The sequence below is a fragment of the Herbidospora yilanensis genome, from assembly GCF_001570565.1.
Lineage (GTDB): Bacteria > Actinomycetota > Actinomycetes > Streptosporangiales > Streptosporangiaceae > Herbidospora > Herbidospora yilanensis.
In genome coordinates, this window is record NZ_BBXE01000016.1 from 226,997 (window position 1) to 336,841 (window position 109,845).

117 protein-coding genes, 3 tRNA genes, 2 pseudogenes and 2 riboswitches (2 of these 124 only partly in view) are annotated in these 109,845 nt (G+C 69.2%); of the genes and pseudogenes, 62 read left to right on the top strand and 60 right to left on the bottom strand.

The window, feature by feature from the left end; genetic code table 11:
- Together AW273_RS09135 and AW273_RS09140 are read right to left on the bottom strand one after the other, a co-directional pair.
- Positions 1-562: the 5' portion of an AMP-binding protein gene (locus tag AW273_RS09135; RefSeq protein WP_232327221.1), read on the bottom strand. The gene continues 950 nt to the left of window position 1, outside the view; only the first 562 of its 1,512 coding nucleotides appear in the window; its start codon is at positions 560-562; the stop codon falls past the left edge of the window.
- Between the two features lie 84 nt (positions 563-646).
- On the bottom strand, positions 647-1,420 hold the full coding sequence (locus AW273_RS09140; RefSeq protein ID WP_062347163.1) for an MBL fold metallo-hydrolase: 774 nt from the start codon (positions 1,418-1,420) through the stop codon (positions 647-649).
- Between the two features lie 90 nt (positions 1,421-1,510).
- A riboswitch (cobalamin riboswitch) is annotated at positions 1,511-1,722 on the top strand.
- Positions 1,723-1,801: 79 nt separating this feature from the next.
- On the opposite strand from AW273_RS09140, the gene AW273_RS09145 reads away from it, so the two are divergent.
- The 3 genes from AW273_RS09145 to AW273_RS09155 all read left to right on the top strand — a co-directional run bounded on the left by AW273_RS09145 (position 1,802) and on the right by AW273_RS09155 (position 5,405).
- Positions 1,802-4,081, top strand: coding sequence for a ribonucleoside-diphosphate reductase subunit alpha (locus AW273_RS09145; protein WP_083949623.1), 2,280 nt, complete (start codon positions 1,802-1,804; stop codon positions 4,079-4,081).
- Entirely contained in the window at positions 4,081-5,076 is a 996-nt protein-coding gene (locus AW273_RS09150; protein ID WP_062347167.1) for a ribonucleotide-diphosphate reductase subunit beta, read from the top strand. Before AW273_RS09145 ends, AW273_RS09150 begins: the two co-directional genes overlap by 1 nt.
- Positions 5,077-5,177: 101 nt before the next feature.
- Positions 5,178-5,405, top strand: a complete 228-nt coding sequence (locus tag AW273_RS09155; protein WP_062347169.1) for a hypothetical protein — start codon at positions 5,178-5,180, stop codon at positions 5,403-5,405.
- Here the strand turns inward: AW273_RS09155 and AW273_RS09160 are convergent.
- Complete coding sequence (locus tag AW273_RS09160) at positions 5,399-6,538, bottom strand: acetate--CoA ligase family protein (protein ID WP_157555654.1); 1,140 nt, start codon at positions 6,536-6,538, stop codon at positions 5,399-5,401. The two genes, AW273_RS09155 and AW273_RS09160, sit on opposite strands and share 7 nt — an antisense overlap.
- 95 nt (positions 6,539-6,633) lie before the next feature.
- Here AW273_RS09160 and AW273_RS09165 point away from each other — a divergent pair, with 95 nt between their 5' ends.
- Complete coding sequence (locus tag AW273_RS09165) at positions 6,634-8,175, top strand: GAF domain-containing sensor histidine kinase (protein WP_062347173.1); 1,542 nt, start codon at positions 6,634-6,636, stop codon at positions 8,173-8,175.
- Here AW273_RS09165 and AW273_RS09170 read toward each other — a convergent pair.
- The 4 genes from AW273_RS09170 to AW273_RS09185 all read right to left on the bottom strand — a co-directional run bounded on the left by AW273_RS09170 (position 8,168) and on the right by AW273_RS09185 (position 11,179).
- The gene (locus tag AW273_RS09170; protein ID WP_062347175.1) at positions 8,168-8,572 is read right to left on the bottom strand and encodes a pyridoxamine 5'-phosphate oxidase family protein; all 405 of its coding nucleotides are present in this window, start codon (positions 8,570-8,572) and stop codon (positions 8,168-8,170) included. The genes AW273_RS09165 and AW273_RS09170 overlap by 8 nt on opposite strands.
- Before the next feature lie 51 nt (positions 8,573-8,623).
- Positions 8,624-9,265 carry a response regulator gene (locus AW273_RS09175; protein ID WP_062347177.1) on the bottom strand — a complete coding sequence of 214 codons (642 nt, stop codon included), beginning with the start codon at positions 9,263-9,265 and terminating at the stop codon, positions 8,624-8,626.
- A gap of 77 nt (positions 9,266-9,342) precedes the next feature.
- Complete coding sequence (locus AW273_RS09180) at positions 9,343-9,828, bottom strand: TspO/MBR family protein (RefSeq protein WP_198168065.1); 486 nt, start codon at positions 9,826-9,828, stop codon at positions 9,343-9,345.
- A 55-nt stretch (positions 9,829-9,883) separates the two neighbouring features.
- A complete protein-coding gene (locus AW273_RS09185) occupies positions 9,884-11,179 on the bottom strand; it encodes an extracellular catalytic domain type 1 short-chain-length polyhydroxyalkanoate depolymerase (protein ID WP_062347181.1) in 1,296 nt (431 codons plus the stop codon).
- A gap of 96 nt (positions 11,180-11,275) precedes the next feature.
- Between AW273_RS09185 and AW273_RS09190 the strand changes: the two genes are divergently transcribed.
- Positions 11,276-11,548, top strand: a complete 273-nt coding sequence (locus tag AW273_RS09190) for a methyltransferase domain-containing protein (RefSeq protein WP_062347182.1) — start codon at positions 11,276-11,278, stop codon at positions 11,546-11,548.
- A gap of 4 nt (positions 11,549-11,552) precedes the next feature.
- On the top strand, positions 11,553-12,374 hold the full coding sequence (locus AW273_RS09195; RefSeq protein ID WP_062347184.1) for a DUF72 domain-containing protein: 822 nt from the start codon (positions 11,553-11,555) through the stop codon (positions 12,372-12,374).
- Here AW273_RS09195 and AW273_RS09200 read toward each other — a convergent pair.
- The gene (locus AW273_RS09200) at positions 12,371-13,315 is read right to left on the bottom strand and encodes a GlxA family transcriptional regulator (RefSeq protein WP_062347187.1); all 945 of its coding nucleotides are present in this window, start codon (positions 13,313-13,315) and stop codon (positions 12,371-12,373) included. The genes AW273_RS09195 and AW273_RS09200 overlap by 4 nt on opposite strands.
- Positions 13,316-13,400: 85 nt before the next feature.
- Between AW273_RS09200 and AW273_RS09205 the strand changes: the two genes are divergently transcribed.
- Complete coding sequence (locus AW273_RS09205; RefSeq protein WP_062347393.1) at positions 13,401-13,763, top strand: hypothetical protein; 363 nt, start codon at positions 13,401-13,403, stop codon at positions 13,761-13,763.
- Here AW273_RS09205 and AW273_RS09210 read toward each other — a convergent pair whose 3' ends face one another.
- Entirely contained in the window at positions 13,764-14,936 is a 1,173-nt protein-coding gene (locus AW273_RS09210; RefSeq protein ID WP_232327222.1) for an AI-2E family transporter, read from the bottom strand.
- A gap of 84 nt (positions 14,937-15,020) precedes the next feature.
- On the bottom strand, positions 15,021-15,575 hold the full coding sequence (locus AW273_RS09215) for a hypothetical protein (RefSeq protein ID WP_157555655.1): 555 nt from the start codon (positions 15,573-15,575) through the stop codon (positions 15,021-15,023).
- 144 nt (positions 15,576-15,719) lie between these two features.
- Here AW273_RS09215 and AW273_RS09220 point away from each other — a divergent pair, with 144 nt between their 5' ends.
- Entirely contained in the window at positions 15,720-16,250 is a 531-nt protein-coding gene (locus AW273_RS09220; RefSeq protein ID WP_062347192.1) for a peptidylprolyl isomerase, read from the top strand.
- 107 nt (positions 16,251-16,357) lie between these two features.
- Entirely contained in the window at positions 16,358-17,224 is an 867-nt protein-coding gene (locus AW273_RS09225) for a rhomboid family intramembrane serine protease (RefSeq protein WP_062347194.1), read from the top strand.
- Positions 17,225-17,298: 74 nt separating this feature from the next.
- On the opposite strand, the gene AW273_RS09230 is transcribed toward AW273_RS09225, so the two are convergent.
- A complete protein-coding gene (locus AW273_RS09230) occupies positions 17,299-17,547 on the bottom strand; it encodes a cell division protein CrgA (protein ID WP_062347196.1) in 249 nt (82 codons plus the stop codon).
- Between the two features lie 166 nt (positions 17,548-17,713).
- On the opposite strand from AW273_RS09230, the gene AW273_RS09235 reads away from it, so the two are divergent.
- Both AW273_RS09235 and AW273_RS09245 read left to right on the top strand, forming a co-directional pair.
- Positions 17,714-18,331, top strand: a complete 618-nt coding sequence (locus AW273_RS09235) for a class E sortase (RefSeq protein ID WP_062347198.1) — start codon at positions 17,714-17,716, stop codon at positions 18,329-18,331.
- Between the two features lie 168 nt (positions 18,332-18,499).
- Positions 18,500-19,066, top strand: a complete 567-nt coding sequence (locus tag AW273_RS09245; protein WP_083949624.1) for an anthranilate synthase component II — start codon at positions 18,500-18,502, stop codon at positions 19,064-19,066.
- Positions 19,067-19,142: 76 nt separating this feature from the next.
- Here AW273_RS09245 and pknB read toward each other — a convergent pair whose 3' ends face one another.
- The 7 genes from pknB to AW273_RS09280 form a co-directional block, all read right to left on the bottom strand.
- The gene (pknB, locus tag AW273_RS09250) at positions 19,143-21,044 is read right to left on the bottom strand and encodes a Stk1 family PASTA domain-containing Ser/Thr kinase (protein WP_062347202.1); all 1,902 of its coding nucleotides are present in this window, start codon (positions 21,042-21,044) and stop codon (positions 19,143-19,145) included.
- Positions 21,045-21,108: 64 nt separating this feature from the next.
- Positions 21,109-22,455, bottom strand: a complete 1,347-nt coding sequence (locus tag AW273_RS09255) for a serine/threonine-protein kinase (RefSeq protein ID WP_062347208.1) — start codon at positions 22,453-22,455, stop codon at positions 21,109-21,111.
- A complete protein-coding gene (locus tag AW273_RS09260) occupies positions 22,452-23,915 on the bottom strand; it encodes a peptidoglycan D,D-transpeptidase FtsI family protein (protein ID WP_062347210.1) in 1,464 nt (487 codons plus the stop codon). The genes AW273_RS09255 and AW273_RS09260 overlap by 4 nt, the downstream gene beginning before the upstream one ends.
- On the bottom strand, positions 23,912-25,261 hold the full coding sequence (locus AW273_RS09265; protein WP_062347212.1) for an FtsW/RodA/SpoVE family cell cycle protein: 1,350 nt from the start codon (positions 25,259-25,261) through the stop codon (positions 23,912-23,914). Before AW273_RS09265 ends, AW273_RS09260 begins: the two co-directional genes overlap by 4 nt.
- 35 nt (positions 25,262-25,296) lie before the next feature.
- On the bottom strand, positions 25,297-26,652 hold the full coding sequence (locus tag AW273_RS09270) for a Stp1/IreP family PP2C-type Ser/Thr phosphatase (protein ID WP_083949625.1): 1,356 nt from the start codon (positions 26,650-26,652) through the stop codon (positions 25,297-25,299).
- On the bottom strand, positions 26,649-27,122 hold the full coding sequence (locus AW273_RS09275; protein ID WP_030455205.1) for an FHA domain-containing protein FhaB/FipA: 474 nt from the start codon (positions 27,120-27,122) through the stop codon (positions 26,649-26,651). Before AW273_RS09275 ends, AW273_RS09270 begins: the two co-directional genes overlap by 4 nt.
- 17 nt (positions 27,123-27,139) lie before the next feature.
- Positions 27,140-27,883: an FHA domain-containing protein gene (locus AW273_RS09280; protein WP_030455206.1), complete on the bottom strand. Its 744-nt coding sequence runs from the start codon at positions 27,881-27,883 to the stop codon at positions 27,140-27,142.
- Positions 27,884-27,991: 108 nt separating this feature from the next.
- Between AW273_RS09280 and AW273_RS09285 the strand changes: the two genes are divergently transcribed.
- Positions 27,992-28,074: transfer RNA gene (locus AW273_RS09285), tRNA-Leu, on the top strand.
- Positions 28,075-28,467: 393 nt separating this feature from the next.
- Here the strand turns inward: AW273_RS09285 and AW273_RS09290 are convergent.
- Both AW273_RS09290 and AW273_RS09295 read right to left on the bottom strand, forming a co-directional pair.
- On the bottom strand, positions 28,468-29,466 hold the full coding sequence (locus tag AW273_RS09290; protein ID WP_062347214.1) for a CNNM domain-containing protein: 999 nt from the start codon (positions 29,464-29,466) through the stop codon (positions 28,468-28,470).
- Entirely contained in the window at positions 29,463-30,884 is a 1,422-nt protein-coding gene (locus AW273_RS09295; protein ID WP_062347222.1) for a hemolysin family protein, read from the bottom strand. Before AW273_RS09295 ends, AW273_RS09290 begins: the two co-directional genes overlap by 4 nt.
- A gap of 243 nt (positions 30,885-31,127) precedes the next feature.
- Here AW273_RS09295 and AW273_RS09300 point away from each other — a divergent pair, with 243 nt between their 5' ends.
- Positions 31,128-32,282 (top strand): LCP family protein, encoded by a 1,155-nt coding sequence (locus tag AW273_RS09300; RefSeq protein WP_232327224.1) that lies wholly within the window; start codon positions 31,128-31,130, stop codon positions 32,280-32,282.
- Here AW273_RS09300 and AW273_RS09305 read toward each other — a convergent pair.
- Complete coding sequence (locus AW273_RS09305; RefSeq protein WP_062347224.1) at positions 32,279-32,926, bottom strand: GOLPH3/VPS74 family protein; 648 nt, start codon at positions 32,924-32,926, stop codon at positions 32,279-32,281. The two genes, AW273_RS09300 and AW273_RS09305, sit on opposite strands and share 4 nt — an antisense overlap.
- Positions 32,927-32,952: 26 nt before the next feature.
- Between AW273_RS09305 and AW273_RS09310 the strand changes: the two genes are divergently transcribed.
- Both AW273_RS09310 and AW273_RS09315 read left to right on the top strand, forming a co-directional pair.
- Positions 32,953-33,831, top strand: a complete 879-nt coding sequence (locus AW273_RS09310; protein WP_062347226.1) for an Fpg/Nei family DNA glycosylase — start codon at positions 32,953-32,955, stop codon at positions 33,829-33,831.
- Positions 33,832-33,858: 27 nt separating this feature from the next.
- Positions 33,859-34,182, top strand: coding sequence for a rhodanese-like domain-containing protein (locus AW273_RS09315; protein ID WP_062347228.1), 324 nt, complete (start codon positions 33,859-33,861; stop codon positions 34,180-34,182).
- On the opposite strand, the gene cqsA is transcribed toward AW273_RS09315, so the two are convergent.
- From cqsA to AW273_RS09330, 3 genes are all read right to left on the bottom strand, one after another.
- Complete coding sequence (gene cqsA / locus AW273_RS09320) at positions 34,170-35,375, bottom strand: alpha-hydroxyketone-type quorum-sensing autoinducer synthase (protein WP_062347230.1); 1,206 nt, start codon at positions 35,373-35,375, stop codon at positions 34,170-34,172. The genes AW273_RS09315 and cqsA overlap by 13 nt on opposite strands.
- 1 nt (position 35,376) lies before the next feature.
- Positions 35,377-35,919, bottom strand: coding sequence for an EF-hand domain-containing protein (locus tag AW273_RS09325; protein WP_062347232.1), 543 nt, complete (start codon positions 35,917-35,919; stop codon positions 35,377-35,379).
- A gap of 80 nt (positions 35,920-35,999) precedes the next feature.
- Positions 36,000-36,497: a C40 family peptidase gene (locus AW273_RS09330; RefSeq protein ID WP_062347233.1), complete on the bottom strand. Its 498-nt coding sequence runs from the start codon at positions 36,495-36,497 to the stop codon at positions 36,000-36,002.
- Positions 36,498-36,741: 244 nt separating this feature from the next.
- Between AW273_RS09330 and AW273_RS09335 the strand changes: the two genes are divergently transcribed.
- The 3 genes from AW273_RS09335 (at position 36,742) to AW273_RS09345 (ending at position 41,152) form a co-directional block, all read left to right on the top strand.
- On the top strand, positions 36,742-39,066 hold the full coding sequence (locus AW273_RS09335; RefSeq protein ID WP_198168067.1) for a ThuA domain-containing protein: 2,325 nt from the start codon (positions 36,742-36,744) through the stop codon (positions 39,064-39,066).
- 72 nt (positions 39,067-39,138) lie between these two features.
- Positions 39,139-39,618 carry a hypothetical protein gene (locus AW273_RS09340; RefSeq protein WP_062347236.1) on the top strand — a complete coding sequence of 160 codons (480 nt, stop codon included), beginning with the start codon at positions 39,139-39,141 and terminating at the stop codon, positions 39,616-39,618.
- Between the two features lie 65 nt (positions 39,619-39,683).
- Positions 39,684-39,795: riboswitch (TPP riboswitch) on the top strand.
- Positions 39,785-41,152: a purine-cytosine permease family protein gene (locus AW273_RS09345; RefSeq protein ID WP_062347239.1), complete on the top strand. Its 1,368-nt coding sequence runs from the start codon at positions 39,785-39,787 to the stop codon at positions 41,150-41,152. Its footprint overlaps the riboswitch before it by 11 nt.
- Here AW273_RS09345 and AW273_RS37105 read toward each other — a convergent pair.
- The 3 genes from AW273_RS37105 to AW273_RS09360 all read right to left on the bottom strand — a co-directional run bounded on the left by AW273_RS37105 (position 41,117) and on the right by AW273_RS09360 (position 43,257).
- Positions 41,117-41,782, bottom strand: a complete 666-nt coding sequence (locus AW273_RS37105) for a hypothetical protein (protein ID WP_062347241.1) — start codon at positions 41,780-41,782, stop codon at positions 41,117-41,119. The genes AW273_RS09345 and AW273_RS37105 overlap by 36 nt on opposite strands.
- A complete protein-coding gene (locus AW273_RS09355; RefSeq protein ID WP_062347243.1) occupies positions 41,782-42,549 on the bottom strand; it encodes a bestrophin-like domain in 768 nt (255 codons plus the stop codon). The genes AW273_RS37105 and AW273_RS09355 overlap by 1 nt, the downstream gene beginning before the upstream one ends.
- A 96-nt stretch (positions 42,550-42,645) precedes the next feature.
- A complete protein-coding gene (locus tag AW273_RS09360; protein ID WP_232327226.1) occupies positions 42,646-43,257 on the bottom strand; it encodes a methylated-DNA--[protein]-cysteine S-methyltransferase in 612 nt (203 codons plus the stop codon).
- A 45-nt stretch (positions 43,258-43,302) separates the two neighbouring features.
- Between AW273_RS09360 and AW273_RS09365 the strand changes: the two genes are divergently transcribed.
- Complete coding sequence (locus AW273_RS09365; protein WP_157555656.1) at positions 43,303-45,195, top strand: PAS domain S-box protein; 1,893 nt, start codon at positions 43,303-43,305, stop codon at positions 45,193-45,195.
- Positions 45,196-45,332: 137 nt separating this feature from the next.
- Positions 45,333-45,785: an ATP-binding protein gene (locus AW273_RS09370; RefSeq protein WP_231515593.1), complete on the top strand. Its 453-nt coding sequence runs from the start codon at positions 45,333-45,335 to the stop codon at positions 45,783-45,785.
- On the opposite strand, the gene yidC is transcribed toward AW273_RS09370, so the two are convergent.
- From yidC to AW273_RS37815, 3 genes are all read right to left on the bottom strand, one after another.
- Complete coding sequence (gene yidC / locus AW273_RS09375) at positions 45,782-46,441, bottom strand: membrane protein insertase YidC (protein ID WP_062347247.1); 660 nt, start codon at positions 46,439-46,441, stop codon at positions 45,782-45,784. The two genes, AW273_RS09370 and yidC, sit on opposite strands and share 4 nt — an antisense overlap.
- 62 nt (positions 46,442-46,503) lie before the next feature.
- Positions 46,504-46,737 carry a DUF6412 domain-containing protein gene (locus AW273_RS37110; protein ID WP_157555657.1) on the bottom strand — a complete coding sequence of 78 codons (234 nt, stop codon included), beginning with the start codon at positions 46,735-46,737 and terminating at the stop codon, positions 46,504-46,506.
- Between the two features lie 3 nt (positions 46,738-46,740).
- Entirely contained in the window at positions 46,741-46,902 is a 162-nt protein-coding gene (locus tag AW273_RS37815; RefSeq protein WP_197038838.1) for a hypothetical protein, read from the bottom strand.
- 51 nt (positions 46,903-46,953) lie between these two features.
- On the opposite strand from AW273_RS37815, the gene AW273_RS09380 reads away from it, so the two are divergent.
- Positions 46,954-47,592, top strand: a complete 639-nt coding sequence (locus tag AW273_RS09380) for a winged helix-turn-helix domain-containing protein (RefSeq protein WP_198168068.1) — start codon at positions 46,954-46,956, stop codon at positions 47,590-47,592.
- Here the strand turns inward: AW273_RS09380 and AW273_RS09385 are convergent.
- On the bottom strand, positions 47,574-47,963 hold the full coding sequence (locus tag AW273_RS09385) for a hypothetical protein (protein WP_062347249.1): 390 nt from the start codon (positions 47,961-47,963) through the stop codon (positions 47,574-47,576). The genes AW273_RS09380 and AW273_RS09385 overlap by 19 nt on opposite strands.
- Positions 47,964-48,127: 164 nt before the next feature.
- On the opposite strand from AW273_RS09385, the gene AW273_RS09390 reads away from it, so the two are divergent.
- The 3 genes and pseudogenes from AW273_RS09390 to mptB all read left to right on the top strand — a co-directional run.
- Complete coding sequence (locus AW273_RS09390) at positions 48,128-48,475, top strand: STAS domain-containing protein (RefSeq protein WP_030455225.1); 348 nt, start codon at positions 48,128-48,130, stop codon at positions 48,473-48,475.
- Complete coding sequence (locus tag AW273_RS09395) at positions 48,472-49,221, top strand: glycosyltransferase (RefSeq protein WP_062347251.1); 750 nt, start codon at positions 48,472-48,474, stop codon at positions 49,219-49,221. Before AW273_RS09390 ends, AW273_RS09395 begins: the two co-directional genes overlap by 4 nt.
- A gap of 309 nt (positions 49,222-49,530) precedes the next feature.
- Positions 49,531-50,214 (top strand): annotated as a pseudogene (mptB, locus tag AW273_RS38500) (polyprenol phosphomannose-dependent alpha 1,6 mannosyltransferase MptB); the annotation flags it as partial.
- Between the two features lie 502 nt (positions 50,215-50,716).
- Here mptB and AW273_RS09400 read toward each other — a convergent pair.
- Positions 50,717-52,807 carry a hypothetical protein gene (locus tag AW273_RS09400; RefSeq protein ID WP_232327228.1) on the bottom strand — a complete coding sequence of 697 codons (2,091 nt, stop codon included), beginning with the start codon at positions 52,805-52,807 and terminating at the stop codon, positions 50,717-50,719.
- 101 nt (positions 52,808-52,908) lie between these two features.
- Between AW273_RS09400 and AW273_RS09405 the strand changes: the two genes are divergently transcribed.
- The 4 genes from AW273_RS09405 to serS are packed head-to-tail and all read left to right on the top strand — an operon-like array spanning position 52,909 to position 56,749.
- Entirely contained in the window at positions 52,909-54,018 is a 1,110-nt protein-coding gene (locus AW273_RS09405; RefSeq protein ID WP_232327230.1) for a glycosyltransferase 87 family protein, read from the top strand.
- Positions 54,019-54,040: 22 nt separating this feature from the next.
- Positions 54,041-54,499: a DUF4446 family protein gene (locus AW273_RS09410; protein WP_062341803.1), complete on the top strand. Its 459-nt coding sequence runs from the start codon at positions 54,041-54,043 to the stop codon at positions 54,497-54,499.
- 50 nt (positions 54,500-54,549) lie between these two features.
- Positions 54,550-55,476 (top strand): prephenate dehydratase, encoded by a 927-nt coding sequence (gene pheA / locus AW273_RS09415; protein WP_062347255.1) that lies wholly within the window; start codon positions 54,550-54,552, stop codon positions 55,474-55,476.
- A gap of 10 nt (positions 55,477-55,486) precedes the next feature.
- Positions 55,487-56,749, top strand: coding sequence for a serine--tRNA ligase (gene serS, locus AW273_RS09420; RefSeq protein WP_062347257.1), 1,263 nt, complete (start codon positions 55,487-55,489; stop codon positions 56,747-56,749).
- Between the two features lie 59 nt (positions 56,750-56,808).
- Here serS and AW273_RS09425 read toward each other — a convergent pair whose 3' ends face one another.
- A complete protein-coding gene (locus AW273_RS09425; protein ID WP_030455233.1) occupies positions 56,809-57,012 on the bottom strand; it encodes a cold-shock protein in 204 nt (67 codons plus the stop codon).
- A gap of 239 nt (positions 57,013-57,251) precedes the next feature.
- Here AW273_RS09425 and AW273_RS09430 point away from each other — a divergent pair, with 239 nt between their 5' ends.
- Positions 57,252-58,046 (top strand): HAD family hydrolase, encoded by a 795-nt coding sequence (locus AW273_RS09430; protein ID WP_062347259.1) that lies wholly within the window; start codon positions 57,252-57,254, stop codon positions 58,044-58,046.
- 48 nt (positions 58,047-58,094) lie between these two features.
- On the opposite strand, the gene AW273_RS09435 is transcribed toward AW273_RS09430, so the two are convergent.
- Together AW273_RS09435 and AW273_RS09440 are read right to left on the bottom strand one after the other, a co-directional pair.
- Positions 58,095-58,604, bottom strand: a complete 510-nt coding sequence (locus tag AW273_RS09435; RefSeq protein WP_062347266.1) for a bacterial proteasome activator family protein — start codon at positions 58,602-58,604, stop codon at positions 58,095-58,097.
- Positions 58,605-58,609: 5 nt separating this feature from the next.
- Positions 58,610-59,569: an NAD(P)H-quinone oxidoreductase gene (locus tag AW273_RS09440; RefSeq protein ID WP_062347268.1), complete on the bottom strand. Its 960-nt coding sequence runs from the start codon at positions 59,567-59,569 to the stop codon at positions 58,610-58,612.
- 115 nt (positions 59,570-59,684) lie between these two features.
- Here AW273_RS09440 and AW273_RS09445 point away from each other — a divergent pair, with 115 nt between their 5' ends.
- Both AW273_RS09445 and AW273_RS09450 read left to right on the top strand, forming a co-directional pair.
- Positions 59,685-61,715 carry a MinD/ParA family ATP-binding protein gene (locus AW273_RS09445; RefSeq protein WP_232327232.1) on the top strand — a complete coding sequence of 677 codons (2,031 nt, stop codon included), beginning with the start codon at positions 59,685-59,687 and terminating at the stop codon, positions 61,713-61,715.
- Between the two features lie 78 nt (positions 61,716-61,793).
- A tRNA-Ser gene (locus AW273_RS09450) sits at positions 61,794-61,882 on the top strand.
- A 105-nt stretch (positions 61,883-61,987) separates the two neighbouring features.
- On the opposite strand, the gene AW273_RS09455 is transcribed toward AW273_RS09450, so the two are convergent.
- On the bottom strand, positions 61,988-62,710 hold the full coding sequence (locus AW273_RS09455; protein ID WP_062347270.1) for an SDR family oxidoreductase: 723 nt from the start codon (positions 62,708-62,710) through the stop codon (positions 61,988-61,990).
- An 82-nt stretch (positions 62,711-62,792) separates the two neighbouring features.
- Here AW273_RS09455 and AW273_RS09460 point away from each other — a divergent pair, with 82 nt between their 5' ends.
- Positions 62,793-63,668, top strand: coding sequence for a LysR family transcriptional regulator (locus AW273_RS09460; protein ID WP_232327233.1), 876 nt, complete (start codon positions 62,793-62,795; stop codon positions 63,666-63,668).
- Positions 63,669-63,717: 49 nt separating this feature from the next.
- Here AW273_RS09460 and AW273_RS09465 read toward each other — a convergent pair whose 3' ends face one another.
- The 4 genes from AW273_RS09465 to AW273_RS09480 form a co-directional block, all read right to left on the bottom strand.
- Positions 63,718-65,025 carry a CE1 family esterase gene (locus tag AW273_RS09465; protein ID WP_062347272.1) on the bottom strand — a complete coding sequence of 436 codons (1,308 nt, stop codon included), beginning with the start codon at positions 65,023-65,025 and terminating at the stop codon, positions 63,718-63,720.
- 264 nt (positions 65,026-65,289) lie between these two features.
- Positions 65,290-65,811, bottom strand: a complete 522-nt coding sequence (locus AW273_RS09470; protein ID WP_062347273.1) for a tryptophan-rich sensory protein — start codon at positions 65,809-65,811, stop codon at positions 65,290-65,292.
- A gap of 93 nt (positions 65,812-65,904) precedes the next feature.
- Positions 65,905-66,561 (bottom strand): hypothetical protein, encoded by a 657-nt coding sequence (locus AW273_RS09475; protein ID WP_062347275.1) that lies wholly within the window; start codon positions 66,559-66,561, stop codon positions 65,905-65,907.
- 65 nt (positions 66,562-66,626) lie between these two features.
- Positions 66,627-68,297 carry a purple acid phosphatase family protein gene (locus AW273_RS09480; protein ID WP_062347409.1) on the bottom strand — a complete coding sequence of 557 codons (1,671 nt, stop codon included), beginning with the start codon at positions 68,295-68,297 and terminating at the stop codon, positions 66,627-66,629.
- A gap of 283 nt (positions 68,298-68,580) precedes the next feature.
- On the opposite strand from AW273_RS09480, the gene AW273_RS09485 reads away from it, so the two are divergent.
- The 3 genes from AW273_RS09485 to AW273_RS09490 all read left to right on the top strand — a co-directional run bounded on the left by AW273_RS09485 (position 68,581) and on the right by AW273_RS09490 (position 69,599).
- Positions 68,581-69,075, top strand: a complete 495-nt coding sequence (locus tag AW273_RS09485; RefSeq protein ID WP_062347277.1) for a hypothetical protein — start codon at positions 68,581-68,583, stop codon at positions 69,073-69,075.
- Between the two features lie 48 nt (positions 69,076-69,123).
- On the top strand, positions 69,124-69,282 hold the full coding sequence (locus tag AW273_RS37115) for a hypothetical protein (RefSeq protein ID WP_157555658.1): 159 nt from the start codon (positions 69,124-69,126) through the stop codon (positions 69,280-69,282).
- Positions 69,283-69,359: 77 nt separating this feature from the next.
- Positions 69,360-69,599, top strand: a complete 240-nt coding sequence (locus tag AW273_RS09490) for a DUF2795 domain-containing protein (protein ID WP_063909893.1) — start codon at positions 69,360-69,362, stop codon at positions 69,597-69,599.
- Here AW273_RS09490 and AW273_RS09495 read toward each other — a convergent pair.
- The 3 genes from AW273_RS09495 to AW273_RS09505 form a co-directional block, all read right to left on the bottom strand.
- Positions 69,596-71,050 carry an aminotransferase class I/II-fold pyridoxal phosphate-dependent enzyme gene (locus tag AW273_RS09495; RefSeq protein WP_062347281.1) on the bottom strand — a complete coding sequence of 485 codons (1,455 nt, stop codon included), beginning with the start codon at positions 71,048-71,050 and terminating at the stop codon, positions 69,596-69,598. The genes AW273_RS09490 and AW273_RS09495 overlap by 4 nt on opposite strands.
- A 70-nt stretch (positions 71,051-71,120) precedes the next feature.
- On the bottom strand, positions 71,121-71,783 hold the full coding sequence (locus AW273_RS09500) for a cation efflux transmembrane domain-containing protein (protein ID WP_062347283.1): 663 nt from the start codon (positions 71,781-71,783) through the stop codon (positions 71,121-71,123).
- On the bottom strand, positions 71,780-72,136 hold the full coding sequence (locus AW273_RS09505; protein WP_062347285.1) for an ArsR/SmtB family transcription factor: 357 nt from the start codon (positions 72,134-72,136) through the stop codon (positions 71,780-71,782). Before AW273_RS09505 ends, AW273_RS09500 begins: the two co-directional genes overlap by 4 nt.
- A 64-nt stretch (positions 72,137-72,200) precedes the next feature.
- On the opposite strand from AW273_RS09505, the gene AW273_RS09510 reads away from it, so the two are divergent.
- Positions 72,201-73,439 (top strand): hypothetical protein, encoded by a 1,239-nt coding sequence (locus tag AW273_RS09510; RefSeq protein WP_157555659.1) that lies wholly within the window; start codon positions 72,201-72,203, stop codon positions 73,437-73,439.
- A 7-nt stretch (positions 73,440-73,446) separates the two neighbouring features.
- On the opposite strand, the gene AW273_RS09515 is transcribed toward AW273_RS09510, so the two are convergent.
- Entirely contained in the window at positions 73,447-75,444 is a 1,998-nt protein-coding gene (locus tag AW273_RS09515) for a SpoIIE family protein phosphatase (protein WP_083949631.1), read from the bottom strand.
- Between the two features lie 170 nt (positions 75,445-75,614).
- On the opposite strand from AW273_RS09515, the gene AW273_RS09520 reads away from it, so the two are divergent.
- Positions 75,615-77,843 carry an Orn/Lys/Arg family decarboxylase gene (locus AW273_RS09520; protein ID WP_062347291.1) on the top strand — a complete coding sequence of 743 codons (2,229 nt, stop codon included), beginning with the start codon at positions 75,615-75,617 and terminating at the stop codon, positions 77,841-77,843.
- Here the strand turns inward: AW273_RS09520 and AW273_RS09525 are convergent.
- A complete protein-coding gene (locus tag AW273_RS09525; protein ID WP_062347293.1) occupies positions 77,808-79,457 on the bottom strand; it encodes an alpha-keto acid decarboxylase family protein in 1,650 nt (549 codons plus the stop codon). The genes AW273_RS09520 and AW273_RS09525 overlap by 36 nt on opposite strands.
- Positions 79,458-79,611: 154 nt before the next feature.
- Here AW273_RS09525 and AW273_RS09530 point away from each other — a divergent pair, with 154 nt between their 5' ends.
- The gene (locus AW273_RS09530; protein WP_062347295.1) at positions 79,612-80,442 is read left to right on the top strand and encodes an undecaprenyl-diphosphate phosphatase; all 831 of its coding nucleotides are present in this window, start codon (positions 79,612-79,614) and stop codon (positions 80,440-80,442) included.
- Here the strand turns inward: AW273_RS09530 and AW273_RS37820 are convergent, their stop codons facing one another.
- Complete coding sequence (locus AW273_RS37820) at positions 80,443-80,616, bottom strand: hypothetical protein (RefSeq protein WP_198168070.1); 174 nt, start codon at positions 80,614-80,616, stop codon at positions 80,443-80,445.
- A 134-nt stretch (positions 80,617-80,750) separates the two neighbouring features.
- On the opposite strand from AW273_RS37820, the gene AW273_RS09535 reads away from it, so the two are divergent.
- The 10 genes from AW273_RS09535 to AW273_RS09580 all read left to right on the top strand — a co-directional run bounded on the left by AW273_RS09535 (position 80,751) and on the right by AW273_RS09580 (position 90,377).
- Positions 80,751-81,116, top strand: coding sequence for a MarR family winged helix-turn-helix transcriptional regulator (locus tag AW273_RS09535; RefSeq protein ID WP_439648620.1), 366 nt, complete (start codon positions 80,751-80,753; stop codon positions 81,114-81,116).
- A gap of 13 nt (positions 81,117-81,129) precedes the next feature.
- Positions 81,130-81,861, top strand: a complete 732-nt coding sequence (cobF, locus tag AW273_RS09540) for a precorrin-6A synthase (deacetylating) (protein WP_062347299.1) — start codon at positions 81,130-81,132, stop codon at positions 81,859-81,861.
- A gap of 66 nt (positions 81,862-81,927) precedes the next feature.
- Positions 81,928-83,373, top strand: a complete 1,446-nt coding sequence (gene argG / locus AW273_RS09545; RefSeq protein ID WP_062347300.1) for an argininosuccinate synthase — start codon at positions 81,928-81,930, stop codon at positions 83,371-83,373.
- A 128-nt stretch (positions 83,374-83,501) separates the two neighbouring features.
- Positions 83,502-84,824, top strand: coding sequence for a serine hydrolase (locus tag AW273_RS09550; protein ID WP_157555660.1), 1,323 nt, complete (start codon positions 83,502-83,504; stop codon positions 84,822-84,824).
- A gap of 38 nt (positions 84,825-84,862) precedes the next feature.
- Positions 84,863-85,237: a hypothetical protein gene (locus tag AW273_RS09555; RefSeq protein WP_062347304.1), complete on the top strand. Its 375-nt coding sequence runs from the start codon at positions 84,863-84,865 to the stop codon at positions 85,235-85,237.
- 84 nt (positions 85,238-85,321) lie between these two features.
- Positions 85,322-85,840 carry a hypothetical protein gene (locus AW273_RS09560; RefSeq protein ID WP_062347306.1) on the top strand — a complete coding sequence of 173 codons (519 nt, stop codon included), beginning with the start codon at positions 85,322-85,324 and terminating at the stop codon, positions 85,838-85,840.
- A gap of 68 nt (positions 85,841-85,908) precedes the next feature.
- Complete coding sequence (locus AW273_RS09565) at positions 85,909-87,054, top strand: cytochrome P450 (RefSeq protein WP_232327235.1); 1,146 nt, start codon at positions 85,909-85,911, stop codon at positions 87,052-87,054.
- A 27-nt stretch (positions 87,055-87,081) separates the two neighbouring features.
- On the top strand, positions 87,082-87,678 hold the full coding sequence (locus tag AW273_RS09570) for a copper resistance CopC family protein (protein WP_062347310.1): 597 nt from the start codon (positions 87,082-87,084) through the stop codon (positions 87,676-87,678).
- Positions 87,679-87,772: 94 nt separating this feature from the next.
- Positions 87,773-89,743, top strand: coding sequence for a bifunctional copper resistance protein CopD/cytochrome c oxidase assembly protein (locus tag AW273_RS09575; RefSeq protein ID WP_062347312.1), 1,971 nt, complete (start codon positions 87,773-87,775; stop codon positions 89,741-89,743).
- Between the two features lie 10 nt (positions 89,744-89,753).
- A complete protein-coding gene (locus AW273_RS09580; protein ID WP_062347314.1) occupies positions 89,754-90,377 on the top strand; it encodes a hypothetical protein in 624 nt (207 codons plus the stop codon).
- A gap of 95 nt (positions 90,378-90,472) precedes the next feature.
- Here AW273_RS09580 and AW273_RS09585 read toward each other — a convergent pair whose 3' ends face one another.
- Positions 90,473-90,859 (bottom strand): hypothetical protein, encoded by a 387-nt coding sequence (locus AW273_RS09585; protein WP_062347316.1) that lies wholly within the window; start codon positions 90,857-90,859, stop codon positions 90,473-90,475.
- A 545-nt stretch (positions 90,860-91,404) separates the two neighbouring features.
- On the opposite strand from AW273_RS09585, the gene AW273_RS09595 reads away from it, so the two are divergent.
- The 3 genes from AW273_RS09595 (at position 91,405) to AW273_RS09605 (ending at position 94,033) form a co-directional block, all read left to right on the top strand.
- On the top strand, positions 91,405-92,268 hold the full coding sequence (locus AW273_RS09595) for an NUDIX hydrolase (RefSeq protein WP_062347326.1): 864 nt from the start codon (positions 91,405-91,407) through the stop codon (positions 92,266-92,268).
- 101 nt (positions 92,269-92,369) lie between these two features.
- On the top strand, positions 92,370-93,359 hold the full coding sequence (locus AW273_RS09600) for a permease (protein ID WP_083949633.1): 990 nt from the start codon (positions 92,370-92,372) through the stop codon (positions 93,357-93,359).
- Positions 93,356-94,033 carry a TIGR03943 family putative permease subunit gene (locus AW273_RS09605; RefSeq protein ID WP_062347328.1) on the top strand — a complete coding sequence of 226 codons (678 nt, stop codon included), beginning with the start codon at positions 93,356-93,358 and terminating at the stop codon, positions 94,031-94,033. The genes AW273_RS09600 and AW273_RS09605 overlap by 4 nt, the downstream gene beginning before the upstream one ends.
- A 70-nt stretch (positions 94,034-94,103) precedes the next feature.
- Here AW273_RS09605 and AW273_RS09610 read toward each other — a convergent pair whose 3' ends face one another.
- Positions 94,104-94,907: a CHAP domain-containing protein gene (locus AW273_RS09610; RefSeq protein WP_062347330.1), complete on the bottom strand. Its 804-nt coding sequence runs from the start codon at positions 94,905-94,907 to the stop codon at positions 94,104-94,106.
- Between the two features lie 430 nt (positions 94,908-95,337).
- Between AW273_RS09610 and AW273_RS37825 the strand changes: the two genes are divergently transcribed.
- On the top strand, positions 95,338-95,580 hold the full coding sequence (locus tag AW273_RS37825) for an LD-carboxypeptidase (protein WP_232327237.1): 243 nt from the start codon (positions 95,338-95,340) through the stop codon (positions 95,578-95,580).
- 153 nt (positions 95,581-95,733) lie between these two features.
- A pseudogene (locus tag AW273_RS39300) lies at positions 95,734-96,107 on the top strand (LD-carboxypeptidase); the annotation flags it as partial.
- 79 nt (positions 96,108-96,186) lie between these two features.
- Here AW273_RS39300 and AW273_RS38505 read toward each other — a convergent pair.
- Together AW273_RS38505 and AW273_RS09625 are read right to left on the bottom strand one after the other, a co-directional pair.
- The gene (locus AW273_RS38505) at positions 96,187-96,486 is read right to left on the bottom strand and encodes a hypothetical protein (RefSeq protein WP_232327239.1); all 300 of its coding nucleotides are present in this window, start codon (positions 96,484-96,486) and stop codon (positions 96,187-96,189) included.
- A 32-nt stretch (positions 96,487-96,518) separates the two neighbouring features.
- Positions 96,519-97,253 (bottom strand): M15 family metallopeptidase, encoded by a 735-nt coding sequence (locus tag AW273_RS09625; RefSeq protein ID WP_062347331.1) that lies wholly within the window; start codon positions 97,251-97,253, stop codon positions 96,519-96,521.
- Positions 97,254-97,506: 253 nt separating this feature from the next.
- On the opposite strand from AW273_RS09625, the gene AW273_RS09630 reads away from it, so the two are divergent.
- Positions 97,507-98,688: an ATP-binding protein gene (locus tag AW273_RS09630; protein WP_062347332.1), complete on the top strand. Its 1,182-nt coding sequence runs from the start codon at positions 97,507-97,509 to the stop codon at positions 98,686-98,688.
- Positions 98,689-98,766: 78 nt separating this feature from the next.
- On the opposite strand, the gene AW273_RS09635 is transcribed toward AW273_RS09630, so the two are convergent.
- The 3 genes from AW273_RS09635 to AW273_RS09645 form a co-directional block, all read right to left on the bottom strand.
- Positions 98,767-99,561: a MauE/DoxX family redox-associated membrane protein gene (locus tag AW273_RS09635; protein WP_062347333.1), complete on the bottom strand. Its 795-nt coding sequence runs from the start codon at positions 99,559-99,561 to the stop codon at positions 98,767-98,769.
- Positions 99,562-99,566: 5 nt separating this feature from the next.
- Positions 99,567-100,502 carry a hypothetical protein gene (locus AW273_RS09640; RefSeq protein WP_062347334.1) on the bottom strand — a complete coding sequence of 312 codons (936 nt, stop codon included), beginning with the start codon at positions 100,500-100,502 and terminating at the stop codon, positions 99,567-99,569.
- Between the two features lie 142 nt (positions 100,503-100,644).
- The gene (locus AW273_RS09645) at positions 100,645-101,127 is read right to left on the bottom strand and encodes a MarR family winged helix-turn-helix transcriptional regulator (RefSeq protein WP_062347335.1); all 483 of its coding nucleotides are present in this window, start codon (positions 101,125-101,127) and stop codon (positions 100,645-100,647) included.
- A 108-nt stretch (positions 101,128-101,235) separates the two neighbouring features.
- On the opposite strand from AW273_RS09645, the gene AW273_RS09650 reads away from it, so the two are divergent.
- Positions 101,236-101,799: a YceI family protein gene (locus AW273_RS09650; RefSeq protein WP_062347336.1), complete on the top strand. Its 564-nt coding sequence runs from the start codon at positions 101,236-101,238 to the stop codon at positions 101,797-101,799.
- 124 nt (positions 101,800-101,923) lie between these two features.
- Positions 101,924-102,013, top strand: a tRNA-Ser gene (locus AW273_RS09655).
- On the opposite strand, the gene AW273_RS39305 is transcribed toward AW273_RS09655, so the two are convergent.
- Complete coding sequence (locus tag AW273_RS39305; protein WP_198168072.1) at positions 101,995-102,462, bottom strand: tyrosine-type recombinase/integrase; 468 nt, start codon at positions 102,460-102,462, stop codon at positions 101,995-101,997. The two genes, AW273_RS09655 and AW273_RS39305, sit on opposite strands and share 19 nt — an antisense overlap.
- A 132-nt stretch (positions 102,463-102,594) precedes the next feature.
- Positions 102,595-102,915 (bottom strand): hypothetical protein, encoded by a 321-nt coding sequence (locus tag AW273_RS09660; protein WP_062347338.1) that lies wholly within the window; start codon positions 102,913-102,915, stop codon positions 102,595-102,597.
- Between the two features lie 47 nt (positions 102,916-102,962).
- Between AW273_RS09660 and AW273_RS09665 the strand changes: the two genes are divergently transcribed.
- Both AW273_RS09665 and AW273_RS09670 read left to right on the top strand, forming a co-directional pair.
- Entirely contained in the window at positions 102,963-103,622 is a 660-nt protein-coding gene (locus tag AW273_RS09665; protein ID WP_062347341.1) for a hypothetical protein, read from the top strand.
- A 59-nt stretch (positions 103,623-103,681) separates the two neighbouring features.
- Positions 103,682-104,359: an RDD family protein gene (locus tag AW273_RS09670; RefSeq protein WP_062347342.1), complete on the top strand. Its 678-nt coding sequence runs from the start codon at positions 103,682-103,684 to the stop codon at positions 104,357-104,359.
- Between the two features lie 11 nt (positions 104,360-104,370).
- On the opposite strand, the gene solA is transcribed toward AW273_RS09670, so the two are convergent.
- From solA to AW273_RS37120, 3 genes are all read right to left on the bottom strand, one after another.
- Complete coding sequence (gene solA / locus AW273_RS09675) at positions 104,371-105,459, bottom strand: N-methyl-L-tryptophan oxidase (RefSeq protein WP_083949637.1); 1,089 nt, start codon at positions 105,457-105,459, stop codon at positions 104,371-104,373.
- Positions 105,460-105,501: 42 nt separating this feature from the next.
- Positions 105,502-105,966: an ELAV/HuD family splicing factor gene (locus tag AW273_RS09680; protein WP_062347343.1), complete on the bottom strand. Its 465-nt coding sequence runs from the start codon at positions 105,964-105,966 to the stop codon at positions 105,502-105,504.
- Between the two features lie 117 nt (positions 105,967-106,083).
- On the bottom strand, positions 106,084-106,257 hold the full coding sequence (locus AW273_RS37120) for a hypothetical protein (RefSeq protein WP_157555661.1): 174 nt from the start codon (positions 106,255-106,257) through the stop codon (positions 106,084-106,086).
- A gap of 73 nt (positions 106,258-106,330) precedes the next feature.
- On the opposite strand from AW273_RS37120, the gene AW273_RS09685 reads away from it, so the two are divergent.
- Positions 106,331-106,693 carry a VOC family protein gene (locus tag AW273_RS09685; protein ID WP_062347344.1) on the top strand — a complete coding sequence of 121 codons (363 nt, stop codon included), beginning with the start codon at positions 106,331-106,333 and terminating at the stop codon, positions 106,691-106,693.
- Positions 106,694-106,711: 18 nt separating this feature from the next.
- The gene (locus tag AW273_RS09690) at positions 106,712-107,167 is read left to right on the top strand and encodes a MaoC family dehydratase (protein WP_062347347.1); all 456 of its coding nucleotides are present in this window, start codon (positions 106,712-106,714) and stop codon (positions 107,165-107,167) included.
- Here the strand turns inward: AW273_RS09690 and AW273_RS09695 are convergent.
- Both AW273_RS09695 and AW273_RS09700 read right to left on the bottom strand, forming a co-directional pair.
- On the bottom strand, positions 107,152-107,763 hold the full coding sequence (locus AW273_RS09695; protein WP_062347350.1) for a response regulator: 612 nt from the start codon (positions 107,761-107,763) through the stop codon (positions 107,152-107,154). The two genes, AW273_RS09690 and AW273_RS09695, sit on opposite strands and share 16 nt — an antisense overlap.
- Positions 107,760-108,854, bottom strand: a complete 1,095-nt coding sequence (locus tag AW273_RS09700) for a sensor histidine kinase (RefSeq protein ID WP_063909895.1) — start codon at positions 108,852-108,854, stop codon at positions 107,760-107,762. Before AW273_RS09700 ends, AW273_RS09695 begins: the two co-directional genes overlap by 4 nt.
- Before the next feature lie 109 nt (positions 108,855-108,963).
- Here AW273_RS09700 and AW273_RS09705 point away from each other — a divergent pair, with 109 nt between their 5' ends.
- Positions 108,964-109,608, top strand: coding sequence for a hypothetical protein (locus AW273_RS09705; RefSeq protein ID WP_063909896.1), 645 nt, complete (start codon positions 108,964-108,966; stop codon positions 109,606-109,608).
- A 39-nt stretch (positions 109,609-109,647) separates the two neighbouring features.
- Positions 109,648-109,845, top strand: the 5' portion of a protein-coding gene (locus tag AW273_RS09710) for a hypothetical protein (protein ID WP_062347351.1). 54 nt of this gene lie beyond the right edge of the window; the window shows 198 of its 252 coding nt (coding positions 1-198); it begins with the start codon at positions 109,648-109,650; the stop codon falls past the right edge of the window.

A 109,845-nucleotide genomic window follows, 5' to 3' on the forward strand; every position in this document is an offset into this window, starting at 1 on the left:
GGGCGACCATGGCGAGCGACTGGAGGTAGGCGCCGCGATGGTGGTACATGACACCCTTCGGGTGCCCGGTGGTCCCGCTGGTGTAGTTGAGCGCCATCAGCCCGCGCTCGTCGGCCTCGACCCGGTGGGGTTCGGCCTCGGCCCGCAGCCGTTCGTGTTCGGCCGGACCCACGACGCGCAGGCCGCCGCCGATCTCCTCGGCCAGTTCGGCGAACTCGGGGTCGTGCAGGAGGACGGTCGCCCCCGAGTGCTCCAGGATGTGGCGGAGTTCGGCGGCCGCGAGCCGGATGTTCAGCGTGACCAGCACCGCGCCCGCGTACAACACGCCGAAGTGGGATTCGAGCAGCAGCGGCGAGTTGGCCCCCAGCACGGCCACGCGGTCGCCCGGCTCGACCCCGAGCCCGCGCAGCAAGCCGGCCTGCCGCAGGCAGCGGTCGTGCAGTTCGCGGTAGGTCAGCCGCAGGTCTCCGTCGACCACGGCGAGCCGCTCGGCGTGGACCTCGGCGGCCCGGTCGAGCAGGGCGGTCGGGGTGAGCGGCTCGTAGCTGACGTGAGACGGCACCGCTCGCCACCCTTCGAAACCGGACATCGGGTGACTATTCTGGAATCGAGTTCCGTATCTTGTCAATCGGTTCACATATGAGAACTAGAACGACGTCGGCTGGCCCGGTTCCAGGAGGCGCAGGCGGTCGTCGAGCTCGTACTTCTCGAAGGCGTCCAGGAGGTCGGCCGGGCCCTCGGTGAAGTGTTGCCAGCCCTCCATGTGGAGGGGGATGACCACCTCGGCGCCGGTGATCAGGGTCGCCTCGACGACCTCCTCGCCCGTGAAGGTCAGGAAGCCGTCGACCAGGGGGGTGCGGGCCGCCCCGGCGAAGAACAGGCCCGCGTCCATCGGCCCGAGCCGCTCCGTGATCTCCCTGGTCGCTTCGAGCGAGGCGTTGTCGCCGCTCACATAGATGGCCGGCAGATCGAAGGCGGTCAGCACGAAACCCGTCACCGGCCCCAAGAGGTCCTCCGTGCCCGGTGGCCCGTGCTCGGCCGGCACCCACGTGATCCGCAGTGAACCGCCGTCGGGCCGTTCGAAGGTCACGTGGTCCCAGGCGGGCAGGCCGGTGACGTCCTCCCCGAGGCGCTCGGCGGCCTCGGGTGTGGTCAGCACCTCCGGCACCTCGTCGAGCAGCGCTCGGCCCGAATGGTCCAGGTTGTCGGCGTGCTGATCGTGCGAGAGCAGGATGATGTCGAGATCGCCCAGTTCGTGGGGCTGGACGGCCGGGCCGGTGGTCTTGATGAGCGTACGGGTGCCGCTGACGATCGGTCCCGGCCCGTCGAAGGTCGGGTCGGTGAGCAACTTCAGGCCGCCGATCTCCAGCAACGCCGTCGGCCCGCCCACCAACCGCACGGTGCAGGTTTTCCGCTCCATCACCCCATCCTGCGCGCACCCCGTTCAAGGGAATCCATCCGGGGGTGCAACACACCACATGTTGATGTGACAGCCGAGAACGATCCCATATATGGTGTCTCCCGCGTTGGTTCGCCCCGCCCGCCAGCCGGGGTGCCGTAAGAGGGAACCCGGTGCGAATCCGGGACTGCCCCGCAGCGGTGAGCGGGAACGAAAGCCGTCAATCAAGCACTGGGCCTGGGCCTGGGAAGCGACGGCCGGTAGGCGCCTTTCACGAAGGCCTGCCCGCGAGTCCGAATACCTGCCATCGCGTTTTGGTCCGAGGCCGCGTGGGACGGCCCTGCCCGGGTGCCCTGCGCCCGCGTGCCTCGGTGGGTTCGCGAGGAGAGGGCTCCAACGAGGATGCGCATCAAGAAGCGTGACGGTTCGCTCGAACCGGTCGACGTGACCAGGATCGTGCGGGCGGTCGAACGTTGTTCCGGCGGGCTCGCCGACGTCGAGCCGCTGCGGGTCGCCACCAGGACGATCAGCGGCCTGTACGACGGCGCCACCACCGAGGAACTCGACCGGTTGTCGATCCAGACCGCCGCCGAGATGATCGGCGAGGAGCCGCAGTACTCCCGGCTGGCCGCCCGGCTGCTGGCGGCGTACATCACCAAGGAGGTGGCCGCCGACACCTTCAGCCGGTCGATCAAGGAAGGCCACGCCCTCGGCCTGATCGGCGACACCACCGCCGCCTTCGTGGCCGACCACGCCGACCTGCTCGACGCCACGATCGACACCGCCAACGACCGGCGGTTCGAGTACTTCGGCCTGCGCACCGTGTACGACCGCTACCTGCTCCGCCACCCCCGGACCCGGCTCCCCGTCGAGACCCCGCAGTTCTGGCTGCTCCGGGTGGCCTGCGGTCTGGCGCGGCGGCCCGAGGAGGCGGTCGAGCTCTACCGCCTGATGTCGTCGCTGGCCTACCTGCCCAGCTCGCCGACGTTGTTCAACTCCGGCACCGGCCACACCCAGATGTCGTCGTGCTACCTGGTCGACTCCCCGCGCGACGAACTCGGCTCGATCTACGAGCGGTACGCCCAGGTCGCCCACCTGTCGAAGTTCGCCGGCGGCATCGGCATCTCCTGGTCCCGCGTGCGATCGAGGGGCGCCCTGATCAAGGGCACCAACGGCCACTCCAACGGGATCGTCCCGTTCCTGCGCACCCTCGACGCCTCCGTGGCCGCCGTCAACCAGGGCGGCCGGCGGAAGGGCGCCGCGTGCGTCTACCTGGAGCCCTGGCACCCCGACGTCGAGGAGTTCCTGGAGCTGCGGGACAACACCGGCGAGGACGCCCGCCGCACCCACAACCTGAACCTGGCCAACTGGATCCCCGACGAGTTCATGCGCCGCGTCGAGGCCGATCAGATGTGGTCGCTGTTCGACCCGAACGAGCTGCCCGAGCTGCCCGACCTGTGGGGCGAGGCCTTCGACGAGGTCTACCGGACGGCGGAGGCGGACGGCCGTCAGGTGCGCCGGATCCGCGCCCGCGACCTCTACGCCAAGATGATGCGCACCCTGGCCCAGACCGGCAACGGCTGGATGACCTTCAAGGACACCTCGAACCGCACCTGCAACCAGGCCGCCGAGCCGGGCAACGTGGTGCACCTGTCGAACCTGTGCACCGAGATCATCGAGGTGTCGAACGACGAGGAGACCGCGGTCTGCAACCTCGGTTCGATCAACCTGGCCGCCCACCTGGCGGAGGGCGGAATCGACTGGGAGAAGCTGCGCAGGACCGTCAGGACAGCGGTGGTCTTCCTCGACCGGGTGATCGACATCAACTACTACCCGACTCGGCAGGCCGCGGCGAGCAATCCGCGCTGGCGCCCGGTCGGCCTGGGGCTGATGGGTCTCCAGGACGTCTTCTTCGCGCTCCGGCTGCCGTTCGACTCGCCCGAGGCAAAGGAGCTCTCCACCCGGATCTCGGAGGAGATCTACCTGGCCGCCCTCGACACCTCGGCCGACCTCGCGGCGGAGCACGGCCCGCATCCGGCGTACGGGGAGACCTGGGCGGCCCGCGGGAAACTCCAGCCCGACCTGCACGGCCTCAGCCCCGAGTGGACCGCGCTCCGCGCCAAGATCGCCGAGCACGGGCTGCGCAACTCCCTGCTGATCGCCGTCGCCCCCACCGCGACCATCGCCTCGATCGCGGGCTGCTACGAGTGCGTCGAGCCGCAGGTGTCGAATCTCTTCAAGCGCGAGACGTTGAGCGGGGAGTTCCTCCAGATCAACAACGCGCTGGTCGCCGAGCTCAAGGCGCGCGGCCTGTGGACGGAGCCGATCCGCACGGCCATCCGCCAGGCCGAGGGCTCGGTCCAGGGCATCGCCGAACTGCCCGGCGAGATCAGGACCCTGTTCAGAACCGCCTGGGAACTGCCCCAGCGGGCGTTGGTCGACATGGCGGCGGCACGCGGCCCGTACATCGACCAGAGCCAGTCGCTCAACCTGTTCATGGCCAGCCCGACCATCGACAAGTTGTCGTCGATGTACCTCTACGCCTGGAAGTCGGGCCTCAAGACCACGTACTACCTGCGCTCGCGCCCCGCGACGCGCATCCAGCAGGCCACCGTGCCGGTCCTCACCGCCGCGGAGGTCTGCTCCCTGGAGAACCCCGAGTCCTGTGAGGCGTGCCAGTGATGCTGCTCGACCCCGGCATGAGCCTGACCCTGCGCCCGATGCGCTACCCGGCGTTCTTCGAGCGCTACCGCGACGCCATCAAGAACACCTGGACCGTCGAGGAGGTCGACCTCCACTCCGACCTCGCCGACCTGGGCAGACTGTCGCCCGCCGAACGCCACCTGGTGTCACGGCTGGTGGCCTTCTTCGCCACGGGCGACACGATCGTCGCCAACAATCTGGTGCTCAACCTCTATCAGCACGTCAACGCCCCCGAAGCGCGCCTCTACCTGTCGCGGCAGCTCTTCGAGGAGGCCGTGCACGTGCAGTTCTACCTGAACCTGCTCGACACCTACGTGCCCGACGAGCAGGAGCGTTTCGAGGCCTTCGCGGCGGTCGAGAACATCCCGTCGATCAGCCGCAAGGCCGAGTTCTGCTTCCGCTGGATCGACTCACTCGGCGACCTCAGGAGCCTGGAGACCAAGGCCGACCGCCGGGCCTTCCTGCTCAACCTCATCTGCTTCGCCGCCTGCATCGAGGGCCTGTTCTTCTACGGCGCCTTCGCGTACGTCTACTTCCTGCGCTCCCGAGGCCTGCTGAACGGCCTGGCCTCGGGCACGAACTGGGTGTTCCGCGACGAGTCGATGCACATGGCGTTCGCGTTCGACGTCGTCGAGGTCGCCCGCGCCGAGGAGCCCGACCTGTTCGACGACGACCTGATCGCCCAGATCAGGCAGATGCTCGCCGAGGCGGTCGACTGCGAGGCCCAGTTCGCCGAAGACCTCCTCAACCAGGGGGTGCCGGGCATGTCGATCGCCGACATGCGCCTCTACCTGGAGCACGTCGCCGACCGCCGGCTGGCCCAGCTCGGCATCCTGCCCCTCTACGGCTCGAAGAACCCCTTCGCCTTCATGGAACTCCAGGACGTGCAGGAGCTCTCGAACTTCTTCGAGCGCAAGGTCTCGGCCTACCAGGTCGGCGTCACGGGCACGGTCAGCTTCGACGCCGACTTCTAAGGCCGCTGTAAAGCCCCCTCCAATCCGGGCCGTGACCACTGGACTCGTCAAGAAGGCCGTGGTCACGGTGGAGGTACCGCTAAGCCGGAAGGGGATCTCCGATGGAGAAGAAGAGAGTGGCCGCAGTCGGTGCGGGGCTCGCCGGAGCGGCGGCCCTGGTGTTCGGGCCCGTGGCCACGTCGGCGTCGGCCACCGAGGCGGCGACGCAGACCACCACGACGGCCGCGTCCGCGCCGTCACATCGCGACCCGCCGCACCACAGTGATCACCCCCACAAGAAGCATCACAACAAGCACCACAAGCACCACAACAAACACCACCACTACTGAGTGGAGTGCCGTCGGTCGCGATCGTCGCGGCCGTCGGCCCTTCTCACCCGCGCCCCGGTGACCGTCACGCCCTTCGACGAGACGGTCACCGGTGACAGGTCGATCGACGTCACCTCCGGGAGGGTCGCGATCAGGCGGCCGACCCGCGTCAGCAGTTCGCCCAGCGCGGTCGTGTCGGCCTTGGGATGGTCGCGGTAGCCGTACAGCAGGGGTGAGCAGCGCAGGTCGGCGATCATCTCGGCGGCGGTCTCCGGCCCGAGCGGCGGGACCCGGCAGGCCCGGTCGCCGGTCAGTTCGGCGACCACCCCGCCGTAGCCGACCACCACGAGCGGCCCGGTCACCGGGTCGTTGACGCCCCGCACGGTCATCTCCACGCCCGGCCAGGAGGCGCCCAGCGTGATGCCGAAGTGGGCCAGCAGCCGAGGCGTGTCGTGGACGAGGCCGTGCGCCTCCGGGTCGTCGCCCACGAAGAGCCATTCGGGCGCGGTACGCCGCCACTCCGCATACGCCGCCACCCGCGCCAGTGCGCCGACCGCCTGCTCCGGGTAGGCGTAACACGGCACCCGGCCCCCGACCAGCCCGTCCTGGCCGAGCACGCACGCCAGCGTCGTCACCTTCCGCTCGGCCGCCAGCACGGTCTTCCACGCCGTCCCCAGGTCCGCTCCGAACGGCGCGACGACCAGACACGCGTCGGCGTCGGCGTCGGCCGCGTGCGGGAGCAGCGTCGTCGCCGCGTCGGCGTGCAGCAGGTCGCCGCTGACGGCCACCCGGCGGCCCGCCGGGAGCGGCTGGTAGGCCAGCAGCCGGACCGTGTCGACCAGGTCACGCAGCCCTTCGACGAGGATCACCCCGGTCGCGCGGGCGAGCGCCGCCAGCCCTTCGGTGATCCCGGCCGGGGTGCGGACCACGATCGGCTTGCGCCGGCTGACCCGCGCCGCCACCTGCGCGAACTCGCGGGGATCGCCCAGCGAGTCGACGACGATGACGGTCGTCTGCGGGTCGTCGCCCCAATGGGACAACATCTCCGCGTCGTCGGCCCGCACGTAGGAACACACCGGCAGCACGTCGACGAGCGCCGCCAGCACCGCCTCCGACCGTGCCAGCACGGCCACCTCACCAGGAATGGAATCCACGCCGACAGGCTGCCCGCGTCGAGGTTCCCCCAGTAGGGCCGGACGGCTCGCCCCGAAAGGACCAAAGTCCCGCCGGTTAGGAGCAGAATGTCGGCATGGCTCACCCCCTCGTGCCCAGCATGCGTCTCGACGAGCTGCTGGCCGAGCTCCAGACCCGGCTCGAAGCCGTGCTGGCCACCCGCGACCGCGTCCACTCCCTGCTCGAAGCCGTGGTCCTCATCGGCAGCGACCTCCAGTTGGAGATCGTGCTGGGCCGGATCGTGGAGACCGCCGCCCGGCTGGTCGACGCCACCTACGGCGCGCTCGGCGTGGTGGGCGAGGAGTCCACGCTCCTGGAGTTCATCCCGGTCGGGCTGAGCGAGGAGGAGATCGCCCGCATCGAGCACTGGCCCCACGGCCTCGGGCTGCTCGGGCTGCTCATCAAGGAGCCGAAGCCGCTCCGGCTGGCGCGGATCTCCGACCACCCCGACTCCTACGGCTTTCCGCCCGGCCACCCGCCGATGGGCAGTTTCCTCGGGGTGCCGCTGCGGGTGCGCGACGAGGTGTTCGGCAACCTCTACCTGACCGAGAAGCGCGGCGGCGCCGAGTTCGACGAGGAGGACCAGGCGGTCGTCACCGCGCTCGCCACGGCCGCCGGCGTCGCCATCGAGAACGCCCGCCTGTTCGAGGAGACCCGCCGCCGCGAGATGTGGCTGCAGGCGTCGTCCGAGGTGACCACGAGCCTGCTGTCGGGCGCCGGGCCCCACGAGGTGCTCACCCACGTCGTCGGCCGGGCCCGCGAGATGGCCGATGCCGACGTCGCCGTGTTGCGCTTCGGCAACGGCACCGAGATCGTCGACGGCGACCTCGCCGACCTCGTCGACCAGGCGTCGATACCGCTGGGCCGCGTCGGTTCGGTGCGCGCGATGCTCCAGCTCGGCAAGCGTCCGGGCCGGTTGCCGTTCACGCCGTCGCTGCTGCGCATGCTGAGCGCCTTCGCCGACCAGGCCTCGATCGCGCTGGAACTGGCCGAGGCCCGGGAGGACGCCGAGCGCCTGGGCCTGCTGGAAGACCGCCACCGCATCGCCAAAGACCTGCACGACGTCGTCATCCAGCGGTTGTTCGCCACCGCCATGACGCTGATGAGCACGGTCAAGCTCGTCGAACACCCCGAGGCGGCGACCCGGGTCAGGCACACCATCGACGAACTCGACGAGACGATCAGGCAGATCCGCTCCACCATCTTCGCCCTGCAGTCGCCGGCCGTGATGGGCGAGCAGAGCCTCCGCTCCCACATCGTCGAACTGGTCGAGGGCGCCCGCGGCCACCTGGGCTTCATGCCCGGCCTGCGGATGGACGGCTGGCTCGACAACGCCGTGGGCGACGCGGTCGCCGAACAGCTCCTCGCCGTTCTGCGCGAGGCGCTCTCCAATCTCGTACGCCACGCGAAGGCCTCCCGCGCCGAAGTGGTGGCCGAGGTGACCGACGGCGTGCTCACGCTGACCGTCCAGGACGACGGCGTCGGCATCGCCGACGGGGGCCGCCGCAGCGGCCTGCGCAACCTGGAGGAGAGAGCGGTCCTGCTGGGCGGCTCGTTCACGATCGGCTCGGCCGACGGCTGGAGAACCCGCCTCCGCTGGAGCGTGCCCGTCAATTGATCCTGCGGCCCGAGACCTCGTCGGTCGAGAGTGTCACGAAGTGGTCGAACGCCGAGGGCGCCCAGGGCATCAACGGCAGCGCCGACAACCGGGCGACCTCCTCGGGCGCGGTGACCCCTCGGGCGTGCCCGAGCACGGTCACCGACCAGCCCGACCCGGTCTCCCGGTCGATGTCGTCGATCTCGAACGCCACCACGGCGTCACGGGTCGCGGCGGCCAGGCGGGAACCGATGGCGGTCCTGATGACGACGGTCTCCCCGTCGAGGACGTAGTTGACCGGCTGGACGGCGGGCAGCGCCCGGAAGGTGAAGACCAGCCGCCCGATGGGCGTGGTGGCCAGCAGGCGCAGGCATTCCTCCCGTGACAACACCGAAAGCCCGGCCGAGTCGATTCTCATGTCGTGAGTCTGCCGGTAACGGCATATAGCGGATTAGGGACCTAAGTCCTATTAATCGCGCCGATCTGCCCTCATCCGGGCCGCAAGCGCCGCCGCTTGGGTGCGCCGCTGCATGTTCAGCTTGGCCAGCAGGTTCGAGACGTAGTTCTTGACGGTCTTCTCCGCCAGATACATGCGCTCTCCGATCTGCCGGTTCGTCAGCCCCTCGCCGATCAGCTCCAGGATCGTGCGCTCCTGGTCCGACAACGCCGCCAGCGGGTCGGTGCGGCCGGCCTGGCCGCGCAGCCGGTGGAGCATCGACGCGGTGGTCTGCGGGTCGAGCAGCGACTGCCCAGCGGCGACCGTGCGGACCGCGCCCACCAGGTCGGAGCCGTGGATCTGCTTCAGCACGTAGCCCGCCGCCCCGGCCATCACGGCCTCGAAGAGCGCGTCGTCGTCGGCGTAGGAGGTGAGCATCAGGCAGGCCAGCCCCGGCACCAGGCTGCGCACGTCGCGGCAGACCTTGACACCGTCGCCGTCGGGCAGCCGGACGTCGAGGATGGCCACGTCGGGCCGCAGGGCGGGGATGCGCGCGACGGCCGCGGCGGCGGTGCCGGCCTCGCCGACGACCTCGATGTCGTCCTCCGACTCCAGCAGCGCCGCCACTCCACGCCGCACGACCTCGTGGTCGTCGAGCAGGAAGACACGAATCATGGGACGAATCTAGATAGCGGAGGTCCCCAGGGGAAGGGACCCAACCGCATGGACACGGAGGAGTTCATGGCGCCTGCCTACGTGTTGAGCCGGCCGAACTCGTAGCTCAGCGCGGCGAGATAGACCGTCCAGGCCATGAACGGCAACAACAGCAGGGCCGCCATCCTGCTGTCGCGCCAGAAGACGAAGAAGCCGACGACCTGCAGAAGGAGGAAGATCGCCGCGTCGATCGCGGCCAGATAGTGGAGGCGCAGCCCGAGCGAGAGCGGCGCCCACAGGAAGTAGGCGACCAACTGGGCCACCCACCACCACAGGGCGAGGGGCCGGGCCTGCTCGTACCAGAGCAGGCCGGCGATCAGGGCGAAGGTGAGCGAGAGGAAGGCGAACATCGGCCCGTGCAGCCAGATGGGCAGCTCGAAGGGGGGACGCTGGACCTCCGCCAACCCCGGCCGCACGTTCTGCGCGATCACCCGGTTGTCGATCGCCGTGGCGAGCACGGCGAGCAGCGCGAGCACCAGCCCCGGCCAGCGCCGGAGCCAGTGGGTACGCGGGGGTTCACTCATGGTGACACCGTAACGTCCCATAAAACGGCCTGGCCGGAGCCAGGCCGTTTCGGGGTCACGCGACGGCGCAGGCGGTTCCGTTCAGCGTGAACGCGCTCGGCCGCGCGGTGTTGCCGCTGTGGTTGGCGTTGAACCCGAACGACTGGGTCCCGTTCACGGGGATCGTCGCGTTGTAGGTCAGGTTCCGTGCCGTGACGTTCCCGCTGGCCGGTGAGACCGTGGAGTTCCACGCCGAGGTCACCGTCTGCCCGGAGGGCAGCGTGAAGGCCAGGTTCCACGAGTTGATCGGGCTGGTCCCGGTGTTGGTGATCGTCACGTTGGCCGTCAGCCCGGTGTTCCAGGGATTGACGGTGTACGCCACCCGGCAGGGCCCGTTGTCGGGAGTCGGCGTGGGCGTCGGAGTAGGCGTCGGGGTGGGCGTGGGGGTCGGCGTGGGCGTGGGCGTCGGGGAGGGCGACGGCTGGGAACCGTCGAGGCCGAAGAAGCTGATGGCCATCGCGGCCTGGCCGGACAGCGGCAGGTTGTGGCCCACCCCCTGGAGGCTGATCGCCTCGACCTGGGTGCCGTAGCGGGTCCGCGTCCAGCCCGAGCGCGGGGTGTCGGTGGAGGTCGGCGTCTGCGACAGGCCGTGGACGTTCGTCCACTGCTTGATCTGCTCCTGGAAGTTCGGGTAGCGCAGCGTGGCGTCCTCGGTGCCGTGCCAGATCTGCATCCTCGGCCGGGACCCGGTGTAGCCCGGGTAGGCGCCGCGCACCAGGTCACCCCACTGCTGCGCGGTCCTGATGAGCTGCCCGTTGGCACACTGGCTGTTCCACGTCGACCCGCCCGTGGTGGCGAAACAGGCGAACGGCACCCCCATGAACGCCGCCCCGGCCCGGAACACGTCGGGGTAGTCGCCCAGCAGGACGTTGGTCATCATGCCGCCCGAGGACGCGCCGGTGGCGAAGACGCGGTTCGGGTCGGCGTTGTAGCGCGACTTCACGTAGTCGACCATCGAGACGATGCCCACGGGGTCGCTGTTTCCGTTGTGGGTGAGCGCGCCGGAGGTGTAGACGTCGAAACACTGGCCGCTGCGGGTCGCCGACGGGTAGATCACGATGAAGCCGTACCGGTCGGCGAGGGAGGCGAACTCCGTGCCCGAGTAGAAGGCCGGGCCCGTCCCGGTGCAGTAATGCACCGCCACCAGGATCGCCGGGCGCGGGGCGACGTTGTCGGGGACGTACAGGTGCATGCGCAGGTTGGTGGGGTTGGTCCCGAAACCCGTCACCTCGACGAGCGACGCCGCCTGGGCCGGCCGCAGGGGTAACAGCCCCGCGGCCAGGATCAACAGGGCTACCAGCAGTCGTTTCATGCTTCCTCCGAGCGTTCGAAATATTCCGAGACTGATCCGAAATATTTCAGCGCGCAACGTTCGGGATCAGGGCGAACCGCCCACCTGGGAGGGGTCATGAAACATTCGGGAAGAGGTTCTTCCGGAAGGAGGGCCGCCCGCAAGGCCCACCACCTGCTGCGTGCAGCGGGATTCACCGACGTCGCCACCGAGATCCTCGGCACCGTGCTCTCCGGCCCGGAGGGCCTGCCCGCCGTGTTGAACCTGGCCAAGGGCCAGGAGGGCGAGGAGATCACCGCCTGGCGCGACGACCAGCGCCGGAGGGCGGCGGAAGGCCGGCTGTTCCTGGCCGTTCCCGTTTTCGTCACCTCCGCCCAGGTGATTGCATGACCTCATGGACCTGCACGTGGGCTGTGCGATGTGGAATCAGAAATCGTGGCCGTCACAGGGCCTGGCCGACTACGCGACCTACTGCAACGCCGTCGAGGGCAACACGACCTTCTACGCCGTCCCGTCGCGCGAGACGGTCGAGTCGTGGGCCCGCCAGACCGGCCCCGGCTTCCGCTTCCTGATCAAGCTCCCCAAGACCATCACCCACGAACGCCACCTGACCGGCGCGGCCGACGAACTGAGGGCGTTCCTGCACACGATGGAACCCCTGGGCCCCCGCAACCACGCCCTGTGGATCCAGCTCCCCAGCGGTTTCGGCCCCCTCGACGTCGGCACCCTGGCGGCCTTCCTCCGCAACCTGCCCGGAGACCACCGATACGCCGTCGAGGTCCGCCACCGGGCCTTCTTCGACGACGACCGGGCGATCGCGGCGCTGGAGAGGGCCCTGGCCGTCAGAGACGCCGAATGGGTGCCCTTCGACACCACCGTCCTGTTCGAGCGCCCGCCGACCTCCGACACCGAGCGCGAGGCCTGGACGAGGAAACCGCGGATGCCCAGAAGGGACCGCGCGCTCACCGACCGCCCGCTGATCCGCTACATCGGCCGCGACGACCCCGACCGGACCGTCGAGGGCTGGGCTTTCTGGGTGGACAAGACCGTCGAGTGGCTGAAGGAGGGCCGTTCGCCGACGATGTTCGTGCACACCCCCGACAACGTCGACGCGCTGACCCTGAACCGGCGCTTCCACGAGGAGGTCCGGGCCCGGCTCCCCGAACTGGAGCCGCTGCCCGAGCCTCCGGAGGTGGAGCCGCTGACGCTCTTCTAACGGTTCTTCCGGAAGGCCGAGGGTGCGATGCCGAAGCGGCTGGTGAAGGCCTGCCGCAGCGACTCGGCCCGGCCGAATCCGGTCCGCTGGGCGATCACCGCCATCGTCAGGTCGGTCGTCTCCAGCAGCCGCGCCGCCGCCTCCAGCCGGGCCTCGCGTACGTATCGGGCCGGCGACGAGCCCAGGTGCTTCACGAACAGGCGGGTCAGGTGGCGTTCGCTCGTTCCGGCGCGGCGGGCGAGGGCGGACGTCGACAGGTCGTCGCACAGGTTGGCGCCGATGAAGGCGGTGAGGGTGCTCAGCGGCCCGTCGGGGGCGGGGGGTTTGACGAACATGCTCATCTGGGCCTGGTTGCCGGGGCGCTGGAGGTAGGTCACCAGGTGCCGCGAGGTCATCCGGGCCACTTCGGCGCCGTGGTCCTCCTCGATGAAGGCCAGCGTGAGGTCGAGCGCGGCGGTCACCCCGGCCGAGGTGGCGACCGCGCCGTCGCGGATGAAGATCGGGTCGGGGTCGACCGTGATCTGCGGGTGGCGGGCGGCCAGGCGGGCGGCGTCCCACCAGTGGGTGGTGGCGCGGCGGCCGTCGAGGAGGCCGGTTGCGGCCAGCACCGACGCGCCCGTGCAGACCGAGGCGACCCGGCGGGTGACCTTGGCGAGCCGTCTGATGTGGGCGACCAGCAGGGGGTTGCCCGCGGCGTCGTCGCAGCCGATCCCGCCGGCGATGATCAGGGTGTCGAGCGGGCCGGTCTCGTGTTCGAGCGTGGTCTGCGCGGCCAGGGTCAGCCCGCTGGCGCAGACGACGGGACGGCCGCCGAGGGTGGCGAACGAGACGTCGTAGGGAGGCGCGGCGCCGAACAGGTTGGACATGATCAGTGAGCTGGTGACGCTGGCGATGTCCAGTAATTCGGCGGCGGGATACCCGACGACCACGACTCTCCGCATGACAGCAGACTAAGAGCCCAGGTTTCCGGACACATTGGCCTTCGGATGTAGGTTCGTCTCCTTCTCGCGGACCATCCTCGACCGCATGAACTGGAAACGATTCGTCCTCCACTACCTTGAGATGGTCCTCGCGATGTTCGCCGGGATGTTCCTGCTCGGCCTGATCACCGGCCGCTGGGACTTCGGCCCCGAGGCGGGCTATCTGGTCATGGCGACCAACATGTCGATCGGGATGGCCGTGGTCATGCTGCTGCGCGGGCACTCATGGCCGCGCACCCTGGAGATGTGCGCCGCCATGTACGCGCCCGCGCTCGTGGCCTTCCCGCTGTTCTGGGCCGGTGTGCTCGACGACCACGGCCTGATGATGGTCACCCACGTGATCATGTTCCCGCTCATGCTCGCGGTGATGTTGTTCCGCCGCGAGGAGTACGCCCACGCCCACCACTAGTCAGAGCTTCTCCTGCCGGGGCAGGACCACCTCCCGCAGGACCAGCAGCAGCGCGGCGGCCAGCGGGATGCCGAGCAGGGCGCCCACGACGCCGAGCAGCGCGCCGCCCAGCAGGGCGCCGATGATCGTCGCGATCGGGGGCACGTCGACCGACGACTTGAACACCCTCGGCGAGATCACGTAGTTCTCGATCTGCTGGTAGATCACGAAGAAGATCACGCACGCGATGCCGACGGGCAACGAGGTCAGCAGCCCGACCAGCGAGGCCACCACGGCGCCGATGACCGCGCCGACCATGGGGATCAGGTCGGTGACCGCCACGAAGATCGCCAGCGCCAGGGCGTAGGGGACCCCGGCGATGGTCAGGAAGATGAACGTCACCACGCCGGCGATCAGGGAGATGATCAGGTTGCCGCCGACGTAGCCGCCGATCTGCCTGATCACCTCGTCCACGAGCTTGGTCACCCGCTCGCGCCGCGAGCGCGGCACCAGCCGGTAGCCCGACTCCTTGATCGAGTTCAGCGACCCGAGGAAATAGAGCGTCAGCACCAGCACCGTCAGGAAGCTGAACACGGCGCTGATCACCACCCCGGCCACGCCCAGGATGCCGCCGAAGAGCTGGCTGGCCAGGTCGCCGCTGGTGACGTACTCCGTCAGCTTGTCCAGTACCTGGTACTCCTGGTCGAGCGACCGGATCAGGGGATGGTTCTGGAGTTGCCGTACGAGTGTCGGCACGTCCTGGATGAATCCGGTCGTCTGCTCGGTGAGGGCGGGCACGATCGAGACCGCGAAGATCGCGAAGAACGCGATCACCCCGACGAACACGATGGTGATCGCCCAGATGCGGGCCATGCCGCGGCCGTGCAGCCACTCGACGGCCGGGTTGAGCCCGATCGCGAGGAACAGCGACACCACGATCAGCACCAGGACCGACCCGGCGGCGGCCACCATCTGCACCAGCCACCAGGCGGTCAGCACACCCAGCGCGGCCACCAGGCCGAACATGAACGGGCTGTTGCCCATGGGCTTGCCGGGACGGCCGAACGGCAGCTTGTGCTCGCCGGTCGGCTCGGGTTCGGGCGGGGGCGGCGGTTCGGCCACGGCGCCGATGGGGGCGTGTGCGATGGGCGCCTCGACGTGCGGGGGCCCGGAAGAAACGGATTTGTCCGTCACGAGAGCCAAGACTGCCCCAAAGGTGCCTCCATACACAAAGAAGCCGGCGCCCGATCATGGGCGCCGGCTCCTCCGGACAGGGCCTCAGGACATCCGGTTCTGCATCTCTTCGGCCTTCTGCTCCATCGTCTCGCCGGCCTGCTGAGCGCGGTGCCGCACGTGCTCGACCTTGCCGCGGACGGCGTCCTTGGTTTCGGACATGGTGTCCGCCCACTGCCGGGCGTTCCGCTTGTAGAGCGCGAAGCCGATCGCGCCCATCGCCAGCCCGCCCATCAGCACCATCAGCGGCATCCGGGTGCGCCGCCTGATGATCGGCGGCGCCGGGTCGATCCGCCGCGCCATCTCGGCCATGATCGCGGCCACCCTCGGCGCGATCTGCTCCTCGAACGACACGGCCGCGTGGTCAAGCCGCGGGGCGGCCCAGTAGCGGGCGTCTTCGAGTCGGCTCGTCGCGACGTCACGGGCGGTGCCCGCGTAGTCGCGCGCGTTTCCGGCCATGCCGATCGCGCTGTCACGGGCCATTCCGGCCATCGGGCCGACCCTGCCCGCCGTGCGGTAGGCCGAGTGTTTGGCCCGGCTCGCCCATGTGTCTGGATAGTCGAGCGCGGCGCGCGCCTTCTTCTTCATTGTCCGGGACACGACAACCTCCCCTGTCGAATTGGGGCCCCGAGTCGTCACCTTCCCGGTCGAATGCCCCTCAATCATCACCAGGGGCGCTCCGGACGATCGCTACCCTTGCCCTTGGAAAACATCGAGTCTGTGACACAAAGGGGGCGGCCACGCATGGCTGAGAACCTCATCGCGACCCTGAACACCAACCGGGGCACGATCAAAATCAAGCTCTGGCCGAACCAGGCGCCGAAGACCGTGCGCAACTTCGTCGAGCTCGCCGAAGGCACCCGGGAGTGGACCCACCCCGAGACCGGCCAGAAGACCAACGCCAAGCTCTACGACGGCACGGTCTTCCACCGCGTGATCGCCGGGTTCATGCTCCAGGGCGGCGACCCGCTGGGCCAGGGCATCGGCGGCCCCGGCTACGACTTCGACGACGAGATCCACGTCGACAACCAGTTCAACCGTCCCTACCTGCTGGCCATGGCCAACGCGGGCAAGCGGTTCGGCAAGGGCACCAACGGCTCGCAGTTCTTCATCACCGTCGCCAAGACCCCCCACCTCAACCAGGGGCACACGATCTTCGGCGAGGTCATCGAGGGCACCGACGTGGTCGACGCGATCGCCACCACCGAGACCGACGGCCGCGACCGGCCGATCAAGGAAGTCGTCCTGGAGTCGGTCACCATCGACCGGGTCTGATCGCCCACGGCGGAGGCGCCCCACGGTGGGCGCCTCCGCCGTTTCCGTATGGCAGGCTGTGGTAAGGCCCCTCCGGAAGGACCCAATTGACCACCCAGCCTCCCTCGATGGAACCGGGCTCGGCGGCGGTGCCCACCTGCTACCGGCACCCCGAGCGCGAGACCTACGTCCGCTGCCAGCGGTGTGACAAGCCCATCTGCCCCGACTGCATGCAGAACGCCGCCGTGGGCTTCCAGTGCGTCGAGTGCGTCCGTGAGGGCAACAAGGGGGTCCGGCAGGCCCGGTCCCAGTTCGGCGGCGGCCACGTCACCGTGCCCCGGGTCACCTGGGCGTTGCTCGGCCTCAACGTGGTGGCCTATCTGGCCGAGCTGGTGCTGGGCAACGAGTTCGTCAACCAGTTCGCCACCTCGCCGTTCCACATCTACCAAGGCGAATTCTGGCGGCTGATCACCGGCGCCTTCCTGCACTCCCGGCCCACGTCGGCCTTCGCGATCACCCACATCCTGTTCAACATGTGGGCGTTGTGGGTCATCGGGCCGGAACTCGAACGCCGCCTGGGCCACCTGCGGTTCGCGGCGCTCTACCTGACCGCCGCGCTGGGCGGCTCGGTCGCCGTCTACCTGTTCAGCGCCTACTCGGCGGTCGGCGCCTCGGGCGCCATCTACGGCCTGTTCGGCGCGTTGTTCGTGATGGCCCGCCGCCTCGGCTACGACGCCCGCGGAGTGATCTGGCTGATCGGGATCAACGTCTTCGTGACCTTCGTGATCCCGGGCATCAGCTGGCAGGGCCACCTGGGCGGCCTGGTCGTGGGCGCGCTGGTGGCGATCATCTTCGCCTACGCGCCCCAGCGCAACCGGGCGGTCATCCAGTGGGCCGGCGTGGCCGCGGTGCTGCTCGTGCTGGTGCTGACGGTCTACTTCGCCGAGCCCTACGCGCTCATCGCCGAAATCCAACGGCAGATGAGCACGCAGTGAACGAACCCGGGCTGATGCTTCCCCAGGCTGTGGAAAAACCTGTGGAAAGCGTCAGCCCGTCGTCGTGGCTGTGGTCAACGCCACTTGGTGGAGAGCACCACACCGAAGATGATCAGGGCGAACCCGATCGCCAGGTTCCAGTTGCCGAGCGGCTCGAACACGGGGCCCGTGCGGCCGATGATGTAATAGGCCGCGATCCAGCCGATGCCGAGGATCCAGGACGCCACCATAACCGGCGCCAGCCAGCGGGGGCTCACCTTGACCGTCGTCGTCTTCTGCGGCGGGGTGTAGACGGCCTTCTTGCGAACCTTCGAGTTGGGCACGGGAGTCTCCTGATGGTCACCCGCGCTCGATGCGGGTCTGTCAGTAAGCGTAGTCGCTAAGAATAGACGCCGACGTCCCCGAAGGGCGATTCCCCTTTCCATCGGGCGTCCGCAAACAATAGGTCAACTCGGTGATCTCGGGCACCCCCGCTTCTACGGTGGCCCGGTGAGGGCCATCCTGCGGACCATCGGTGAGCTCAGCATCACCCTGGGTGTCGTGTTGCTGCTCTTCTGCGCCTACCTGCTGTGGGGCACCAGCGCCTACACCGAACGCCACCAGCGCATCCTCCAGCGGCAACTCATGGCCGAGCCGGAGGAGAAGATCCTGGGAAAGGTCGAACTCGGCGGCGCCGTGGCTCTCATCCGGATCCCCCGCCTCGGTGCAAGTTACAAGTACGCCATCGTCGAGGGTGTCGAACACGAACACCTGCGGCAGGGCCCCGGCCACTATCCGGGCTCGGCCCAGCCGGGCGAAGTCGGCAACTTCGTCGTCTCGGGCCACCGCACCACCTACGCCGCCCCGTTCAACCGGATCGACGAGCTCAAGAAGGGCGACCCCATCGTGGTCGACGCCCGCGAGGCGCGGTACACCTACGAGGTCACCGGCACGAAGATCGTCGAGCCCACCGAGGTGGACGTCATCGAACCGGTCCCCGGCCACCCGGGCAAGAAGGCCGAGAAAGCCGTGATCACCCTCTCCACCTGCCACCCCGAATACTCGGCCCGCCAACGCCTCATCGTCTTCGGCACCCTGACCAAGACCGAGGAACGCGACGTCATCTAGGAGATGTCCTGTACGCCTTCGTCTGGCGCCACCTGCCCGGCAACCGCGCCGCCAAGCTGGTCGGCCTGCTGCTGCTGCTCGGCCTGGCCGGGCTCTTCCTCTGGTACGGCCTGTTCCCCTGGCTGGAGCCGCGTGTCGCCCTTGACGAGGTGACCGTAGGGTGAGCAGGTGCGCATTCTGGTCGTCGACAACCATGACAGTTTCGTGCACACCATCGTCCAATACCTGCGCGTCCTCGGCGCCGACTGCGACGTCCGCCCCCGCGACGAGGTGAGCGTCGCCGACGCCGCCGGGTTCGACGGCGTGCTCGTCTCCCCGGGGCCCGGAGCCCCGGAAGACGCCGGGGTCAGCGTGCCGCTGGTCCACTGGTGTGCCGACCACCAGGTGCCCTACCTGGGCGTCTGCCTGGGACATCAGGCCCTGGCCATCGCCTACGGCGGCGAGGTGAAGCGGGCCCCCGAACTGCTGCACGGGCGCACCAGCCCGATCGCCCACGACGGCCGCGGCGTCTTCGAGGGGCTGCCGAGCCCGGTGACCATGACCCGCTACCACTCCCTGGCCGTCACGCCCGAGAGTGTGCCCGAGGAGCTGACCGTCACCGCGACCACCCCTGACGGGGTGGTCATGGGGCTGCGGCACAGGTCAGCGCCCTTGGAAGGGGTGCAATTCCACCCAGAGTCGGTCCTGTCCGAGCATGGCTCACAATTGCTCGGAAATTGGCTCAGAAACCTGTAACACGGCGGGGGCTGTAACCGAAGTCACAGTGAGGGTTTCCGCCATTGCCCCCGAGTGGCGGAAACCCTTTCTGCGTTTACTGGCCGAACTCGCCGGCCCCGCCGTTGCCGCCCGTGTCGACGTCGACGCCGTCACCGGGGTCACCCGGGTTGGTCGGGTCTTCGGTGCCGTCGGTGGGGTCGTCGCTCGGGGGATCGGTGCCCGGGTCGGTGGTCGGCGGGAACTGCGGCTGGTCGGTCGACGGGCCGCTGGAGACGACCAGCGTGATCGTCCGCTTCGGCTGCTGCTTCGAGCCGCCGGCGGGGGTCTGGTCGATGACGATGCCGCGCGGGACCACGTCGCTCGGCTGCTCCGAGATGTTGACGTTGAAGCCCGCCTCTTCGAGCGTCTGGCGCGCGTCGTCGACCGTCAGCGTGGTGACGGTCGGGACCTCGATCAGCTCGGTCGGCAGGGTCAGCTTGACCCGGCTGCCCTTGTTGACCTCTTCGCCCGCGGGCGGGTCGGTCGCGATGACCGTGCCCTGCTTGCCCGAGGAGCCCTTGAACTCGACCGTGAACTTCAGCCCGGCGGCCTGCAGCTCGGCCGTGGCGTCTTCACGGGTCTTGCCCACGACGTTGGGCACCGCGATCGTCTCAAGGCCCTTGGAGACGATGAGCTTGACGTCGCTGCCCTTCTGGATGTCCTCGCCGGCCGCCGGGTCGGTACCGATCGCCCGGCCCTTGCGGTAGTCCTCGTTGAACTCCTCTTCGACCGTGACCTTGAAGCCGGCCTTCGTCAGCGCCGCCTCGGCCTCGGCCCTCGGCTGGTCTTCCACGACGGGGACCGGGACGGTCTCGACCTTCTCGCCGCCGTCGGTGGGGGCGAGGAAGGTGAGGCCGACCCAGATGAACGCACCGATGATCAGCAGCGGGACGAGGATCCACGCGGCCGTCTTGGCGGCGGTCGCCCCGGCGCTGCTCTTCTGCCGGTGGCGGTCGCTGCGGCTGGTGCGCTCCTCCTCGCCGTACTCATAGGCGGGGATGTGGCGGGTGCCCTGCGCCGGGACGGCGCCCTGGGCGCTGGTCATGGTGCGGGTGCGGTCGGCGCCGGCGTACTGGCCGTAGTTGTTGGCCAGGGCCATCGTCTGCGGGTCCATCGGCATGCCCTGCACGGCCCGCTGGAGGTCGGCCCGCATCTCGGCCGCGCTCTGGTAGCGCTGCACCGGGTCTTTGGCCATCGCCTTGAGGACGATGGCGTCACACCACTTGGGGATCTCCGGGTCGATCCGCGACGGCGGGATCGGGTCTTCGCGGACGTGCTGGTAGGCGATCGCCACGGGGGAGTCGCCGGTGAACGGGGGCTGGCCGGTCAGCAGCTCGTAGAGCACGCAGCCGGTCGAGTAGATGTCGCTGCGGGCGTCGACGCGCTCACCGCGCGCCTGCTCGGGCGAGAGGTACTGGGCGGTGCCGATGACCTGGGCGGTCTGCGTCATCGTGGCGGCCGAGTCGGCCATCGCGCGGGCGATGCCGAAGTCCATCACCTTGACCTCGCCGTTGCGGGTCAGCATGACGTTGGCCGGCTTGATGTCACGGTGGACGATGCCGCCGCGGTGGCTGTAGTCGAGCGCCCGCAGGATGCCGTCGATCAGCTCGGCCGCGCGCTCGGGCATCAGCCGGCGGTCTTGGCGCAGCAGGTCGCGGATGGTCCGCCCGTCGACGTACTCCATCACGATGTAGGGCACCGGGGTGCCGTCCATCATGTCCTCGCCGGTGTCGTACACCGCGATGATCGACGGGTGGTTCAGTGACGCCGCCGACTGTGCCTCGCGCCGGAACCGGGCCTGGAACGTGTGGTCACGGGCCAGGTCGGAGCGGAGGGTCTTGATCGCGACGATACGGTCGAGCCGGATGTCCCGGGCGCGATAGACCTCGGCCATGCCGCCACGCCCGACGACGCCGTCGAGTTCGTATCGACCGCCGAGTAGCCGTGGCTGAGTCATTTCCTGCACAGTCCCTTGCCGTTCATCGTGGGGTGCCGCCGTTGTCCATCATCGACCCCATACGTCATGGCGTCTCCTCATTCGGGACGGTCGTGGCGCTTGGGGAAGGTATGGGCGTTGTTGGAGTCTCACTTGGCGTCGGAGTCTCGCTCGGCGTCGGGGTCGGGGTGGGAGTCGTCGTGGTCGTCGGCGACGGCGCGGGGCTCTTGCTCGGGATCGCCGTCTTGACAACCGTAGCCGACGGCGTGGAAATAGGCCGGGCCGACGGCACCGAGGGCGGCCGGCGCGTGGCCGGAACCAGGGGCGTGAGTGTGGTCCGCCTCGGCTGGTCGACCGGCGCGAACGTCACCTGACCACCATCTTCCGGTGACGTTCCGGTCACCGTCTCCGGCTCTGTCGAAGTCGGTATGAACTGAATCGCCCCGAATCCGGCCGCCGCGGCCGCACCGACGGCGGCGACGACGAGGGCGGTCGTCCGCCGCCCGTTCTGGGGCAGCGGCTTGGTCGACAGCGGCCCGCCCGAAGGCGGGGCGCCCACCCGGTTGGTGATGACGACACTCGGCCCGGTGAGCGTGCTCAGCGCGGCCTCCTGCGGCCCGGCCAGGGAGTCGCGCAGCACCATCGCCCGGTCGCCCAGCTCCCGGGCGCTGCCGGGACGCCGCGCGGGATCTTTGGACAGCAGCGCCATCACCAGCGCCCGCACCGCGTCGGGCACGTCGGCGGGCAGCGGCGGCGGCTGCTCGTTGAGGTGGAGCAGCGCCACGGCCACCTGGGTCTCGGCCAGGAACGGCGGCCGGCCGGTCAGGCACTCGTAGGCCACCACGCCCAGCGAGTAGAGGTCGGTCGAGGGGGTGAGCTGGTGGCCCGAGGCCTGCTCGGGGCTGACGTACTGGGCGGTGCCGAGGACCGTTCCCGTCGCCGTGACCGAGGCAGACTCGAGCGCGCGGGCGATGCCGAAGTCGGTGATCTTGATCAGGCCGGTCCGGGTGACCAGCAGGTTGCCCGGCTTGACGTCGCGGTGGATGACGCCCGCCTGATGGGCGGCGTGGAGGCCACGCGACGACTGCGAGACGACGTCGAGGGTGACCTCGGCGCTCAGCTTCCCGTTGCGCGCCAGGATCGCCGACAGCGGCTCTCCCGGCACCAGCTCCATCACCAGATAGGCGAGGTCGTTCTCCTCGCCGTAGTCGAAGACCTGGGCGATGCCCGGGTCGGCCAGCCCCGCGGTGATGCGGGCCTCGGTCCGGAACCGGTCGCGGAACGCCGGATCGGCGGCCACGTGGGCGCGCAGCAACTTGACCGCGACCTCCCGGTGGAGGAGGTCGTCGGTCGCGCGCCAGACCTCGCCCATGCCGCCGATGGCGATCCGGGAGGTCAGACGGTAACGGTTGCCGAGCAGGCCATGGCTCATTTCGCTTCGAGCACCGCCTGCATGACGTCACGCGCCAGCGGCGCCGCCGTGCCACCACCGGTGGCGTCGTTGCCGGCGCTGCCCGCCTCGATGAAGACGCAGATGGCCGTCTCGGGGTTCTCCGCCGGGGCGAAGCCGATGAACCAGGCGTGCGGCGCCGGGGCGTCGCCCGCCTCGGCGGTGCCGGTCTTGCCGGCCACCGTCACGCCCGGAATCTGGGCGCCGGTGCCGGTGCCGTTGGTGATGACCGACACCATCATCTGCTTGAGCTCGTCGGCGACCTCGCCGCTCAGGGCCTCGGTGAGCTGCTCGGGCTTCAGCTCCTCGATGACGCTGCCGCCCGGGTCGGTGATCTTGTTGATCAGCGTCGGCTTCATCAGCACGCCGCTGTTGGCGATCGCCGAGGCGACCTGCGCCATCTGCAGCGGGGTCTGCTGGTTGTTGCGCTGGCCGATCGAGAGCTGCGCGAGCGCCGCCGTCTCTTCTTCGGGGCCGATCGTGGTGCCGGCGGTCGGCAGGTCGAACTGGATCGGTTCGCCGATGCCGAACTTGGCCGACTCCTCGCGCATCGTGTCCCAGCCGAGGTCCATGCCCATCTGGCCGAACGGGGTGTTGCACGAGCGCTCCAGCGCGAACCGCAGCGTCACCTCACCGCTGCCGCAGGCCGCGCCGCCGTAGTTGGGCAGGCCGGCGGTGGTGTCGGGCAGGTCGAGCACCTGCGGCGCCGGGACGGTCGTCTCGGGGTCGCGGCTGCGGTCGGCCTCCAGGAACGCCGCCGCGGTGACGACCTTGAACGTCGAGCCCGGCGGATAGGTCTTCTCGGTCACCCGGTTGAGCAGCGGGTCGGTGTCGTCGTCGGCCAGCTTGTTGTAGGCGGCCGCCACCTTGCCCCTGTCGGGGACCGCCAGATCGTTGGGGTCGTAGGTGGGAAGCGAGACCATCACCTGGATGGCGCCCGTCTTCGGGTTGAGAGCCACCACGGCGCCCCGCTTGCCGCTCGCCCGCAGTTTGTCGTAGGCGATCTTCTGGGCGGCCGGGACGAGCGTCAGGTCGACGCTGGCGCCCTTCGGCGGCTTCTTGCTGACGAAGTCGATCAGGCGGCCGACCACCAGGTCGGGGTCGCTGCCGTCGAGGAGCTTGTTCTCGTTGAGCTCGATGCCGCGTGCGCTCTCGGGCGCGAAGAAGCCCAGGACATGGGCGTACATGCGGCCGTTGGGGTATTCGCGCTCGTAGCGGAACTTGGCGTCCTTGGTGTCGACCGTCTTGGCCAGGGTGGTCTTGCCGTTGTCGGCGGTGATCCAGCCGCGGTCGACGGAGTAGCGCTTGTAGAACGAGCGGGTGTTGCGGTTGTCGGTGCTGTAGTCGCCGGCCTTCACCGCACCCAGGTAGTTCACGTTGATCATGAGCAGGCCGAACATGACCATGCAGGCGACGGCCGCTCGTTTGAGGGTGCTGTTCATCGCGTGAACACCTGGGTGAGTCCTTCGTTCTGGATGGCTTGGGGCGGCGGGCGTCGAGCCGCGTCCGACATGCGTACCAGCAGGGCGATAAGGATCCAGTTAGCCAGCAGGGCGGAACCGCCGGCGGACATGAACGGCGTGACCAGACCCGTGAGGGGGATCAGCCTGGTCACGCCGCCGACGATGATGAAGACCTGCCAGGCGAGGATGAACGACAACCCGCCCGCCAGCAGCTTCGAGAACGGGTCTCGGGCGGCCAGGGCGGTGCGCAGGCCGCGCTGGACGATGAGGGCGTAGACCATCAGCAGCGCCATCAGCCCGGTCAGGCCGAGCTCCTCGCCGACGACGGCCATGATGAAGTCGGAGAACGACAGGGGGATCTGGTCGGGGAAGCCCTTGCCGAGCCCGGTGCCGAGGATGCCGCCGGAGCCGAACGCGAACAGGCCCTGCATGAGCTGGTAGCTGCCGCCCAGCTCGCGGTCGTAGAACTCGGGCAGCTCGGGGTGGAGCCAGACCTCGAACCGCGCCTGTACGTGGTCGAAGATCTGCCCCGCCAGCACGGCGCCGCCGATGAACAGCAGGATGCCGATGAGCACCCAGGAGGTGCGCTGGGTGGCGACGTAGAGCATCACGATGAACGTGCCGAACACCAGCAGCGAGCTGCCCAGGTCCTTCTGGAGGATCAGCACGCCGAGGCTGAGCCCCCACGTGACCAGGACGGGCCCGAGGTCGCGGGCGCGGGGCAGGTCGATGAAGAGCAGCCGCCGCCCGGCCAGCGCGAGCACGTCGCGCTTGGCCACGAGGTAGCCGGCGAAGAAGATGACCAGCGCCAGCTTGGAGAACTCGGCCGGCTGGATGGTGAACGGCCCGACGCCGATCCAGATGCGGGCGCCGTTGATCTCCCGGCCGACGAACGGCAGCAGCGGCATGACCAGCAGCCCGAGGCCGATGAAGCCCATCGTGTAGGTGAGGCGCTGCAAGGCACGGTGGTCCTTCAACACGATCAGGGTCGCGGAGAACATCACCACGCCGAGCGCGGTCCACATGAGCTGGTTGGTGGCCGAGGCGCCGCCCTGGCCGGTCTGCTCGATCCGGTAGATGATCACCAGGCCGAGCCCGTTGACCAGCGTCACCAGGGGAAGCAGCAGGGGATCTGCCCAGGGGGCCCATTTCGCCAGCACGCCGTAGGCGGCGAACATCAGCGCGGCCAGGCCGAGGCCGTAGGTGAAAGTGCCTGAGGGGATCTGGCCGTCGATGCCGAGGCCGACGCTCGCGTAGGCGCCCATCACGACGACGATCGCGAAGGCGAGCATGACGAGCTGCGCGCCCCGCCGCTTCGCGGTCATCGGAACGGCCGGCGCCTCCGCTACGGGTGCGGTCGTCACGACGGCGTTTCCGAGGTGTCGGCCGGGGTGTCGCCGGTGTTCCCGCCGGTGTTCCCACCGGTGTTCTCGCCGGGGTTCGACTGGTCGCCGGCCGGGCTGGGGGACGCGTCGGGAGTGGGGCTCTCGGTGCCGCCGGTGAGCGCGGCGATCTTCGCCTTGCCGGCGTCGACGTCGTTGACCATGATCCCGCTCAGTACCTTGTCCTGTTCCACCTGTGGGAGAGCCGAGACCGACAGGTCGGAGGTGTGGACGACGTGCTTGAACGAGACGAAGCCCAGGTCGGCGTCGACCCCCTGGAACACCACCAGGCGGCCTTTGTCGGCGCCGACGTAGAACTGGTTCTGGGTCCACTGGTAGCCGAAGTAGCCTCCGGCCCCCAGGACCCCGACGACGACGACCAGTAACGTCGTGACCACCGGCCAGGTGCGCCGCTTGCGGGCGGCCCGGCGGCCGGAGACCGCGAGGGCCTCCGGCGCGGGTCGGTCGTCGAGATCGAGGTCGACCATGACCGGCTGGGGCGCGGTCACGGTCGCCGCGCGGCCCGCCGGGTTGTCGGGCGGCGCCGAACGCACGCGTCCGGAACCGGCCGCTCCGACCACCGCCGCCGCGTGGCTGAGCGGCTGCACGTCGTCGGTCTCGATGACGTCGGCCACCACGCAGGTGATGTTGTCAGGTCCGCCGCCGCGATTGGCCAGGTCGATGAGCTGGCGTACCACGTCGTCGGGATCGTCGATGGTGGAGAGCGTGTGATGGAGTGTCTCGGCGCTGACGACGGTGGACAGGCCGTCCGAGCACAGCAGGTAGCGGTCGCCGATCTGGGCTTCCCGGTCCTGCAGGTCGGGGTCGACCTCGCCGCTGCCGTCGAGGGCGCGCAGAAGGATCGAGCGTTGCGGGTGGTTGGCGGCCTCTTCCTGGGTGATGCGGCCGTCGTCCACCAGCGACTGCACGAGTGTGTGGTCGTGGGTGATCTGGTAGAGCTCACCGTTGCGCAACAGGTAGGCCCGCGAGTCGCCCACGTGGACGAGCGCGAACCGGGTGCCGTTCCACAACATGGCGGTGAGCGTGGTCCCCATGCCCTTCAGGCTGGGATCGCGGGCCACCATCATGTGGAGCTGGTGGTTGGCGTCGCGGACCGCGGCCTCGATCGTGCCGACCAGGTCACTCCCGTAGGCGTCCCTGTCGAGGGACGACAGTGCGGCGATGGCGACCGAGGAGGCCACCTCACCGTGAGCGTGCCCGCCCATGCCGTCGGCGACGGCGAGCAGGCGGCCGCTGGCGTACGCCGAGTCCTCGTTTCCTTCACGGAGGAGGCCGACGTCCGAGCGGGCGGCGTATCGGAGTGCTGTTGTCATTTGCGCAATTCGATGACGGTCTTGCCGATGCGGATCGGAGTCCCGAGAGGCACCGGCGTCGGGCGGGTCACTTTGGAACGGTCGAGGTAGGTTCCGTTGGTCGAGCCGAGGTCTTCCACGATCCACTGGCCGTCCTGAGGGAAGAGCTGGGCGTGGCGGCTGGACGCGTAGTCGTCGCTGAGGACGAGCGTCGAGTCAGTGGCCCGGCCTATCGTGATCGGCTGTTCGGTGAGGTTGATGATGGTCCCTTGCAGGGGGCCACCTGTGACGACCATCTGACGTGGCTCCCCCCTCTTGGGCTTGGCAGGAATATTCTTCGCCGGTTTCGTGGGCAACTTCCGGGGATTGGCGGAAGGAGCCGTTCGCGGACCGAACAAGTCTGTCCGGATCACGCCGACCGCGGCAATGACGAAGAACCAGAGCACCGCCAGGAAGGCGAGCCTGATCAGCAGCAGCGCGAGCTCGGACATGGACCGTTTGTCTACCTTTAATCGCGTCTGAACACCAGGGTCGTACGCCCCAGTGTCACCCTCGTCCCGTCTTGCATCTCGATCCTGCGGACCGGCTGCCCGTTGACGAAGGTGCCGTTCGTGGAACCGAGATCAACCAGAACGACCTGCTGACCCTCGACCCGTAGCTCGGCATGATGCCGCGATACGCCCGGATCCACCAGCCGTAGATCGCAATCGGTCCCGCGGCCCAGCAGAGTGACCGGTGTGGTCAGCTCGTAGGACCGCTGGCCCTGCGGGTCGTCCTGGGTGGACACCAGCAGGCGGGGCCGGCCGCCGAACGCGCTGCTCTTGCGAGCGGCGGGCACGTCGCTGACCGGTTGTCTGATCTCGTCTTGCTCGACCGTCGCGCCGCGGATGACCCCGGACCTGATCCGGAACAGCCCGACCGCTAGGTCTTCGGCGATCTCGAAGCGCACCCGGACGGGTCCGACGAACGAGTAGCCCTGCTCCTTGGCGTATTCCCGAGCGAGGTTGGCGAGCTCGTGGCTGATGCTGTCGGCATAGACCTCGAGCCGCTCGTTGTCGGTCGTGGACAACTCCACCACGAAGTCGTTGGGCACGAGCGTTCTGCCCTGGGCGACGATCGCGGCACGGTCGTCCATCTCCCTCTGCACCGCGCTGGCGACCTCTACGGGCTGAAGGTCGGACTTGAACGCACGTGCGAAGGCCCCCTCAACCAAACCTTCGAGCCTGCGCTCGAAGCGCTGAAGGACTCCCACCGGGTACCTCCCTTCCTCCATCGTCTACACGGATCGTATCCGGGTTCAGTGGCACTGGCGGATCCGTGCTAACCTTTCCAGGCAGCCGAAAAGAGGCGCACCCGTAAGGGGCAAGTGGCGGAATGGCAGACGCGCACGGTTCAGGTCCGTGTGTCCGAAAGGACGTGGGGGTTCAACTCCCCCCTTGCCCACAGAGAATCGACCTCGCTGGTCGGAAGGAAAACCTTCCGCAGGCGGGGTTTTTTCGTTGTGGGGCATAACGTCCCTGATGGCACGGCGGATCCTCCGTAGTCTGAACGGCGTTGATCCATATTCTCCGAAGCGCGGCTTTCAAACCGCTTGCACCCGGGTTCGCCGGAAAAAGTTTGCCCGAAGTCTCGCCATGCGAGACGGATTGTCCCGGAATATGGTCCACCCAAGTGGCCACAGCGACTCCTGAGGCCAGACGGACCCGCGAGGGCGCGCCCCCGTCTGGACTGAGGAGCGCAGGAGAGCGAAGCGAACCGGAGCGACGAGGGAAGACGGGGGCTGAAAGCGCCCGAGCCCCCGCGCCGCAGGCGCGGGGGTCGGACGGAGCGCGGGGACTACACAGTCAGCAGCTCACCGATCAGCGACGTCACGCTGATCTCGCCGACGACCTCGCCCCGCTCGTCGACCACCAGTCCGAGCTGCGCCCGCGCGTCCTGCAGCGCGGTCACGGCGTCGGGGATGGGCGTCGAGACGTTCAGGGTCGGTACGGGCGTCGCCAGCTCCCCAGGGGTCATCTCGGGATGGACCAGGCTGTCGCGGACGTGCAGCACGCCTTTGACGCCCTCGGGAGAGGTCACCAGCATGCGCAGCCGGTTGGCCGCAACCGCCGTCTTGTGCACCCGGTCGGCCGGGGCGTCGGCGGCGATCGTGACCGCGTCGGCGAGCGGCGTCATCAGCCGCTCGACCGGCTGGTTCTGCACCCGCAGCGCCCGGGTGAGCAGGTCGTGCTCGGCGCGGTCGAGCATGCCCATCCGGCCCGATTCGGCCACCAGCACGGCGAGCTGGTGGGGCGTGCGGGCGGTGGCCAGCTCGTCGCGGGGGCGTACGCCGCACAGGCGCAGCAGGCCGTTGGTCAGCCCGTTCAGGCCGGCCAGCAGGGGGCGGGCCAGCCAGACGAAGCCGCGGAACGGCAGTGCCAGGGCCAGCGCGGCCGGCTCGGGGTGGGTCAGGGCCAGCGACTTGGGCGCCATCTCCCCGACCACCATGTGCAGGAAGGTGACGATCCCGAGCGCCAGCACGTACGAGATCGCGGTTCCCACACTCTCGGGCAGGCCGCCCAGGAGCGGTTCGAGCAGGTGGTGCAGGGCCGGTTCGGTCACCATGCCCAGGCCCAGCGAGCAGAGCGTGATGCCGAGCTGGGCGCCGGCCAGCATGAGCGAGAGCTGGCGGCTGCCCCGCAGGGCGGCCCTGGCGGCGATCCGGGCGAACGGGCCGGTGGCCGACTCTTCGAGGCGGTGGCGGCGGGCCGAGATGACCGCGAACTCCGCGGCCACGAACAGCCCGTTCAGCGCCAGCAGCACGACGCCGAGCAGAAGTGCCATCGTGGAGCTCACACCGGCCTCCCCTGGAACAGGGCCGAGAAGAGCTCGGGCGCGTAGTCCTGCGGGCCGGTGTTCTCGTGGGCGGGCTCCTCGACCGCCGCCTCGGCGGACGGGGCCGCGATGGCGAGGCGGATCATCTGGGGCACCCGCCGGTGCACGTCGAGCACGGTCAGCAGCGCGTGGCGGGGCTCCTCGTCGTCGTCGAGCAGGTCGTGCTCCTCGACGGTCGCGACGGTCACCGCGTCGCCGGGCTCGGCCATGCGGCCCAGCTCGGCCAGCACGAGGCCGCCGACGGTCTCGTAGCCGTCGTCTTCTGGCAGGGTGACGCCGGTGGCCCGCTCGACCTCGTCGATGCGCAGGGTGCCGGGCACGTCCCAGGAGCCGTCGGGGTTGGCGGTGACGCCGAGGGGCTCGGGGTCGTTCTCGTCGACCAGTTCGCCGACGAGTTCCTCGGCCAGGTCCTCGATGGTGACGACGCCCGCGAGGCCGCCGTACTCGTCGATGACGCACGCGAAGGTGCCGCCGGACATGCGGGAGAGCAGGACCGGCACCGGCAGGGTGGCCGGGACCAGCAGCGGGGTGCGCATGATCCCGGCGATGGTCGCCTCGCCCTCCCGGCCCAGGTAGTCGAGCAGGCCGACGACGCCCACGACGTCGTCGGTGTCGCTGCCGAGCACGGGGTAGCGGGAGTGGCCGTGGTCGCGTACCGCGTCGACCAGGGAGGACACCGGCGCGTCGGCGTGCAGGGAGACCACGCGGGGGCGGGGGACCATGACGTCCTCCGCGGCGCGGTCGCCGAAGTCGAGGGCGCGCTCCAGCAGGTCGGCCAGCCGGGGCGGCAGGTCGCCGGCCTCCCGGGAGTCGTCGACGATGCGGTGCAGCTCCTCGGGGGTGGCGCCGTGTTCGAGTTCCTCGACGGGCTCGATGCCGAACAACCGGACGAGCCGGGTGGCCGAGCCGTCGAAGAACCGGATCAGCGGCCCGAAGATCTTCAAGTAGAGGAGGGTCGGGCGCGACAACCACATCGCGACCGGCTCGGGCCGGGCGATGCCCAGGTTCTTGGGCGCCAGCTCGCCGAGGATCATCTGGATGATCGTGGCGATGGCGACGCCGATCGCGACACTCACCCCGGGCACGGCCCCCGGCGGCAGCCCGAGGTCTTCGAGCGGGCCGCGGAAGGACACCGAAATGGCGGGTTCCGCGAGGAAGCCGACCAGCAGGGTGGTGACGGTGATGCCGAGCTGGGCGCCCGACAACATGAAGGAGAGCCGGCCGGTGACGTCGAGGGCCCGGCGGGCGGCGGGATTGGTGTCGGCCTGCTGGCGCAGCAGCGCTCGGTCGGCGGCGACGTAAGCGAACTCCTGGGCGACGAAGAATCCGGTCGCCAAGGTGAGGAGCAGGACGGCGAGGAGGCCGAGGGCGATGGTCATCTCATCGCCTCACGTGGACCCGTGCCAAGGCACGGGCCGGTACTCCAGGGGTCCGAAACGGACACGACGGTCCTTTCAACTAGGGGTGCTTCAACCGTAACGGGCGAGCCGCCAATGATGTTTCCCGGATCGGATCTGTGTACTTTTCCATAGGAAAACCTTGATAACGGGCCCGCCCGGGGCGGTCGGATCGGCGTACCGTCAAGGCAGAGTCAGAAGTCGGCAAGCGGGGGGTAGAGGAACGTGGTTGAGGACAACGAGCCGACGCGAATGGTGCGGCGGCCGCTGGACCCTCCGGCCTACCCGGTTCGCGAGCCGGAAGTCAAGGGACCCGAGCCCAAAGGCCGTTCCAAGGTCTACGGCAAGCCCCGGAAGGGCACCTCACCGGTCAGGATGTTCGAGGGTGGGAACGAGCCAACGGCGCATGACGGCCCGCGCAAGCCTCGTCGCATCGGCCGGAACATCGCCATCGGCCTGGCGGTCTTCCTGTCGCTGGTGCTGATCGGGGTCGTGGCGCTGTTCTTCAGCGTCCAGGGGAAGATGAACAACGTCGAGGCCTTCACCGACTACGACGGACGCCCGGCCGAGACTCCCGGGCAAGATTGGCTGCTGGTCGGCTCCGACAGCCGGGCCGGGCTCAGCGCGGCCGAGCGGAAGAAGCTGCGCACCGGTTCCGCCGTCGGGCGGCGCACCGACACGATGATGTTGCTGCACATCCCCGACGGCGACGGTCGGCCCACGCTGGTCAGCCTCCCGCGTGACTCCTACGTGCCGATCCCGGGCAACGGCAACGGCAAGCTCAACGCCGCCTACGCCTTCGGCGGCCCGAAGCTGCTGACCCAGACGGTCGAGCAGGTGACCGGCATCCGGATCGACCACTACATGGAGATCGGCTTCGGCGGCTTCGTCGGCATCGTCGACGCCGTCGGCGGCGTGGAGATCTGCCCCAAGCAGGCGATCAAAGACCCGAAGGCGGCCCTGAACATCAAGAAGGGCTGCCAGCTCATGGACGGCGGCACCGCCCTCGGCTACGTCCGCACCCGCAAGACCGGCGCCATCCCCGACTTCGACCGCACCCAGCGCCAGCGTGAGTTCTTCTCCGCCGTGGTCAAGAAGGCGGCCAGCCCCGGCACCCTGATCAACCCGTTCACGGCCGTCCCGCTGGCCAACAGCGCCGCCGAGTCGGTCGCGGTCGACCCGGGCACCGGCCCGTTCAACCTGCTCTCGCTGGGCCTGGCCATGAAGAACAACCCGGTCACCACCGCGGTCCCGATCGGCTCGCTGCCCACCATCGACGGGCAGTCGGTGGTCAAGTGGGACACGACCAGGGCCAACCAGTTGTTCGAGGCGCTGGAGGCCGACAAGCCGGTGCCGAAGAGCGCGCTCGAGAAGGGCTAACTCACGGTCGTGACGACGACGACCGTGGCGATCATCATCAACACGGCCGCCTCCACGGCCTTGATGGCCTCCGTCACGCCCTCCCCGGCCCAGCCACCCTCGGTGATCTCCTTCACCCGGGCCTCGTCGGCGCCGGGGAACTGCTTCTTGAGCGCCTTGGTGGCGTGCATGAGCCCGATGAGGACCGCCGTCCGCTCGTCGGGCTCGGCGCCGTTCAGCACGCTCTCCACCCGCATCCGTACGGCCCTCTCGACGCCGCCGTCGAGCTCTGGATACTTGACGGTCTTGAACAGGCCGAGGACCCTGCCCCGCTCCTCCGAGAGCACCCCGCCCTCGACGAGCCTGACGAGCAGCCGCTCGCGCAACTTGGCGCCTTCGAGCTTGTCGACCCACCACTCGGGCTTGCGGACCTTGGCTTCGGCGGCGATCCGTGCCAGCGCGGCGTCGAGCTCCGGATCCCCGACGGGGGTCGGGTCGGTGACGACCACCTTCTTGTCGGCCAGGCTGAGCCGGCCCTTGATCGCCAGTTCGGCCAGGAGGGCGCCGGCGAGGCCGGCGTTCAGCTCGGTGGAGCCGATCGTGGGCCGGCCCGTCTTCTCGTCGTAGCCGAGAAGCAGCACGTCTTCGGCGATGATGCTGGTCATGTGGCCGTCCCTACGTAGTCTGAAGTATGCCTGAATTGCCCGAGGTGGAGTCGCTGGCCGAGTTCCTGCGGGAGCGTGCGGTCGGACAGGTCGTGCAGGCCGTCGACGTGGTGGCGTTCTCGGCGTTGAAGACCGTTTCGCCGCCGATCACCGCATTGGGCGGCCTCACCGTGACGACGGTCGCCCGCCACGGGAAGTTCCTCGATCTCGACTGCGACGGGATCCACCTCATCTTCCATCTCGCGCGCGGCGGCTGGCTGCGCTGGCGCGACGACCTCTCGGGCGCCAAGCCCGTGCGGCCGGGGAAGGGCCCGCTCGCTCTTCGGGTACGTTTCGCCCCCGACCCCCTCGGCGTCGCCCCGGGCTTCGAACTGACCGAGGCGGGCACCCAGAAACGGCTGGCCGTCTATGTGGCGGCCTCGCCCGGCGACGTGCCCGGGATCGCCTCCCTCGGGCCCGACCCGCTCACCCCCGATTTCACCGTCGAGACCCTCGCGGCCATCCTCGAAGGTAAACGCACGCAGATCAAGGGCCTGCTGCGCGACCAGAAGGTCATCGCCGGCATCGGGAACGCCTACTCCGACGAGGTGCTCCACGCGGCGAAGACGTCCCCGTTCAAGGTCGCCTCGACCCTGACCCCCGAACAGGTCGCCTCCCTGTACGACGCCATCGTCGTCACGCTGAAAGAGGCGATCGAGCGTGCCCGGGGGATCGCCGCCAAAGACCTGAAGGCCGAGAAGAAGTCGGGGCTGCGGGTGCACGGGCGTACCGGCGAGAAGTGCGAGGTGTGCGGCGACACGGTGCGGGAGGTGTCGTTCGCCGACTCCTCGTTGCAGTACTGCCCGACGTGCCAGACGGGCGGGAAACCGCTGGCCGACCGGCGGATGAGCAAACTGCTCAAGTAGGGACCACCTGTCCCTACACTGGGGCGCATGACTCTGCGGGACGTGCAACCGACCGGTGTGCCTGAAGGCGCTTACCTGCTTGACGTGCGTGAACTCGACGAGTGGCGGGCCGGCCACGCCCCCTCGGCGACCCACATCCCGCTCGGCCAGCTCCAGAACCGGGTGGGCGAGGTGCCCCAGGGCGAGCCGGTCTACGTGATCTGCCGGGTCGGCGGCCGGTCGGCCCAGGCGGCGACGTGGCTGAACCACGTGGGCTGGGAGGCCGTCAACGTCGGCGGCGGGATGCAGTCGTGGGCGGCGTCGGGGTTGCCGATGCAGAGCGAGAGCGGCCAGCCGCCCTACGTGGCCTGACCTCTGGCGACCGGGCGGCGGGTGGAGAGCCAGCCCGCGATGCCCGCCTCGTCTCTGACCACCGCGCAGGCATGGAGGATCTGTTCGGCCTCGGCGTCGGTCAGGCCCGCGTGGAGTGACAGGCGCAGCAGCGTCCGGGTGACCGAGGTCGCCGGGGGGACGAAGACCGCGCCGAACACGTCGTGCCGTTCCAGCAGGTCGCGCAGGAGCATCACGTCGGCCTCCCGGCCGACCTCCAGGGCGATGATCTGCTCGGTGCCCCCGCCCAGGTCGTAGCCGAGCCCGGCCAGTTCGGGCCGCAACCACGCCGTCAGCTCGCGTAGCCGGGCCCGGCGGCCTTCTTCGTGTTCGACCAGTTCCAGGGCCGCGGCCAGCAGCGCGGTGTCGTGGGGCAGCAGGGCGCTGCTGAAGACGGCCGGGCCGGCCTGGTATTTGAAGTAGTCGACGAAGCCGGGATCGTCGCAGACGATCAGCCCGGCCCGGCCGGGGATCGCCTTCGACAGGCTGACCGTCCGGAACGCCACCCGGCCCTCCAAGCCCTCTGACGCCACCAGGCCCTCGCCCCGGGGACCGTGGGTGCCCACGGAGTGGGACTCGTCGACGACCAGCAGGGAGTCGTGCCGCTCGGTCACCTCGGCGAACTCCGCCAGCGGGCAGCGGGAACCGTGGGAGCTGTAGACCGAGTCGACGACCACGACCCCGGGACCGTGCCGGTCGAGCCGGGACGCCAGATGGACCGGGTCGTTGTGCCGGAAGATCTTCATGGGGGCGCCCGCGAGCTGGACGCCGGTCCGCAGCGAGGCGTGCGCCCGCTGGTCGAGGTAGACCGGGACGTCGGGCCCGGCGATCACCTGGATCAGGCCCGCGTTGGCCATCCAGCCCGACTGGCAGAGCACCCCGGCCGCCGCCTTCAGGTGGCGCGCGAACGCGCCTTCCAGCAGGGTCTGCGGGTGGTCGTCGCGCAGGAAGGGCGCCGCCTGCAGGGGCGCGGTCTCCCCGTCGAGTGACCGGGCCATCGCGTCGACCAACCGGGGATGGCCGCTGATGTTCAGGTAGTCGTTCCTGGTCAGGACGATCGAGGACGGGCCGGGCGCGCGGCCCTGGAGCGCCCGGCGGCCGGCCCAGGTCGCGGTCACCCGGTCTCGATGGAAGGCGTCGAGCCGGCTCCGGAGGTGGTCGCGCGCCCCGCCCACGTCAGATCCGCCCGAGCAGCGCCGAGCCGTACGCCTCCGGGTCTTCGCTGCAGAAGTAGCCCTCGACGGCGCGGTGGACCTCGCCGAAGGACAGGGCGCCCGCGCCGGTGGTGTCGAGCTGGTCGAAGGCCTCCTGGCCGTCTTCCTCGGGGAGGCCGAAGGCGCTGTTCATGGTGGCGACGTATTCGGCGCGGGAGACGACGCCGTCGCCGTCGGTGTCGGCGAGCTGGAGGAACGCCTGGGCCACGGGCTGGACCCGCTGGTAGCCGTCGGGCAGGCCGAGGATCGTCTTGCGGTGGGCCGTCAGGTATTCGTGGAAGTCGAGGCCGGCGTCGCCGTCGAGGTCCATCGGCGCGTAGACCTCCTGCCACAGGGTGGCGTAGCTCTGCCTGATGGCGATGCTCTGCTCGGAGGTCGGGCTCCAGCCGAAGGCCGCCGCCGCCCGCCCGGCCGCCGCGGTGAAGTCGGCGAAGGTCAGGACACTGTCGCCGTCGGCGTCGAGCAAGCTGAAGAATTTGTGCATCTTGCGGCTGTAGTGATCCATGAGGCTCCCTCTCGGTGAGACGACGATTACCGAGAGTAAGTAGGCGTGATCGTGCTGTTAATGGCCTCGGGGATACGGTTTCACATCCGGTAGTAGCCGAGCAGGTCGTCGAGCGCGTTCACGGGGTCGACGCGGACGATGGTGCCGGTCTTGAACGCGTTGATCATCTTGCCGTCGCCGATGTAGACGCCGACGTGGTGGGTGCGCTTGGCCGTGCCGAAGAAGACCAGGTCCCCCGGGGCCGGAACGGGGGCCGGGCGCATCCGGCGCAGGTGGTCGTCGGTGGTGCCGGGGCCCAGCACGTCGTGGCCGTAGGCGATCTCGTAGATCCAGCGGGTCAGCCCGGAGCAGTCGAGGCCGGTGGTCCGCTCGGCCGGGCAGGGCTTGATCTCGCCCCGGTAGCCCCTGCAGGTGCCCGTCGACGGCCCCGCGCTGCCCGCGTGGCCGCCGCCCCACGAGTAGGGATACCGGCCGACCAGCGCGTACGCCGACGCGAGGATCTGGTCCCGTTCGTCGGGCCGGGGAGCGGACGCCACCGCCAAGACCAGGATCAGTGCCATGATCGCCGAGATTTTCATCGATACCAGGATAAAGATCGAGCAAAACTTTTAGGCGCAAACTTTCGACGATGAAAATCAGAAGTCCGTAAGATCGTTGACAAATCTACCCGATGAAGCTCACACTTCCGACATTCATCGCGTTAGGCATTGGGTCGGCGCTCAGACTCGCGGTGGAGTTCCTGTACGACCCGAAAAGAGGAGCGACATGCCGTCCTCTCGCCCACGTCCCACCACCCGAACGTTGACCACTGCCCTGCTGGCAGTGCCTGTCTTGCTGGTCGGCACGCCCGGGGTGGCCCTCGCCGCCGAGAGCGGCGCCCCGCCCGTCCTCGACGTGGCCACGCTCTCCCCCGTGCACCCCGTTCCGAACTACAACGGCGTCGCGAACAACGCCTACGTGACCTCCACCAGCACCGGCCCCGGCGGCTGGTTCACCGGCAACGACGTCACGCTGAACCTCTCGGCGACCGACGACGACGCCGTCGCCCTGTTCCGGGTGACCATCGCCGGCAGCACCGTCGAGGTGCCGGCCGTGCGGAACGGAAACCGGGGCACGGCCACCCACGTGATCAGCGGCGACCGGAACGGCAGCGTGAGCTACGTCGCCGTCGACGCGGCCGGCAACGCCTCGGCCTCCCGGTCGATCACGGTGCGGATCGACACCAAGCCGCCGGTGGCGGCCTGGCCCGGCATCGCCAACGGCAAGGTCGCGCACAGCGCGCTGCCCGCGTCCATCACCCCGACCCGTACCGACCCCACCCCCGGCGCGGGCGGTGCGGCGGTGCGGGACATGTGGATCGACGGCGTCTGGAGCTACCCCCTGCCGCTGGACCTGGCCACCCTCTCCGTCGGCGAGCACACCTGGGCCGTCAACGTCGGCGACTCCGCCGGCAACGCCGCCAAGTACACGCTGACCTTCGAGATCACCACCTCGATCGCCGATCTGCGCGCCCTGGTCCAGCGGTACGTGACCGCCGGCAAGGTCTCCGTGCCCAACGGCGACCGGCTGCTGGCGCTGCTGACCGAGGCCGAGGGCGGCGCCGCCGAGGCGGCGCTGGTCAAGTTCGGCGCGCTGGCCGCGAAGGTGACCCCCGCGGGCTACATGCGCGACTCGCTGGTCAAGGACGCCGCCTACCTCGTCGAGGAACTGCGGGGCGTCGACCACCCCGACGTCGTCACCGGTGTCGCGGTGAGCGCGGGCAAGGGCATGGACCGCTACCCGTTCCGGGCCCCGGGCGAGGCCGTGCGGAACAACCGGCCCAAGTTCAAGATCCTGCTGTTCGGGAACCGTCCGGGCGCCTTCCGGCACGAGCACATCCCGCTGACGATGGCGATGATCCAGGACCTCGGCCGGGCCAACTCCTTCGACGTCGACGTCTACGACTACCTCAGTCCCGAGGTGTCGGTCGCGGGCAACCCGTTCGAGAGCGCCGAGCGCCTGTCCCAGTACGACGCCGTGGTCGGCGTCTCCAGCGTCGGCAACGACGTGTTCGTCACCAACCGGCCGTCCACGACGACCCCCGGGGCCACGGTCGACGAGCAGGCCGCGCTGCAGACCTACATCCGCAACGGCGGCGGCTTCGTGGCCATCCACGGCGCCACCGACTCCATGCACAACTGGGACTGGTACAAGAACCTGGTCGGCGGCGAGTTCGACAACCACGGCTCCAACGCCGGCGGCATCCAGAACACCTGCGGCGGCTGCGTCATCGGCGAGCTGGTCACCGAGGACGACACCCACCCGGCCACCCGTCACTTCGCCAAGAAGATGACGGTCATGGACGAGCTCTACAACTGGCGGGGCTTCCTTCCCCGCGAGAAGGTGCACGTCCTGCAGACGCTGACCGAGTCGACCTACGTGAACGGCATCGGCAACAGCGCGGGCCGCATCGAGGGCCCCGACCACCCGATCTCGTGGTGCGCCAACTACGACGGTGGCCGTTCCTTCACGCAGGCGCTGCTGCACAACTGGCAGAACACCGCCGACCCGATCTTCCAGAAGAACGTCCTGGAGGGCATCAAGTGGGCCGCCGGCGCGTCCTCCGGTAACTGCTCCACCCACATCGAGATGCGCGGGCTGGTCGCCGCCGGCGTGGCCGACGGGTCGGTCGACGCCGGTCTGGCCGCCACGCTGAACGGCGCGATCGACGCCTCGTACAACGCCTACCTGGTCAAGGACTACGTCAAGGCCATGGAGCAGGCCAAGGTCGTGCGCCGGGAGGTCAAGGCCAACCTGACCGGGCCGGACAACACTCCGATCCGCGAGCGCGCCAAGGAACTGGCCGAGTGGATGAAGGTGCTCGCCGACGACGCCGTCGTCCTGCGCTTCCAGTCGGAGCCGACGGCCGCCACCCACCGGGCCGGTGACGACGTGGTCTTCGCGGCCCCCGCCGACGGCCAGAACGTCACCTACCAGTGGCAGGTCAAGGCGCCGGGCTCGGCCGACTGGGCCGACGTGCCCGGTCAGACCTCGTTCGCGCTCGCCCTGACCGCGGCGCCGGAACTGTACGGCTCCGAGTACCGCGTCCGCGCGTCGGACCCGACCGGCGTGATCGTCTCGCGCTCGGCGGTCCTGCGGGTCAACTGACCCGTCCCGTTTCACCGCCGGTGGCCCGAGTTCCTCGGGCCACCGGCCTCGCGCCGATCATGGAGTGCACTGATGCGCCGCTGTCTCACGTCGGCCGTGGCCGCGCTCGTCCTGTGCGCCGCGTGCGGCACCCCGGCCGATTCCCTGGCCGATTCCCCGGCCGATTCCCCGCCGGGGGCGGTCACCTGCGAATCAGGGCCGCGTACGTCACTGGCCGCGGCCGGCGACACCGAGTGGCGCCATCCTGACCGGTCGTTCTACGCGCCGGCCGACACCGATGTACCCGACGGCGGCAGCCTGGAGCACCTGCTCCTCCGGGACAACGCCCTGATCGTCCAGTACTCCCCGGAGTTGCCGCAGGAGTCGATCGACGAGATCCGCGACTGGGCGGCGATGCAGACCGCGACGGTGGCCGTGCCGGGACCCGCCGATCCCGTCATCCGCGCCACGCTCGCCTCGACGGAGCTCACCTGCGACGGGCTGGACACGGCCCGGCTCACGGAGCTGGCCCGCTCCCGGACCCCCGGACAGGTGACCGACCACCCGGCATAGATCTTTGTCCGGTTGTGGGGCATCATGGAGGCCGCACGCCGGGGTCGATCCCGGGCGTGTTCTCAACTTCAGACCGCGGGAGCTTGGGCGTAACCAGGCTGAGAGGGCGACCAGCGTCGCCGACCGCATGAACCTGTCCGGGTAATGCCGGCGTAGGGAGCGTGTGATGACCGCCGTCGTCGACTCCGAAGCACCCCTCACCCTCGACGAGGCTCCGCCGAAGACTCTCGGCCTCCTCGACCAGGGCGCCCTGTGGGCCAACCTCGGGGTGTCGCTGCTCGGCTTCTCGGGAGCGATCGCGCTCGTCAACCCCCTCGGCGACCGTCCGCTGAGCTTCGTCGCGGCCCTGACGGCCGCCGTGGTGGGCAGTCTCATCGGCACGGCCATGGTCGGCCTGTCCGCCATCCCGGGCACCCAGACGGGCGCCCCGGCGATGATGCTGCTCAGAGGGCTTTTCGGGGCGAAGCTCTCCTATCTCCCGAGCGTGCTGAACATCATCCAGATGCTGGGCTGGGGGGCCTTCGAGCTCTGGGTCATCGCCCAGGGCGCCCAGGCCATCGCGGGCCAGTTCGGCCTCACCGTGCCCTACGAGGTGTGGGTGGTCATCGCCGGGTTGATCACCACGGCGCTCACGATCAGGCCGCTGGGGGCGGTGCGCATCCTGCGGCGGTACGTCACCGTCGGCGTGGTCGTGGCGATGATCTATTTCGCGTACGAGCTGATCTCGCGAGGGCCCTCGCTGGCGGCCGGCTCGTGGGAGGCGTTCACGCCGGCCGTCGACTACGTCATCGCGCTGAGCGTGTCGTGGGTGCCGCTGGCGGCCGACTTCTCGCGTTTCTCGAAGAGTTCGCGGGCGGCGTTCGGCGGGGTGGTCGGTGGTTACACGATCGCCCAGGTGGCCTGCCTGGCGCTGGGGATCGCGGCGCTGGCACTGGTCGGGAACGACACGAACCAGGTGTGGGACCCGTTCGTCACCGCGTCGCTCGGCGCGGTCTTCTTCGGGATCCTGGTGCTGCGCGAGACCGACCAGTCGTTCGTGAACGTCTATTCGGTGACGATGTCCTTGCAGAACCTGGTGCCGAGGGTCGACCGGCGCGTTCTCTCGGTCGTCATCGGGGTGCTGGTCACGTTGCTGGCGATCTTCGTGAGCGCGGACACGTACTCGGCGTTCCTGGGGATCATCGGTGCGGTGTTCGTGCCGATGTTCGCCGTGCTGGTGGTCGACTACTTCCTGCTCGGCGGTTCGCGCGGCTGGGACACCTCCGACCACGCGCCGTCGCGGTGGCTGATGACGGTGCCGTGGCTGCTTGGGTTCGCCACCTGGTGGATGCTCGGGGCGTTGCCCGACGTCGGGTGGTGGGAGGCGATCTGGACGTCGGCCCGCGAGGCCGTCGGGTTCGCCCCCGCGCCGTGGATGAGCGCCGCGCTCGGCTCGTTCCTGGTCGCCGCGCTGGTCACGCTGGCGATCGGAGCCTCACGCGGCGCCCGGTCACGACGTCTATCTGATGCGGGTGAAGGCGACCGCCGCGGCTGAGGCGATCACGGTCGACAACACGACCATGAACAACACCGACTTCAGCGGGTTGTCGCGCTTCGGCGGAGTGGCCACGGCCGCGACCCTCGGTGTGCGCGGCTCCGGCGTCGCCGACGGGGTCGGCTTGGGACGCGGAGACGGCTTCTTGGTGGTCGGCGCCGGTTCGGGGACACGTACCGGAACGACCCTGGCCGGGCGTTCCGCCCTCGGCGTCGGCTCCTTCACCGGAGGCGGCGGGGGTGGCGGCGGCGGAGGTGGCGGGGGCGGCGGTTCCTCCTCCTCCGCGGGCGGCGGTGGCGGCGGCGGTTCCACCTCCGGCTCCTGCGGCAGGGGCGGCGGTTCCTCCTCGGCCGGCGGTGGCGGAGGTGGCGGCGGCGGTTCCTCCTCCGCGGGCGGCGGAGGTGGCGGTGGCGGCGGAGGAGGCGGCGGGTCGCACGGCGGCTGCTGGCCGACGCCGACCCCGAGTTCCACGTCGAGGATCACCCCGACCTTGACGCACACGCCCACGCCCGGCCCCACGTCGAGGCCCACCCCGAGGATGTCGTCGGCCGTAGCCGCCGGGGCCGAGGCCACCGACAGGGTGGCCAGCATCAGGAAGCCGAGCGTGGCGGCGGTTATCCGGCTCTTCATCAGCTCAACCCCGATATGCGGCCGAATTCGGCCAGTGCGCTGGTGAACGCGTCGGGCTTGACGGCCAGCCCTCCGTCGAACACGTGGACGATGTCGAACGCCATGTAGATGCCGACCCCCAGCAGCGCCGCCATGGCCAGCATCGGCAGCAGCGCCATCCCCTTCGGCCGGGCCCCGGCCAGGAACGGGAAGACCAGCACGATCAGGCCGGTCACCACGGTCAGCACCAGCAGGATCGTCGGCGGCGTCGCCCCGGCGTCGGCGGCGCGCTGCCGGCGCGACGAGCTGAGCTGGGAGATCTGGTCCATGACGGCCGCCTTGGCGTCTTCCTGGTCTTCGCCGTCGACGACCAGACCGGACACCTGGGTGCGCAGCGTGTTCAGGCGGGTGGTGCCCTCGGGGCTGAGCTGACCGCTCGCCATCAGCGGCCACTCCTGGTCGACCACGAAGCCGACGTAGTCGCGCAGACCGGCCTGGACCTGCGCGGCGGCCGGTCCGGGCAGCTCGTCGGCGGCCCAGTAGGCCTCCACGGCCGACTGGCTCTCGGTGTAGGTGTTCTGCCGGGCCGAGTCGGCGGTCGTCCACGGTACGACGATCGCGATGGCGAAGACCAGCAGGAACAGCGCCGACAACATCGACCCGGCGTGACCGACCGACGGGCCGCCCGGGTCGGAGTCTTCACTCCCGGCGCCGAACCTCCTGAAAAGGAACGCCGACAGTGCCACCACGGCGATCGCCGACCCCACGGCGACGATGAACCCCAGCATGACCACTCCCCACTAGTGACCTGGTGATTGCCCGGCGTGAGATTACTATCACATTGAGTGATCACAGGTTTACCGTGTGGGGACAGACCCGTTGCGCTAAGCGATTTCCATGTTCAGCAGCAGTTCTTTGGCCGCTTTTCCACCGGCGTAAGCCCCCGGCGACCCCGGTCCCTCGACCACCCGGTGACACGGGACCAGAAGGCAGACGGGGTTCTCGGTGACCGCGTTGGCGACCGCGCGCAGCGCCTGGGGGCGGCCGATGCGGGCGGCGACCTCGGCGTAGGTGGTGGTCGTGCCGTAGGGGACCGAGGTGATCATCTGGAGCACGCTGCGGGCGAAGGGCGTGGCGAGGCGGAGGTCGAACGGGAGGGTGAAGGTCCGCAGCCGGCGCTCGAAGTAGGCGTCGATCTCCCGCCTCAGCGGGTCGAGGCGTTTGGGGTCGTGGCCGATGAACGACCCCACCTCGCGGTAGATCCGTTCGTAGACGGCGTGTTCGTCGTCGAATGTGGCCGCAATCACACCTCGCGCGGTCACGGCCAGCACGAGCGGGCCGGCCGGGCTTTCGTGGGTGCCGAAGGCGATGTCGGGTGCGGATTCCCCTACGTACGTGGGCGAGGTGACCCGGAGCAGTGCCTCCAGGTCGCCCGATGCGGCCGACGCGTCCATGCACTTCCCTTCCCCGGGTTCGAGGGCAGCGTAGCGGAGCATTGGAAAAGGCCATGATCACGATCGGAAAAGCGGCACGATGGACCCGTGGAATGTGACCACTGGGACATACGTGACGACGAGGACGAAGGGATCGCGCGGGCGGTAGTCGCCAGTGCGGCCGATGCCATCGTCGCCCTCGACCGCGATCTGTCGGTGGTCACGTGGAATCCGGCCGCGGAGCGGCTGTTCGGCTGGCCCGCCGACGAGATCATCGGCCGCCGGCCGCCCTTCGTGCCCGAGGAGCTGATGGCCGAGCACAACGCGGTGCTCGAACGGGTGCGCACGGGTGGCGCCGTACAGCTCAGAACCCGCAGGTTCCGGCGCGACGGCACGCTGATCGAGGTGCAGGCCGACATCAGCGGGCTGCGCACACCCTCGGGCGCGTTGCTCGGCTACGTCGGCGTCTACCACCAGCGCGACGACAACGAGGCCGCGCGGGCCCGGTCGGTCCGCCGCGCCCAGCTCGTCCGCCGCCTCACCGACGTCGTCGGCGACATCAACGCCGAACTCGACCAGAACGTGGTGCTCGACCGGATCGCGGGCTCGCTCACCGAGCTGACCGGCGCCGACGCGGGCGGGTTCGTGCTGATCGACGGCGAAAAGCTCCGGCTGGTCAGCTCCCACCGGCTGCCCGAGGGCATGAAGGGCGCCACCGCCGACCTGGGCAGCAGCCTGGTCGGCAAGCTGCTGCGCACCGGCAAGCCGGTCATCCTCGAAACCGGGCCCGAGGGCCTCCAGGACCTCATCTGGGCCCAGCTCGACGGCCTCCACACCATCGCCGTCGGCATCGCGGCCGTCGGCGGGCGGCCCTACGGCGCCCTCTACGCGCTGTTCGCCCGGCGCAAGCCCGGCCACGTGGAGCTCGAACTGCTCGAACTGCTCGCCGGGCACGCCGGGATCGCGGTCGGCAACGCGGTGGCCTACCAGGACGCGGTCCGGCAGCGGGCGCACGAACGCGCCGTCTTCGACGCCAGCGCCGACGGCATCGCCGTGCTCAGCGAGAGCGGCACGGTCATGCGCTGGAACCCCAAGGCGGCCGAGCTGACCGGCTACGCCTACGAGGACGTGATCGGCAGGCCGCCGCCCTTCGACCTGCCCGCCCCCGGCGAGAAGCTGACCTTCCAGCTCGAATCGGGCCGCTGGCTCGACGTGCTCTGCGCGACCATCCCGGAGACCGGCGAGATCGTCGCCGACTTCCGCGACATCACCAGCGCCAAGGAGCTGGAGGAGGCCAAAGACCTGTTCCTGGCCACCACCAGCCACGAACTGCGCACCCCGATCACCGTCGTGACCGGCTTCGCCAGCACGCTGGCCGACCGGTGGGACAAGCTCTCCGACGGCGACCGGCGGGCCCACGTCCACACGATCGCCGAACGGGCCAAGTCGCTCGGGCGGCTGATCGACCACCTCCTGCTCGGCGCCCGCGCCGGCGCCGCCGAGCCGTCGGTCCGCGACGAGGCCTTCGACCTGGCCGAACGCGTGCGCGCCGCGACCCTGGGGTTGCCGGTCCTGTCCGACCGCCACCGCGTCGAGGTGCGGGTCCCCGACGACCTTCCTCTGGTACGCGGCGACGCGCTCGCCACCGACATACTGCTCGACCAGTTGCTGGAGAACGCGTTCAAGTACTCCCCCGACGGGGGTCTCATCCAGGTTTCGGCCTGGTCGGAGGAGTCCCGGGTGGTCCTGACGGTCGACGACGAGGGCATCGGCATCGCCCCGTCCGACCGGGAGCGCGTCTTCGAACGGTTCGTGCAGGGCGAGAGCGGCGACCGCCGCCGGTTCGGCGGGGTGGGGCTCGGGCTCTACATCGTCCGGAGCCTCGCGCGGGCCCAAGGGGGGGAGGTGGCCGCACTGCCCCGGCCCGAGGGTGGTACACGTATGCAGTTCGTGCTGCGCAGAGAGGGGTTTGTCACCGCACCCGACACACCGGGGCGGTAAGACCGGGGTAACACCGAAGCTGACCTATTGTCCAAAGTGCACAAGCTGTGATCAGTGCTCGGTTTCCACGGTCAGCGAACGGGGCATTTCGGTCTTACTGGGGTGACCATCTTCAGGGGGTTCGGGAGAACGGGGAGGTGAGTGCGTCGAGCGTCGTCATGCTGCCGTACGCTCTGTCGAGCGTGGCTGTGGCGCGTCAACGCCTCAGCGCCGACCTGCTCGCTTCCGGGGTTTTCGAAGCGGCGGTCGACGACACGGTCCTGGTGATGAGCGAACTGTTGAGCAATGCCCTGCGCCACGCACACCCCCTCGCGTCTGGGCAGCTCAGAGTCACATGGGCCTGTGGTGACGGACATGTGGAAGTGGCCGTGAGCGACGGTGGGGCGACCACCGAGCCGCGTGCCGGACGGCCTACTCTCTCCTCTCTGGGGGGCCGGGGGCTCGGCATCGTCGAGTTCCTCGCAGAGCGCTGGGGAGTACGCCACGAGGGCGAGACGACGACCGTATGGGCCATCGTCCACGCCCCGCAGCCTGCCCGAAACGGGCAGTCAGGTGAGTCCGAAATCAGCGCACTGCGCGAAGTCGTCTAAGCGGCGAGTAGTCGCCGTTCGGTCGTCGTCCATGCGGTGCTGATCAGCAGGTAGACGCCCGCCGCGAACGGCAGGAACGCGGCGGCGAGCACGGTCCCGTAGGGGAGCAGTTTCAACAGCCCGCTTCCGGGCATTTCAGGCGTCCCGATCACGAGTCGGGACGACTGCCACGCCACCAGTGCGATGAGCACCAGGAGGCCGACGAACACCAGGGCGGGCCCGCCGAACAACCCGGAATGGGCGATCACCGCCCCCAGGTGCTCACTCAGGGGCACCGACAACGCGCTGTGGGTCATCAGGACGTTCTGCTGCCCGGCGATCACCGGGTGGGTGAACAGGTTGTAGAGCACGAACACGAACGGAGTCTGGGCCAGGCCCGTGCCGACGCCGGCGAACATCGAGGTGCCGGCGCCCGCGTAGAGGGACCGGACCTCCCTGGCCATGCGTTCCGGGTCCTTGGCGTGGCGTTTCTGGATCTTCGCCAGGTCGGGGGCCAGCTTCCGGCGGATGCGCTGGAGCTTCGCCTGGCGGATCCCGAGGGGAAGCAGGGCGAGCCGGACGAGCAGGGTCAGCAACACGATCGCCGGCGCGGCGCCGACGAGACCGGCCAGCGCCGCCGTGGCGTCGTAGGCCGGGCCCAAGATGAAGTCGAACACGATTCAGGAACCTTTCGTCAGTTTTCAGACACGACGAAGGCGCCCTTGCCGATCAATGGCGATCAGCGGGGCGCCGGGTTTCCTGTTGGTGCTCTCGACCGTGTTCGGCCTGGTGAATTCGGGTGGCGGAGCCGTACCAGAACGGCTTCGACTCCCGCGCCGAGCGGCGCCTGCGCGGCGCGGGGCGCCGCGGACAGCAGCCGCAGCGCCCACGCGACGAGCAGCAGGCCCAGCACGGCGAGGAACGCGATGCCACCGGGCATCGCGAGCACGCCGAGCAGGGCCTGGACGAACATGTGTTACTTCTTGCCCACCAACGTGATCACACCGACCACGACCGCCGCGATCAGCGCGACGACAAGGAGGAACTTCAGCGTCGCGAAGAGCGCGGGGATGACGAATCCGATCACCAGCCAGATGGCGAGGAAGATCCCCACGACCGCAAGAACAGTACGGGTCATGGCCAACAAACTACGCGTTCGGCGATCGCCGTGCGACCTAGTCTTTGGAGCGTGACCGTCATTCTCGTGGTCGACGACGACCCCGCCGTGGCCGAGGTCGTCGCGCGTTATCTCGAACGCGACGGACACGAGGTCAGGCGTGATCCCGTGGAGCTCACCGGCCCGCCCGACCTGCTCATCCTGGACATGAACCGGCTCGCCGTCGGCCACGAGCTGCGCGCCCGCTGGCCGGTCCCCGTGATCGTCCTCGGCGAGGCCATCGACCTGGTCGACCTCGACGCCGACGCCGACGACTACGTGACCAAGCCCTTCAGCCCCCGCGAACTGGCCCTGCGCGTCGCCGCGGTGCTCCGCAGAGCCCGTGGATCGATCGTCCCGGCCGGAACCGGGGTGCTCCGCGACGCCGACCTCGTGGTCGACGTCGGAGCCCGCCACGTGCGTCTGGGCGACGCGGAGGTGACCCTGACCGCCCGCGAGTTCGACCTGCTCGTCTACCTGCTGCGCAACCCCCGCCAGGCGTTCAGCCGCACCGACCTGCTCGACCGCGTCTGGGGCTGGGCCTTCGGCGACTCCTCGACGGTGACCGTGCACGTGCGCCGGCTCAGGGAGAAGATCGAACGCGACCCGACCGACCCCGGCCGCATCATCACCGTCTGGGGGGTCGGCTACCGCTACGAACCCATGTCGTGACCGATGGAGAAGGCCTCCGTGATCGCCCGGAACGTCGGGCACGGCCAGCGCCACATGCAACTCCGGCAGCGCAGGATCGGATGGGCCGTGTCACTCGTGATGCCGCCCGCGTCGCGCGGCTGGTGGAGATCGATCAACCGCAGCGACAACTCGGAAAAGGCCAGCAGATCGTCGCGCGAGGCTTCCAGGAAGTCGAGGTCGGTCGAGGCGAGCCGGGTCTTGATCGGTACGAAGCCCTCACGGTTGAGCAGAAACCGCAGAGGTCTGACCGCGTCACGCCATGAACTCGCCTTGTCGGTGCGGATCTGGATGACTTCCAGCCGCTCACGAAGCCGACGTCTCTGTGGATCTTCAGGAAGTTCCGTGTTCATGAGCGCCGCTCCTCCTTCGGCTCCGGCGGGAGCCGGTTCCATAGCGTCAAGCTTCGCGCACTCTGCGTTTACATGGGACCGAAATCGGGGACAAAGGGCGGACGACTCTTCGGTAATCCCAGAGGAACGTGACCCAGCGCCCGACCGGCGCTAGTGTGCGCGCTGTGGAGCTCAAAGTCTCGACTCGATCGCATGCGGGTCACGCTGTGATGGCCGTAATCGGAGAAATCGACCTCTATACCGCGCCTCGCCTGCAGTCGGAGTTCACCCGAGTGCTCGAAGAGACCGCGCTTGACCGGGTCGTCATCGACATGTCCGGCGTGGAGTTCTGTGACTCCACCGGCATGAACGTGCTGCTGTCCGCTCTCAAGCGGCTCAAGGAACGCGGCGGCGTGCTGGAGGTGGCCGCGCCACGTCCGGCGGTCCGCAAGATCCTTCAGGTGACCGGTCTCGACTCGGTGTTCACCGTGCACGAGAGCGTGCCCGCGGAGCTGGCCAACCCGACCGGATGAGCAACCTTTCCCCCCGCTCGGACACCGCGGTCGTCATCCCGGCCAAAGACGAGGGCGACCGCATCGCCTCGACGGTCACCGCCGCTCTCCGCCTGCCCGGCGTCTCGCTCGTCCTCGTGGTCGACGACGGCTCGTCGGACGAGACGGGACGGGCGGCGCGGGCCGCCGGCGCCCGTGTCGTGCGCCACAGCCGCAACCGGGGCAAGGCCGCGGCCATGGAAAGCGGCGCCGAGGCCGTGCGGCTGCTCGACGAAGACTGCCACCTGCTCTTCCTCGACGCCGACCTCGGTGAGACGGCCGCCGCGGCGGCCCCCCTGATCGCGCCCGTTCGCGACGGCACGGCCGACATGACCATCGCGACCTTCGCCACCCGGGTGAAGCTCGGCGGGCACGGCGTCGTGGTGCGGGTCGCCCGCGACGGCATCAAACGGCTGACCGGGTTCGACCCGGCACAACCCCTCAACGGACAACGTTGCCTGACCCGCGCGGCCTTCGACGCGGCCCGGCCGCTGGCGGCGGGGTTCGGCGTGGAGACCGGGCTGACGATCGACCTCGTCCGGAAGGGGTTCCGGGTGGTCGAGGTCGAGGTGGAGATGGCCCACCGGGCCACCGGCACCGACTGGCGTGCCCAGTTGCACCGGGCCAAGCAACTGCGAGATGTGTCGCGGGCGCTGGCGGCCCGGGAGCCCACCGTGGTCAAGGCGATGGAGACGATCGAGAACTTCCGGCCACAGACTCGTCCTTAGGGCTTGTTCATGCGGGCTGTGACGGCCTCTGTCCGCGAGATGCGGGGCCGAGTTCGGATCGGGCGATGACGCCGAGGAGGATCAGCGGGCGCTTGCGCGCCCGAAATTTCGGTGTATCGGCACCTGAATGACCCGCCTGCAGATGGGCGGCCGTCTCGGGCGGCGAGGTTTCCACAGGCCTGGAGTTGTCCACAGGCTGCCCGTCGGCAGGGTTGACGCACGGGGTGCGCCTCTAGGCTTCTCGGCGTGGAGCGTGTGGCTGCGGGCAGGCTGGCCGTCGGGTGTGTGGCGGCGGCCCTTGGGCTGACGGTGCTGCTGGCCCTGCTGGGGCCGTCGGCGCTGCAGCCCCGGCTGACCGGAGCCGGGTGGGTGCCCTTCTTCGTCGACGCGGGGCTGCCCGGGTGGACGGCCATCGGGCTGGCGGCGGCGGTGGTCGTCGTGGGGACGGCCGGGGTGCTGCTGGGGCTCTACGGCGCTCCTTCGTTGCGGGTGCTGCGGTGGCTGGGGGTCGCCGCCGTCCTGCTGCTCGCCTTCCTGCCGCCGATCGGGTCGTCCGACCATCTGAACTACGCCGCCTACGGCCGGCTCGTGACTTTGGGGCATGACCCTTATTCGGTCACGCCCGACCGATTCCCCGCCGACCCCGTGCTCGGGGCGGTCGAGGAGTGGGCCGCCACGCCGAGCGTCTACGGGCCGGTGACGACCGGTGTGCAGGCGTTCGCCAGTTTCGTCGGCGGCGACTCGGTGCGGCTGACCGTGTTCGTGATGGCGCTCGTCAACGCCGCCGCCTTCCTCGCCGTCGCGTGGATGCTGGGGTCGCGGGGAGTGGTCCTGTGGACGGCCAATCCGCTGGTCGTCTACCACCTGGTCGCCGGCGTGCACGCCGACACGCTCGCCATCGCCTTGGTGGTCGCCGCGCTGGTCACCCGGTTCAAGGGTGTGTTCCTCGGCCTGGGGGTCGCGGCCAAGGTGACCGTCGGGGTGGTCGCGCTCGGCGTCGCCTGGGAGTCGCGGCGGAACCTGGGCCGCTTGGCGCTGGTGACCGCGACCGCGCTGGCGGTGTCCGGGGTGGCCTACTGGCTCGCGGGGGCACGCTCGTTCGACCAGGTCTTCAACGCCAGCAAGATGGTCTCGCTCGCCACGCCGTGGAGTGTGGTGAAGGCAGGGCTCCAGACGGCGGTCGGGCCGGGTTCCTACCAGGTCTGGATTCAGGCCGGCTCGCTGATCCTGTTCGCCGTGCTCGCCGCGTTGCTGCTGCGCGCGCTCGCGCCGCTCGACGCGCCACGGGTCGCGGTGGCGCTGGCGGTGGCCTGGTTGTTCTCGGCCGCCTACGCGCTGCCCTGGTATGACGGGCTCGCGTTCGCGCTGCTCGCGCTCGTGCCGAGGTCGTGGCTCGACTACGTCATGGTCGCCCGGATCTCGCTGCTGTCGCTGGCCTACCTGCCCGCGCGGCAGTTCGACCAGCCCACCGGGTCGGAGTGGCTGGTGGACGTGGTCAGGTCTCAGGTCGTTCCGTGGCTGCTGCTGGGAGTGGTGGTGTTTCTGCTCGTACGACTGCCGCGAGTGTCAGCGGTACGGCCACTGTCAGTGCCATCGCCGGAATCGCGATCCCCGAGTCGTTGATCAGGAATCCGACGAACGCCGCCGTCAGCGCGCCGATCAACCCGGCCCGCAACTCCGGGGCCTGCTCATAGGCCACGCTCAGCGCGGCGACCTTCATCTGGCGCGGCCGGGCCAGCACGAGGAACAGGAACGCCACCGCGACCAGCGAGAGCAGGGTCAGCGGCCAGTTCCCCAGCGTGCCGAGCATCGCGCCGAGCTTGCGCGCCAGCACCCCGCCGGCCTCGCCGTCGATGACCTGCTGGACGAACGCGCCCAGGTGGGTGCGCTGCTCGGGTGGACGCGACCAGTCGGCCAGCGCGATGACCGCGATGAACGCGGCGCCCCCCACGGCGATCAGGGCCAGCCGGGTCACCGACACCCGCAGGCCCGCCAGGAGCAGCAGGAACACCGCGAAACCGAGCACGAACGACGGCACCCCGCCGAAGTCGGCCCCCCACGAGGGCCAGCCGTCGGCGGCGATGGCGAGCAGGCCGTACAGGAGGCAGAAGGCGAAGGCGAGCGCACGACGGCGGATGAAGTGCGCGGCGGCGGCCAGGAACAGGATCGTGCCGGTCGAGTAGACCGCGAACGCCATGTTGCCGAAGCCGTAGAACCGGCCTCCGGTGACCGGCTCGTAGCCCGTGACCGCGTTGACCTGCAGATGAGAGCCCGTCATGACGTCGAGCAGCAGCGCGGCCGACGACACCCCGGCGACGACGCCCAGCGGCCCGAGCACGTCGCGCCGCCACGGCCCGGCGAACGCGACGCCCGCGATGAGGAGGGCGAAGCCGAGGATCGTGCCGATCAGCGCGGGCATCGGATGCGCGACGCTCCACCACGGCACGAGTTGCGCCAGGAACGTCGAGATCGGCACCGCGCCGCTGACGACGCCGACGATCATCATGGCCCGTCCGGCGGCGACGACCTGGCGGCGCATGATCACCGACGCGATGGCGTAGAAGAGGACCTGGATCATGACCAGCGCGAAGAAGAACGGCTCCCGCACGTCCCTGAGAACCTGGCTGGCGAGATCGTCGTCGGCCAGGGCCCGAGGGTCGGCCGGTTGGCTCGTCGAGGTCCAGGCGCGGCCCACGACGCCGTCGGGGACGGGCAGGCCGAGGGAGGTCAGGGCGGTCGCGGTCAGGTCGGTGATGGTGACCAGGCCGACCTGACGGGTCGACGACGCGGTCAGCAGGCCCGTCCCGAACGCGGGCCCACTGGCCATGGCGACGTGCAGATGGGCGCCGGCGCGGGCGTCCGAGACGCCTCCGACCAGGACCGTGGCCCCTTGAGGGACCTTGGCGAGGATCGCCCCGACGGTCGTGTCGGCGGCGGCGACGGCCTGGTCTCTTCCCCGGTCGCTCATGCCGCCGGCGAGCCAGGCGTCGGAGATCTCCGGGGCCTCGGTGACGATGAGCTGGTAGCCGCTGGGGTCGAGATCGGCGATGCTCTCGAAGTAACTGGTGGTGTTCCCGGACAGGTCGGCCGCGGCCAGCAGTGCCCCCGGGCCCACGGCGACGGTCGTGCCGCCCGCGTCCTTGACCGCCTGTCCGAGGCTGCCGATCCGGGCCTGGAACGACGACTGGCTTTGAAGGTCGACGAGCGCCTGCCAGTCGGGCACGGTGGCGCCCCTGGGCCGGACGGGCGGCTCGCACCCCGGGGAGGCGGCCCGCTGCCCGGCCGAGACGGTCAGCCAACCGGCGACGGGGCACGTGATGCCCCGGCCTTCGAGCGGCACCGCGCGGGTCGACAACGAGGCGTCTCCGGCGCTCTCGGCGAGTTTCCACAGGTGGGGCGTGCGCGAAGGGCTGAGGTCGGCCCACTCCAGCCCCGGAACACCGATGATCACCACCTGGCCCCGGGGAGCCGCGGACGCGGTTCCCGGCAGGCAGAAGACTCCGGCCAGGACGGCGATCAGCAGCCCCCAGACGGTCGTGCGGATCCGCGCTCCCCGTGCGGCCTCGGTCGTGGCGGGTCTGTGCACGGGGTCTCCTTCCCTGCGGTCCGTCGGCGGGCTAAACGGTAGCCTGCCTCGTCGTGGGAAGCGTTGCGCGGAGTCGGACGACCTGGTGGCCGCTGGCGGGAGTGCTGCTGGTGCTGGCCGCGGCCGCGCCGCTCGTGCACTACTGGCTGACCAACCCCGATGACCAGAGGCTCGTCGATCTCGACGTCTACCGGCTCGGCGGGCAGGCGCTCCTCGACGGGCTTCCCGTCTATGGCGTGGTCACGCCGGCGCCGCAACTGCTTCCGTTCACCTATCCGCCGATTTCGGCCATGCTCGCGGTGCCGCTCGCGTTGATGCCGTGGCCGGTGTTGCAGTGGGTCTGGACGGCGGCCATCGTCGCGACGCTCGTGGCGGTCGTCTGGGTGGCCTTTCCCGAGCAGCGGAAATGGCTGCCGCTGGTCACGATCGCATGCCTTTACCTGATGCCGATCCGCGACCAGATCAGGTTCGGTCAGGTCGATCTGTTCCTCGTCGCGTTGTGCCTGTTCGACGTCGTCGTCAAACGGCCCTGGTGGCCGCGCGGGATTCTCATCGGCATCGCGACGGCGGTGAAGCTCACGCCGGGCGTGTTTCTCATCCTCCTGCTGCTGGTGGCGTGGCGGAAGCCGTACCGGAATGAGGAAATGAAAACGTTCCTCACGGCATCGGGAACGGCGGCCCTTCTCACGGTCATTCCGTTTCTCGTGATTCCGCAGGACGCGGTCGACTTCTGGTTCGGGGCGCTGCTCGATTCGGAAAGGCTCGGGGCCAATACGGCGACCACGAATCAGTCGATGCGGGGCATGCTGCTGCGGCTCTACTGGCCCGACGCGCTGACCACCGTGCTCTGGCTCGCCGCCGTCGCCTTTATCGGGTGGTACGGCTTCCGCGCCGCCCGCCGCCATTACCTCGGCGGCGACGTTCTCACCGCGACGGCGCTCACCGGGTTGATGGCGGTGCTGCTTTCGCCGGTGGCCTGGATTCACCATCTCGCCTGGATCGTGGTCGTGCTGGCCGCGCTTCCCGGATTCAGGCGGCGGTCGGCCACCTGGGTCTATTACGTGCTGCCGATCCCATGGTGGGGGGCCTACATCAAGATGTGGGAGATCCCCGTGTTGTCGCCGGCGCTGGGGAAGATCGTGCAGAACGCCTTCGGGTTGGGAGCGATGGCGCTGGTGTTCGTCCTTGCCCGAAGCCGGGCGAAATCGTGACCGCGCCATTACGCTCGGTCGCGTGCTGGTTACCGCTTTCGTGATCGTCGGGCTGCTCGCCGGGTTCACCGGGGTCGTCATCGGGCTCTACTCGCTGCGCAACGCGCGGGCCGCCGTCCAAGACTGTCTCGACGTGCTGGCCAGGCGGGCGGCGGTCGAGGGGGTCGTCGACACCAAGGCGATCCGCGACGTCGCCGTGTTCCGCTACGACGCCCTGGAGGAGATGACGGGCCGGTTGTCGTTCTCGGTCGCGCTGATCAACGGGCTGGGCGACGGGATCGTGCTCACGTCGATCAACGGGCGGACCGAAACCCGCACCTACGTCAGGGCACTAAGGGGAGGCAAGGGGCTCCAGCCCCTCTCTCCCGAAGAGGAGCAGGCCGTGCGGGCCGCGCGGCTCGGGCTGGGGCCCGAAGTCGAGGCGGCCGACGGTGACCTGCTGCGACCCGCCGGAGGGCTCTGGAGCAACTCCGCCCGCTGAAGTCGTGTAGTTCCGCATACACCACCCTCGACTGTGGCTAACCTGGTGTTATGTCAAAGCTCGCCTATCTGGGCCCCGAGGGCACCTTCTGTGAAGCCGCCCTTCGTGAACTGGCGCCCGAGGCCGAGCGCCTGCCGTGCGCCAACGTCAGGGCCGCGCTCGACGCGGTCCGCAACGGCGAGGCCGAAGGGGCCGTCGTGCCTCTCGAGAACTCGCTCGAAGGCGGCATCGCCCAGACGCTCGACGAGTTCGCCTGGGGCGAGCCGCTGCTGATCGTCGCCGAACTGCTGCTCCCCGTCGAGTTCTCCCTGCTCGTCCGGCCGGGCACCGAGATGCGGCAGATCAAGCGCATCTTCACCCACCCCGCCGCGCACACCCAGTGCCGTGAGTTCATCGACCGGGAGATCCCGGGCGCCGTGGTCGTCCACGCCTCCTCGACCGCCGGCGCGGCCCAGGAGATCGCCAACCCCGAGTCGCCCTACGACGCCGCCATCGGCCCGGCCATCGCGGGTGAGATCTACGACCTGACCGAGCTGGCCTCCGACATCGGCGACCGCAACGACACCGTGACCCGGTTCGTCCGGGTCGCGCCGCCCGGGGCGCTCCCCGAGCCGACCGGCGCCGACCGTTCGTCGATGGTCGCTTTCCTGCGCGACGACCACGCGGGCGCGCTGCTGGAGATGCTCTCCGAGTTCTCCGTACGCGGCGTCAACCTGACCCGCATCGAGTCGCGTCCGACCGGTGACGGGATCGGCAGCTACTTCTTCCACTTCGACTGCGAAGGGCACATCGCCGAGGCGCGGGTCGGAGAGGCCATCTCGGGGCTCCACCGCATTTCGGGCGATCTACGCTTCCTCGGGAGCTATCCGCGGGCCGACAAGGTGCCGACGCAGATCAAGCGCGGCACGGCCGACCCCGATTTCGCCGAGGCCGCCGGGTGGCTGGGTCGCATGCGGGCGGGAGCCGTGCAACGGTAGCGTTTGCTCCGTGATTGACCTGCGAACCCTACGCGAAGATCCCGACCGGCTGCGCGACTCGCAGCGCGCCCGCGGGGAGGACGACACCGTCGTCGACACGCTGCTCTCCCTCGACGGGCGTCGTCGTAGTGCGCTGGGCTCCTTCGAGTCCCTGCGCGCCGAGCAGAAGAACGTGGGCAAGTCGGTCTCCAGGGCGTCCGGCGACGAGCGGCAGGCGCTGCTCGACCGGGCGAAGGATCTCGCGGCGCAGGTGAAGGCGGCCGAGGCGGAGGCCGAGCAACTCGGCGCCGAACTCGACGCCAAGTTGATGTCGGTGCCCAACATCGTCGACCCGGCCGCGCCCCACGGCGGTGAAGACGACTACGTCGTCCTCGACCACGTGGGCACCCCCAGGGAGTTCGACTTCACCCCGCGCGACCACCTTGAGCTGGGCGAACTGCTCGGCGCGATCGACATGGAGCGGGGGGCGAAGGTCTCGGGCTCCCGGTTCTTCTTCCTGCGCGGCGCCGGGGCCCGGCTCCAGCTCGGGCTGCTCAACATGGCCATGCAGCAGGCCGTCGAGGCCGGTTTCGTGCCGATGATCACTCCGGTGCTGGTCAAGCCCGAGTCGATGCAGGGCACCGGCTTCACGATCGCCCACGACAGCGAGATCTACCGGCTGCCCGAAGACGACCTCTACCTGGTCGGCACCTCCGAGGTGCCGCTGGCGGCCTACCACGCCGACGAGATCCTCGACGGCTCCCAGTTGCCCCACCGCTACGCCGGCTGGTCGTCGTGCTTCCGCCGGGAGGCCGGGTCGTACGGGAAGGACACCCGCGGCATCATCCGGGTGCACCAGTTCGACAAGGTCGAGATGTTCTCCTACTGCAAGCCGGAGGATTCGGCGGAGGAGCACCAGCGGCTGCTCGCGTGGGAGAAGCAGATGCTCGACAAGTGCGAGCTGCCCTACCGTGTCATCGACACCGCCGCCGGCGACCTCGGCATGTCGGCCGCCCGCAAGTTCGACTGCGAGGGCTGGATCCCCAGCCAGGGCCGCTACCGCGAGCTCACCTCGACGTCGAACTGCACCGAGTTCCAGGCCCGCCGCCTCAAGGTGCGATTCCGTGACGAAGACGGCAAGCCCCGCGTGGTGGCCACGCTGAACGGCACACTCGCGACCACCAGATGGATTGTGGCGATTCTCGAGAACCACCAGCAGGCCGACGGTTCGGTCGTGGTTCCCAAGGCGCTGCGGCCCTTTGTGGGGCTCGACGTTCTCGAACCGGTCAAATAACACGACGAAGGCCGGGGTTCTTCTTTCGAAGAGCCCCGGCCTTCGCCGTTGTCAGTGGTCTAGAGTGCGCGGACCTGCGAGGCCTGCGGACCCTTCGGGCCCTCGGTCACCTCGAACTCCACACGCTGGCCGTCTTCCAGGTTCCGGTAGCCGGAGCCGGTGATGGCCGAGAAGTGCACGAACACGTCCGGCGCGCCGCCGTCCGGGGCGATGAAGCCGAAGCCCTTTTCAGCGTTGAACCACTTGACGGTTCCCTGAGCCATTAACGCTCTCCCTAAGGAAGTGAATCTTGGGGCACACACCTCGTGAGCCCCGGTGTGTCGCACAGCTCCCCGGGTGGCTCATAACAGTCAAGCTGGTTTTCGCTACGGGAACAGCTAATACAACGCGTTCACATCTAACACTATGTCGGCCCCCCGGTGTTCCAAGTCCGGGGGAGAATTCTTGTCCTGAGATCCCCTTGACCGGGGAGTCTCGGAGACAGGGCAAACTGGGAGCTGTTATGGCCCCACCGCGCCTCGTCGCCACCGACCTCGACGGCACCGCCCTGCGTTCCGACGGCACCATCTCGGCCCGCACTGCGGCCGCCTTCGCCGCCGTCGAGGACTCCGGCGCGACCCTCGTATTCGTCACCGCCCGCCCGCCCCGCTGGATGACGACCGTCTCCCACGTCGTCAACCACCGAGGCCTGGCCATCTGCGCCAACGGCGCGCTCCTCTACGACCTCCACACCGAGTCGATCGCCGACTCCCACCTGATGCCTTCCGAGGTGGTGGCCGAAACGGTCACCCTGCTCCGGGCCGAAGTGCCTTCGCTGGCCTTTTCGGTCGAGTACGAAACCGGGTACGCCTACGAGATCGACTTCCCTTTGGGCGGCTGGGATCTGCGCTTCGGCGACGGCCGCCCGCCCGTGGCGTCGGTTCTGGGGCTGCCCTGCGCGAAGTTGCTCGCCTATCACCACACGATGGAGGCCGACGACCTCTACGAGCAGGTCGTGGAGTTGGTGGGCGGCCTGGTGACGCCCACGCATTCGAGCGGGCGGGCGCTGATCGAGATGAGCGCGCTGGGGGTGACCAAGGCGACCGCCCTGGCCCGCTTCGCCGAACGCAACGGCATCGCGCCCGGGGAGGCGGTGGCGTTCGGCGACATGCCGAACGATCTGCCGATGCTGGGCTGGGCCGGCACGTCGTTCGCGGTGGCGAACGCCCATCCCGACGTGTTGACGGCCGTCGACCAGGTGACGGCGGGCAACGACGACGACGGGGTGGCGCTGGTGCTCGAACGCCTGTATGGGTGAAGGGCCAGGTGCCCGGGGGTCGCCCAGCCCGTACCCGAAACGACGGTTCTAGAGGTAAGGACCCGAGGCGCCGCGGTGGCCGGGGTCTTCCTGGCCGCCCTGGGAGAAGCCGCCGGGCAGCGCGCGGCGCATCTGCTCCAGTTGGGCGCGGGCCGCCATCTGCTGGGCGAACAGGGTGGTCTGGATGCCGTGGAAGAGGCCTTCCAGCCAGCCGACCAACTGGGCGTGGGCCACGCGGAGCTCGGCTTCGCTGGGCGGGGAGCCGTTGGTGTCGGTGAACGGGAGCGAGAGCCGCTCTAGTTCGTCGACGAGCTCGGGGGCCAGGCCGTCTTCGAGCTCCTTGATCGAGCTCTGGTGGATCTCCATGAGACGCTTGCGGCTCGCCTCGTCGAGGGGGGCCGCGCGGACCTCTTCGAGAAGCTGGCGGATCATGCTGCCGATCCGCATCACCTTCGCGGGCTGTTCCACCAGGTCGGCGACCGACCGCTCCTCGCCGCCCGGGGCCTCTTCGCCTGCCGGAAGAACCACGATGTGTGGAGTGCTCTCGTCAGCGTTCATGCCTCTCAACCTACTAGCAGGATCTTGCCGATGTGGTCGCCGGCTTCGAGCATCCGGTGGGCCTCCGCGGCGTGTTCCATCGGTATCTCGGCGTGGATGATCGGGCTGATCGCGCCCGCGCTGACCAGCGGCCACACGCTGTCGGCGACGCCCCGGCAGATCGCGCCCTTCTCGTCGGGGGTGCGGCTGCGCAGGGCCGAGGCCATGACGGTCGCCCGCTTTCGCAACAACGTGGCGATGTCGAGTTCGCCCCTGGTTCCGCCCTGCATCCCGATGATGGCCAGCCGCCCGCCTGTGGCCAGGACCGCGACGTTGGGCTGAAGGTACTTGGCGCCCATGATGTCGAGGATCACGTCGGGGCGGTCGTCCTTGAGTACTTGGGAGAAATCTTCTTCTCGGTAGTTGATTCCTCTATCCGCGCCGAGAGCCAGGCATCGTTCGAGCTTGGCCTCCGAGCCCGCCGTGACGATCACCCGCGACCCGAAGGCCTTGCCGAGCTGGATGGCCATCGTGCCGATGCCGCTGGCGCCGCCGTGGACGAGCAGCGTCTCGCCCTTGCGCAGGCGTGCCGCCATGAAGACGTTGGCCCAGACCGTGCAGGCTACCTCGGGCAGCGCGGCCGACTCGGCGAGGGAGGTGGGGGCGGGCATCACCTGCTGCCACGGAACTGCCACCTTTTCGGCATATCCGCCGCCGGCCAGCAGGGCGGTGACTTCGTCACCCACCGTGAGGGTGTCGACACCTTCGCCGACTTCGGTGATCACCCCAGAACATTCCATCCCGGGAATTTCAGACGCTCCGGGCGGGGGCGGGTAGAGTCCTTGCCGCTGGAGGAGGTCGGCCCGGTTCACGGCTGACGCCGTGATCTCAATCACCACTTCACCTCGGGCGGCAACGGGATCCGGCACCTCGCGCCACGCCAGAACGTCCGGTCCGCCGGGGCTTGATATCACGATCGCACGCATGTGACCTAAAGTAACCGAGCGGCCAACTCGACGGTTGGCCGCGTTCGCCTGTATACGGGGCGCTAATCTGCAATGTGTTTGCTGCCCCTTTAGCCCATCCCGAGGGGGAAACACGGTGGCACGACACGATCGTGAGGATCCCCACTCGCTCGAAGACCAGCTCGCCTGGCTCGACGCGATCAAGGAGATGCCCGACGAGGTCGACATCGCGGTGTCCGCGGTGACGGCGTCGTCGCTGGCTGCCTCCCAGCAGCCCGCGCCGCCAAGCGACGAGGTGCCTTCGCCATACCCGAAGGACCCATGGCGGTCCGTCCCGGCCGAACCGGCGCCCTTCCGCGCGGTCGCCGCCGTCGACGAGCCGCCCGCGACCGACAGCGGGGTCGAGACGCTCGACCCGCTGCCGTTCGGGAACGGGCGCGGGGCGTTCGGGGACTCCCCGATCGACACCGACTCCTACAACGTGGGAGCGTTCGGGGAACGGCCACCGGCCGAGCCCGACGTCCCCGACGAGCCGGTGCGCGGCTGGCTGGAGCCGGCCGTGCCGGTGTCCGACGAGCCGTCCGACTCGGGACGCTTCCCCCGGCCCGACGCCGAGACGGGCCGCTTCTCGCCCGAGACGGTCTCCGACCTGGCGAGCTTCGGGCGTACCGACACCGACCCCGATTCCGACTCGGGGGGCTTCCGGTTCTCCCGGAACGACACCGACCGGGTCTCACGTCCGGAGAGTGACCTGGGCGCTTTCGGGCGGACCGACACCGACTCCGGGCCCTTCGTGTTGCCCTCGGACCCGGAGCGGGGCGCGTTCTCGCGTACCGACAACGACTCCGGCAGGTTCTCCTGGCCCGGCACCGAGCCCGAGGAGATCCCCGCCGTCGAGGACACCGACCCCGGCGACCGGTTCCGGCCCATCCGCGACGCCGAGGAGCCCTTAAGGGGATCCCTGCGGGAGAACCTCAGCAAGCCGGCCGAAGCCGCCCCCGGCCCCGGGGAGGCCTTCCGGTCCTCGGCGCGGGAGGCGCTGGACGCGTACACGAGAGAGGTCCAGCCACCCCCCTCGGAGTCGCGCGAGATCGCCGAACGCGAGCCCTACCAGCCGCGGCGGCGCCAGCCCGACAACCTGCCCGCACCGGCCTTCTCCACCCCGTCGCGGGCCCTCGTGCCCCGCTCGTCGAAGCCCTCGGCCGACAGCCTCGACCCCGCGACCCTCCTCAAGGGCCGCAAGGACGGCCCGGCCACCGGCTGGCGCCGCGTCGTCTTCAAGGCGACGGCCGGCTTGATAAAGCCCGGCGAAGCCCCCGAGGTGCGCCGCCGCCAGGAACTCGTGGCCCGTGCGCGCACCCCCGTCTCGGCCGGCCACCACCGCGTCGCCGTGCTCAGCCTCAAGGGCGGCGTCGGCAAGACGACCACGACCGTGGGCCTCGGCGCGACCCTGGCCCAGGTCCGCGGCGACCGCGTGATCGCCGTCGACGCCAACCCCGACCGTGGAACGCTCTCCGACAAGGTCGAGCTGGAGACGTCGGCGACCATCCGTGACCTGCTGAACGAGCGCGGGGACATCCGCCGGTACGTCGACATCCGCGCCTTCACCTCACAGACGCCCTCGCGGCTGGAGATCCTCGGATCCGACCGGGACCCCTCCGTGTCGGAGGCCTTCTCCGCCGAGGACTACCAGGCCGTCTCCGCGGTTCTGGAGAACTTCTACTCGATCTGCATCACCGACTGCGGGACGGGTCTGCTGCACTCGGCGATGTCGGGCGTCCTGGGCCTGGCCGACCAGCTTGTGCTGGTGAGCAGCCCTTCGGTGGACGGGGCCCGGGCGGCCTCGGCGACACTGGACTGGCTTGAGGCGCACGACTACGGCGACCTGGTCAGGTCGGCGACCGTGGTGTTGTGCAGCGTGCGGCCCCGGTCGAAGTCGACCGTCGACCTCAAGCGGCTGGAGGCCCACTTCGCGGCTCGGTGCCGGGCTGTGGTTCGGGTGCCTTACGACCCGCACCTCGAAGAAGGGGCGGAGATCGACCTGGAGAGGCTGCAGGAGCCCACCCGGGCTGCTTTCCTGCGGCTGGCGGCTTCCGTGGGAGACGGGTTCGCGGGGGCGCCGGGGATGGGAGAGCGGCGGTACTCCGAGATCCCGGATCACATCTAGTGGCGTGGCTCTCCCGTCTTCTGGTGGGGGCGGGAGAGAGTAGGGTTGCGTTCTGTGGCACCTCTTGGTGGGTGCTTTGGAGAGCTCGCCTAGTGGACGATGGCGGCGGTCTTGAAAACCGCTAGGGGCGGTGACGTTCCTCGTGGGTTCGAATCCCACGCTCTCCGCCCAGCTCGGACAACATGGTCCTCACCCGCACGATGATCTTGACGGTGTCTCGCCGGTCATCAGGTCCGTGACATTCGCGGTTGGCTGTTGCCTCCGCGACGCGATCACCAGGGGATGACGCCCGCGTCCTCGAAGAAGCCGCCGGTCGGGCCGTCGTCGGGGAGGGTGGCGAGGCGGATCGCGGTGGCGGCGCCCTCCTCTGGGGTGCGGCCCGTGAAGCCGGTGAAGTCGGTCGCGACCAGGCCGGGGCAGGCGGCGTTGATCAGGATTTTCGTCCCCGCGAACTGGCGGGCGTACTGCACGGTGACGGCGTTGAGGAACGATTTCGACGGCGAGTAGGCCGCCATGATCGGGCCTATCGCGATGTCCGGGTCGGCCTGGCGGGTCACCGAGGCGACGCTGCTGGAGATGTTCACGATGCGGGGCGAAGGTGACTGGCGAAGCAGCGGCAGCATCGTGTTGGTCACCCGGATGACGCCGATGACGTTTGTCTCCACGACCGTTCGGACCACGTCGAGATCGAGCGTCGTCGGGTCCTGGACCCACCCCGGGCCGAAAGGGCCGGAGATGCCGGCGTTGTTGACCAGGACGTCCAGCCGGTTGATCAGTGTGGCCGCGGTGGTGACGCTCTCCTCGTCGGTCACGTCCAGCGGCACGCCGAATGCGTCCACCCCCGCCGCCCGCAGCTTCTCCACCGCGGTCTCGCGCCGGGATCGGTCCCGCGCGCCCACGCCCACGCGGTAGCCGAGGGCGCCCAGTCCGGCCGCGATCGCGTGGCCGATTCCCTTGTTCGCGCCCGTCACCAGGGCGGTCTTCGTTTCGCTCATGCCCTCGATGGTCGTCCGAGGTCGGGCGGTGAGGCCAACACCGATAAGGTGCGCTGTGATACCCGGCAGGTATCGTCGAAGCGTGGACACGCGTGAGTTGCGCTACTTCGTGGCCGTCGCCGAGGAACTGCACTTCGGGCGGGCCGCCGAGCGGCTCGGGATGGCCCAGCCGCCGCTGTCGCGGGCGATCAAGCAACTCGAACGCCGCCTCGGCGTCTCCCTGCTCGAACGCAACCGCCGCGGGGTGGCCCTGACGAGCGCGGGTGAGGTGCTGCTGTACGAAGGTCGCGCCGCCCTCGATGCGACGGCCGCGGCCGCTCGACGTGCCCAGCGTGCTGGTGGCGTGGACGATCCGCGCAGCCGGCTGGTGCTGGCCGTGAAGGCCGCCGGTTCCCACGAGTTGCTGCAGAAGCTTCTCGACGCCTATTCGGCCGTGCCCGGCGCCGCCGAGATCGAGGTGCTGCTCTGCGGCTTCTGCGATCAGGAGGGACTGCTGCGCGACGGACGTGCCGACGCGGCGCTGATGCACACGCCGTTCAATTCCCTCGCCGGGTTCGACAGTGAGGAACTGACCACTGAGGGGCAGATCGCCATCTTGCCGGCCCGGCATCCGCTCGCCGCGCGCGAGTCGTTGACGGTCGCCGAGGTCAGCGACGTCCCCGGTCTGCCGCTCGCCCGCTGGCCCAGCTACGGCGTCTACCCGCCCGGCCCCGGGCCCGAGATCCGTGACCAGACGCAGCTCGCGCAGTTGATCGCACTGGGGCGTACCGTCGCGATCGTGCCCGACTCCGCCCGCGCCTGGTTGTGGGCCGAGCACGCGGCCATCCCGCTGACCGACGCGCCCCAGGTCGTCACCCACATCGCGTGGCCCGCCCACAGCCGGTCCCTCGCTCTGGCGGGGTTGATCCGCACTGCCACCGAACAGCGTGGCGATCACGACCAACCCCGTCAGCGGTGAGGCCACCCCCGACAGGCCTCCGCTGGCACGTCGGGATGGCTTCCGGTGGTCAGGCGACGGTGCAGTTGGCGCCATTGAGGGTGAAGGCGGAGGGGCGGCCGGAGTTGCCCGTGTGGGTGGCCTGGAAGCCGATCTCGGTGGAGGCCCCCGGGGGCAGGGAGCCGTTGTAGTTGACGTTTCTGGCGGTGACCTGACCGCTGCTCGGGCTGTAGGTGGCGTTCCAGCCGCCGGTGATGTTCTGCCCACCCGGCAGGGTGAAGACCAGAGACCAGCCGTTGAGAGCGCTGTTGCCGGTGTTGGTGATGGTGAGGTTCTCGGTCAGGCCGTTGTTCCAGGCGTTGACCGTCACGGTGACGCGGCAGGACGACCCGCCGGGAGACGGCGACGGGGACGGCGAGGGCGAAGGCGACGGCGAGGGGGCGGTCGGGCCGCCGAACTGGGTGAAGAAGTTCCAGACCACACCCGGGACCCACGTACGTGAGCCGCTGTCGCCGCCGGCGCCGTCCTGCGGGGCGGCGATGTGGCCGCCGTCGAAGGCCGCCCAGACGACCGGATAACCACTGCGGCAGCCGGAGTAGGTGGTGACGCGGTGGGTGAGGCTGCCCGCGGCCGGTTCCGGGGGGTTCTGGGCGGTGCAGCCGTTGTTGGTCACGAACCTGTTGCGCAGCGAGCGGCCGGAGGTGATGTTGTCGCCGATGCCGTGCACGCCGAGGTAGGCGACCGGCTGGGTGCCGCCGTCGCAGCCGCTCAGAGTGCCGGGAGAGGACTGCACCGCGACGGCGCGGAAGACGTTGGGGCGGGCGCAGGCCAGGGCGAAGCTCATGGCGCCGCCGTAGCTGAACCCGACGGCGAAGCGCTGGGTGGTCTCCACGCAGAGGTCGGCTTCGATGCGGCGGAGCATGTCGTCGACGAAGACGAGGTCCTCCCCGCCGGTGTTGGCCCAGCCGTTGCTGATGCCCTGGGGGGCCACGAAGATGGTGCTGTTGTCGGACAGGCGCAACAGTCCGTAGTAGGCCCACACGTCGCGTTGCACGGTCTGGCCGGTGGCCACGTCGGTGGCGGTGCCGCCCCACCAGTGGAAGCCGAAGACGATCCGGTAGGCCCGGTTGCGGTCGTAGTTGTCGGGGATCCGCAGGATGTAGCTGCGGGACTTGCCGCCGCTCTGGATCGTGTTGGTGCCGTTGACCAGGGTCGGGGCCTTGCCGCAGCCGGTGGTCGGAGCCAGCATGGCGGCGGAGGCGGGGGCGCCGCTCAGCACGGCGGGGATCGTGGCCAGCACGAGGAGCGTGGCTGAGGCGATTGCGGTGAGGATGGATCTACGCCTGCCGGCGTTCGTCGGGGACGGACTCGAAACCATCTGCTGCTCCTTGGTAGGAGGGGGAGCGTTCTCGATGACCTGTGAACCGGAGCCCCGCAAATGATTGCGTTAACATCGTGGACGCCGCTCTCTTCGCAGGCGATCGAGACACCAGTGCAGCGGGAGCAAACAGGAAACCGTCACACCCGGTCAAGGACGAGGTCATTCGGCGACCCCTCGTGCCATCACTGACCAGGACGGCGACCGCGGTCGGCTGACATGCCGTGATGAAACTTCCACCGGCACGATCGCGGCCGAACTCGTTCAGTGGTTCAGCAGCCAGAACGCGAAACTCACGGGGACGATATAAGACATCCAGGCGAGGACCGGCACCATCAGCGCGGCCGCCATTCTGCTGCTCCGCCAATAGACGAAGAGAGCGCCGACGGCGAGCAGCCAGAACCACATCGCGTCGACGGCGGCCAGAAAATACCAGTTCAGGGCGAGCACCAAGGGTGTCCACAAGGCGTAGAAGGCGGTATCGGCAGCCCACCACCACAAGGCGAAAGCCCTGGCTTTCTCATACCAGAGCAGACCGGCGGTCAGAGCGAGGAGGAGTGACGCGAAGGCGAAGGCCGGCCCGTTGAGCCAGATCGGCAAAGCCCACGACGGCAGGCGAATACTCCGATATTCCCGGTGTGAATCGACCACGAGAACACGGTTGTCCACCATCACGGCGAGTATGGCGGCAAGGGCCAGCGCCAGCCCCGGCCAGCGCTGGAGCCAATGGCCGCCCGCGTAACCAGCCATGTCCAGGCGCTGCCCACACGCGAGATCGGTAAACACGCGATCCCGGGGCGGAATCGTCGAGCGGCCGGAGGAGGCTCCCGCTGACGACCGGCACTGGAGACGATCACCGTCCTGGTCGCCCGCTCCCGTTTACGCCTGCTCGCCCTTCCTTCGCCGTACCCGCAGCAGCACGACCACTCCGATGACGGCAGCCGCCGCGGCGGTGCCGGCGGCCACGGTGATCACGGCCGCGGTCGTGCCGCCGCCGGAGCCGGTGAAGCGCAGTCGGCTGGTCTGCTGCCGCGCCGTGTAGAGGGTCTGGGCCGGGGTGGCCGGCGTCTCGGCGGTGAGCATGGTCCGGTAGTTCTCGTTGAGGTCGGTGAGGGCGCTCACCGTGACGTCGAGGTCGACGGCCGGACGAGGGCAGTCGAAGGTCAGCCGGGCGCCTTGGGCGACCACTCGTTCCAGCGACTCCAGCCGGCCGGGACACGGGGTGCCGCTCTGCGCGACGGTGATGCGGCCGAGCAGGTAGTCGCGGACCGCCGCGGATCGTTGCAGCTTCTGCTCTCCGGTGAGGGCGGTGGACACCGGCCCGTTGGCGGGGTTCTCGAAGGCGCCGAGTGACTGGCCGAGCGCGACCCAGTCGTCTTCGGCCGCCAGCCAGGCGATGGCCACGTGTGAGCCGTCAACGCTGATCCGCGCGGTGGACGGGGGGCCGAAGGGGTGGGCGGCGGCCGGCGCCGCCGGTGTGGCGGCCACCGCCGCCGCGGCGAGCAGCGCGCCCGTCAGACGGATACGGAAGGTCACGGGGTCTCCTGTCGAGCCGGCCTGGGGTGGCCGGGCCGGCGTGGTGCGCCGGCCCGGCCCGGGTACTACTTGACGGTGATCACCGGGCTGGTGATCTCCTGGGTGGCGCTCTCCAGGTACACCCGGTAGGTGCTGTCCTTGTCGAGGTCGGCCGGCAGCTTGAAGCCGTAGGTCAGCTTGCCGAGCGCGTCGGCGGTCTGGGTGCCGACGTAGATCCGGCTGTCGACCGTGCCCTTGATGCGGATGAGGTAGACCTTCACCTTCTCGGCCGAGTCGTAGCCGAAAGCGGTGGCGGTGAGCTGCTCGCCCGGCGAGACGCTGGTCTTGTCGACGATGACCTGCTCGCCGGTGTTGCCGGTGCCGAGCTCGGTGACGGTGCGCTCACCGGCGTCGTTCTTGCGGATCAGGAAGCCGTCGTGGTGCTCGCCGTTGGCGTAGCGGGCCTCGAAGCGGATCTGGTCCTTGTCGACGTCGATCATCTGGTAGAGCTGCGTGTTCTCGCTGCTGCTGATCAGCTCGGCGCCGTTGCCGGTCCAGTTCACGCCGCCGTTGAGCTCGTACATCTTGCCGCCCGAGACGGAGACCACGTACGAGACGCCGTTGTGCGTGGTCGCGGACTGTCGGGCCGACTTCGGGTTGCCGCGGCCGTACGAGTGGTCGTGGCCCTGGAGCACCAGGTCGACGCCGTACTTCTCGAACAGCGGGGCCCACTGGGCGCGGACGACCGGGTTGTTGCGGGTGCCGGTGGTGGAGTAGACGGGGTGGTGGAAGGTCACCACGGTCCACTTGTTCGGGTTGTCCTTGAGGAGGCCCTCCAGCCACGCGGTCTGCTTGGCCATCAGGTCGGGGATGGACTGCACGTTGGTGTTCAGGCCGATGAAGCGCACGCCCTGGTAGTCCACGTAGTACGCGGTCTTGGCGATGTTCTGGGCGCTCGGGTAGTCGGTCCAGGCCGGGCCGTTGTCCGGGTACGGGAACTGCGGCACCCAGAACGACGACAACGCGGAGCCGCTGTACTCGTGGTTACCGGTGATGGAGAGGTTGTTGACCTGGCTGTCGATGAAGCCGCCGGCCTTGAACCACTGGCCCCACTGCTCCTCGCTGTTGGCGGAGTCGATGAGGTCACCGGCGTTGACGATCAGCTTGGCCTGCGGCCGGTCGGCGAACGCCTGGCGGAACACGCGGGGGACGGCCGAGTCGATGTAGTTCTGCGCGTCGCCGTAGTAGATGAAGGAGAACGGCTGGAAGGCGGCGGCGGCGGTGGTGAAGTCGTTCCACTCGCTCCAGTTGGTGCCGTCGCCGACGCGGTAGGTGTACCGGGTGGCGGGCTTGAGGCCGGTGAACTCGACCGTGTGGTACGTCGAGGCGTACCCGAGAGTGGTGTTGACCGGGGTGCTCGACTGGGCCTTCACGTTGGTGACGGCGCCGGCGGCGGGGGCGACCTCGCCCAGCGCGCGAGGCGACTCCAGGATCTCGGCCTGGGCGACATCGGCGGTGGCGTTGGCGCGCCAGGTGACCTTCTGGGACGCGGAAGGCGTGGCGGTCGGGGTGAGGATGACCCGGTCGGGCATCGGGGTGGGCTTGTGGATCTCGGCGGCGGGGAACTTCGGCGGTGCGGCGGCGCCGAACGCCATCGGGCTGAAGGACAGACCGCCGACGAGCAGCGCGCTGGCGCCGATCACGGTCAGTTTGGCCTTCCGGGTCCGCGGGGACCAGGGTCGGGTGGCGTCACTCACGTCGAGCTTCACTCCTGAGGAAGGGGACTTCGTCCCACCGAAGGGGCACGGTGGGATGTCCGAATCCACGCAGAATCGGTTGGCCAAAGATCCACCAGAACCTTGCCGCGAAGTGAACTGACGATCTCCTCCGCGCTGTTGTGAGCAACGTCACCCGAGGTCAGGCCGGGGGAGCCGAGCCGTCATCAGGACTCCGTACGGCTGACACCTGGCGTTGAGGTGATATTTCACATGATGCGGAAGTCTGGGGGGTCAGCATGATCGCCCGTCAGGACAGGTGCCGATGACCGTAGCCCGGCAGACCGCCCGCCGGCCGTTCCGCCTTCTGACGATGGCGCCGGCCGTGCTCGCGCTCGGCGCGCTCTTCGTCGTCCCGGCGACTACGGCCGTCCACAAGGGCGACGACTTCATCACCCCGGAGACGACCGGAGTGCTCAACCTGGAAGCGGGCGAGTGCTTCACCGACCCGGAGTACTCCCCGGCGGCGGGCGAGGAGATCGTCCTTTACACGCCCTGCGACCAGCACGCCGACAACCAGTCCTACGGCTTCGTGCACGCCGACGACGGGCCCTACGACCGTGCCGGGCTGGCCGCGTTCGGCTGGAGCAGGTGCGAGCGGGGGTTCGTGCACTATTGGCCCGGCGCGGCGGAGGGGGAGCTGTCCTACTATCCGATCCTGCCGACCGCCGAGACCTGGGCGGACGGCGACCGCGACATCATGTGCGTGGTCTACGACCCCCGAGGCGAGCTGGCCGGCTCGATGTTGCCCCGGGCCTGAGACCGCATTCCACAAGCGACCGTCGACCACGAGTCCGACGGCGACTTCGTGCCCCTGAACACCGCCGACAACCGGCTGCGCCTGGCACTCGGCGTGGTCCTGTCGCGCCCCGGCCGCACCCGGCTCCTGGCCCTCGCCGGAAAGGTGCTGCCGGAGACGGTGAAGGCGCGCATGACACGCACGATGATCCGGCCCGGTCGCGACTGAGCGATCCAGCCGCACATGTTTGCCCATGTCATCGCGGGTAGGGATGACTGGCCATCCGCGACGAGAGGAACGATGACATGCAATTCGATCCCGCTCACGAGCCCGGCTCGCCTGAGGGAATGACGTCGCGCGAAGTGAACGGCCGCAGCGAACTGGCCAAATGGATCAGCGGGACCCATGTGTTCCCGGCCGATCGCGCCGCTCTGCTGAAGCAGGCCCAGTCCGAAGGGGCGCCGGACATCGTCCTGGCTCTCGTGCGGTCGATTCCCGACCGTACGTACGAGAACCTCCAGGACGTCGTCGACGAACTCGGCTAGTGCTGGTCCTTGACGACGTGGATCGTCTTCAGTGAGGAGTCCCAGGCGTCCGGGATGACCATTCCCGCGCGCAGGCCGCTGGTCAGGTAGGTCAGCACGTCGTCGGTGAGCCGCTCGCCGGGCAGCGCGGCCGGGACGCCCGGCGGGTAGGGGGTGAGCATCTCGGCGGAGATCCGTCCCGCGGCCTCGTCCACCGAGACCTGCTCGATCTCGGCGAAGAAGGCGTCCCGGGGCGGCATGACCTGTTCGAGGCGCAGGTCGCCGGGCAGCCGCACCTCGGCGGGCGGCATGTCGGCGGCGTGCGCGCCGAGGTCGCGCAGGGCGGTCAGCAGCGCCTCGGCCGACTTCTCGTCGTCGGCGTGGGTGAGCTGGGCGCTGATCCGGCGGTGGTCGGCCAGGTGGATGTTGATGTGGTGGTGCTCGCGGAGCCAGTCGGCCATCAGGTAGCCGGAGGCTCCGGTCTGCGCGATGTCGATGATCACCTGCAGCGGGTCCATGTCGGCGGTCAGGCCGTCGTACTCCGCGTGGCCGTACACGTGGAAGCCGTCGATGTCGTCCACGGCCGCGCGCACGTGGTGGGCCAGCGCCAGGGCGCGGTCGTAGATCGTGTGGCCGTGCTCGACCATCTGCCGCCGCCAGCCGTCGAGCGCGGCGTAGATCAGCACGGACGAGCTCGTGGTGTTCAGCAGGTCGGAGCGGGCCTTCAGCAGGCTCGGGTCGATGCGGTCGCCCTGGAGGTGGAAGACCGAGCTCTGCTCCAGGGCCGAACCCATCTTGTGCACGGACGTCACGCACATGTCCGCGCCGGAGTCCATCGCCCAGGTCGGCAGGTCGGGGTGGAACGGCAGGTGGGCGCCCCAGGCCTCGTCCACGAGAAGCGGCCTGCCGTGCTCGTGGCACACGCGGGTCAGCGCCGACAGGTCGGCGCAGGTGCCGTAGGGCGTCGGGCTGACCACCAGGACGCCCTTGGCGTCGGGATGGGCCTCCAGGGCGGCGGCGAACGCCTCGACCGACGGCGGGTGGGCCAGGTGCCGCTCCTGATCCCACGTCGGGTCGACCCAGACCGGGATCACCCCGGTCAGGACCAGCCCGGAGCCGACCGACTTGTGCACGTCGCGGCCGATGACGAGCTTCTCTCCGGGCCCGGCCGTCGCCATGATCGCCGTCTTGACCGAGAGCGAGCTGCCGCACGTGCTGAAGAACGCCCGGTCGGCGCTGACGGCGTCGGCCATCAGCTCCTCGGCCTCCTGCAGGATGCCGCCGGACGACTGCCGGTCGTCGAGCCCGGCCGTGGCCAGCACGTCCGACCGGAACACGTCCATGCCCATGACCTCGGCGACCCGGGGATCCACCCCCCGTCCCTGCTTGTGGCCGGGCGGGGTGAACGGGGTCTGCCCGCTGGCGTGGTAGGCGGCGAGGGCTTCCAGAACGGGTGCGCGTGAATGGTCCACGATTGGGGCCCTTCCCGGCATGTCCGAGAAAAGCCCCAACCGCCGGGTGATTTTCTTTTGAGGCCGGGGATCAGCCGCAGCAGCCGTCGGCGCAGCCGCCCGTGCGGGCCCCGGCCGTGGGCAGGGGGACGCAGCAGGCCTCGCCGCGCCATGCCTCGCGGCCTTCCTTCACCGCCACGGCCGCGATGACCAGGGCGGCGATCGGGTCGGCCCACGACCAGCCGAACAGGCTGTTGAGCGCCAGGCCGACGAGCAGGACGCCGGACAGGTAGGTGCACAGCAGGGTCTGCTTGGAGTCGGCGACCGCGCTGGCCGAACCCAGCTCGTGTCCGGTCCGGCGTTGCGCGTACGACAGGAACGGCATGATCACCAGCGACAGACCGGCCAGGACGAGCCCGGCCGTGGAGTGTCCGGCCTCCCCCGCGCCGAGCAGGGCGCGCACGGCGTCGAAGGTCACGTACGCGGCCAGGGCGAAGAACGAGACCGCGATCACCCGCAGGGCCGTTCGTTCGCGGCGCTCGTGGTCGGCGACGGAGAACTGCCAGGCCACCGCGGCGGCCGAGGCGACCTCGACGACGGAGTCGAGGCCGAAGCCGATGAGCGCGGCCGACGAGGCGGCGGTTCCGGCGCTGATCGCGACCGCCGCCTCGATGACGTTGTAGGTGATCGTGGCGGCGACCAGCCACCGGATGCGGCGCTGTAACGTCGCCCGGCGGGTCACGACGGTGGTCATGGCGCCTCTCCGGCCGGGCACAGGGTCACTTCGTGGCCGGTGGCCTGGAGCAGGTGTTCGGCCGAGGCGAGCAGGTCCATCAGTTCGGGGCGGGTGAGGGCGTAGAAGGACTGGCGGCCCTCCGTCCGGTAGTCGACGAGACCACAGCCGCGCAGGCAGGCCAGGTGCTTGGAGACGGTCGACTGGGCCAGCCCGAGTTCCGCGGTCAGGTCGACGACCCGGGCCTCGCCCCGGGCGAGGCGCTGCACGATGCGCAGGCGGGTCTCGTCGGCCAGGGAATGGAACAGGGCGGCCGCCGGGGGGACGCCGGCGGCGATGTCCGCGCTGACGCAACGCTCGCTATTGATCGCCATGTCGCGATGATAGCTATGGATCGCGATCGATGTCCGGCGAAGCCGAACGTGCGAGACTCGCGGGATGAGAGCGGCCGCTTGTCTCCTGACCGTCGCGGTGGTCGCCGGTTGTGCGTCCGCGCCGGCGGCACCCGTCCGGACGACCGCCGTGAGCACGCCCTCGGCCACACTCGCGCCCCTGCCGGCCGGGTCGGCGGGTTGCGAGCTTCCCGGCGAGAAGGCCGACGACCTGCGGGCGGCCGACGCCCGCACCGCGTGGCGGACCGTCTGGGTCGACGACGACCGTGGGTCCATGGGGTTGCTGGCGGCGGCCCCCGACGGGGCGTTGTGGTCGACGTACACCAGCGAGAAGCAAGAGGACGGCGCCCTCGTGAGCAGGGACGGCGGGGTGCGCCGCTGGGACGGCGCCGGGTGGCGGACCTTCCGGATCCCCCGGGCCCGGCCCGAGCACCCGCAGTCCACCGTGGCGATCGCGGCGGCCTCCGCCGATCAGGCGTGGGTGTTCGGCCCGTCCGACGGCAGGTCGCCGAAGGAGACCGCCGGGTTCGTCGCCGCGTTCGCGGGTGGCGGGTGGCGTGCGGAGCCGCTGGCCGAACCGGCCGCGCGTTCGGTCGGCTGGGCCTTCACCGCCGCGCGTGCCGTGGACGGCGAGGTGTGGGCCGTGAACGGCCGGGCGGCGGTGTCGTGGACGGGGCGGCAGTGGCGTCACCACCCGCTTCCGGCGGCGGCCGGGGCCTTGGGCTCCGGAGACGGGGAGTGGTGGGCGGTCAGCGGGGCCCACGACGCACCTGCCGCGATGCGCTGGGAGTCCGGGGCCTGGCGCCAGGTCACCACACCCCCGTTCGAGCCTCCCGCGGACGTCATGCTGCCGCGTGTCACCCTGAGCGACGTCGTGGTGATCGGCCCCGACGACGTGTGGGTCGTCGGCGGTGTCTCCTGGCTCGACAAGGACGAGTACGACGAGGAGAACGAGCCGCTGGAGAGGGGCCATCCGCTGGCGCTGCACTGGGACGGGAAAGGCTGGACCTGCCACTGGGGGCCGGCCACCTCCACCGCCGGCCGGATGATCCGCTTCGGCCAGGCCGAGCCTGACGGCGGCGGCGGGCTGTGGGTGATCGCGGGGAGCGACCTGCTCTGGCACCTGGACGGCCGTCGCTGGACCCGCCACCGGGTGCCCGCGCCGCCCGGGGCCGAGCCGCGCGTCGACTCTCTGGCCTGGCGTCCGGGAACCCGGGAGGTGTACGCGGTGGGATCGGTGGTCTCCAAGGGCGGGATCTCCCACGCCGCCCTCTGGCGGGCCTGACCGGGGATCAGGGCTGGATGCGGGCCATGAGCAGGGCGATGTCGTCCTCGGCGGGCGCGTCGCCGACGATGGAGTCGATCACGGTCGCGCACACGCGGTCGAGCGTCGCCGACCGCGACGCCGCGTGCGCGAGGGCGTCGGCGAGCCTGGCCATGCCCGCGTCGAGGTCGGCCTGCCGCGTCTCGATCAGGCCGTCGGTGTAGAGGGCCAGCAGGGTGCCCGGCGACAGGTCCAGGTCGTGCGACTGGAAGGTGCCCAGCCCGACGCCGATCGGGGTGCCGGCGGGCAGTGACGGGAACGTCACCTCACCCGACGGGCTCACGATCGCGGGCGGCGGATGCCCGGCCGTGGCCATGGTGCAGCGGCCGGTGCTCGGGTCGTAGACGGCGTACAGGCAGGTGGCGCCCATGGCTTCGGGGGTGAGGGCGTCCTCCGTCATGAGCTGGTCGAGGTGGGTGAGCAGCTCGTCCGGAGTCAGGTCGAGGTAGGCCAGGGCGCGTACGGCGGTGCGCAGCCGCCCCATGGTGGCCGCCGCGTTGATGCCGTGGCCGGTCACGTCGCCGACGACCAGGGCGATCCGGCCGCCGGGCAGGTGGATGACGTCGTACCAGTCGCCGCCGACCCCCTCGTGCGCGTCGGAGGGCAGGTAACGCGAGGCCACCTCGACGGCGCCGCTGCCGCACAGGTTCTGCGGCAGCAGGTCGCGCTGGAGGGCGAGCGCGGTCAGCCGCTCGCGCGTGTACTGGCGCGCGTTGTCCAGGCTCAGCGCGGCCCGCGTGACCAGTTCCTCGGCCACCAGCAGGTCGTCTCTGCTGAACGGCGCCGGATTGGTGCTGCGCGCGAAGACCGCGACGCCGAGCACGTCGCCGCGCGCCTCCAGCGGAACGACGATCAGCGAGTGCATGCCGGTGGCGGTGATGATCCGCGCCCGGTCGGGGTCCAGATCCAGCCAGGTGCCCGGCGAAGTGTCCAGCACGGGCTCGAAGTGCGACCGGCGCGAGTGCAGGACCTCCATGAACGGCGATCGCGGCGGCACGAACACCGCCTCCCCGCGCTCCCAGAGCGACTCGGGCGCCCCGTCGTGCACCGAGGCCACGCCAGCCCGCCGGAACACGGGGGCTCCGGCCTCCGGCGTGGCCAGCCGCCGCAGCGGCTCGGTGCCCGGCAGCACCGCCTCGGGCAGGTCGACGGTCACGAAGTCGGCGAGCACCGGAATGGCCAGTTCGGCCAGCTCCTGGGCGGTGCTCATGACGTCCAGGGTGCTGCCGAGCCGGACGCCCGCCTCACGCAGCAGGTCGAGGTGGTCCCGCGCCTTGCTGTTGCTGAAGTCCAGGGCCACCGAGCACACGCCCAGCGGCCTGCCGTCGACGCCCGCCAACGGCAACAGCGAGATCGACAACACCCGCTCCTCGCCCTCATAGGACCAGTGGGCCTCACGATCGATCATGGGCCGGCCGTCGGCGAGCACCTCGCGCATGGCGTCCCGCACCCCTTCGTTGTCGATCCCCGGGATGACCTCGGTCAGGGAGCGGCCGATCCGGTAGTAGGGATAGCCGTCCTGGAGCTGCTCGGCCGCCTCGTTGAACCAGACGCAGCGCAGATCCCTGTCCCAGATGGCCAGGGCGACCGGGAAGCTGCCGATGAGCGACTCCAGCAGCGCGCTGGTGTCGCTGGACAGGTCGATGGCGACCGGAATCGCCGACACCAACCACGACTCGCCTCTCTGGCCGTCGTCGCCAAGAGTGAGCGGCGCGGCGTCGGCGCGCACGATGACCACCTCGCCGTCCCGCCGCCGCACCTCCACCATCCCCGTTCGCGGCAGGTAGGCCCCGGGCCGTTCGCCGCCGGGCGGGAGAAGCGTGCCGATGGGCCGCCCGAAGATGTCGGCCGCGAGATAACCGGTGAGCTCCTCGGCGGCCCGAGTCCAGCCGATCACGGACCCGGTGCCGTCGACGACGGCGACCGCCGGGGTCGCCGCTCTATGGACACTGTCAGCTGATTTCATGCCATCACCCCTTTTTCGGTGGGGGCCGAGTTCGCTGCCAGAAACGTCAGAATAACTGCGTCTACCTGCACTTATGTCAAGTTTGACCAGGCTTTGGCAGGTGCTTGATCAAAGGCTCGTCACTCTGTGTAATTGATTGGTCGCACGTCCCCTCGACCGTGGAGCGCCGTATGGAGCGAATGGTTCTGGCCGCCGTCACCGAGCATCCCGACGCCGACACCGCACTGGCCGGGCAACTCCGCCGGGTCTGTGCCGCGATGAGCGAACAAGGGCTCCAGGCTCGCTGGACCTACCGCCCCGACGACGCCCTGGCCGTCATCGGGTCGGACGCCTCGCTCACGGCGGTGCTGGCGGCCTGGGACGCACCCGGGGCCGAAGACCTCCTCCGCGCCGTGGCCGGCCGCTTCCGCAGCCTGCCCGTCTTCCTGATGACCCAGGACCAGGAGCTTCCCCTGTGGGTCTACGAGGTCATCCAGGGTTACGTCTTCCCGCTGGAGGACACCCCGCAGTTCATCGCGGGCCGCATCGCGCACGCCGCCGAGCAGTACGCCGACACGATCCTCCCGCCGTTCTTCCGCGCCCTGCGGCGGCTGCAGGACCACCACCGCTACTCCTGGCACACCCCGGCGCACGCCGGTGGCGTCGCGTTCCTCAAGTCTCCCGTGGGCAGGGCCTTCTTCGACTTCTACGGCGAACGCCTCCTGCGCACCGACCTGTCGATCTCGGTCCCGGAGCTGGGCTCGCCCCTCGACCACACCGGCCCGATCGGCGAGGCCGAGCACAACGCCGCCCGCGTCTTCGGGGCCGACCGCACGTTCTTCGTCGTCAACGGCAACTCCACCGCCAACCGCATCGTCGGGCACCACGCCATCGCCCGCGACGACACCGTGCTGGTCGACCGGAACTGCCACAAGTCCGTCCAGCACGCCCTCGCGATCAGCGGCGCCCGGCCCGTCTACCTCGTGCCCGAACGCAACGGCCTCGGGCTGGCCGGGCCGATTCCGCCGAAGGCGCTGGAGCAGGCCGCCGTCCGGGCGCGGGTGGCCGATCATCCGCTCGCCTCCGGGGAGCCCACGTACTCGGTCGTGACCAACTCCACCTACGACGGCGTCTGCTACGACGCCATCAGGGTCGCCGAGCTGCTCGGGGCGAGTGTGCCGCGTGTGCACTTCGACGAGGCGTGGTTCGCCTACGGGCGGTTCAACCCGCTCTACGCGGGCCGTTACGGCATGGCGGTCGACGTCCACACCCTGCCGGGACCCGACCGGCCCACGGTCTTCGCCACCCAGTCCACGCACAAACTGCTGGCCGCGTTGTCGCAGGCCGCGATGCTGCACGTCCGGCCGGCGCCCCGGGCGCCGGTCGACTACGACGCGTTCAACGAGACCTACCTCATGCACGCCTCGACCTCGCCGCTCTATCCGATGATCGCTTCGCTCGACGTCGCGGCGGCGATGATGGACGGCCCTTCGGGGACCTTCCTCACCCAGGAGGCGATCGTCGAGGCGGTCCGGTTCCGGCAGGCGATGACCCGGCTGGCCGCCCGCATCCGCGAAGAGGGCCGGCGGCCCGAATGGTTCTTCGGCGTCTGGCAGCCTCCCGCGGTCGCCGACACCGATCTCGCCCTGCTGTGCGCCGATCCGCGTTACTGGACGCTGGAGCCGGGGGCCGCCTGGCACGGCTTCGACGGGATGGCCGACGGATACGCCCTGCTCGACCCGATCAAGGTGACCATCACCTGCCCGGGCGCCGACGCGGCCCAGGGCACCCTCGACTGGGGCATCCCGGCCCGGGTCGTCGACGCCTACCTGCAGCGGCGCGGCATCGTGGTGGAGAAGACCGGCGACCACACCCTTCTGGTGCTGTTCTCCATGGGGATCACCAAGGGCAAGTGGGGCACCCTCATCGACGCCCTGACCGACTTCAAGCACGCCTACGACAACGACGTGCCCCTGGCCGAGGTGCTGCCCGGTTTCGGGCCGCCCTCGGTCTCGCTGCGGAAGTACTGCGCCGACGTCCACGGCATGCTGCGCGAGTCGGCGGTGGGCGACCTGCTCGACCAGGTCTTCACCGACCTGCCCGAGCCGGTGTCGACCCCCGCCGACTGCTACCAGGCCATGATCCGGCGGCGCACCGAACGGGTCCCGCTGGCCAAGCTCCCCGGACGGGTCGCCGCGGCCACCGTCGTCGTCACCCCTCCCGGCATCCCCATGCTGATGCCGGGCGAGGCCGCGGGCGCGGCCGACGGGCCGCTGATGGCCTACCTCCGCGCGCTCGAAGACTTCGACCGGGCCTTTCCCGAGCTCGCCACCGACATCCACGGCGCTCACCGCGACGGTGACGGGCGCTACTGGATCGAGGTCCTAGCCGGAGTAGAGCGTCTCGATGCTGGCGTGTAGCTGCTCGGCCAGCGGCGGCGCGGTGTACGGGTCCGTCACCACCTCGATGTAGCAACCGCCCTTGGCCGACTGGGCCGCCTCCATGGCCCGGTCGAGCTCCGCCAGGGTGGTGACCCGGGCGGTCTGCCAGGCCTCGCAGCCGAACACCGTGGGCAGCTCCGAGTAGCGCCACTGGCCGAGGTCGTTGTAGGCGCTGTCGGGGTCGCGGCAGAGCAGGCGCTCGATCAGGTAGCCCTTGTTGTTGAGGACGAAGACGATCGGGCGCAGGCCGTACCGGCCGAAAACGCTCAGTTCCTGGACGGTGAGCTGGTGGGAGCCCTCGCCGGTGATCAGCACCACCCGCCGGTCGGGTGCGGCGAAGGCCGCCCCGACCGCGGCGGGGGTGGCCCAGCCGATCGAGCCCCACATGGTCTGGTTCTCGAACGCGACGTGCTTGGGCAACCGGGCGAAGGCCATGCCCAGCGACGGCGTGCCGGTCTCGGCCACCAGGATGTCGCCTTCCTTCAGGAACGACTCCCAGCGCGGATACAGCGTCTCGGCGGTGATCGCGTCCTGGCCGCTGCCGCGGACCGGCTCCATGCGGGTGACGTCGACGCCCGGCATGGGCCAGTTCCGGTCGGGCAGGTCGCTCGTCAGGGCGGGCAGCAGGTCCTTCATCTCCACGCTCTGGTAGGTCAGGCCGTCGACCTGGGTGTGGTGGTGGCGGATGTCGACGACCTTGGCCGGGTCGAGGTCGGCGGTGAAGGCGCCGCTGTTGAAGTCGTGCATGAGCGCGCCGATCATGATCACGACGTCGGCGTCCTCGACGAAACGGCGCACGCTCTCGTTCATGAGCCTGCCGTCGTACATCCCGGCGAAGGCCGGGTCGTCCTCGTCGAGGATGCCCTTGTCGGCCACCATCGTGGCGAAGGGCAGGCCCGTGGCGTCCAGGAACGACCGCAGCTCCTCGCCCAGCCCGGCGCGGACGGTCAGCAGCCCCGGCAGGACACAGGCCGTCTCGGCCTTGCCGAGCATCCGGGTGACCGTCTCGACGACCGCCTCCACCTGAGCGGGGTCGCTGGCCGGAGGCGGCAGCGGCGCGGCCTGGCTGACGATCGGCATCGAGGCCATGTCGGCGGGAAAGGCGAGGTAGACGGGCCGGCGGTGGTAGAGCGCGGCCCCGATCAGCCGCTCGATCTCGGCGGCGGCGTTCTGCGGGGTGAAGATCGCGCCGGCGCACACGACCGGCTCGGACATCCGCCGGAACAGGTCGAACTCCCCGTTGCCGAGCGTGTGGTGGATCAGCGAATGATGAGCCTGTACGGGCATCTTCGGCATCCCCACCAGGTGGAACACCGGCAGATGGTCGGCGTACGCCCCCGCGATGCCGTTGATCGCGCTCAGCTCGCCGACGCCGTAGGTCGTGCAGACGGCCCCGGCGCCGTTGACGCGCGCGTAGCCGTCGGCGCTGTAGGCGGCGTTGAGCTCGTTGCAACTGCCCACCCATTCGACGTCCGGGTGGGCCACGATGGCGTCGTCGACGGGGAACGCGTAGTCCCCCGGAACGCCGAAGACGTGGCGCACGCCGATGTCCCGCAGGCGGTTCAGGACGTGCTCGATCACTGTGATGGCCATCGGACTCCCCCTTGTCGTCTGCCAACAGGGGGAAGCCTGCCCAGTTAAACGTGGCGAATCACCATAAAACGGGCAGTGGTCTTCGTGGGTACGGCGGTTCTCCAGATCCGCTAGCCTGGCCGCTCCACCACTTGAATAGAGGAAAGGTGCGGTCGTGATCGGCTGGTTCGAAGCGGTCATTCTCGGGCTGATCCAAGGGCTCACCGAGTTCCTGCCGATCTCTTCCAGTGCCCACATCCGCGTGGTGTCGGCCTTCGCCGGCTGGCCCGACCCGGGAGCGGCGTTCACGGCGGTGATCCAGCTCGGCACCGAGGCCGCCGTGCTGATCTACTTCCGGAAAGAGCTCTGGGAGATCATCTCCACCTGGACACGCTCGTTGTTCGACAAGTCGCTGCGCGACAACTGGGCCGCCCGCATGGGGTGGTACATCATCGCCGGCACCCTGCCCATCGCGGTCCTCGGCCTGGTGCTGAAAGACCAGATCGAGACGGTCTTCCGCGATCTGCGCATCGTGGGCGTCACCCTGATCGTCTTCGCGCTCATCCTCTGGTGGGCCGACCACACCGCGCGCAACACGTTGTCGCTGCAGACCCACCTCAACTTCAAGCACGCCCTCGGCTATGGCTTCGCCCAGTCGCTGGCGCTGATCCCCGGCGTCTCCCGTTCGGGCGGCACGGTGACCGCGGGTCTGCTGCTCGGCTACCGGCGTGAAGACGCGGCCAAGTATTCGTTCCTGCTGGCCATCCCGGCCGTGCTGGCGTCGGGCGGGCTGGAGTTGTTCGAGATCGGCGAGGGGCAGGCGCCCGCGTGGGGGCCGACGATCCTGGCCACGGTGATCTCGTTCTTCGTGGGCTACGCGGCGGTGGCGTGGTTCCTGCGCTACATCAGCACCCACCGGTTCACCCCGTTCGTGATCTACCGGATCGTCCTCGGGGTGTTCGTCATCCTGTCGGTCAGCATGGGGTGGATCCCCGCGCAGGGCTGATCACGTCTCCATCGCCATCACGATGACGAGCCCGACGAGGTGGATCAGCACCACGAACACCATGAAAGCGACGAACAGCCACTTCGCCGGGCCGTGCTCGAAGGTCTTGTCGTCCTTCAGCGGCGGGCGCTTCGCCTGGCGGTCGGCGATCCGCTCTTCCAGGGGCTTTCGCATCAGGGCCGTCCTCGGTCGGGTAGTGCGCTAACATTTAGTGTACTAATCATTAGTGTACTCAATGGGGTGACGTCATCGATCCGCTGTCTCTGGAGAACCAGGTCTGTTTCGCCCTGGCCGTCGCCTCCCGGTCGGTGATCGCGCTCTATCGGCCGGTGCTGGAGCCGATGGGCCTGACCCACCCGCAATACCTGGTCATGCTGGCCCTGTGGGAACGCGCGCCGCTGTCGGTGAAAGACCTCGCCGGGCTGCTGCAACTGGAGCCGGCCACGTTGTCGCCGCTGCTCAAGAGGCTGGAGGCGGCCGGCCTCGTCGAGCGCCGGCGCGGCACCGCCGACGAGCGCTCCCTGGCCGTCACGCTCACCGATGACGGCCGCGCGCTCCGCGCCCAGGCCGAGAAGATCCCCGCCACGATCGTCGAACGCCTCGGCATGGACATCGCCGAGTTGCAGGACCTGCACCAGGCGCTGACCCGGGTGATCGCCGCCGCGACCCGGTGACACACTCGTCTGTGTGAAACGCCTCCTCCTCATCGGGATCGGCGCCGGAGACCCGGACCATCTCACCCTCCAGGCCGTCAAGGCCATCGCGGCCACCGACGTCTTCTTCATCGTCGACAAGGGTGCGGAGAAGCGCGACCTGACCGATCTGCGCCACCAGATGATCAAGGATCACGCGCGCGAGCCCCACCGGATCGTCACCGCGACCGACCCCGAGCGCGACCGCACCGCCGCCGCCTACGCCGAGGCGGTCGAAGACTGGCGCGAGCGCCGCGGCGTCCTCTATCACCGGATGATCGACGAGGCTCTCGGCGAGGGGCAGATCGGGGCGTTCCTGATCTGGGGAGATCCGGGTGTGTACGACAGCACGCTCGCCGCGCTGGAAGGCCTCCCGGCCGGCGTCGACGTGGAGGTCGTGCCCGGCATCAGCGCCGTCGCCGCCCTGACCGCCCGCCACCGCGTCGGCCTGACGCGGGTCGCCCGCCCCGTCCACCTGACCACCGGCCGCAGCCTCGCCGACGAGGGGCCGAGCGCCGACGACATGGTCGTCATGCTGGACGCCCGCCTCGCCTTCGAGGGCCTCGACGACTTCGACATCTACTGGGGCGCCTATCTCGGCACCCCCGACGAGATCCTGGTCGCCGGCCCGGTCGCCGAAGTCGCCCCCAAGATCAGGGAACTGCGCGCCCAGGCCAGGGAGCGCAAGGGCTGGATCATGGACACCTACCTGCTGCGCAGACGCTGAGACCGTTCCCTGAGCTGGTCGGAAGGCTGATTGCATGGTCATGCATGGGTGTGTATAGTTCTGCTTGTGTCCAAGGTGCTGAATTCCCTCCCTGTCGGTGAACGAGTCGGGATCGCCTTCTCCGGTGGCCTCGACACCTCCGTCGCGGTCGCGTGGATGCGCGAGCGAGGGGCCGTCCCGTGCACGTACACGGCGGAACTCGGGCAGTACGACGAGCCCGACATCGCCTCGGTGCCCGGCCGGGCCCAGGAATACGGCGCGGAGATCGCGCGGCTGGTCGACTGCCGGGCGACCCTGGTCGAAGAGGGGCTCGCGGCGCTGGCCTGCGGGGCCTTCCACATCCGGTCCGGTGGCCGCACCTATTTCAACACCACGCCGCTGGGCCGTGCGGTGACCGGCACTCTTCTCGTACGGGCGATGCTCGACGACGGCGTCCAGATCTGGGGCGACGGGTCGACCTACAAGGGCAACGACATCGAGCGGTTCTACCGCTACGGCCTGCTGGCCAACCCGTCGCTGCGCATCTACAAGCCGTGGCTCGACGCCGACTTCGTCCACGAGCTCGGCGGGCGCAAGGAGATGTCCGAGTGGCTGCTCACCCGTGACCTGCCCTACCGCCACAGCACCGAGAAGGCCTACTCGACCGACGCCAACATCTGGGGCGCCACCCACGAGGCCAAGTCGCTGGAGCACCTCGACACCGGCATCGAGATCGTCGAGCCCATCATGGGCGTGCGGTTCTGGGACCCGCAGGTCGAGATCGCGCCCGAAGACGTGACCATCGGCTTCGAGCAGGGCCGGCCGATCACGATCAACGGCAAGGAGTTCGCCTCGCCGGTCGACCTGGTGCTGGAGGCCAACGCCATCGGCGGCCGTCACGGCATGGGCATGTCCGACCAGATCGAGAACCGCGTCATCGAGGCAAAGTCGCGGGGCATCTACGAGGCCCCCGGCATGGCGCTGCTCCACGCCGCCTACGAGCGCCTCGTCAACGCGATCCACAACGAAGACACGCTGGTCAGCTACCACAACGAGGGCCGCCGTCTCGGCCGGCTCATGTACGAGGGCCGCTGGCTCGACCCGCAGGCGCTCATGCTCCGCGAGGCGCTGCAGCGCTGGGTCGGCACCGCCGTCACGGGCCAGGTCACGCTGCGGCTGCGTCGGGGTGAGGACTACTCGATCATCGACACGTCCGGCCCGTCGTTCAGCTACCACCCCGACAAGCTCTCCATGGAGCGCACCGAGGACTCCGCGTTCGGCCCGCTCGACCGCATCGGCCAGCTCACCATGCGCAACCTCGACATCGCCGACTCCCGCGCCAAGCTGGAGCAGTACGCCGGTCTCGGCATGGTCGGCAGCGCCCACGGCGACCTGATCGCCCTGCAGGCCGCGCCGACCGAGCTGATCGGCGCGATGCCCGAGGGCGGCGCCGAGGCCATCGCCTCGCGCGGCGAGGTCTCCGAAGACGACGCGCTGCTCGACGCGGCGGCGATGGAGTCGGGCACCGACTAGTCACCGATCGTCCGAATCCCTGGCCGGCGGTCTCGCCGGCCAGGGATTCGTCATGTGCGGGACACGGGTGACCTCCACCGACGCGGGTATCCGAGAACGGCACCGACCCATCGACTGGGAGAGACGCCGTGAGGCTCGCACGACTCATGCTTCCACTCGCGCTGCTGCTCAGCGCGTGCGCGACGGCCGAGCAGGCGGCGCCTGCCGTGAGTTCGCCGGCCGTCACGTCGGGGGCGTACACCGGAGTGCCCGTTCCCGGCACCCCCGTCGGCGAGAAGCTGACGTGGTATCTGGGGGCGCTGTCGGCGCTGCCCATCCCGGCCGACCAGATCAACAAGAACTTCGCGCCGTCTTTCCTCGAACAGGTGCCCGCCGCGCAGATCAACGAGGTCAGCGGCCAGCTCAAGGGCCTGCGGCTGGTCGAGATCCAGCGGGCCACCGAGACCGACCTCGTGGCCCTGGTCGAGTCGGGCGGGAACCGGGCGAAACTGACCATGGCCGTCGACCCGTCGGGGAAGATCGCCGGTCTGCTGGTCTCCCCGGCCGACGCGCCTGCCCCGGCGAGCTGGGGTGACATCGACGAACGCCTCGCGACCACGGCCCCGTCGGGCTTCCTCGCCGCGGGTCGGGACTGCGAGCCCGTCCACGGGATCGCCCCAGACCAGGCCCGTCCACTGGGTTCGATGTTCAAGCTGTACGTCCTGGGCGCCGTCGCCCGGGAGGTCAAGGCCGGCCGCCTGTCCTGGACCGACCAGTTGACCATCAGTGACACGAAGAAGAGCCTGCCCAGCGGGGAACTGCAAGACCGTCCCGACGGAACCGAGGTCACGGTCAAGGAGGCCGCCAAGCTGATGATCTCCATCAGCGACAACACCGCCACCGACCTGCTGATCGACCGCGTCGGCAAACCGGCCGTCGAGGCCGTGATCCGCGACTGGTCGTCGAACGCCGACAAGAACATCCCCCTGCTGACCACCCGCGAACTGTTCGTGCTGAAAGGCGCCGACCACCCCGAGTACGCCGAGGGCTTCCTCAAGGCCCCCGACCGGCGCGCCTACCTGGAAGACGTCGTGGACAAGGTCCCGACCAGCGAGGTCACGCCGTGGACGACCCCTCGCGACGTCACCACGATCGAATGGTTCGGCAGCCCCACCGACATGTGCCGCGCCCTGGTCGACCTCCACGGCCTCGGCGGCCCCGAACTGAACGAGATCATGGGCGCCAACGACGCGGGGCTCGGGCTCGACCAGAAGACCTGGCCCACGGTGTGGTTCAAGGGCGGCTCCGAGCCCGGCGTGCTGACGCTCGGCTTCCTGGCCAGGTCCGACCAGAACAAGATCGGCGTCGTGGTGGTCCAGTCCGTCGACGAGAAGAAGGCCCTTTCCGAGGTGGCCGCGGCGACCGAGGTCCTGGCGATCGTCCGGGGAGCCTTCGGCCTCCTTCACAGGTGAGCCCGGGTTTTGTCGGTGCCGGTCGATAGTGTGTTCGTATGAGTTACGCCATCAGCTTCCTGCCGCTGGAGGAGAGGGCCCCGGAGACGGTCGACTACGCGATCTGGTCGACCGTCGCCGTCGCGGTGCGCGACGTGCTCGGCGTGGTGTCCGAAGACCTGCTGAACTGCGAGGTGACCCAGCTCTCCACCGGTCTCATGGTGACCTGTCACCTGGGCCGGTGGAGCGTCACCCTGCCCGGCCCGCCCACCGACCAGATCACGACGTCGCTGCGCGAGGTCGCCGAGATCGTCGAACGCGCGACGGGGCTGACCGCCTACGACCCCCGGCTCGGCACCACGCTCTCGGAGCCCGGCGACTACGCCCGCTCGATCGAGGCCTTCGACGCCGTGGCGGCGCAGCCGGGCGCGTGACGGTGTCAGGCTCGATCGCCGGCCGAGCTGTTTGATCAGCCGGGGCAGCCGAATGGGTGGTGCGCGTGCGATGATTGCGGGGCTATGTCTGCGGCGCTGCCCTTTCGTCTCGCCCGTGCCACGGTGTTCGCCGTGGTCTGTTCGGGGCTTGCCGCCGTCGCCCACACCTTCGCCGGCGGGTCGGTCACCGCTCCGGGGTTGTCCGCCGCGTTCGCCCTCACGCTGGTCGCCGCCTTCCCGCTGACCGCGCGCGAACGCACGGCCGGCGAGATCATGCCGCTGCTGGGGGCCATGCAGGTGCTGCTGCACCTGCTCTTCTCCGTCCTCCACGTCTCCTCGCCCGAACGGCTCGCCGGGCATCTGCACATGCCGAGCCTGAGCATGATCGTCCTGCACGTCTGGGCGGTCGTCGTCACCGCCTGGTGGCTGGGCCGGGGCGAAGAACTGTTCTGGACGCTGCTGCGCCGGCTCGCCGGCCGGATCGTCCCGATCATGTCGCTGCCGCGACCTGTTTCGGTGACAGGCGTTCCCGTGCCGGTCGCACCTGTTGTCGTGAAGAGCACCTCTCGTCATCCTGTCGAAGGGCGCGGCCCTCCTCGTTGAGGCCGAACGCTCCTTCCACCCATGACGATGAGGAACCATCTGTAATGTCCGATTCCGAGTTTCCGCTTGTGCAGTTTCTGCGCGACCGGATGGATCCCATAGCCGAGCTGTCCCAGATCCGGGCCGAACGCGCCGTCCATCCACTGACCATTCCGGGCGGCTCGACGGTCTGGCTGGTGACCCGGTACGAAGACGTACGGGCCGTGCTGGGCGACACCGCGCGGTTCAGCAACGACTTCGGCAACATCACCGGCATGGGGTCGAATCAGGACGACCCGGGTGGCCTGGGCTTCCGCGACCCGCCCGAGCACACGCGGCTGCGCCGCATGCTCACGCCGGAGTTCACGATGCACCGGCTGCGGCGGCTCGAACCCCGCATCACCGCCATCGTGAACGAGCAGCTCGACCTGGTGCAGAAGGAAGGCGCACCGGCCGACCTCGTGTCGTCGTTCGCGTTGCCGATCCCGTCGCTCGTCGTGTGCGAGCTCCTCGGCGTCCCCTACGAGGACCGCTCCGACTTCCTGCGCTTCTCGACCGACCGGTTCGACTTCTCGGCCGGGCCGGAGGCCTCGCTCCAGGCCATCAACGACTCGATGGCCTACCTGACCGAGCTGGTCGCGCGGGAACGCCGCTCGCCCGGCGAAGGTCTGCTCGGGGCGCTGCTGCGGGAACACGGAGACGACGTCACCGACCGTGAGCTGGCCAGTCTCGCCGACGGCCTGCTGACCGGCGGCCACGACACGACCACGAGCATGCTCGCCCTCGGCACTCTCTGGCTGCTGGAGAACCCCGAGTTCCTCGCTCTCGTATGCGACACCGACGACCACATCGACAAGGTCGTCGAGGAGCTGTTGCGTTACATGACCGTCGTCCAGGTCGCGTTCCCGAGGTTCGCCCGGGAAGATCTCGAACTCGCGGGCCAGCCGATCGCGAAGGGCGAGATGGTGCTCTGCTCGCTCTCGGCGGCCAACCGCGACGCGATCCTCGGCGAGGACATGGACACCGCCGATCCGAACCGCCGGGAGCTCAAATCCCACCTGGCCTTCGGTCACGGCGTACATCGATGCATCGGCGCCCCCTTGGCGCGGATGGAAATGCGTGTCGCCTACCCCGCCCTGCTGCGGCGGTTCCCCGGCCTGCGACTCGCAGGCGAGCCCGCGTACCGCCAGGTCGCGATCGTCTACGGCCTCGACTCGCTGCCGGTCGAATGGTGACCTGACTCCATCGGACGGAGTTTTCTCATGCTTTTCCGCAGAACGGCGGCCCTCGTCCTGCTGGCGACCGCCGCGCTCTGGCCCGCTTCGGCGGCGCAGGCGCACGACGTACTGAAATCCAGCAACCCGAAGGAGAACGCCAAAGTCGAGAGCTTGACCGAGGTGGTGCTGGAATTCAGCAACTCGGTGCGGTTCCCGAAGGTCGTCGTCAACGGCCCCGACGACAAGAACTACGCGTCGGGCGAGGCGGAGCGCGACGGCCACAAGGTGATCCAGGCCGTGTCGGGTCCGCTGCCGGCCGGGAAATACGTCATCGCCTACCGGATCGTCTCCTCCGACGGGCACCCGCGAACGGGTGAGGTGCCGTTCACGGTGACCGCCCCGGAGTCCCCGACCTCCGAGCCCTCCGAGGCGGTCGCCGACTCCTCGCCTTCCGCTTCGCCGGAGCCGATCCCCGTCGCGGCCGCCACGCCGCCGTCGGTGGACGTCACCCCGCAGAGCAGCGCCGAAGACGCTGACTCCGGGGGCGGCGGCGGGTTCCTGATCCTGGCGATCGGCGTGGGCGTGGTCGCGGTGGCGGCCGTGGTCATGGCGACGAGACGGAAACCGAACAAGAGCGACTGACGCACAGCACCCCCTGACAGCGCTTCCGACTCGGTAGTGCTCTCACCGGCTTTACCCCGGAAGGCTGGATATGAGGTTCCCCCCACGTGCCCAGGTGACCGTCACCGTCGTCGCGACGGTGACGGTCCTGTTCGCGGTCCTCTGGTACGGCGGCGGGCGTCCCGCCGCGCTCGTCGAAGGGCTGCCCTCGCCCGGTCTCCTGACCGAATGGGGGCTGCCCTTCGTCAGGCTGCTGCACGACGTCTGCTCGGTCGCGACGGTCGGCCTGCTGCTGACGTCGGTCGCCTTCACCCGCGACGAGGCGATCCGCACCTCGGCGCGGCGGCAGGTCGTGTGGTGGGCCTCCGGCTGGGCGCTGACCGCACTGGCCACGATCGCACTGACGTTGTCGGACTTCCTGGGCCTGCCGATCCCCGAGGCCCTGGGCGCGGGGGTGCTGGAGACGTTCGTCCTCTACATCCCGCAGGGCCAGGCGTTCCTGCTCGTGGCCATGATCGCGCTGGTGATCGCGGTCTGCGCGATGCTCCGCGGTGCCGAGCCGGTGCTCCTCGGCGCTGCGGTCTTCGCCGCCCTGCCGCCCGCGTATGTCGGACATTCGGCCTCGGCCGCCGACCACAACCTCGCGGTGTCGAGCCTGATGCTGCACATCGCCGCCGCCGCGATCTGGGTCGGCGGCCTGTACGGCGTCCTCACCTTGGTCAGGCGCGACCGCGACCTGGTGTGGGGGATCCGCCGGTTCAGCGCGGTGGCGCTCTGCGCCTACGCGGCGGTGGGCGCGTCGGGGCTGATCAACGCCTGGGTCCGGCTGGGCGGGCTGACGACGCTGTTCGAGTCCCGGTACGGGCTGCTGGTGCTCGCCAAGATCGCGGCGCTGGCGGTTCTGGGCTGGTTCGGCTGGCGGCACCGGAAGGTGACGATCGCCCGGCTGGAGGCCGCGGCGGCGGACCCGGTGGAGTCGGTCGCCGAGGGGCCGGCTCAGACGGAAGCCCTAGAGGAACAGGTGGACGACGGCGAAGAGTCGTCGGGTGAGGCGGCTGAGCGGCAGGAAGGCGCGGTCGCCGCCGGGCCGGCTCAGGAAGAAGCCGGGGCCGCGCCGCCGCCGCGACTTTCGGCGGCCGCTGTGGAAGGGCGGCGGCCGTTCCTGCGGCTGGCGGCCGTCGAGGTGGCGATCATGACCGCGACCATGGCGCTCGCCGTCGGGTTGTCGCGGACCCCGCCGCCCGCGACCGCCGACGTTCCCAACGTCAACGCGGCCCTCGGCTACCCGCTTCCGTCCATCTCGTTCGACCGGCTGCTCTCCCAGTCGCGCCTCGATCCGATCATCCTGCTCGGCATCGCCGGTCTGGTGATCGCCTACCTGGCCGGCCTGCGCCGCCAGGCCTGGCCCGTCGGCCGGACCGTCGCCTATTTCGCGGGCGTCCTGGTGCTGCTCTACGCCTCGACCGGTGGGCTGTCCGCCTACGGCCCGGCGGTCTTCTCGGTCGTATCGGTCGAATACGCGCTCCTCGGAACGCTGGCCCCGGCCCTGATGGCCTACGGCGCGCCGATCGGGCTCGCCGGAGGGCGGGAACTGTTGCCGAGGTTCCTCGCCAACCCGGCCGTCGCGCTGGCGCTCTATGCCGCGTCGCCGGTCTTCCTCTACGTCCTCGGGTTCTTCGAGCTCGCCCAGTCGAGCCACGCGCTGCACCTGGCGATGGTCGTCGTCCAGGTCGTGGCGGGGCTGGTGTTCTTCGTCGTGGTGGCGGGTGTCGATCCGCTGCCGAGGGCGGTGCACACGTACACGAGGATCCAGCTCGTCGGGATCGCGGTCGCGGTGCAGGTCGCGGTCGGGGTGCTCCTCCTACTCGGGCCGCTTCGGGCCGAGGACTGGTATGCCCTGGTCGCCGTCGACTGGGCGCCCGATCGGGCCGGTGACCAGCGGCTGGGCGCGCTGCTGGCGGCGGGGATCACGCTGACGGTGTTGCTGGCGGTGCTGGTGAGCCTGCTGGTACGCGTCGTCGCGGCCCACCGCCGGGTTTCGATTCTCAACGTGCAAAAGATGGACGATCGTCGGCAGAAGAAGTAACGTCACCCTCATGGCCGTCAAGGTAAGCCGCCGGCCGGTTCCCCCGCCGGCCCCCGCCCCCCGCAAGCCGTACCTCATCGTGGTTCTGCTCGTCGTCGTGCTGGCCGCGGGTGTGGGCATCGGTTATCTGGTCGGACGTCCCGACTCGGTCGAGAAGATGCAGATCTCCGACCTCAAGCGGGACGCCGAGCAGATCAAGACCCTGACCGACCAGGCTCGCCTGACGGTCGAGGAACTGGACAAGATCCTGCCCGCCATGGCGGAGGCCGGTCCGCCGGACGTCCCGGCGTGGCAGGAGGCCATTCGCAAAGCGGTCGAACGCCACTCTGAGACGCCGAGCGGGATGACCGAGACGAACGTCGCCAGGGGCGGCTTCCGGAGCGCGGTGAACGCTCTGTCGATCTCCGTCGACCTGCTCGCCGCGGCGCAGAACCTGCCCGAGTCCGACCGGGCGCCCTACGTCGAACTGGCCACCCGGCAGCGCACGCTCGCCGTCACGACCTGGTCGGTCGCCGCCACCCAGCTCGACCAGCTCAACGTCGAAGCCGGTTACGGCCACCAGCACGCGTACCTGTCGGGAGCCCCCGGTGAGGGCGGCATGCACGCGGACGAAATTCCGGAAGGCACGGAGTGACCTCGGTCCTCCATCTGGCTCCGGCGGGTGTGGTCGCGTCCACCCGCCGGTCCGGGACCGCAAGCCCATGGACCTACGGATATTGACACATCGGCCTATTCAGGGCTGCACCACTCCGCGACGGCGGCGACGAAACCCTCCGCCGTCGGCGCCGCCACCGCGAGCTGCTCGGCGGCGAACGTGGCGAACTGCATGGGGTCTTCGGGGGAGGCGAGGATCTTCTCGCAGACCTGGGAGCCGACCGTGAGGGCCTTCTCCTGGTTGGTCGCGAGGGCCGGGTCGACCGAGGCCAAAGTGGTGAAGAAGGCCTTCTTCTGGCCTTCGGAAGGTTCGGGTGCGGCGGGGACCGTGATCTCCGTCGGGCTGGCCTGGACTGCGGCCGTAGGTGCCTCTGACGTCGCCGGCGCCGCCGTCTCCGCGTCCCCCGCGCAACCTGCGACGGCGAGGACGGCAACAGCGAGAGTGGTAGCGAGTCGAATCATGAAAAATCACCCTAGCGCCCACCCCTCCCGTGGGAGGGGCGGGCGTGGATTGCCGTGCTATGGACAGCCCGCTCCCGCATGTCGTGGAATGGCGACGAGTGCGGTTCGCAGGTGAGAAGCCATACGTTAACCGTCCCATCCGGACGGATCGGGAAGGATGACTTACCAGTCCATAACGATCAGCCATCGGGCCCGTCACAACCAGCCGGTAGCCGTCGCCCTCAGGGTCGACTTCTGTCGGCGCCCCAGGTCAACGTGACAGGCACGACAGAGAGAGATTCAGCGATGCAACAGTGGCACCGTTCGACCCCACTACCGCAGGTGTGGCCGACTGACCGGTATGAGGTTAAGAGCACCAGGCCGGCGCCTGATTTCACGTCAGTTGACCGATATCACTTCGCCGAGCTGGCGCTGGAATCGGCGGAGAACTTGATGTCGTCAGGGTGGGTCACCCATGTGACAGTCGTCAGGATCGACGACGGGACCGTCCTTTTCGACACCAAGGCGGTGGTTCCGTTGGAAGCCTGGTAGCCCATCATTGACCCATGGCAGCCAAGGACGGGGACGGCTGGGCCCACTGCGGACGCGGTCACCAGCACTGGGGCGTACATGGAGCCTCCGGCCTGCTCGCCGTGCACCACACGGCGCGGGCGTCCTATGTCCTGATGCAGAAAAGAGCCCTGTGGAGTCACCACGGCGGAACGTGGGGGCTCCCCGGGGGTGCGATCGACAGCCACGAAGACGCGATCACCGGCGCGTTGCGTGAGGCACACGAAGAAACCGCCCTTACTCGCGACGCCCTGCGGGTGCGGGGCGTGTACCTGGACGACCACGGCGGCTGGACCTACCAGACCGTGATCGCGACGGCTGTGGAGAAACTCCCCGTCCGCCTGAACATGGAGAGCACCGCTCTCCGCTGGGTGACCTTGGCCGAACTGCCCCGCCGGCGTTTGCACCCCGGATTCGCGGAGACGTGGCCAGTGGTGAGTGAAATGCTGAAACCGCTGGTCGTAGTGGTCGACGCGGCCAATGTGATCGGCGCACGGGCGGAACACGGCTGGTGGCGCGACCGCGCCGGGGCGACGTCGCGGCTGCTGGCCGAGCTGGTCGAACTGGCCGTCGACGGGGTGATCGCCCCGATCGAGGGCCTGCCGTTGCTGACCCGGCGGTTTCCACAGGTCGTCGTGGTGGTCGAGGGCACGGCCCGGGGGGCGAAGATTCCCGAGGGGCTGATCGACGTACGTGCGGCGGAGGGGAGCGGGGACGACACGATCGTGGCGGTCGTCCGGGAGGCCCCGGTCTGGGAGACGGTGCTGGTGGTGACGGCTGACCGGGGGCTGCGCGAACGCGTGCGGGCGGAGGGGGCCCTGGTGACCGGGCCGAAGTGGCTGCTGGGGCAACTTTCCTGAACGCCGGGGTCGCCGGCGGGTGCACTGAAGACTTTTCCACATTTCCACAGGCCTCGCGTCGTCGTCCGCCGACCTCCGGCCGGTCTGGAAGCATCGGGCCCGTGGTCGAGCGTCTTGAGGTTCCCCCCGCGGCGGTGCCGCCCGCCGACGCGGGGTCGGAGGGCCGGCCCGCGTCCGGCTCGTGGGTGTTCGTCGCCCTGCTCTGCCTGCTCTTGCTCGGGCAGTTCGTCTACGCGCCCTATCTGACCTCTCCCGCGCTCCAGACCTGGTCGACGGTCTTCGTCGCCATCTGCGTCCAGGCGCTGCCGTTCCTGGTCTTCGGGGTGCTGCTGTCCGCGGCTATCACGGCTTTCGTGCCGGCCTCCTTCTGGATCAGGGCGCTGCCCAGGCGGGCGGCCCTGGCCGTGCCGGTGGCGGGGGTGGCGGGGGCCGTGCTCCCGGGGTGTGAGTGCGCTTCGGTGCCGGTGGCGTCCGGGCTGATCTCGCGGGGGGTGACGCCTTCGGCGGCGCTGGCGTTCCTGTTGTCCTCGCCGGCGATCAATCCGGTGGTCGTCGTGGCGACCGTGGTCGCCTTTCCCGGGCAGCCGATGATGGCGGTGGCCCGGTTCGCGGCCTCGCTGGTGGTGGCGGTGCTGGCCGGGTGGGTCTGGTTGCGGTTCGGCAAGGGGGAGTGGCTGCGGGCACGGCACCACGACCACGCCGGGTTCGCCGAGGCGGTGCGCCATGACCTCCTCCACGCCGGAGGCTTCCTGGTCGTCGGCGGCATGGCGGCGGCCACCATGAACGTGATCGTGCCGCGCGAATGGCTGAACACGCTGGCCGGGAACCTCTGGTTGTCGGTGCTCGCGCTCGCTCTGCTGGCGGTGGTCCTGTCGATCTGCTCGGAGGCCGACGCGTTCGTGGCCGCCTCGCTGACCGCCTTCTCGCCGACCGCGCGGCTGGCCTTCCTCGTGGTCGGGCCGATGGTCGACCTGAAGCTGATCGCCCTCCAGGCCGGCACGTTCGGCCGCGGGTTCGCCGCCCGGTTCGTGCCGCTGACGTTCTCGCTGGCCGTCCTGGTCAGCGTCGTCACCGGGATGGTGCTGCTGTGAACCGGCTGACCCAGAGTCTCGTGCTCGTCCTGCTCGGCGGGGCGGTGCTGCGGATCACGACGGTGTCGAACGAATACCTCACCTACGTCAAGCCGGGGTTCCGCTACTTCCTGATCGCCGCCGGCGCGGCCGTGCTGGTCGTCGGCGCGGCAGGGCTCTTCAAGAAGGAGGACGGCCATCGCGGGCCGTGGGTGGCGTGGCTGCTCACCCTGCCGGTCTTCGCGATCTTCCTGGTCGCGCCGCCGCCACTGGGCAGCTACGCCGCCCGGTCTGAGGAGGCGCCCGCGCGGCCGGTGGGGGCGTTGACGGCGTACACGCCGCTGACCCGGCCGGTGACCGAGATGACCATCGGCGAGTTCCTCGACCGGGCCTGGGGCGACCCGACGAAGTCGCTGACGGGCAGGCAGGTGAGGCTGACCGGGTTCGCGGTGCCGTCGAAGAAGGAGGGCCGGTGGTATGTCGCGCGTATGCAGATCGCCTGCTGCGCGGCCGACGCCGTGCCGCTGAAGGTGGCGGTTCTCGGCTTCCCGTCCCCGGCGGAGAACCAGTGGATCGAGGTCACCGGCACCTGGGTGCCGCCGAAGGCCGGCGGCCCCCAGCCCGGCACGGTCGCCCCCGAACTGGACGCGGCCGACGTGGCGGAGATCCCCCAGCCGGTCGAACCCTACGAGTGACCGACGCGGAAAACGAACGGGGCGGACGCCGGGCAGGGGAATCCCGGCGTTCGCCCCGTTCGAGGGTGGGTCAGCGTTTGCCGCACGCGACCCAGTGAGAGATGAGCTTCTTGAGAGCGCCGCTCTTCTTGGCGGCGGCCAGGCCGAGCGCGACGGGCAGCAGCAGGGCGCCGGCCGCCAACGGCTCGGGAGTTCCGGTCAGCATGCCGTTGACGTCGTCGGGGTTGACCTTCTGCGCGGTCATCGACTGCGTCGACTCGGCGACCGGCTTCTCGACGGTGACGAGTTCCGGGGTGCCGGTCAGCATGCCGTTCACGTCGGCTGACTTGACCTGCTTGGTGGTGACCGGCATCGCCGTCTCGGCGGCGGTCTTCTTGGCGGCCAGGTTGACGGTCTTCTCCTGGGCCTGGAACTTCTCGCGGACCTTCTCCGGGTAGCCGTAGCCGACGATGGTGCCGTCGGTGCGGAGCTTGGTCACGACCGCGTTGCTGATGTTGCCCTCGATCGTCTGGACGGTCTGGTCGTTGATGACCTCCTTGACCAGTCCGACGTGGTCGATGGCGCTGATCTGCTTCGAGTGTCCCCAGTCGAAGAAGACGATGGCGCCGGGAACGGGCTTGGTTCCCCACGCGCCCTGGTCCTTGAACCACTGGGCGTGCTCGGGGGTGTAGCTGAACTGGCCGACGTCCTGCGCCTGACCGGTCTGGTGGGCGGCCCAGGAGACGAACATGTCGCACCAGGCGGCGTCCTTGTAGCCCGGCTTCTTGACGACGTTCTGGCCGAACCACTCTCCGAACTTGGATGATCCGTTGACCTCGGCATAACCCATCTGGGAGTTGGCCATGTTGATCAGCGCGTCAGCGTAGTTCGTCATGAGAATCCTGAACGATTCCGATCGTGACTGTCGACCGCGCCGCATGGCGGTAGATCGGATTCGCTCTCTGTAGACAGTGGGGCAGTTCTCGCTTTACCGGCGTGGGTACCGGAGTGGGGCGATCCTTGCGGCAACTTTGGTCACGGATTACCGCGACAGGTCCCAATCTATCCACGCTCAAGCCGGGGTCAAACGGTTCGCGCCGTTCTTTACCGTTTACCTGGTTTATTGCTTTCGGCGACGGGATTTTACTTTTATCGATTTCCCCTACCGGCAAGGCGATTCCGTGCTCCACAGGAGATCACCGGCCCTGGTGACGTCAACGGATGCTTTACCCAAAGAAGCTCAAACAGGGTGATCGTATCGCCGCCGTCTCACCCGGTTCGATCATGGTCTGAGTCGCCTCCGCGACGAGTTCGGGCTGGTCACAGTGGAGTTGCCGACTACGCGGAGGATGGAGGCGACGCCACACGAAAGGGCCGCCGACCTCACCGCCGCGTTCGCCGATCCGTCGATAAAGGCGGTCGTCGCGGCCATCGGGGGCGACGACCAGATCACCGTCATCCCCCATCTCGACGACGACGTGATCCGGCGCAATCCCGAGCCGTTCTTCGGCTACAGCGACAACACCAACCTGCTCGCGCACCTATGGCGGGGTTCGGTGATGGTGTAATTCGGCCGGGGCGGCGCCATGCATCCGATCACCAAGGCTTCTTTACCTGTCGCGTTCTTTACTTCCGGCCCGTTCGAGCTCACGGAGTCGCGCGAATACGGAGACGTCGAACAGGACTGGGAAGATCCGGAATTCGTCAATAGCGCGCCGCTGATGAGTGAATGCGGCGGCTGGATATGGCACAACGCCGGTCGTGTGGTCGAGGGCGTCACGTGGGGCGGCAACCTGGAGATCCTCACCTGGCTGCCGGCGGCCGACCGGGACATCGCCGCGCCCGAGGCCTACACGGGGATGGTCCTGGTCGTCGAGACCAGTGAGGAGATGCCGTCGGCGACCGAGGTGTTCCGCATGCTGCGCAACCTCGGGGAGCGCGGGATCCTCGGGCGGTGGTGTGCGGGCGGGCGAAGGCGTGGTCGTTCGAGCACCGGAACGGGCCCGGCGAGAAGGCGCGCTACGCGCGCGAGCAGCGGGAGGCGATCCTCAGGGCGCTGGCCGTCTACACGCCCGAGGCGCTGGCCGTGTTCGACGTCGACCTCGGGCACACCGACCCGCAGGTGGTCATCCCCTATGGGGGCCGGATGCGGCTCGACGGGCCGGCCCGGAAGATCACCGTGGTTTACCGACCGCCGCGCACTTGGCGTCCCACTCGGGGACCCGGATCAGCGACGGGTTGGCGACGCCGCTCTCGCCGCGCAGTCCGCTCGACGTGCTGGCGAACGCCACGCCCTCGATGCAGATCCGGGCCACGTTCGGGAAGTTGTCGGCGTTGCGGAAGACCTCGATGTAGTCGACGTCGTTGATCTTGTCGGGCGGTGCGCCCGCCTCGCCGCCTCGGTCGCCTAACTGGGCCGAGCAGCCGGTCAGGAGCAGGGTGAGCAGAAGTGCCCCCATGGCCTTGGTCGTCACAAGGGCACTTTCTCATGATTTCGGGCGGATTCTCAGCGCCCGCTCTTACTGAAGTGCTGGTAGTCCTTGGTGCCGGTCCAGTTGCCGCCCCAGCCCCATCCGATGCTCGCGAAGGCCTCGACCACCCGGTCGCCGGCGTTGATCACGCCGGGCTTCTTCAGCGGCCGGTGGACGAAGTCGTCGGCGTTGCTGTGGGCGTGCGAGCCGTCGGCCGCCACGTAGGGGTTCTCCCTCGGGTTGAGGTCGACGGCCAGGCCGTAGGCGTGCTGCGACCAGTTCGTCGAGCCCGTCGCCGCGCGGCAGTTGAAGGCGGAGGTGTTGTCGGCGTCGATCGAGGCGTAGTCGTCGCCCTGGTACTTGTCGACCGGCTCCATACGCTTGATGGGATAGCGGAAGTCGTACAACTTCTTGAAGACCGAGGTGACGTCCTCGGCCACCGAGGCGTTCACGACCAGTTGCCCCGTGTGGGCCCTGTCGTCGAATCCCCAGTACGTCATGGTGATCATCCGCAGGTCGTTCAGGCCGACCGGGCAGCCCGGACGCCAGGAGTGTCTCACCTGGTCCCGGGTCACCTTCGTGATCTTGGACGTGAACTCCGGCGGGGCCGTCGGTGTCGGCGACGGGGTGGCGGCGGCGGACGCCGCGGGCGTCGTTTCCGTCACGATCGGGGCGGGCGAGACGGCGCGAGTGCCGGCCGTGGCGCCGCACGCCACCGCCCCCAGACTCGCCGTCAGCCCCACTACCAGCGCTGACCTGCGGATTGACATGCTTCGAGCGTACCCACGCGGATGTCGTACTTTCCGGTCGACGTCAGGGTTTTACGGTGAAACGCTCGCGCACGTGTTCGGATCCGCGCTACAGTCGATCGCATCGGATCGAACAGATGTTCCCTGCGAAAGCCCTGGTAGGTGGTGTGCGATGGCGGTCGGGCTGGTGGCGCGGCCTCACGGCGCGACACGCCGTAGGTCTTTCTACGGAAATCTACGACGGCCGCTATATCCGGTCATAAAGTCCGACACCGTGGACCCTGTGCGCAACCCCTATGCCCCCGGTGCGGGGCAGCGCCCTCCCGAGCTGGCCGGGCGCGATCGTGAGCTGCAGCAGTTCGAGGTCGTGCTGGAGCGGGTGGCCCGTGGGCGGCCCGAGCGGAGCATGGTGATCACCGGGCTTCGGGGCGTCGGCAAGACCGTGCTGCTCAACACGTTCAAGTCGATGGCCATCCAGCGGTTGTGGGGGACCGGCAAGATCGAGGCCCGGCCCGAGCAGTCGATCCGGCGGCCCGTCGCGGCGGCGCTCCACATGGCGGTCCGCGAGCTGGCGCCCCGGCATCGGGCTCCGGAGCGGATCGACGAGTTCCTGGGCGTGCTGAAGGCGTTCGCGATGCGCGATCCGTCGGCCGCCAAGGGCACCACCCACTGGTCACCGGGCATCGACGTCCCCGCCGCGCGCGGCCGGGCCGACTCCGGCGACCTTGAGATCGACCTGACCGAGTTGCTGAGCGACGCCGCCGGGGTCGCGACCGACCTCGGGGTCGGGATCGCGCTGTTCATCGACGAGATGCAAGACGTGCCGGCCGCCGACATCTCGGCGCTCTGCGCGGCCTGTCACGAGTTGTCGCAGATAGGCGGGCCGTTGATCGTGGTGGGCGCGGGGCTGCCGCACCTGCCGTCGGTGTTGTCGGCGTCCAAGAGCTATTCAGAACGGCTTTTCCGGTACGCCAGAATCGACCGCCTCGACCGGGAAGCGGCCGACCTGGCGCTGATCGTCCCGGCCGAGGAAGAAGGCGTGGCGTTCACCAGCGAGGCCCTCGACGCCCTCTACGAGGCCGCCGACGGCTACCCCTACTTCGTGCAGGCCTACGGCAAGGTCGCCTGGGACCTGGCGCCGCGCAGCCCGATCACGGCCGAAGACATCAAGGTGTCGGCGCCCGAGGCCGAGGAGGAGCTCGCCGTCGGCTTCTTCGGCAGCCGCTACGAACGGGCGACGCCGGCCGAACGCGACTACATGCACGCCATGGCGCAACTCGGCGACGACCCGGTGGCCACCGCCGAGGTCGCCGACGCGCTGGGGCGCAAACCGTCCAGCCTGTCGCCGGCCCGCGACAGCCTCATCAAGAAAGGCCTGATCTACAGCGCCGAACGCGGCCTGATCGCGTTCACCGTTCCCCATTTCGGCCGGTTCCTGCGTGCGCAGCCCGTCTGATCCCTTGTCCTCTCTACGGCTTTCTAGAGGGGAAGCTAGAGAGTCGTAGAGAGCTGAATCACCTCTGTCTAAGGGTTTCTAGAGTGAAGCCGAGACAGGGATAGATTGCTGGATGGGCGTGTGCCCGCCGACCACCGCGACGCGGACCGGCGGGCGCCGCCCGCTCAGGTAGACCGCGAAGACCACCTCCGCGCCGTTGAGCGCCTCGAAGACGAAGAAGCGCCAGCAGAGCTCCCGCCACGAGTCGCTCGGAATCTCGCTGCCGAGCAGGTGGGCGTGGTTGCGCCAGACCGCGCTCGACCGCAACCGGGCCGCCGCCCGCTCGGGAGCGAAGGGGCGCAACTCGCAGGGCGCGCGATACTTCAGCCGGGCGTAGGTCTCCTCGATCTCCGGCGACAGCGCCAGCAGGACCACCGTGAAACCGGCCAGCCAGGCCAGGACCTCCCAGTCGAGCGCCGGCAGGCCGGGGGCGCCGTCGAGGGCGACGATAACGGCCATGGCGGTGAGGACGAGCGTGCGGCTGATCGCACGCAGGCCCACCGGGGTCGCGCTCACGTCGCCGAAACAGCCGCAACCCGCGTCGGGACGGCGGCGGCGCAGGTCGTACAGGACATAGGTGGCGACCGTGAAGAACGCCACGGTCATCCAGCGGGGGGCCGGGTGGTCGACCAGCAACAGGCCCGCCACCAGGCCGAACTCGCCGATCGCGCAGCCGATGAGGGCGTTCTTGCGCCAGTTCTCGGGGGCCAGCACGGCCGGGCCGAGCCGCCCGAAGGCGCCGGGCTCCGAGTCGCGCCCGGCCGTGACCAGCTTGGCGACCCCGCCGATCACGAGCATGAACATCAGAATGGGTTGCGCCGCCGCGGCGACCATCCTGCTCACCCCAATCCCACGCGTACGTTGAAGCAGCCGTTGGTCAGATCGCCGCCGAGTTCCACATAGGACATCGCCGACAGTTCCACCACCCGCCCCCGGGGGGATGTGCCACATTCCACGCATCGGTCGCAGAACCGGCCCGCCATGCAGCCACAGGCCACCACGGGAAGCACGGTCGCGCGATCGGCGCAGACATTCCGTACATGAACGCTCGAACCGAGCGCGAGATAAGGGAGAGCGGCGCACGAGACGCCCGCGTCGGCACAGCCGGTGTCCGACTGCTCCAGCATCGGGTAGGCCACACCCGCTTCGATGTGGTCTGACCAGACGGCCGTCCCGGAGATCTTCGACTGTACGCCGCCATAAGCCCCCGGAGGATCGGGAACATGGGCCGCCCGGTAGGCGGGCTGCGAGGTGGCCGGGATCTGCGCCAGCGCGGTCGCGCCCTCGACCGTGCCGATCGCGTCGAACAGGAAACCGGGTTCGAGGCGCGGATAACGCACCCGGACCCGGCCCGACGCCCGATAGGGGATCACGATCGAGCGGCGCCCCCGGTGGGGCCCGCAGTCGAGCACGACGGAAATGTCGTCACGACCGGCGACGGACAGGATGATCCCGGTCATCCGGGTCACGTCAGCCCAGATGCGGTCGACGACCTTGCCCTGCCGGAGCGCCCGGATGATCACCCGGGCGCCCACCGGCAGGTCCGCCGGGGCCACGAAGCCCCCCCGCCAGGCCTTCGCCCAATGGGCGATGACCAGGCGTTCCTCGTGGCCCTCGTCGTCTTCGATGATGATCAGGTGAGGACTGACGTCGAGGATCGTGCCGCTGACGGCGTCGAGCAGCAGCCCGCTCTCGTCGTTCGCCCGCGGCGCTTCGAGTTCGCGGCCGAGCACGGCCGCCGCCAAGGCTCTCCGGCGTTTCGCTGGTATCCCCACGCTCTGTAGCCTCACATGTCGTCTGCCCTAATAGAGGCATAATTCAGGCGTTGACTACCGAGCGGGATCAGAATCCTCGTACTGGATGGAATCCCATGTCCCCCGTGTCAGGGCATATCACCACCTCGACGGGTTGTCCCTTTTAAGTGGCGGGTTCGATTTCCTCCGCGCCGGCGGTGGCGCAGGGCCGCACGACATCCCGGATGAGGCGAAGGGTCTCCAGAAAACGGTCGAGTTCGGCCGCCGGCAGCAGCCCGGTGAACCAGTGCTCGATGTCGTCGAGGTGGCGGGGCAGCACCTCAAGCAGCCGGGCCCGCCCGGCGTCGGTGATCTGGGGGTAGAAGGCGCGCCGATCGGTCGCGCAGGCCTCGCGGGAGACCAGCCCCTCGCGCTCCAGCCGGTCGACGACGCGGGTGATGCCGCTCGTGGACAGGTTGGTCTGAGCGGCGAGGTCACTCATGCGGAGCCCCTGGCCGGGGGATCGGGCCAGCCGGATCAGCGTCTCGAAGTCGACCTCGGAGAGGCCGGCCTCCGCGAAGGCGCGCCGATTTTTGTCGGCGATGCCCGTGTAGACCTCGGCGAACAGCCCCATTGCGGTCAGCCGAGGGTCGTCGAATGGATCCATGCGCCGAGTCTACGCCAAGATGGTTGACGGCAGGAATATCTGTCCGGTAGACATTTGTTGGAGCAAACATCCGCAGGACAACTACCGCCTCTTCTGGAGTCATCGATCATGAGCGTACGCGAGTGGAACGGCCAGACCATCCCCACGGCCGGCACCTTCACCCTTGACGTCGCGCACACCCGCGTCGGGTTCGTGGCCAAGCACATGATGGTCAGCAAGGTCCGGGGCAACTTCGAGAAGTTCGACGGCACCATCACCGTCGCGGAGGAGCCGCTCCAGTCCAGCGTCGAGGTCAACATCGAGGCCGCCTCGATCACCACGCACGTCGGCGACCGCGACAACCACCTCCGCAGCGACGACTTCCTCGCCGCCGACAAGTTCCCCCAGATCACCTTCAAGAGCCTGCGTGTCGAGAACATCGACGGCAACGAGTTCACCCTCGTCGGCGAGCTCACCATCCGCGACGTGACCAAGGAAGTCCCGCTTCGCGTGGAATTCGGGGGCGCCGCGACGAACCCGTGGGGCCAGGAGATCTTCGGTTACTCCGCCGAGACCGAGATCGACCGCGAGGCCTTCGGCCTGACCTGGAACCAGGCGCTCGAGACCGGTGGCGTGCTGGTCAGCAAGAAGATCAAGATCGAGATCGAGGGCGAGGCCGTGCGTCAGGCCTGACGTTTCCCTCCTTCGCGCAGACCTTGTCCACAGGCTGTGGATAAGGTCTGTGCGACGCGACGGGCATCCACTTTGCCGCGTCGGCGGATCGCCGGTACTCTGTCGGGAGCCGATATGGCTACCAGGAGGTTTCGCCTAGTCCGGTCTATGGCGCCGCACTGCTAATGCGGTTTGGGTCTCAAGCCCATCCGGGGTTCAAATCCCCGAACCTCCGCAGTTCAGAGGCCCTCTCCCGAGTTCGGGAAGAGGGCCTTTTTGTTGCCTGAAACGGCTCAGGGTTGCAGTTTGGGTTGCAGTTAGCCGCCCCAGAGGGCGGAGCCCAGGTGTGTCGCTGGCGTCTTTCATCTGGAGGATGCCACGTGGGGGTAGCGCTCGGTCGGTGTGGCCGAGGACCTCTTGGGCGACGCGGATGTGCACACCCTGTTCTATGAGGAGAGTCGCGGCGGTGTGGCGGGCGTCGTGGACTCGGGCGTCTCGGACCTTGGCTTGGCGGAGGATCGACTTCCAGACTTTCCAGTCTTCGGTTCGTTCGATCGGGCCGCCGAGCCTGGTCGCGAAGACCAGGTCATTGTCTTCCCACCGGTCGCCAGCCTTCAGGCGTTCGGCGGCCTGGAGTCGACGGTGTTCCTTCAGGAGAGCCAGGAAGGCGGGCGGGCATTGCAAGGTGAGTTTGGACTTGCCCTTGCGCTGGCGGCAAGGTGTTGCGATCCCTCGCGGGGGGACTTGCCCCTTCGGGCTACGAACGCGATTCGGTTTGATCCCTTGTGCTTCCGGGCTACGGATGGATTTCGTCGCTCAGGAAATGGGCCAGAATTTGGGCGGGGTCTCTGACGGTACGCAGAGTTTGTATCTGGAGCCGGGGCTCGGGTCGATGCCGGTCAAGACGACGAGATGCTGGGTCGTGGCATGGGTGATCAGGCTCAGGACGCCTGGGAGCGCCGCGCAGACAGTCGCGATTGCGATGCCCGCGCCGGTGAGGCCAGCGTGCTTGTGCGGATACTGGATGCGGTGGAACCGGAGCGTGCGACCCATCATCGCAAACGAGTCCAGCCTGACACAGGCGAACCGGGACGTGCCGAAACAGTGCACGGTGGTGGAGCTGTAGATGCGTGACACCTCGCTAGGCTCGCGGGATGTTCGGATGGTTTAGGAGGGATCGCCGGATGGAAGACCAGATCGTTCAAGGGCTGCTTACCGAAGTGCCGACCGCTGAGGCGAAGGGTATGGAGCGGCGCGTCTTTGGCGAGTTCGTGGGCCCCCGGGGTGAACTTGCCTCCTACGCCTTCGGGTGGACGACTGGGGAGGAGCCGAGAGTGGCTCGCTTGACGGTCGGGATCGGCGCCGGCGATCCCGGGGGCGGCACATTCCACGCCATGGTGTTCGAGAACGAGGACGGCCATGCGTTCTCGCTCACCGATGAGCCGTTTGAGCAGGTGCCGGAGGGCGGACCGGACCTGACTGCGGACCAGGCCCGCGCCCATGCGGACCTGCCGTTCATCTGGTGGGTCGTAGACCAGGTCATGGAACGTGATCAACGTGCGTTGTGGATGCGGCACTGGCTTCTCGGCACCCACTGCATCCAGACCGCTGAAGTCTTCGACCTTCGTGAGCCTGTTCTCCTCATCGGTCATGACGCCGAGGACGGCCTCTGGCAGCTCATCGGCACCACGGCCGCCGACAGCAGAGGAAAGATCGGCCATCTCCACCATGCGGTGGACACGGATCCGACCTTGGCCGAGGTGCTCGACCTGCCCCCGGGCCACACGGCGACCCGTCCCCACGTCGGAGCACCCTGGACCCGCCACCACGGCTACCCGGCGTAGAGGCCTTAGGACGTCTCCCTTCGATTGATGGTCAGGAGCGCCTTCTCGCGTCATAGCCGATGCGCGTCCCGGTTGGTGGTGAAGAACGGGCGAGAGGCGTCGTTCTCGTCCTGATCGCGGTCGTCAAACCGGCCACCCCTCTCTACAGCTCGCCCGAGGAGTGTGGTGGCCCGATCCCGCTCCTCACCGCCGAGTGGTTCACCACGGTGATGGACAGCTGGGGAAGCACCCAGTTGTGCCTCATCGGCGCCGCCGCCCTCATCCTGCTCGCCACCTGGAGAACGAGCGACGCCACCCCGCAAGAGACGACCGGTGTGACCTGGCGTCGGCCGGTCGCGCTCCTGGTCGACTACCTGCTCGTCATCGCCGTCGTCGAACCGACGCTCTCCGTCGGCGGGCACAACGGGCTGCTGAACGAGGGGACGATCAGGTTGGACACCGTGGATTTCGACGGGCTGATCGTCCTGTTAGTGGTGTTCCTGTACTTCTGGGGTCAGCACACACTGTGGGGACAGACGCCGGGCAAGCGCCTGCTGCGCATCCAGGTCACCCCGGCCCGGACCGCGAAACGTATGGCCCTCCGCACGCTGATCTTCCCGCTCCTCGTCTTCGTGTCGCCCGCCGGTCCCGTCGCCCTCATCGTGAACGGCATGTGGACGCTCCTCGACCCCGAGGGCCGGGCGCTGCACGACCGATTGCTCAACACGGAAGTGACCCGTAAGGCCCGACCGAAGTGAGCACCCCTCATTCAACGGGTCAGCGCGAAGCGCGCGTCCGGCCGTTCTCCGGTCAGCGCTAGATCGGCCAGGACCCGCCCGACCGCGGGCACGAACTTGAATCCGTGCCCCGAGAAGCCCGCCGCCACGACGACCGGTCCGACCCGGTCGAGGACGAAGTCCGAGGTCGGTGTGGTGGTGTAGGTGCAGCTGATCGGGGTGAAGGCGGTCGGGTCCACCCCCGGCAGCCACAGGCGCGCATACTCCCGCAGCATGAGGAGCTGCCGGGGTTCGGCCGTGAAGTCGCGGTCGTCGGGGTCGACCACCGGGCCGGTGCCGTGGAAGCCCACCTTGACGCCCTCGCCGGGGGTCGCCAGCCCGTACACGCCGGAATCGTCGAAGTGGTGGACGAAACTGGGCCACTCGTCGGTGTCGCGACGCGGGGCGAAATGGGCAGGTTGTTCCTGTGTGACCCGCAGCGGCGGCAGCGGCAATAGGCCACCGAGCAGTTTCTCCGTCCACGCGCCGGCCGCGACCACGACCCGTTTGGCACGGTAGACGTCGTCTTCGGTCACGACGTCGACGGCGTCGTCGTCGCGCACGGTGATCGAGAGGACGGGGGTGCGGTGGCGGACGTCGGCCCCGAGCGCGGCGGCGCTGTGCTGGAGCGCGATGACGGCGTGGTCGGCGTGCAACCGTCCACTCGCCGGGTGGAAGAAGACCTTGCCGTCGTAGCGCAGGCCGGGCCAGCGCTCGGTGGCCTCCTCGGCGGCCAGCCACTCGCCCGGCACGCCCGCCGCCTCGACGGCGTCGGCGAGGACGTCGAGGTCGGGGGTCCGGCCGTGGTTGACGCTGCCGGTGATGGTGAGCAGAGGGGTGCCCGACTCGGCCTCCAGCTCCCGCCAGAGGTCGTGGGCCTCCTGGGCGAGCCGGATGTAGACCGGCTCGCCGTAGGAGACCCGGAAGATCCGGGACGCGCCGTGGGAGGCGCCGCGCACGTGGCCGGGCTCGAAACGCTCCAGCAGCACGACGTCGGCGCCGTGCCCGGCCAGCCGCCATGCCGCCGCGGAACCCATGCCGCCGCCACCCACGACGACGACGTCGACCTCATGCCTGGCCACGCGCGACCTCCGTCTATTGCATGTATTCCCTACCTATAATACCTAGTTATAGGGGTTGTCGTAAGTCGCGCTGCTCCGGGTCCTCATCATGTACTGGCCTGAGCTGGCGAACCAGCCTCCCGTCACGTCGAACCGCACGTTCTGGACGGTGCCGCCGAAGTTGACATCGGCGCTGTAGTTGTAGACGAACTGACATCCGGGGGCCGAGCTCATCCCCGTGTAGACCGGCGACTGGGTGGTCGAGCCGTTGACGTTGATGAGGAAGTAGGGCTGCGGGTAGGCGCTCTGCCAGCACAGGGTGAGGTTGTAGCGGTAGCGCGTGTTCCCGTCGTCGAACGCGACCGTGCCCTGCAGCAGCGCGAGCATCGGGCCGCCGCCGGTGGCGTTGAGCTGGACGTACACCGGCTGGTCGGGACCGTAGGTGGCGTGGGCGGGGGACGCCGGCAGGATGATGAGCGCCAGGGCGGCGAGGATCGCCGCGGTCAGCCTTTTCGGGTGCGTGATCAATTCACACCTCATCCGGTATTCGGGGATTACGGGATACCGGAGGGTATGTTTCGGTTCCGAGGGCGTCCAGAAAATCGATGGATCCGCCGGTGAACGCCGGTTTCACCGATGAACGTTTCAGATGTCGCCGATTTCCAGTCGCGGATAATCCGAAACAGCCCTTTCGGCCTCCATTTCCAGCACTCCGTCGAGTACCTTCAGGCCCCATCCGTTGACCAGGCCGTCATTGATCGCATAAGCCCGTTCCGGCGCGGAAGCACGCAGATATTCGATCACCATCGGCGTGGTCATCCACGGTGCCTGGCCCGATACCAGGCATGGCCGTATTTTGTGATCTTCACGTTTTGGAGGGTACGTCGAGAACATGCTTACCGGTTGGTGGGGTGTCGTTCTCGACGCTCCGGATTCGCGAAAACTGGCCCGTTTCTACGCCGACCTTCTCGGCTGGGACCTGATCAATGACGGTGAGGCCGTTCACCCCGGCGAGGGCACTTCTTACATCGCCTTCCAGACCTCCCCCGACTACGAACCACCCACCTGGCCCAACGCCGAGGGAAGACAGCAGATGATGCTGCACGTCGACGTCGGCGTCACCGGCCTGGACGAAGAGGTCGCCAGGGTGGTCGAGCTGGGTGCGACCGTCGCCGATTTCCAGCCGCAGGACGACGTCCGGGTCATGCTGGATCCGGCGGGTCATCCCTTCTGCCTCTACCTCGACGCGGAATGACAGAATAAAGTTCGAGATATGCGGATCTTCTCGAACGTCACCGAGCTCAAAGCCGCTCAAGGTACGCATCTCGGCTTCACGGAGTGGCGTACCGTCACCCAGGAACAGGTCAACCTGTTCGCCGACGCCACCGGCGACCACCAGTGGATCCACGTCGACACCGAGCGCGCCGCCCAAGGGCCGTTCGGCGGGACGATCGCCCACGGGTTCCTGTCGTTGTCGTTGCTTCCCACGCTGACGAGCGAGCTCATCCGGGTCGACGGGCTGGCCATGGGGATCAACTACGGACTCAACAAGGTCCGGTTCCCCAGCCCCGTCCCGGTCGGGTCGCGGGTCCGTGCCGGCGGCGAGATCCTCGACCTCACCGACACGGCTCAGGGTGTGCTCGGGACTCTCAAACTGGTCTTGGAGGTCGAGGGCGTACCGAAACCGGCCTGTGTCGCCGAACAGCTCATCCTCTACATTCCCGCGTAGTAGGCGGCCGCCTGCGCCCGGCTCTGCAGGCCGAGCTTGCCCAGCACCCTGCTGACGTGCGTCTTCACGGTCGGCTCGGCGATGTCGAGGGCGCGGGCGATCTCCGCGTTCGACAGGCCGCGCCCGAGGCACGAGAGGACGTCCCGCTCGCGGGCGGTGAGGTTGTCGGGCATCGCCGCCGGTCTCGTGCGGGCGAAGGCGGAGATGAGCTTCCTGGTCACCTGCGGGGAGATCAGCCCGTCGCCGCCGGCCACCAGCCTGACCGCCTCGACGAGCGTGGCGGCGTCGGTGTTCTTCAACAGGAACCCGGCGGCGCCCGCCCGCAGTGCGCCGAAGACGTATTCGTCCAGGTCGAACGTGGTCAGCACGAGGATCTCGGTCAGCCCGGCGAGCTGCCGGGTGGCCTCGATGCCGTCGAGGCGCGGCATCCGGATGTCCATGATCACCACATCGGGCCGGTGCTCCTCGGCCAGCGCGACCGCCGCCCGGCCGTCCGCGGCCTCCCCGACGACCCGGATGTCGCTGGCGCCCTCCAGCACCAGCCGGATGCCCGTGCGCACCGCCGCGTGGTCGTCGGCGATCAGAACCGTGATCATGTGGACAGGGTGGCGGTCACCCGCCAGCCGCGCTCGCACGGCCCCGCCTCGAACGTGCCGCCGAGCAGCGTGGCGCGCTCCCGCATGCCGATCAGCCCCGCCCGCGCGCCCGGCAGGTCGCGGGGCCGGTCGCTGACCGGGTTGTGGATGGTCAGCACAAGTTCGTCGGGACGATAGTCGATCGCCACGGAAACAGGCGCGGCGCCGTGTTTGAGCGCATTCGTCAGGGACTCTTGGACAATTCGATATCCGGCCAGATCGACCGCCGGAGGAAGATCCCTGGGCGTGCCCTGGACGTCGACGACGGCCGTCACCCCCGTGCGTTTCACCAGGTCGTCGACCTCGGCGAGGCTCGGCCGGAGCGCCTCGTCCGGGCCCTCTGCCCGCAGCAGCCCGATCATGCCGCGCATCTCGCCCATGCCCTGGACGCTGTTCTCCCGGATCGACTCCATGATCTGCCGGACGGATCTGGCGTCCAGATCGGTTCTGGACAACACCGCGCTCGACTGGATGGCGATCGCGCTGAAATGGTTCGCGACCATGTCGTGCAGCTCCCTGGCCATCCGGTTCCGCTCGGCGGTGATCGCGGCCCTGCGGTCGTATTCGGCCATGAGCGCCGCCTGCCGTGCGTTGTCCCGCAGGTTCCGGACGATCGCCGCCGACGTGACCGGCATGACAGTGATCAGCCCGACCTGGAACCCCATCACCGTCCCCCACGCCCACGACTGCGTCTGCAGACCCGCCGCCACCCCTGCGGCCAGCACCCACAACGGGGTGATTCGCAGCAGAACGGTCATCAACCTGCGTGGCCCGTAGAGGGTCGCCGCGTAGATGTTGTCGGTGAACACGACGGCCGTACCGAGCGACAGCCCCATCGCCGCATCGGCCGCCAGCGCGGCCACCCCGATGACGAACGCCGTCACCGGCCTCCTCCTGCGGATCACCACGCCGACACAGGTGACCGCCAGCGGCACGAGGAAAAGCTGGATCGGCACGCCCTTCGAGTGGTCGTAGGCCCCCGCGACCAGCAGCACCACCCCGACCGCGAAGGCCGCGACGGCCATCAACGCGTCCTGCCGGTGGGGGGTCATGCGTTCAATCTCACCACAGGCCCTCTGAGATGGGCATACATCTTTGGATGTACGAGACTTCGTCCGTTCCGGCGAGGTCGGGCGTCGCAAATGCGACAAGCATGGTGTCATGCTGTGGTTGATCATCGCGGTCGAGGCCGGCTTCTGGATCCTGCTCGCCGCGGGCCTTCTGGTCCGGTACGGCCTGCGCCTGCGCCGCACGAGCTGGGCGATCCTGGCCCTCACCCCCGTGCTGGACCTCGTCCTGCTGGTGGCCGCCGTGATCGACATGCGCTCGGGCACCGTGGCGACCTGGCAACACGGCCTGGCCGGAGCGTACATCGCCTACTCGATCGTCTTCGGCCACCGAACCATCAAGTGGGCCGACGAGTGGGTGGCCCGCGGCTTCAAGAAGCCGCCGAAGACGCTCGGCGAATGGGCGTTCTGGTTCAGGATCGCGGGGGCGTACGCGATCATGTGCCTGCTGCTCTACGGCGCCATCCTCATGGTCGACGACCCGTCCCGGACCTCCGCCCTGACCATCTTCATGCTCAACCTCCTCAAAGTGCCGCTGATCGCGCTGATCTGGCCCGTCGCCGACTCAGTGGGGCGTCAGTTCAGTAGGAAGCCGGACCGTGACCCGCCACCCGCCCATATGGGGCCCGGCATGAACAGTCCCACCGAGCGGAGTGGCCCGCGCCCGCATCAGCCTGACCCCCGACCTGCGGGACGGCCGGACGCCGATCGGACTGTCGATGGTCAGCATGATCGATGACGGATGGTAGGAGATCATGACCGTGGCCGAGGTGGTGCCGTGTTCGAGCGCGCTGGTCAGCGCTTCCTGGACGATCCGGTAGCCGGCCAGATCGACGTCTCTGGGCAACTCCCGCGTCGGCCCCTGGATGTGGAGGCGCGTCGTCAATCCGGCCTGCTTGCTGCGCTGGAGCAGGTCCATGGGGTCCGAGATGCTGCGGTGATCGGCCCCCAGGACCCCGTTGATGCGCTCGACGAG

Bases quoted from the DNA above. Each gene is read 5' to 3' on its own strand.
- AW273_RS09140 (WP_062347163.1), bottom strand. From the start codon at position 1,420: ATGGAGCGGAAAACCTGCACCGTGCGGTTGGTGGGCGGGCCGACGGCG.
- AW273_RS09145 (WP_083949623.1), top strand. From the start codon at position 1,802: ATGCGCATCAAGAAGCGTGACGGTTCGCTCGAACCGGTCGACGTGACC.
- AW273_RS09150 (WP_062347167.1), top strand. From the start codon at position 4,081: ATGCTGCTCGACCCCGGCATGAGCCTGACCCTGCGCCCGATGCGCTAC.
- AW273_RS09155 (WP_062347169.1), top strand. From the start codon at position 5,178: ATGGAGAAGAAGAGAGTGGCCGCAGTCGGTGCGGGGCTCGCCGGAGCG.
- AW273_RS09165 (WP_062347173.1), top strand. From the start codon at position 6,634: ATGGCTCACCCCCTCGTGCCCAGCATGCGTCTCGACGAGCTGCTGGCC.
- AW273_RS09170 (WP_062347175.1), bottom strand. From the start codon at position 8,572: ATGAGAATCGACTCGGCCGGGCTTTCGGTGTTGTCACGGGAGGAATGC.
- AW273_RS09175 (WP_062347177.1), bottom strand. From the start codon at position 9,265: ATGATTCGTGTCTTCCTGCTCGACGACCACGAGGTCGTGCGGCGTGGA.
- AW273_RS09180 (WP_198168065.1), bottom strand. From the start codon at position 9,828: ATGAGTGAACCCCCGCGTACCCACTGGCTCCGGCGCTGGCCGGGGCTG.
- AW273_RS09185 (WP_062347181.1), bottom strand. From the start codon at position 11,179: ATGAAACGACTGCTGGTAGCCCTGTTGATCCTGGCCGCGGGGCTGTTA.
- AW273_RS09190 (WP_062347182.1), top strand. From the start codon at position 11,276: ATGAAACATTCGGGAAGAGGTTCTTCCGGAAGGAGGGCCGCCCGCAAG.
- AW273_RS09195 (WP_062347184.1), top strand. From the start codon at position 11,553: ATGGACCTGCACGTGGGCTGTGCGATGTGGAATCAGAAATCGTGGCCG.
- AW273_RS09200 (WP_062347187.1), bottom strand. From the start codon at position 13,315: ATGCGGAGAGTCGTGGTCGTCGGGTATCCCGCCGCCGAATTACTGGAC.
- AW273_RS09205 (WP_062347393.1), top strand. From the start codon at position 13,401: ATGAACTGGAAACGATTCGTCCTCCACTACCTTGAGATGGTCCTCGCG.
- AW273_RS09220 (WP_062347192.1), top strand. From the start codon at position 15,720: ATGGCTGAGAACCTCATCGCGACCCTGAACACCAACCGGGGCACGATC.
- AW273_RS09225 (WP_062347194.1), top strand. From the start codon at position 16,358: ATGGAACCGGGCTCGGCGGCGGTGCCCACCTGCTACCGGCACCCCGAG.
- pknB (WP_062347202.1), bottom strand. From the start codon at position 21,044: ATGACTCAGCCACGGCTACTCGGCGGTCGATACGAACTCGACGGCGTC.
- AW273_RS09255 (WP_062347208.1), bottom strand. From the start codon at position 22,455: ATGAGCCATGGCCTGCTCGGCAACCGTTACCGTCTGACCTCCCGGATC.
- AW273_RS09260 (WP_062347210.1), bottom strand. From the start codon at position 23,915: ATGAACAGCACCCTCAAACGAGCGGCCGTCGCCTGCATGGTCATGTTC.
- AW273_RS09265 (WP_062347212.1), bottom strand. From the start codon at position 25,261: ATGACCGCGAAGCGGCGGGGCGCGCAGCTCGTCATGCTCGCCTTCGCG.
- AW273_RS09270 (WP_083949625.1), bottom strand. From the start codon at position 26,652: ATGACAACAGCACTCCGATACGCCGCCCGCTCGGACGTCGGCCTCCTC.
- AW273_RS09275 (WP_030455205.1), bottom strand. From the start codon at position 27,122: ATGTCCGAGCTCGCGCTGCTGCTGATCAGGCTCGCCTTCCTGGCGGTG.
- AW273_RS09295 (WP_062347222.1), bottom strand. From the start codon at position 30,884: ATGACCATCGCCCTCGGCCTCCTCGCCGTCCTGCTCCTCACCTTGGCG.
- AW273_RS09305 (WP_062347224.1), bottom strand. From the start codon at position 32,926: ATGACCAGCATCATCGCCGAAGACGTGCTGCTTCTCGGCTACGACGAG.
- AW273_RS09310 (WP_062347226.1), top strand. From the start codon at position 32,953: ATGCCTGAATTGCCCGAGGTGGAGTCGCTGGCCGAGTTCCTGCGGGAG.
- AW273_RS09315 (WP_062347228.1), top strand. From the start codon at position 33,859: ATGACTCTGCGGGACGTGCAACCGACCGGTGTGCCTGAAGGCGCTTAC.
- AW273_RS09325 (WP_062347232.1), bottom strand. From the start codon at position 35,919: ATGGATCACTACAGCCGCAAGATGCACAAATTCTTCAGCTTGCTCGAC.
- AW273_RS09330 (WP_062347233.1), bottom strand. From the start codon at position 36,497: ATGAAAATCTCGGCGATCATGGCACTGATCCTGGTCTTGGCGGTGGCG.
- AW273_RS09340 (WP_062347236.1), top strand. From the start codon at position 39,139: ATGCGCCGCTGTCTCACGTCGGCCGTGGCCGCGCTCGTCCTGTGCGCC.
- AW273_RS09345 (WP_062347239.1), top strand. From the start codon at position 39,785: ATGACCGCCGTCGTCGACTCCGAAGCACCCCTCACCCTCGACGAGGCT.
- AW273_RS37105 (WP_062347241.1), bottom strand. From the start codon at position 41,782: ATGAAGAGCCGGATAACCGCCGCCACGCTCGGCTTCCTGATGCTGGCC.
- AW273_RS09355 (WP_062347243.1), bottom strand. From the start codon at position 42,549: ATGCTGGGGTTCATCGTCGCCGTGGGGTCGGCGATCGCCGTGGTGGCA.
- AW273_RS09360 (WP_232327226.1), bottom strand. From the start codon at position 43,257: ATGCTCCGCTACGCTGCCCTCGAACCCGGGGAAGGGAAGTGCATGGAC.
- AW273_RS37110 (WP_157555657.1), bottom strand. From the start codon at position 46,737: ATGTTCGTCCAGGCCCTGCTCGGCGTGCTCGCGATGCCCGGTGGCATC.
- AW273_RS37815 (WP_197038838.1), bottom strand. From the start codon at position 46,902: ATGACCCGTACTGTTCTTGCGGTCGTGGGGATCTTCCTCGCCATCTGG.
- AW273_RS09385 (WP_062347249.1), bottom strand. From the start codon at position 47,963: ATGAACACGGAACTTCCTGAAGATCCACAGAGACGTCGGCTTCGTGAG.
- AW273_RS09395 (WP_062347251.1), top strand. From the start codon at position 48,472: ATGAGCAACCTTTCCCCCCGCTCGGACACCGCGGTCGTCATCCCGGCC.
- pheA (WP_062347255.1), top strand. From the start codon at position 54,550: ATGTCAAAGCTCGCCTATCTGGGCCCCGAGGGCACCTTCTGTGAAGCC.
- AW273_RS09425 (WP_030455233.1), bottom strand. From the start codon at position 57,012: ATGGCTCAGGGAACCGTCAAGTGGTTCAACGCTGAAAAGGGCTTCGGC.
- AW273_RS09430 (WP_062347259.1), top strand. From the start codon at position 57,252: ATGGCCCCACCGCGCCTCGTCGCCACCGACCTCGACGGCACCGCCCTG.
- AW273_RS09435 (WP_062347266.1), bottom strand. From the start codon at position 58,604: ATGAACGCTGACGAGAGCACTCCACACATCGTGGTTCTTCCGGCAGGC.
- AW273_RS09440 (WP_062347268.1), bottom strand. From the start codon at position 59,569: ATGCGTGCGATCGTGATATCAAGCCCCGGCGGACCGGACGTTCTGGCG.
- AW273_RS09455 (WP_062347270.1), bottom strand. From the start codon at position 62,710: ATGAGCGAAACGAAGACCGCCCTGGTGACGGGCGCGAACAAGGGAATC.
- AW273_RS09465 (WP_062347272.1), bottom strand. From the start codon at position 65,025: ATGGTTTCGAGTCCGTCCCCGACGAACGCCGGCAGGCGTAGATCCATC.
- AW273_RS09485 (WP_062347277.1), top strand. From the start codon at position 68,581: ATGACCGTAGCCCGGCAGACCGCCCGCCGGCCGTTCCGCCTTCTGACG.
- AW273_RS09490 (WP_063909893.1), top strand. From the start codon at position 69,360: ATGCAATTCGATCCCGCTCACGAGCCCGGCTCGCCTGAGGGAATGACG.
- AW273_RS09500 (WP_062347283.1), bottom strand. From the start codon at position 71,783: ATGACCACCGTCGTGACCCGCCGGGCGACGTTACAGCGCCGCATCCGG.
- AW273_RS09505 (WP_062347285.1), bottom strand. From the start codon at position 72,136: ATGGCGATCAATAGCGAGCGTTGCGTCAGCGCGGACATCGCCGCCGGC.
- AW273_RS09510 (WP_157555659.1), top strand. From the start codon at position 72,201: ATGAGAGCGGCCGCTTGTCTCCTGACCGTCGCGGTGGTCGCCGGTTGT.
- AW273_RS09515 (WP_083949631.1), bottom strand. From the start codon at position 75,444: ATGAAATCAGCTGACAGTGTCCATAGAGCGGCGACCCCGGCGGTCGCC.
- AW273_RS09520 (WP_062347291.1), top strand. From the start codon at position 75,615: ATGGAGCGAATGGTTCTGGCCGCCGTCACCGAGCATCCCGACGCCGAC.
- AW273_RS09525 (WP_062347293.1), bottom strand. From the start codon at position 79,457: ATGGCCATCACAGTGATCGAGCACGTCCTGAACCGCCTGCGGGACATC.
- AW273_RS37820 (WP_198168070.1), bottom strand. From the start codon at position 80,616: ATGCGAAAGCCCCTGGAAGAGCGGATCGCCGACCGCCAGGCGAAGCGC.
- AW273_RS09555 (WP_062347304.1), top strand. From the start codon at position 84,863: ATGAGTTACGCCATCAGCTTCCTGCCGCTGGAGGAGAGGGCCCCGGAG.
- AW273_RS09560 (WP_062347306.1), top strand. From the start codon at position 85,322: ATGTCTGCGGCGCTGCCCTTTCGTCTCGCCCGTGCCACGGTGTTCGCC.
- AW273_RS09570 (WP_062347310.1), top strand. From the start codon at position 87,082: ATGCTTTTCCGCAGAACGGCGGCCCTCGTCCTGCTGGCGACCGCCGCG.
- AW273_RS09580 (WP_062347314.1), top strand. From the start codon at position 89,754: ATGGCCGTCAAGGTAAGCCGCCGGCCGGTTCCCCCGCCGGCCCCCGCC.
- AW273_RS09585 (WP_062347316.1), bottom strand. From the start codon at position 90,859: ATGATTCGACTCGCTACCACTCTCGCTGTTGCCGTCCTCGCCGTCGCA.
- AW273_RS09595 (WP_062347326.1), top strand. From the start codon at position 91,405: ATGGCAGCCAAGGACGGGGACGGCTGGGCCCACTGCGGACGCGGTCAC.
- AW273_RS09610 (WP_062347330.1), bottom strand. From the start codon at position 94,907: ATGACGAACTACGCTGACGCGCTGATCAACATGGCCAACTCCCAGATG.
- AW273_RS09625 (WP_062347331.1), bottom strand. From the start codon at position 97,253: ATGTCAATCCGCAGGTCAGCGCTGGTAGTGGGGCTGACGGCGAGTCTG.
- AW273_RS09635 (WP_062347333.1), bottom strand. From the start codon at position 99,561: ATGGTCGCCGCGGCGGCGCAACCCATTCTGATGTTCATGCTCGTGATC.
- AW273_RS09645 (WP_062347335.1), bottom strand. From the start codon at position 101,127: ATGGATCCATTCGACGACCCTCGGCTGACCGCAATGGGGCTGTTCGCC.
- AW273_RS09650 (WP_062347336.1), top strand. From the start codon at position 101,236: ATGAGCGTACGCGAGTGGAACGGCCAGACCATCCCCACGGCCGGCACC.
- AW273_RS09665 (WP_062347341.1), top strand. From the start codon at position 102,963: ATGGAAGACCAGATCGTTCAAGGGCTGCTTACCGAAGTGCCGACCGCT.
- AW273_RS09670 (WP_062347342.1), top strand. From the start codon at position 103,682: ATGCGCGTCCCGGTTGGTGGTGAAGAACGGGCGAGAGGCGTCGTTCTC.
- AW273_RS37120 (WP_157555661.1), bottom strand. From the start codon at position 106,257: ATGACCACGCCGATGGTGATCGAATATCTGCGTGCTTCCGCGCCGGAA.
- AW273_RS09685 (WP_062347344.1), top strand. From the start codon at position 106,331: ATGCTTACCGGTTGGTGGGGTGTCGTTCTCGACGCTCCGGATTCGCGA.
- AW273_RS09690 (WP_062347347.1), top strand. From the start codon at position 106,712: ATGCGGATCTTCTCGAACGTCACCGAGCTCAAAGCCGCTCAAGGTACG.
- AW273_RS09695 (WP_062347350.1), bottom strand. From the start codon at position 107,763: ATGATCACGGTTCTGATCGCCGACGACCACGCGGCGGTGCGCACGGGC.
- AW273_RS09700 (WP_063909895.1), bottom strand. From the start codon at position 108,854: ATGACCCCCCACCGGCAGGACGCGTTGATGGCCGTCGCGGCCTTCGCG.
- AW273_RS09705 (WP_063909896.1), top strand. From the start codon at position 108,964: ATGCTGTGGTTGATCATCGCGGTCGAGGCCGGCTTCTGGATCCTGCTC.